Below are 115,343 nucleotides of genomic sequence, written 5' to 3'. Positions count from 1 at the left end.
CCGCCCCCGCCGCGCGGCCGTCTCCTCCTTCGGCATCAGCGGCACCAACGCCCACCTGATCGTGGAGGAAGCACCCGCTCCCGCCCCGCAGGAGCAGGACGAGGCGACGGCCACCAGGACTACGACGGCCGGGACTGCGGCGACCGGCTCCACGACGGCCGCGATCACGACGGCCGGGACCGCGGCAACCGGCCGCACGCGCTCCGCCGCCCCCGACGCGCCGCTCCCGTGGGTGATCTCGGGCCGCAGCCGCGCCGCCCTCACGGCCCAGGCCGCCCGGCTGCTCGCCCACCTCGACGCCCACCCGGGCCAGGACCCGGCCCGCGTCGGCCACGCCCTCGCCACCACCCGCACCCACTTCGAGCACCGCGCCGTCCTCACCGGCCGCACCCACGACGACCTGCACGCCGCCCTCACCGCGCTCGCCTCCGACACCCCCCACCCGCACACCGTCACCGGCACCGTCCGCCCCGGCGGCCGCCTCGCGGTCCTCTTCACCGGCCAGGGCTCGCAACGCCCCGGCATGGGTCGCGAGTTGTACGCCACATACCCGGTGTTCGCGGAGGCCTTCGACGCGGTCGACGCGGAACTGCCGTTCGATCTGAAGGCGGTGGTCTTCGGTGAGGACGCGGACGTTCTGAACCGCACCGAGTACGCCCAGCCCGCGCTGTTCGCCCTCGAAGTGGCGCTGTTCCGGCTGCTGGAGTCGTGGGGGGTGCGCCCGGACGTGCTGGCCGGGCATTCGATCGGTGAGATCGCGGCGGCACACGTCGCCGGAGTGTGGTCCCTTGCGGACGCGTGCCGTCTGGTGGTGGCGCGCGGCCGGCTGATGCAGGCGTTGCCGGCCGGTGGTGCGATGGTGGCGCTGCAGGCGTCGGAGGAGGAGGTGCTGCCGTTCGTCGACGACGTGCGTGTGGGCCTGGCCGCGGTCAACGGTCCTCAGGCCGTGGTGGTTTCGGGTGAGGCCGGTGCGGTCGAGGAGGTGGCGGCGCACTTCCGGGGGCAGGAGCGCAAGGTGACGGCGCTGCGGGTGAGCCACGCGTTCCACTCGCCGCTGATGGAGCCGATGCTCGCCGGCTTCCGGGCCGTGGCCGAGAGCCTCACCTACGCCAGGCCGCGCATACCGATCGTCTCCACCCTGACCGGCGAGTCCGCCACCCCGGAAGAGCTGACCTCCCCGGACTACTGGGTTCAGCACGTACGGCGCCCGGTCCGGTTCGCCGACGGCGTCCGCACCCTGGCCGAGCGCAAGGCCGGCCGGTTCCTCGAACTGGGCCCCGACGGCCGGCTGACCGCCCTCGCCCAGGACTGCCTGGACGACGGCACCGAGATCTTCGCGACCGCCCTGCGCAACGACCGCCCCGAACCGGAGAGCCTGCTCACCGCCCTCGCCCAGCTCTTCGTCACCGGCCTCCCCGTGGCGTGGGACACGGCGTTCCCCCAGGACAGCACCGCAACGGCCGGACAGGAGCCGCTGGAGCTGCCGACGTACGCGTTCCAGCGCCGCCGCTTCTGGTCCCGGGACACCGGCTCCACCCCCGGCGACCTGCGCGCCGTGGGTCTGGGTTCGGCGGAGCACCCGTTGCTGGGTGCGGCGGTGGAGCTGGCCGGTGGTGATGGTGAGGTGCTGCTGACCGGCCGTCTGGCGCCGGCGGCGCAGGAGTGGCTGCGGGACCATGTGGTGGCCGGTTCGGTGGTGTTCCCGGGGACGGGTTTCCTGGAGCTGGCGTTGCGGGCCGGTGAGTCGGCGGGCTGCGACCGGGTGGAGGACTTGACGATCGCGGCGCCGCTGGTGCTGCCAGAGCGTGGTGGTGTGCGGGTCCAGGTGCGGGTCGGTGCGGCGGACGACTCCGGCCGGCGCCCCCTGGAGATCCACTCCCGCAACGAGGACGCCCTCGACACCGACCCCTGGACCCTGCACGCCACGGGCACCCTCGACACCACTCCGGCCCAACGGCCCGGCAGCGACTTCGACTTCGCCGTGTGGCCGCCGCAGGGGGCGGTCGCGGAGCCTGTGGAGGAGGTGTACGAGCGTTTCGCGGCCCTGGGGCTGTCGTACGGGCCGGTGTTCCGTGGACTGCGGAGTGTCTGGCGGCGTGGTGAGGAGGTCTTCGCCGAGGTCGCCCTGCCCGAGGGTCAGGAGACGGCTGCCGAGCGGTTCGGTGCGCATCCGGCGCTGCTGGATGCCGCGTTGCACGCGGTGCTGTTCTCGCCGGTGCTGGGGGACGGTCGGGCCCGGTTGCCGTTCTCGTGGGCCGGGGCGTCGCTGTGGGCGTCAGGAGCGCGGGAACTGCGCGTGCGGATGACCCCGGCCGGCGCTGATGCGATCACTCTGGAACTCGCTGACACGGCTGGTGAGTTGGTTGCTGAGGTCGAGTCGCTGACGCTGCGCGAGGCGTCGGGCTCCCTGACCGCGACCGACGCCGGCCCACAGCGCAATCTCTTCCAGGTCGACTGGGCGAAGATCCCGGCCGACGCGGGCCCCGCACCGGCCCAGCCCCGCACCACACTTCCCGGGCCGGACGAGGCCGTCGAGGGCGACCTCCTCGTCCGCGTCGAAGGCCCGGCCGGCGACGACGCCGAGGCGGCATACGCGCTCACCGCGCACGTACTCGGCCTGGTGCGTGAGTGGCTGGCGGAGGAGCGGTTCGAGGGTGCCCGGTTGGTGGTCGTGACCGAGGGCGCCGTACCGGTCGGGGAGAAGGACCCTGACCCGGCTCAGGCTGCGGTGTGGGGCCTTGTGCGTGCGGCGCGGGCGGAGGCGCCGGGGCGGTTCGTGCTGCTGGACGTCGATGGTGCTGAGGAGTCCTGGGCGGTTGTCGCGGGGGCGTTGGCTTCGGGTGAGCAGGAGTTGGCGGTGCGCGGCGGGGCCGTGTACGTGCCGCGGCTGGGGCGTGCGTCGAGTAGCGGTGTGCTGACGGCTCCGGTGGGGGAGTCGTGGCGGCTGGACATTGCTGAGAAGGGCACGCTGGAGGGGCTGGCCCTCGTCCCCGTCGACGTTCGGTCGGAGCTGGGGGAGGGGCAGGTCCGGATCGCCGTCCGCGCGGCGGGTGTGAACTTCCGCGACGTTCTCAACGCGCTCGGCATGTATCCGGGTGACGCGAGGGACTTCGGTCTCGAAGGCGCCGGTGTGGTGACCGAGGTCGGCCCCGGTGTGACCGGACTGGCGGTCGGCGACCGGGTGTTCGGCATGTTCTCGGGTGCGTTCGGGCCGGTCGCGGTTGCGGATGTGCGGACGATCGCCCGGATTCCGTCGGGGTGGACGTTCGCGCAGGCGGCTTCCACTCCGATCGTGTTCCTGACGGCGTACTACGCGCTGAACGACCTCGGGGCGCTGCGCGAGGGCGAGCGGGTCCTGGTGCATGCGGCTGCCGGTGGTGTGGGTATGGCGGCGACGCAGCTGGCCCGGCATCTGGGTGCTGAGGTGTTCGGTACGGCGAGCGCCGGCAAGTGGGGCACCCTGCGTGAACTGGGCCTGGACGACGAGCACATCGCGTCTTCGCGGGACACGGACTTCGAGTCCGCTTTCCTGGCGGTGACGGATGGCCAGGGTGTGGATGTGGTGCTGGACTCGCTGGCCGGTGAGTTCGTGGACGCCTCGCTGCGGCTGCTGCCGCGGGGTGGGCGTTTCCTGGAGATGGGCAAGACCGACATCCGGGACGCGGAAGTGGTGGGGAACGACCATCCGGGCGTGACCTACCGGGCGTTCGACCTGTGGGACGCCGGTCCCGACCGGATCGGGCAGATGCTCGCCGATCTGGTGGAGCTGTTCGAGGCGGGCGCGCTCAAGCCGCTCCCGGTCACCTGCTGGGACGTGCGCCGCGCTCCGGACGCCTTCCGCTACCTCTCCCAGGCCCGGCACGTCGGCAAGGTGGTGCTCACGGTTCCCGCGCCGCTCGACCCGCGGGGCACGGTGCTGGTGACCGGCGGTACCGGTGGTCTGGGTGCGCTGGTGGCCCGGCACCTGGTGACCGAGCACGGGGTACGGCACCTGCTGCTGGCCAGCCGTCGCGGCGCCGAAGCGCCCGGCGCGAGCGAACTCGTCGCCGAGCTTGGCGAGTTGGGCGCACACGTCCGGGTGGCCGCCGTAGACGTGGCCGACCGCGACCAGTTGGCCGCCGCCCTGGGTGCGATCCCCGCCGAGCACCCGCTCACGGCGGTCGTCCACACGGCCGGTGTCCTGGACGACGGCGTGATCTCCGCGCTCAGCCCCGACCGGCTGGCCCGCGTCCTGCGGCCGAAGGCCAACGCGGTGACCCACCTGCACGAGCTGACCCGCGACGCGGACCTGGCGGCGTTCGTGATGTTCTCCTCCGTCGCCGGCACGTTCGGCGGTGCCGGTCAGGCCAACTACGCGGCGGCGAACGCCTTCCTCGACGCCTTCGCCGCCACCCGCCGCACGGCCGGTCTGCCCGCCACGTGCTTGGCCTGGGGCCCGTGGGCTCCGGGGGCGGGTATGACGGCGGAGCTGTCCGAGGCCGACCTGCGCCGCATGGCCCGCGAGGGCATGCAGCCGCTCGAACCCGGCGACGCCCTCACCCTGTTCGACACCGCCCTGGAGTCCGGCGCTGCGCTGGAACGGGCCGCCGTGCTGCCGGTCCACCTCGACGTCGCCGCTCTGCGCACGCGCCGGCAGGACGTCCCCGCTCTGCTGCGCGGGCTCGTCCGCACGCCCGCACGCCGGGCCGTGGAGACGAAGGCCCCTGTCGGGGGGACCGCCGATCTGCGGCAGCGTGTCGCGGGACTGCCCGCGGCGGAGCGCGAGAAGTTCCTGCGGGACCTGGTGTGCGGCCAGGTCGCCTCCGTCCTGGGCTACGCGTCCGCCGCCGACGTGGACGCCGACCAGCCCTTCAAGGCCCTCGGCTTCGACTCGCTGACCTCCGTCGAACTGCGCAACCGCGTGAACGGCGTCACGGGCATGCGACTGTCCGCCACCCTGGTCTTCGACTATCCGACCCCCGCCGTGCTCGCCCGTCACCTCCTGGCTCAGCTCTCCGACGGCCAGGACGACACGGCGTCCTCCGCCTCCGCGCTGCCCGCACCCGTGGGCGTGGGGGACGACCCGGTGGTCATCGTCGGTATGGCGTGCCGTTTCCCGGGTGGGGTCGGTTCGCCGGAGGACTTGTGGCGGTTGGTGCGCGAGGGCGGTGACGCCATCGGCGCGTTCCCGGCCGACCGCGGCTGGGACCTGGACGCCCTGTACGACCCTGAGCCGGGCCGGGCCGGACACACGTATGTCCGCGAGGGCGGATTCCTTTACGACGCGGCCGAGTTCGATGCCGGTCTGTTCGGGATCTCTCCGCGTGAGGCGCTGGCGATGGATCCGCAGCAGCGGTTGCTGCTGGAGACGTCGTGGGAGGTGTTCGAGCGGGCCGGGATCGACCCGGCGAGCCTGCGCGGCTCCCGCACCGGCGTCTTCGCCGGCGCGATCACGCAGGACTACGGCTCGTTCATGCGCGCGGGTGAGCACGACTCGGACGGTTACCTCCTGACCGGTTCGACCGGCAGCGTGGCGTCGGGCCGTATCGCGTACACCTTCGGGTTCGAGGGGCCGGCGGTGACGGTGGACACGGCGTGCTCGTCCTCGCTGGTCGCCCTGCATCTGGCTGTGCAGGCCCTGCGGTCCGGTGAGTGCGATCTGGCGCTGGCCGGTGGTGTGACGGTGATGGCGGGCCCGGAGATGTTCGTGGAGTTCTCGCGGCAGCGGGGGCTGGCGTCGGACGGGCGGTGCAAGGCGTTCTCGGACGGGGCGGACGGCACGGCGTGGTCGGAGGGCGTGGGCCTGCTGCTGGTGGAGCGGCTGTCGGACGCGCGCCGTATCGGGCATCGTGTGCTGGCCGTGGTCGCCGGGTCTGCGGTGAATCAGGATGGTGCCTCGAACGGACTGACCGCGCCGAACGGTCCCTCCCAGCAGCGGGTCATCCGGCAGGCGCTCGCCGGCGCCGGACTCAAGCCGGGTGATGTGGATGCGGTGGAGGCGCACGGTACCGGCACGCCGCTCGGTGACCCGATCGAGGCGCAGGCGCTCCTCGCGACTTACGGGCAGGACCGCGAAGAGCCGCTGTGGCTGGGGTCGTTGAAGTCGAACATCGGTCACACGCAGGCTGCTGCCGGTGTGGGTGGTGTGATCAAGATGGTGATGGCGATGCGGCACGGTCTGCTGCCTCGCACGCTGCATGTGGACGAGCCGTCGTCGCATGTGGACTGGACGGCCGGTGACATCGCGCTGCTCACGGAGGAGCGGGAGTGGCCGCGGGTGGAGGACCGTCCGCGTCGGGCGGGTGTGTCGTCGTTCGGTATCAGCGGCACCAACGCCCACGTCATCCTCGAAGAAGCCCCCGACACACCGGCGCAGACCACCGAACCCACGACCGCCGATCCCGAGGCCGCCCCCGCTCTCGTCCCGGTCATCCTGTCGGGCGCCGGTGGCTCGGCCGTGCGTGCTCAGGCGGAGCGACTGCGGGGCTGGCTGGAGAGCTCCGCCGGGGACGGCGTCCGCGTGGCCGACATCGGTCTGGCGTCCGTCACCACGCGCACGGTGCTGGAGCACCGCGCCGTCGTCCTCGCCGCCGACCGGGACGGACTGCTCGCCGGCCTGAACGCCCTGGCCGACGGCAGGACGGCACCGGGCCTCGTCCGGGGCACCGACCCCCGGACCGGCAAGACGGCCCTGCTGTTCGCCGGTCAGGGTTCGCAGCGCCTGGGGATGGGCCGGGAGTTGTACGACGCCTACCCGGTGTTCGCGGAGGCCTTCGACGCGGTCGACGCCGAGCTGCCGTTCGATCTGAGGGCGGTTGTCTTCGGTGCGGACGAAGAGGCGCTGAACCGCACCGAGTTCACCCAGCCCGCCCTGTTCGCTCTCGAAGTGGCTCTGTTCCGGTTGCTGGAGTCGTGGGGTGTCCGCCCGGACGTGCTGGCCGGTCACTCGATCGGTGAGATCGCCGCCGCGCACGTTGCGGGCATGTGGTCGCTGGCGGACGCGTGCCGTCTGGTGGCGGCGCGTGGCCGGTTGATGCAGGCGTTGCCGGCCGGTGGTGCGATGGTGGCGTTGCAGGCGTCGGAGGAGGAGGTCCTGCCGCTCCTGGACGACGTGCGGGTGGGCCTGGCCGCGGTCAACGGCCCCCAGGCGGTGGTGATCGCCGGTACCACCGAGGCCGTCGAAGAGGTGGCGGCGCACTTCCGGACGCAGGAGCGCAAGGTCACCGCTCTGCGGGTGAGCCACGCGTTCCATTCGCCGCTGATGGAGCCGATGCTCGCCGACTTCCGCAAGGTGGCGGAGAGCCTGACGTACGAGCGCCCGGAACTGCCCCTCGTCTCCACGGTCACCGGTGAGACGGTGAACGCCGAGGAGCTGATGTCCCCGGAGTACTGGGTGGGTCACGTCCGCCGGACCGTGCGGTACGCGGACGCCGTACGCACCCTCGCCGGGCAGAACGTGACGCGCTACCTCGAACTCGGTCCCGACGGCACCCTCACCGCTCTCGCGCAGGCGGCCCTGGACGACGCCGCGACCGCCGTGCTGGTGCCCGCGCTGCGCAAGGACCGGCAGGAGGCACCGGCGCTGCTGGCCGCCGTCGCCGCGCTGTTCACGCACGGCGGTGACGTGGACTGGCGGACGCTGTTCGCCGGTACCGGGGCACGCCCGGTGGAGCTGCCGACGTACGCCTTCCAGCGGCGGCGGTTCTGGCCCTCGGCCGCGCAGCGCCCCGGCGACCTGGCCGCCGCCGGGCTCGGGGCGGCCGGGCACCCGCTGCTCGGCGCGGCCGTCGCCCTTGCGGGCGGAGGGACGGTCCTCACCGGACGGCTCTCGCTGCGCTCCCACCCCTGGCTGCGCGACCACACCGTCCTGGGCGCGGTGGTCTTCCCCGGCACCGGCTGGGCGGAGCTGGCGCTGCGGGCCGGCGCCGAGGTCGGCTGCGACAGCGTCGAGGACCTGACGATCGCCGTGCCGCTCGTGATACCGGAGCAGGGCACCGTCCGCCTCCAGGTCACCGTCGGTGTCGCGGACGCGTCGGGCCGGCGCACCGTGGAGGTGCACTCGCGCCCGGACGAGGCCCCCGACGACACGCCCTGGACCCTGCACGCCGACGGCGTCCTCGCTCCGGCGCCGGTCCACGGGGAGCCGGGCTTCGACCTCGTCCAGTGGCCCCCGGCCGGTGCCGAGGCCCGGCCCGTGGAGGACGGGTACGAGCGGCTGGCGGCGGCGGGACTGACGTACGGGCCCGCCTTCCGGGGGCTGCGTGCGGTGTGGCGGCGCGGCGACGAGGTGTTCGCCGAGGTCGCCCTGCCGGAGGAGCACGAGACGCTCGCCGGCCGGTGCGCGGTCCACCCCGCTCTGCTGGACTCCGCCCTGCACGCCGTCCTGTTCGGTCCCCTCGGCGAGACGGGAGGCGCCGGACGGCTGCCGTTCGCCTGGAACGGGCTGTCGCTGTACGCGTCCGGTGCGCGCGCTCTGCGCGTACGGATCGCCCCGGCGGGCGACGACGCGGTCACCCTGCAGCTGGCCGACCCGGCCGGAGGCGCGGTCGCCGCCGTCGCATCCCTCGCCCTGCGCGAGGTGCCGTCCGACCTGACGGCCGCGCAGGCCACGACGGCCACCTCCGGCACGTACCGTATCGAGTGGACCCCGGTGCCGCTCGCGGCTCCGACCGCCGGCGAGGACGCAGCGCCGGCCGCGGGCGCCACCGTCGTCCTCACGGACCGCGCCGGCGAGGACGACGAGGTGACCGCCGCTCTGGCCGGCACGTTCGCGGCCCGCACCCGGTCCGGGCTGACGCGGGCCGTCCACGACGGCGACCCCGCGCCCCGCACGGTCCTGCTGCCCTGGGCGAGCCCCGCGACGGCCGATCCGGCCGGCCCCGCCGCCGACGCCGCCCACGCCGTCACCTCCGACGCGCTCGCCTTCGTACAGGATTGGCTCGCGGCAGACGAGTTCAGCGACACCCGGCTCGTCGTGGTGACCCGCGGCGCGGTGGCGGCCGGCGCGCAGGAGGAACCGGACCCGGCGCTGGCCGCCCTGTGGGGCCTCCTGCGCGCGGCCCGGACCGAGAACCCGGGCCGCCTCGCCCTGGCCGACCTGGACGGCACGCCCGAGTCCCGTGACGCGCTCGTCGCCCTCCTCACCGGGCCCGGCACCGCGGCCGAGGAGACCGAACTCGCCCTGCGCGGGGGCACGGTGCTCGTCCCCCGGCTCGCCGCGGAGTCCCTGACCGCACTCGCCCCCACCGGTACCGGCACCGACCCCGGCGCGGACGCGGCCCCGAGCGCCGCCTCCGGCCCGAACGCCGCCGACACAACGGATCCCGCTCCCGCGACGGATCCCTCCTCCACGACGGACTCCGCCCGCACCCCCGTCCGTCTCGCCGACGGCACCGTCCTCGTCACCGGCGGCACCGGCGGCCTGGGCGCGCTCGTCGCCCGGCGCCTGGTCACCGAGCACGGTGTGCGCCGCCTGCTCCTGGTCGGCCGGCGCGGCCCGGACGCGCCCGGCGCCGCGGAACTCGTCGCGGAGCTGACCGGACTGGGCGCCGAGGTGACCGTCGCCGCCTGTGACGTGGCCGACCGGGCGGCGCTGGAGGGGCTGCTCGCGGCGATTCCCGAGGACCGGCCGCTGACCGGTGTCGTCCACACGGCGGGTGTCCTCGACGACGGCGTGCTGGCCTCCCTCACCGAGGAGCGGCTGCGGACGGTGCTGCGGCCCAAGGTGGACGGCGCCGACCACCTCGACGCGCTCACCCGCGACCGGGACCTGGCGGCGTTCGTGCTGTTCTCCTCGGTCTCCGGCACGTTCGGCGGTGCCGGGCAGGCCAACTACGCGGCCGCCAACGCCTACCTGGACGCCGTCGCCGTACGCCGTCGCGCACGCGGGCTGCCCGCCGTGTCGCTCGCCTGGGGCCCGTGGGCGCCCGGCGCGGGCATGACCGGCGAGCTGAGCGAGGGCGATCTGCGCCGCATGGCACGCGGCGGGGTCCGGCCGCTCGCGGTCGAGCACGGCCTCGCCGTCCTGGACGCCGTGCTGCGGCACACGCCGGGCGCGCTGCTCCTGCCCGTCGACCTGGACTTCCGTACCCTGCGCGAACTGCCCGACGTGCCTGCGCTGCTGCGCGGCCTGGTGCGCCGTCCGGCCCGGCGCGCCGCGCACACCGGGCACGGCGCGGGCGGCGGCGAGCTGCGGGCCCGGCTGGCGGCCCTGCCCGCCGCGGACCGCGAGCCGTACCTGCTGGAGCTGGTCTGCGACCTGGTGGCGCAGGTGCTCGGCCACGCGTCGGCCGCCGACGTGGCGTCCGGCCAGGCGTTCAAGGCGCTCGGCTTCGACTCGCTGACCTCCGTCGAGCTGCGCAACCGCGTCAACGCGGCCACCGGGCTGCGGCTGCCCGCCACCCTGGTCTTCGACCACCCGTCGCCCGCCGCGCTCGCCCGGCACCTGCTGACCGCGCTCGCCGACGACGCGACCGGGCCGCGCGGCGCGGCCCTGCCGCCCGTGCGGGGCGTGCACGACGACCCGGTCGTCATCGTCGGCATGGCGTGCCGCTACCCCGGCGGAGTGGAGTCGCCCGAGGACCTGTGGCGGCTCGTCACCGAGGGCGGCGACGCAATCGGCGACTTCCCGACCGACCGCGGCTGGGACCTGGAGGCCCTCTACGACCCCGAGCCCGGCCGGCTCGGCAAGACCTACGTCCGCCGCGGCGGCTTCCTGTACGACGCCGCGTCCTTCGACGCCCAACTGTTCGGGATCTCCCCGCGCGAGGCGCTCGCGATGGACCCCCAGCAGCGGCTGCTGCTCGAGGTGTCCTGGGAGGTGTTCGAGCGGGCCGGGATCGACCCGACGGCGCTGCGCGGCAGCCGCACCGGTGTGTTCGCCGGCGTCATGGGCCAGGACTACCACTCCTGCCTGCGCGAGGGCGAGCACGACTCCGACGGCTACCTGCTGACCGGCAACACCAGCAGCGTCCACTCCGGCCGCATCGCCTACACCTTCGGCCTGGAGGGCCCGGCGATGACCGTCGACACCGCCTGCTCGTCCTCCCTGGTCACCCTGCACCTGGCCGCGCAGTCCCTGCGGGCGGGGGAGTGCGACCTCGCGCTCACCGGCGGGGTGATGGTGATGTCCACCCCGGACACGTTCGTCGACTTCAGCCAGCAGCGCGGTCTCGCCTCCGACGGCCGCTGCAAGTCCTTCGGCGCCGGAGCCGACGGCACCGCCTGGTCCGAGGGCATCGGCATGCTGGTGCTGGAGCGGCTGTCCGACGCGCGCCGCAACGGGCACCGCGTCCTGGCCGTCGTCGCCGGTTCCGCCGTCAACCAGGACGGCGCGTCGAACGGCCTCACGGCACCCAACGGCCCCTCGCAGGAACGGGTCATCCGCCAGGCGCTCGCCGGCGCCGGGCTCAAGCCCGCCGACGTGGACGCCGTCGAGGCGCACGGCACCGGCACCCCGCTCGGTGACCCCATCGAGGCGCAGGCGCTCCTCGCCACCTACGGCCAGGACCGCGAACGTCCGCTGTGGCTCGGCTCGTTGAAGTCGAACGTCGGCCACACCCAGGCCGCCGCCGGGGTGGGCGGTGTGATCAAGATGGTGATGGCGATGCGGCACGGCCTGCTGCCGCGCACCCTGCACGCCGACGAGCCGTCGCCCTTCATCGACTGGACCGCCGGCGACATCGCCCTGCTCACCGAGAACGTCGAGTGGCCGCGCCCCGGCAACCGCCCCCGGCGGGCCGGCGTGTCCTCCTTCGGCATCAGCGGCACCAACGCCCACGTCATCATCGAGCAGGCCCCCGACGAGACGGCCGGCGAACAGCTTGTGGAAGCCGGCGAGTTGCCCGTGACGCCCGTGCTGCTGTCCGCCGCCTCCGAGGAGGCCCTGCGCGGCCAGGCCGAACGGCTGTGGGCCCGCGTCGACGGCGACACCGGCCTGCGCCTCGCCGACCTGGGCCTGTCCGCCGCGCGCCGCCCCTGGCTGGAGCACCGCGCGGCGGTCCTCGCCGCCGACCGCGACGAACTGCTGCACGGCCTGCGCGCCCTCGCCGCCGGCGAGCACGAGCCCGGCGTCCTCCTCGGCGCCCCCGGCCGCTCCGGCCGCCGGGTCGCGTTCCTGTTCGCCGGCCAGGGCTCCCAACGGCTCGGCATGGGGCGGGCGTTGTACGAGACGTTGCCCGTCTTCGCCGAGGCCTTCGACGCGGTCGACGCGGAACTCCCCTTCGATCTCAAGGCCGTCGTCTTCGGGGACGACGAAGAGGTCCTGAACCGCACCGAGTACGCCCAGCCCGCCCTGTTCGCCCTGGAAGTCGCGCTGTTCCGGCTGCTGGAGTCCTGGGGGGTGCGCCCGGACGTGCTCGCCGGGCACTCCATCGGCGAGATCGCCGCCGCGCACGTCGCCGGGGTCTGGTCCCTCGCCGACGCCTGCCGGCTCGTCGCGGCGCGCGGCCGGCTGATGCAGGCCCTCCCGGCGGGCGGCGCCATGGCCGCCGTCGAGGCGTCCGAGGACGAGGTGCTGCCGCTGCTCGGCGACGGTGAGGACGTGGGCATCGCCGCGGTCAACGGCCCGCGGTCGCTGGTGGTGTCCGGCGCCGCCGGGGCCGTCGAGGAGATCGCCGCCCACCTCCGGGCCCAGGGACGCCGGGTGACCGCGCTGCGCGTCAGCCACGCCTTCCACTCCCCGCTGATGGAACCCGTCCTCGACGAGTTCCGCGCCGTGGCCGAGAGCCTCACCTGCGCCGAGCCGCGCATCCCGATCGTGTCCACGCTGACCGGCGAGATCGCGACCGCCGCGGAGCTGATGTCGGCCGAGCACTGGGTGGAGCACGTACGGCGCCCCGTCCGCTTCGCCGACGCCGTGCGCAGGCTGGACGAGCAGGGCGCGGGCCGGTTCCTGGAACTGGGCCCCGACGGCACGCTCACCGCGCTCGCCCAGGGCTGCCTGGACGGCGACGGCCACCTGCTGACGCCCCTGCTGCGCAGGGACCGCCCGGAACCGGCGAGCCTGCTCGCGGCCGTCGCCGAACTGCGCCTGCACGGCGGGCGGGTGGACTGGGAGGCCGTCTTCGCGCCCACCGGCGCGACCGTCGTCGACCTGCCCACCTACGCCTTCGCCCGCGAGCGGTTCTGGCCCGAGGGCGCCGGGCTCGGCGGCCGGACCGGCACGGGCTCCGGCGACCGCGCCGACTCGGCGTTCTGGACCGCCGTGGAACACGGCGACGCCCGCACGCTGGCCGGCTCGCTCGGTGTGGCCGAGGACGCGCTCGACGCACTGCTGCCCGCCCTGAAGACCTGGTGGCACGGCCGGCAGGAGCAGTCCCGCGTCGACGACTGGCTGTACGGCGCCGGCTGGAAGCCCCTCGGCACGGTCTCGGCCGGCGCCCTGCCCGGCCGCTGGCCGGCGGTCCTGCCCGCCGGGGCGCACGACGACCCCTTCGTCCGCTCGGTCCTGGACGGCCTCGCCGCGAACGGCGCCGAACCGGTCCCCGTCATCTGGCAGCCGGGTACCGGACGCGCCGAGCTGGCCGCACGGTTGACCGAAGCCGCCGGGGACGAACCGGTCGCCGGCGTCCTGTCCTTCCTCGCCCTCGCCGACCGGCAGCCCGAGGACACCGGAGCCGACGCGGACACCGGCGCCGACATGCCGAGCACCGCCGGCGATCCCCTCCCGGCCGCGCCCGCCGCCACCGCCGTCCTGCTCCAGGCCTGGGGCGACACCGGCATCGCCGCCCCGGTGTGGGCGCTGACCACCGGCGCCGTCTCGGTCAACCGGTCCGACCGGGCGCCCGACCCCGCGCAGGGCGCCCTCTGGGGACTCGGCCGGGTCGCGGCGCTGGAGCAACCGGACCGCTGGGGCGGCCTGATCGACCTGCCCCCGGTGGTCGACCGGCGCGCCGTCGGCCGACTGGCCGGCGTGCTCGCGGGCCGCGCCGGGGAGGACCAGGTGGCGATCCGGGCGACCGGCGTGTTCGGACGCCGTCTCACCCGTACGGCCCCCGGCAGCCTCGGCGCGGGCTGGCGGCCCTCGGGCACCGTCCTGATCACCGGCGGCACCGGCGCGCTCGGCGCCCGGGTCGCCCGCTGGGCCGCCGCCCGCGGCGCCGAGCACCTCGTCCTGGTCAGCCGGCGCGGACTCGACGCCCCGGGCGCGCCGGAACTGCGCGACGAACTGACCTCCCGCGGCACCCGTGTGACGGTCGCCGCCTGCGACGCCGCCGACCGCGACGCGCTCGCCGCGCTGCTCGCCCGGCACCCCGTGGACGCGGTCGTGCACACCGCGGGCCTGCTCGACGACGGACTGATCGAGACGCTCACCCCGGAGCGGTTCGCCGCGGTGCTGCGCGCCAAGGCGGTCGCCGCCCGTCACCTCGACGAGCTGACCCGGGACCGGGAGCTGTCGGCGTTCGTGCTGTTCTCGTCGTTCGCCGGCGCCATCGGCTCCCCGGGCCAGGCCAACTACGCCGCCGCCAACGCCTACCTGGACACCCTCGCCGAACGGCGCCGGGCGGCCGGACTGCCCGCCACCTCCGTGGCCTGGGGCCCGTGGGCGGAGGACGGCATGGCCGCCGGCGGCGGCATCGAGGAGTACCTGCGCCGCCGCGGTCTGACCGGCCTCGACCCCGACCTGGCGCTGGTGGCGATGGAGCGGCTCGCCGCCGGCGGGGACCCGGCCGCGGTCGTGGCCCGCGTCGACTGGACCCGGTTCGCGCCCGCGTTCGCGGCGGGCCGGACCACCGCCCTGCTGGCCGGTGTGCCCGAGGCGGAGGCCGCGCTGCGGGACGCCGCGTCGGGGGCGGACGCCGACGCGCTGCGCGGGCGGCTCGCAGGACTCGACGCCGCCGCACGCTCCGCCGCGCTCGTCGAGCTGGTGCGGGAGCAGGCTGCCGTGGTCCTCGGCCACGCCCGCACCGATGCCGTCGACCCGGCCCGCGCCTTCCGCGAGGCGGGCTTCGACTCCCTGACCGCCGTCGAGCTGCGCAACCGGCTCGCCGCGGCGACCGGGCTGCGCCTGCCCGCCACCCTGGTGTTCGACTACCCGGCGCCGGCCGACGTCGCCCGGTACCTGGACGCCGAACTCGCCGGACCGGCCGGCGCGGGCGCCGGGAGCGGGATCGTCGCCGAACTGGACCGGCTGGCCGAGACCCTGGCCGCCGAGGCCGACGCGGCGGGCCGGACCGGTGGCGAGGCCCACCAGGAGATCACGGCCAGGCTGCGGCACCTGCTGGCGGTGTGGACCGGCACCGATCCCGTCATCGGCGACGGGACGGACGGCACGGACGCCGCACTGGACACGGCGACGGACGACGAGATGTTCGACCTGATCGACAAGGAACTCGGGATCTCCTGACCGGCCCCAGCGACGGGACCGTTCACGGCTTTTGCGAGGAAGTGGAGCACGATGGCGAGCAATGAAGACAAGCTGCGGGACTACCTGAAAAGGGTGACGGCGGACCTCCGCCAGACTCGCAAGCGCCTTCATGACGCCGAGGCGAGCCGTCAGGAGCCCGTCGCGGTCGTCGGCCTCGGCTGCCGCTTCCCTGGCGGCGCGGACACCCCCGAGGAGTTCTGGCGCCTGCTCGCCGAGGGACGCGACACCGTCGCCGACTTCCCCGCCGACCGCGGCTGGGACCTCGACGGAGTCCTCGACCCGGCGGGCGGCACCGGCACCACGTACGCCCGCCAGGGCGCGTTCCTCTACGACGCGCCGCTGTTCGACTCGACGTTCTTCGACATCTCCCCGCGCGAGGCGATGACCATGGACCCCCAGCAGCGACTGCTGCTGGAGACCTCCTGGGAGGCGCTGGAGCGCTCCGGCATCGAGCCGGGCACCCTGCGCGGCAGCCACACCGGCGTCTTCATGGGCACCAACGGCCAGGACTACCTCGCCCTGATGCTGAACCGGCCCGAGGAGTCCGACGGCCACCTGACCACCGGCATCACCGCCTCGGTGCTGTCGGGCCGGGTGTCGTACGTGCTGGGCCTCGAAGGCCCCGCGGTGACGGTGGACACGGCCTGCTCGTCGTCGCTGGTCGCGCTGCACCTCGCCGTGCAGGCGCTGCGCAACGGCGAGTGCGACCTGGCGCTGGCCGGCGGTGTCACCGTCATGGCGACACCGGGCGCGTTCGTGGAGTTCTCCCGCCAGCGGGGGCTCGCCGCGGACGGGCGGTGCAAGGCGTTCGCCGAGGGCGCGGACGGCACCGGTTGGGGCGAGGGCGTCGGCGTCCTCGTCGTGGAGCGGCTCTCCGACGCGCGCCGCAACGGGCACCGGGTTCTGGCGGTGGTCCGGGGCAGCGCGGTCAACCAGGACGGCGCCTCCAACGGGCTCACCGCACCCAACGGCCCCTCGCAGCAGCGCGTCATCCGGGCGGCCCTGGCGAGCGCCGGGCTCAAGCCGTCGGACGTCGACGCGGTCGAGGCGCACGGCACCGGCACCTCCCTGGGCGACCCCATCGAGGCGCAGGCGCTCATCGCGACGTACGGCCAGGACCGCGAACGCCCGCTGTGGCTCGGCTCGGTGAAGTCGAACATCGGACACACCCAGGCCGCCGCCGGTGTCGCCGGCGTGATCAAGATGGTGCTGGCGATGCAGCACGGTCTCCTGCCGCGCACCCTGCACGCCGACGAGCCCACGGCCCGCGTCGACTGGGCGGCCGGCGCCGTACGGCTGCTGCACGAGAACACCGACTGGCCCGAGACCGGCGACCGGCCGCGCCGGGCCGGCGTCTCCGCGTTCGGCGTCTCCGGCACCAACGCCCACGTCGTCCTCGAACAGGCCCCCGACGAGCCGCCCGCCGACCCCGAAACCCCCGCACCCCAGCCGGCCGCGCTGCGCCTGCCGTCCGGGACCGTGCCCTGGCTGGTCACCGGCCGCACCCCCGCCGCACTGCGCGAACAGGCCCGCAGACTCGCCGAGTTCGTCCGCGCCCGGCCCGCCACCGATCCCGCCCGCACCGCCGCCGCACTCCTGACCACCCGGTCCGTGTTCGAGGAGCGGGCCGTGGTCCTCGGTACCGGCACCGACGAACTCCTGCACGGCCTGGACGCGGTGGCCGCCGGCCACGCCCGGCCCGGTCTCGTCTCCGGATCCGCCGCCACGCCCGGACGCACCGCCTTCCTCTTCGCCGGCCAGGGTTCCCAGCGCCTCGGCATGGGCCGTGCGCTCTACGACGCCTACGAGGTGTTCGCCGACGCCTTCGACGCGGTGTGCGCCGAGGCCGACACCGGACTCGAACGCCCGCTGCTGGACGTCGTGTTCGGCACGGACCCCGGCCTCCTCGACCGCACCGAGTACGCCCAGCCCGCCCTGTTCGCCCTCGAAGTCGCCCTGTACCGGCTCGCGGAGTCCTTCGGCCTGCGCCCCGACGTCCTCCTCGGCCACTCCGTCGGCGAACTCGCCGCCGCCCACGTGGCGGGCGTGTGGTCCCTGGCGGATGCCTGCCGCCTCGTGGTGGCCCGTGGCCGGCTGATGCAGGCGCTCCCCGAGGGCGGCGCGATGGTCTCCCTCCAGCTCCCCGAGGCCGAGGTGCTGCCGCTGCTGGAGGGCCGCGCCGACCGCGTGGGCGTCGCCGCCGTCAACGGGCCGCGCGCCACCGTCGTCTCCGGCGCCGCCGCCGACGTCGAGGAGATCGCCGAGCAGGTCAGGGCCCAGGGGCACCGCGCCACCGCCCTGCGCGTCAGCCACGCCTTCCACTCGCCGCTGATGGAGCCGATGCTGCGGGACTTCCGCCGCGTCGCCGAGTCGCTGGAGTTCCATCCGCCGCGGCTCACCGTCGTCTCCGACCTCACCGGTCGCCCGGCCGACCCCGACGAGCTCACCGATCCCGAGTACTGGGTGCGGCACGTCCGGCACGCCGTCCGGTTCGCCGACGGCGTGCGCGCGCTGAGCGGACTCGGCGTCACCCGCCTCCTCGAACTGGGCCCCGACGGCACCCTGACCGCCCTCGCCGCCCAGAGCCTGCCCGCCGAGGACGACACCCTCGCCGTCCCCGCGCAGGACAAGGACCGGCCCGGACCGCTCGCCTTCGAGACCGCCCTCGCCGCACTCTGGACGCGGGGCGCCGCCGTCGACTGGGCGGCCCGCGTCACCGGCGCCACCGGGCCCGGCGCACCAGCCGAACCGCTGCCCACCTACGCCTTCCAGCGCCGCCGCGCCTGGCTGCCCGCCGGACCCTCCGGCGCCGCCGGAATCCGGGCCGCGGGACTGGGCGCCGCCCGGCACCCGCTGCTCGGCGCCGCCGTCGAACTCGCCGACGCCGGCGGCGTCCTGCTCACCGGCCGCCTGTCCGCGCGGTCCCTGCCCTGGCTCGCCGACCGGGAGACGGCCGGCTCCGCGCTGCTGCCCGCGTCCGTCCTCGTGGAACTCGCCGTCCGGGCCGGCGACGAGGCCGGCTGCACCGCCCTGGACCATCTGACCCTGCGCGATCCGCTGCCGCTGCCCGAGCGGGGCGCCGTCCGCGTCCAGGTCCTCGTGAGTGCGCCCGACGAGACGGGCCGGCGCGGCGTGAGCATCCACTCCCGGCCCGACGACGACACCGCCGACCAGCCCTGGCGCTGCCACGCCGAGGGCACTCTCACCAGCGAGGTCCAGCCCGCGGCCGTCCGGGACGGCTCCGGGGTGTGGCCGCCCGAGCGGGCCGAACCCGTCGACGTGGACGGCCTGTACGACGAGCTGGCCCGGCGGGGCCACTCCTGCGGCCCGGCCTTCCGCGCCGTCCGCGCCCTGTGGCGCGGCGACGGTGAGCTGTACGCCGAGCTGGCCCTGCCCGACGGGCCGCGCGAGCAGGAGACCGGCGCCTTCGCACTGCACCCGGTGCTGCTCGACGCCGCCGTCCAGGCCGCCGCGGCAACCGGGCCCGAGCCGGCCGAGGGCCACGTGTCGCTGCCGCTCGGCTGGCAGGGCGTGACCCTGCACGCCACCGGCGCGGGCGCGGCCCGCCTGCGGATCTCCGGCGCGGGCACCGACCGGGTTTCCCTCTTGCTGACGGACACCGAGGGACGGCCCCTCGCCACCGTCGACTCCGTCACCCTGACGGGCGTGCCCGCGTCCGGCCTCACCACCGGCCCCCAGGCCGACGGCCTCCACACCCTCGACTGGCAGCCGGTCGCCGGCCTCCCGGGCGCCCGCCCGGACGCGGGGGAGTGGACGGTGCTCGGCCCGGACGGCGCCGGCCTCGCCGCCCACCTCACCGGCCAGGGCGTCCCCGCCCGCGCCCTGCCCGACCTGGACGCCCTGCGCGCCGCGCTCGACGGGGGCGCGACGGCCCCGGCGACGGTGGTCCTCACGCTCGGGTCCGCCGACGGGGACGCCTCCTCCGGCAGCGACGCCCTCGCCGCCGCGGCCCAGGACGCCACCGCCGCCGTACTGACCACCCTCCAGCAGTGGCTGGCCGACGAACGCCTCGACGCCGCCCGGCTGGTGGTACTGACTCGCAACGCCGTCGCGGCCGGTGACGACGACCCGGTGCCCGACCTCGTGCACGCCCCCGTCTGGGGCCTGATGCGCACCGCGCAGTCCGAGCACCCGGGCCGCTTCCTCCTCGTCGACCACGAGACACCGGACGCCCTGCCCGTCTCCGCCGTGCGCGACGACGAGCCCCAACTCGCCGTGCGCGGCGAGGCCTTGCTCGCCCCGCGTGTCGTGCGTGCGGCGCCCGCCGCCGAGGCGGCCGTACCGTTCGGCCTCGACGGGACGGTCCTGATCACCGGCGGCACCGGCGCGCTGGGCGCCCTCGCCGCCCGCCACCTGGTCGTCGAGCACGGTGTACGACGGCTGCTGCTGGTCAGCCGCTCCGGGCCCGCCGCCCCGGGCGCCACCGCCCTGCGCGACGAACTGACCGCGCTCGGCGCCGAGGTGCGCGTCGAGGCCTGCGACGTCGCCGACCGGTCGGAACTGGCCGCGCTGCTCGCCTCCGTCCCGGACGGGCACCCGGTCTCCGCGGTCGTGCACACCGCCGGCGCCCTCGACGACGGACTGCTCACCTCCCTCACCCCCGACCGCCTGGCCGCCGTGTTCCGCGCCAAGGCGGCCGCCGCCGCCCACCTGCACGAACTGACCCGGCACCTCGACCTGTCCGCGTTCGTGCTGTACTCCTCAGCGGCCGGTCTGCTCGGCAACCCCGGACAGGGCAACTACGCCGCCGCCAACACCTTCCTCGACGCCCTCGCCCAGCACCGCAGGGCCGCCGGGCTGCCGACGACGTCGCTGGCGTGGGGACCCTGGGAGCGGTTCGGCGGCATGACGGCCGGCCTCGACCCCGCGGTCACCGCCCGGACGTCCGCCCAGGGGGTCATTGCCCTCTCCGCCGAGCACGGCATGTCCCTCTTCGACGCCGGCACCGCCGCCGACCGCGCGCTGCTGCTGGCGATGCGGCTCGACCCGGGCGCGCTGCGGTCCCGCGCCGAGTCCGGCGAACTGCCGCCGCTGCTGCGCGGACTGCTGCGGGTCACCGTCCGCCGCGGCGCCCACGCCGCCGACGGGCCGGGCGGCGGCTTCGCGCGGCGCCTCGCGTCCCTGCCGCGCACTCGGCGCCGCCGCGCCGTCGCCGACCTGGTCACCGGGCAGGTCGCCGCGCTCCTCGGCTACGACGGCGCCGACGCGGTGAGCACCGGCAAACCGTTCAAGGAGCTGGGCTTCGACTCGCTGGCCGCGGTCAACCTGCGCAACCGGCTCACCCAGGAGACCGGGCTGCGCCTGCCCGCCACCCTCGTCTACGACCACCCGACGCCCGCCGCCCTGATCGCCCACCTCGCGGCCGAACTCGGCGTGGACGACGCCGCGGACCCCGCCGGCGTCGACGCGGGCGCCCGCCCGTCCGGCGGCGCGGCCGACGACGACCCGGTCGTGATCGTCGCCATGGGCTGCCGCTTCCCCGGCGGAGCGGACTCGCCCGAGGCGCTGTGGCGGCTGGTCTCCTCCGGCGCCGAGGGCCTCGGTCCCTTCCCCACCGACCGCGGCTGGGACCTCGACGCGCTGTACGACCCGGACTCCGACCGCCCCGGCACCACCTACGTCCGCGAGGCCGGATTCCTCTACGACGCCGGCGAGTTCGACGCCGAGCTGTTCGGCGTCTCACCCCGCGAGGCCCTGGCGATGGATCCGCAGCAGCGGCTGCTGCTGCAGACCTCGTGGGAGGTGTTCGAGCGGGCCGGGATCCCGGTCGCCTCCCTCAAGGGCAGCCGCACCGGCGTGTTCGCGGGCGTGACCTACCACGACTACGCGTCCGGCATGCAGATGGGCACCGCGGGCAACGTGGCCGCGGGCCGGGTGTCGTACGCCTTCGGCCTGGAGGGCCCCTGCGTCGCCGTGGACACCGCCTGCTCCTCCTCGCTGGTCGCCCTGCACCTGGCGGCCCAGGCCCTGCGCGCCGGCGAGTGCGACCTCGCCCTCGCCGGCGGGGTCGCGGTGATGTCCCGGCCCGACCCGTACGTCGCCTTCAGCCGGGAGCGCACCCTCGCCGCCGACGGCCGCTGCAAGCCGTTCTCCGAGGACGCCGACGGCACCAACTGGGCTGAAGGCGTGGGCCTGTTGCTGCTGGAGCGGCTCTCCGACGCCCGGCGGCACGGCCACCCCGTCCTCGCCCGCGTCGCCGGCAGCGGCGTCAACCAGGACGGCGCCTCCAACGGCCTCACCGCGCCCAGCGGCCCGGCCCAGCAGCGGCTGATCCGGCAGGTCCTCGCCTCGGCCGGCCTCGAGCCCGCCGACGTGGACGCCGTCGAGGCGCACGGCACCGGCACCCCGCTCGGCGACCCCATCGAGGCGCAGGCCGTCGTCGCCGCCTACGGGCAGGACCGCGAACGGCCGCTGTGGCTGGGCTCGATGAAGGGCAACATCGGGCACACCCAGGCGGCGTCCGGGGCCGGCGGCGTGATCAAGATGGTCATGGCGATGCGCCACGGCGTGCTGCCCCGCACCCTCCACACCGACCGCCCCTCCTCCCACGTCGACTGGTCCGCCGGAGCGGTGGAGCTGCTGCGCGAGGACGTGCCCTGGCCCGCCGGCGAACGTCCGCGCCGGGCCGGTGTCTCGTCGTTCGGCATCAGCGGCACCAACGCCCACGTGATCATCGAAGAGCCGCCCCGGGACGGGGAGAGCCCGCTCGACGGCCCCGACGCCCAGGTCGATGCCCAGGCCGCCGACGGCACCCCGCCCGGGGCCATCCCGCTGCCCGGCGGGATCCCCCTGCCGCTGTCCGCCCGCACCCCCGAGGCGCTGCGCGGACAGGCGGCGCGGCTGCACGCCCTCCTGACCGAAGCGCCCGCGCTCCGCCTGCCCGACGTGGCGCTGTCCCTGGCCACCACCCGGTCGGCGCTGGAACACCGGGCGGTCCTCACGGTCACCGACCGCGACGCGGCCCTGCGCACCCTGAAGACCCTCGCGGACGGCACGGCTCCCGCCGGGGACGACGCGCGCGTCACCCTCGCCGCAGGCACGGTCCCCACCGGCTCCGTGCCACCCTCCGCCGCCCTGTACTTCCCGCCCGCCGACCCCCGTTGGACCGCGGACGCGGCCGCCCTCGCCGGATCCTGCCCGGTGTTCACCGAGACCCTCGCCGCGTGCGGGGGCGCCGTGGCCGCCCTGGTCGACTGGACCCCCGCCGACGTGCTGGCCGGGCGCACCGCCCCCGGCTGGCAGGAACGGCCGGAGATCGCCGGGCCGCTCGGCTGGGCGGTGGCCGTCGCGCTCGCCGCGCAGCTGCGCGCTTACGGCGTCGAACCCGGCGCGGTCGGCGGGCAGTCGTACGGCGAGATCGCCGCCGCCTGCGCCGCCGGCCTGATCACCCTGGACACCGGTGCCCGCCTCGCCGTCCACCACAGCGGTACGACGCACCCTGCGCCGGCGCCCGCGGTCCGCTTCGCCGCCGCCGAGCTGCCGTTCGCCTCCGCCGCCACCGGCACCCTGCTGCACCCGGAGCAGGAGACCGGCGCCGACGCGTGGGCCGCCGCCCTCGCCGAGCCGCCCGCCGACCCCGCGTCGGCCCTGCGCGCCCTCGCCGACGCCGGCCACCGGACCATCGTCGTCCTCGGCGAACAGGCGCCCGGCACGGAGGCCGACGCGGAACTGCTGCCCCTCAGCGGTGCCGGCCTCACCGTGCTCCTCGCCGCGCTCCATGTGCGCGGCGCCCGGATCGACTGGGCGGCGCTCCTGGCCCCCGCCGGGGCGCGCCGCGTGCCGCTGCCGACCTACGCGTTCGCCACCCGCCGGTACTGGATGACGCCGGAGGCCCCGGCCGCCGCCGACGCCTCCGCGCAGCGGCACCCCCTGCTGGACGCGTGCGTCGAACTGCCCGACCCGGGCGGCCTGCTGCTCACCGGCACTCTCTCCCGGGCGAACCTGCCCGGCGGCACAGGACCGGCGCAGGCGGGGCCGGTCGCCGTACCGGGGCCGGTCCTGCTGGAACTCGCCGTGCAGGCAGGCGACCGGGCCGGCTGCGACCGCATCGCCGAACTCACCGCCCAGGCGCCCCTCGTACTGCCCGAGGGCGACGAAGTGCGGCTGCGGGTCACCGTCGGCGATCCCGGCCCGTCGGGGGAGCGGCCCCTGCGGATCCACTCCCGGCCCGCGGGCGCCCTGCCCGGCGCCGCGTGGACCCTCAACGCCCGCGCCGTGCTGTGCACCGGCGAGACCCGGGCCTCCTTCGACCTGGAGCTGTGGCCGCCCGCCGAGGCCGAACCCGTCGCCCTGGACGCGCCGTCCGTGCCCGAGGGGCTGCGCGGACTGTGGCGGCGCGGCGAGGACCTGTTCGCCGAGGTCGCGCTGACCGACCCCGGCGAGGGCGGCCGGCACGCGCTGCACCCGGCCCTGCTGGACACCGCGCTGCGCGCGCTGCCGCTCGCCGGGCAGGACGCGTTCGGCGCGACGCCGGTGCCCGACTCCTGGCACCAGGTCGCCCTGTACGCCGAGGGCGCCTGCGCGCTGCGGGTCCGGCTGACCCGCACCGGCACCGACACCGTCGCCGTCGAGGCGGCCGACGACCTCGGCCTGCCCGTCGCGTCGGTCGGGGCGGTCCGCCTCGCCCCCGGCGACCGCGCCGCGCTCACCGCCGCCCGCAGTGGCCCGCTGTTCCGCCTGGAGTGGCCGGAGACGGGCTGCGAGCCCCCCCGCGCCAAGCCCCGCTGGGTGCTTGTCGGCCCCGACGTGCTCGGCGCCCGGGCGGCCCTGATGAAGGCCGGCGTCTACACGGAGGCCCACGACAGCCTGGCCGCCCTCGCCAAGGCCCTGGACTCCGGGGTCCCCGTCCCCGAGGCCGTACTGACCGGAGTGCTGCCCGGGCCCGACGACGCGGCCCGGGCGGTGCGCGACGCGGCCGAACTGGCCGCCGAGTGGCTGGCCGACGAGCGGTTCGCCGGCATCCGGCTGGTGTTCCTCACCCGCGGCGCGCTGAGCGGCGCGGACGGTGCCGAGGGACCGCAGCCCGCCGCGGCCGCCGTGTGGGGACTGATCCGCACCCTCCACCTGGCCGACCCCGGCCGGCTGGTCCTCGCCGACCTCGACGGGGCCCGCGCCTCCTGGCGTGCCCTGCCCGCCGCGCTGTCCCTGCCCGAACCCCAACTGGCCGTCGTACGCGGTGCGGTGCGCGTCCCCCGGCTGGCCGCCGTGCCGGCGCGGGCGGGGGAGACCGGGCTGCTGACGGGGCCCGGCGACACCGTTCTCGTCACCGGCGCCGGCCGCCCGGCCGCGGCCGCCGTCGCCCGGCACCTCGCGGCCCGGCGGGGCGTCACCCGGCTGGTGCTCGCCGACACCGCCCCCGGTGACGGCCTCGTCGCGCTCGCCGCCGAACTCACCGCCGCGGGCGCCGAGGTGACCGTGACCGACTGCGACCTCACCGACCGCGACGCGGTGACCGAGCTGCTGCACCGCACGCCCGGCGGCCGGCCGCCGGCCGCAGTCGTGCACGCGGCCCGGCTTCCCGAGCCCCGCGACGGAGCCGAGGCCGAACAGCGGGTGCTGGAACGGGAGATGCGCGTCGCCCGGCACCTCGCCGAGCTGACCGGACTCCAGGACCCCGGCATGGCCGTGCCGCTGCTGCTCCTGTCGTCCGCCGCCGGCACGCTGGGCGCCCCCGGCCGCAGCGGCGAGGCGGCGCTCGGCGCCTTCCTCGACGCGCTCGCCCTGCGCCGCCGCGCCCAGGGCCTGCCGGGCACGTCGGTGGCGTGGGGCCGCTGGGACGCCGACGGCGCCACGGTGGGCGGCGCCCCCGCCGGCGTGGCCCCGCTGCCCCGCTCGGCGGGCCTGGACCTGTTCGACGCCGCGTGCGTCCTCGACGCCCCGGCCGCCGTCCTGCTGCGCCCCGACCCGGCGGCCCTCGCCGGCCGGCCCGACGGCGCGAGCCTGCCCGCACCCCTGCGCGCACTCGCCGGGCCGCCGCCCCGCCGCCGGGTGGGGCAGCGGGGCGGTGCGAGCGCCCTGAGCACGCTCCGGCGCCGCCTGGCCGGACTGACCGACGCCGAACGCGAGGCCGTCCTGACGGACCTGGTCCGCGCCGACGTCGCCGCCGTCCTCGACTACCCCTCGCCCGACGCCGTCGACGCCACCCGCGCCTTCCGGGACATCGGCCTGAACTCCCTGACCGCCTTCGCGCTGCGCAACCGGCTGCGCGAGACCACCGGACTGCGCCTGCCCGCCACCCTGCTGTTCGAGGCCGACACCCCCGGACGGCTCGCCGCCCACCTCAAGGAAGAACTCCAGCGGCTGTGACGCGCGCCCCGCGTCCGTGCCCCCGGGCACACCCCGGACCGCACACCCCGACGGCACACCCACGACACGCAAGGAGAACCATCACTCATGAAGACGGACGGCGTCTATGTCGACACGGTCGGGACGTACATCCCGGACCGATGGGTGAGCGTCGAGCAGGCGGTCGAGGAGGGGCTCTACGACGAGTACTCCGTCCAGTACGGCACCGGGCTCACCGCCGCCTACATCGCGGGCGACCTGCCCGCGCTCGACATGGCGGTCCTCGCCGCCCGGCAGGCGTTCCGCCGGTCCTCGTACGACATCGAGGACCTCGACTTCCACGTCCACTGCACCGCGGTGCAGCACGGCCCCGAGGGCTTCTACCCGCCCGGCTACGTCCTGCGCGAGCTCGGCGCGAGCGGTGTCGCCAGCACCGACGTGCGCCAGCACTCCAACGGCCTGCTGGCCGGCATCGAGGTCGCCGTCGGCCGGCTGACGGGCGCCGCCGGCGCGGAGACGGCGCTGGTCACCGCCGCGGAGAACTTCACCAGCCCGCTCATCGACCGCTGGACCGGGTTCGGCACCGGCTTCACCGCCAGCGACGGCGGCGCCGCCGTCCTGCTCAGCGGCGACAGCGGCTTCGCGGCGCTGCGCGCGGTGAACTCCGGGACCCTGCCGGAACTGGAGCAGTGGCACCGCGGTGAGGAGTCGCTGCTGCCGTTCCGCGGCGAGGAGCGCAAGGCGTCCGGCACGATGGAGCTGCTCTCCTACTTCAACCAGCACGTCATGCCGCTCGACAAGTGCATGGAGATGATCCGGGACTTCGAGCTGGACATCGTGCACCGCTCGCTGGTGGACGCCGGGCTGAACGCCGCCGACCTGCGCTGGGTGGTGGCCGCCAACAGCGACTCGCGGATGATCGACCAGATGAAGATGCAGCCGCTGGGCCTGCCGATGTCCCGCTCCACCTGGGACTTCGGCAAGGAGTACGGCCACATGGGCGCCTGCGACATGGCGGTCTCCCTCAACCACCTGCTCCTGAACGGGATGCTGTCGCCCGGCGACCACGTCCTGATGACCACCTCGGCGTCCGGCTGGGTCTCCACCTCCGCCGTCCTGACCGTCCTTCAGCTGCCGGAGTGGGCCAAGGAGGACAGCCTGTCCTGAGCGCCCCGCCGCGCACACCACAGCGCCCCGGCACCTTCCGGTGCCGGGGCGCTTCGCCTGCCGGTGCGGCGGCCGCCGTAGCGGTCAGTCCTCCCGGCGGGCGTACACCATCGAGTAGCGGAACACCTCCGGCAGGTTCGCCGCGCTCTCCACGGTCACGGCGAAGCCCTGGGCGTCGAGGATGCCCCGCACGGCCTCCAGCCGGCCGTCGAGGTCCTGGACCTCGATGACGGTCTGCCGCACGCGCTGCCAGTCGGCCGCGTCGAGGCCCTCCATGACCTCCAGCTCGGCGCCCTCGACGTCGATCTTCAGCAGGTCGATCGGGCCCTCGGGCGCCCAGTCGCGCAGTGCGTCGGAGAGCCGGCGCACCTCCGCCTCGACCTCGATGCCGGCCATGATGCGGTCCACGGCCTCCTGGCCGATCTGCGACACGGTCAGTTCCTGGCCGACCTTCTTCTGCTCCGGGTAGCGGGTGGAGTTGCCGGGGAGCGCCGGGTAGAAGGTGAACCGCACCTGCTCCTCGGCCTGCCGGCCCAGCGCCGCGCGCACCACCTCCACGTCCTTCGCGCCGTGCTCGTCCAGGTTCTCCAGCAGCGCCCGGTGGATCGCGGGGATCGGCTCGAAGGCGAGGATCCTCGCGCCCGGGAACTCCCGCTTGACGAAGAGGGAGAACAGCCCCACGTTCGCACCGGCGTCCACGACCCGGGAGGAGTCGGTGAGCTGGATGCCGTGCCTGAGGTAGGCGCGTTCGACGAATATCTCGTTGTAGATGAAGTCGACCTCGGAGAACAGCGCGCCCTCCGTCTGCGGCACGGCGACGGAGAACCCGTCCGCCACCCGAACCGACCTGATCTCGGTCATGAAATGCTCCCTGAGCCGTGGAATTGCTGCTCAGTGTGCCGCGCGGAACACCGGCAATTTCCTAGACTTCCGTGCGCGGCGGACGAGTCGTGAGCGGGATCAGGCGTCCCGGCCGCGCAGCACCAGATATCCGCCGAGCACCGCGGCGGCCACCCACACCAGCATGACGACCAGGCCGCCGCCCGGCCCGTAGGGCACGTCGGGGTTGCGCACCACCCGGGCCATCGCCTCGCCTGCCTGGTCCGGCAGATAGTGCGCGACCTTCTTGGCGCCGGGCACCGAGGCGAGGATCTGCGTCACCAGGAAGAAGAACGGCATCAGAATGCCCATCGACAGCATGGAACTGCGCAGCATCGTCGCCACGCCCATCGAGAACACGGCCATGAGCGTCATGTAGAGACCGGCGCCCAGCGTGGCCCGCAGCACGTTGTGCGCGCCGATGGTGGTGCTGTGCGAACCGAGAGCCGCCTGTCCGGCGAAGAAGGTGACGAAGCTGGTGACCATGCCGACGACGAGGGCCGCGCCGGTCGCGACCGCGAGTTTGCTGACGTAGAACACGCCGCGGCGCGGCACCGCCGCCAGCGAGTTGCGGATCATCCCGGTGCTGTACTCGCCGCCGATCACCATGACCCCGAACGCGATCATCGCGAGCTGGCCGAGGACGCCGCCGGTGAAGCTGGTGCCGGCCGGGTCGAAGGTGAGCTTGTCCTGCCGGGACAGATCGTCGTAGCGGGCGTTGGACAGGGCGCTGACGAGCGTGCCGAAGGCCACGGTGACGGCGAAGGCCGCGATCAGCGTCCACGCCGTGGAGCGGACCGTGGTGAGCTTGGCCCATTCCGAGCGGAGGGCCGCGACGGGTGCGGACATGGTTCAGGACTCCGTTCGCGTGGTCTCGGGCACCAGCGGGCCGCCGGGCGGGACGGTCCCCGGTGCGAGCGGTCCGGTGCGGTATTCGGCGGCCTCACCGGTCAGTGCGATGAACGCCTCCTCCAGCGAGGCGTGCTGGGGACTCAGCTCGTGCAGCAGGATCCGGTGCTCCAGCGCCAGCTCGCCCAGCCGCTCCGCGGGCACCTCCGTCACCTCGAACGTGCCGGTGCCGTTCTCGGCGGCGGTGATCCCCGCGGCGGCCAGCGCGTCGCGGAGCTTCTCCGGTTCGGGGGTGCGGATGCGTACCGACGCGCGCGTGTTGCGGTCGATGAACTCCTGCATGCCGGTGTCGGCGAGCAGCCGGCCCCGGCCGATGACGACCAGATGGTCGGCGGTCAGCGCCATCTCGCTCATCAGATGGCTGGAGACGAACACCGTACGGCCCTCGGACGCCAGCCGTTTCATCAGCGTGCGGATCCAGTGGATGCCCTCGGGATCCAGGCCGTTGACCGGCTCGTCCAGCATCACGATCTCCGGGTCGCCGAGCAGCGCCGCCGCGATGCCGAGCCGCTGCCCCATGCCGAGGGAGAACCCCTTGGGCCGCTTCTTCGCCACCGACGCGAGGCCGACCTCCTCGAGGACCTCGTCGACCCGGGTGAGCGGTATGCCGTTGCTGAGCGCCAGGCATCTGAGGTTCTGGTAGGCGCTGCGCCCGCCGTGCATGGCCTTGGCGTCCAGCAGGGCGCCCACGTGCCGCAGCGGCTCCTTCAGCCGCGCGTAGGGCTGTTCGTCGATGAGGATCCGGCCGGACGTGGGGCGGTCCAGGCCGAGCATCATCCGCATCGTGGTGGACTTGCCCGCTCCGTTGGGCCCGAGGAAGCCGGTCACACAGCCGGCCCGGACCGTGAAGGTGAGGTCGTCGACCACCACCTTGCGGCCGTACCGCTTGGTCACTCCCGCAAGCTCGATCATGCGGCCACGCTAGGCGGAACGAGTGACTCCAGTCCCCGGGCGGGGGAATTGTCTAGGGATTCCCGCAGTGCGCGGAACCAGTGGAGGCCCGCGGCGGTGCCGCCTGCTGTCTCAGGCCCGGGACAGCGCCGTGTAGTACGGCAGATAGGCGTCCAGGAGAGCGTCCAGGTACGTCTCGTCCGGCGTGGACCGGTAGTCCGGCACGAACCGGCGCAGCCGCTCCAGTGACACCCGGGTCACGGCGGGGGAGCCGGGCCGCTCCACCCGGCGGGCCGTGACGCCGAGGCGCCGCTCGATCGCCGTCACGATGGACTCCACCGGCTGCGGGACGCCCGAGGCCACGTTCAGCACCTCGCCGCTCACTCCGTCCGCCAGGAGCCGCCCGACCGCGTGCAGCAGGTCCCGCACGTCCAGCAGATCGCGGTGGGCGCCCTGATGTACCGTCACCTCCCCGGCGCCGACCTGCCGGACGAGCGTGGGCAGCAGCTGGTGCGGGCGCTGATGGCCGCCCACCGCGTGACTCAGGCGCAGCACCAGGTGCTCGACTCCGGAGGAGCGCACCACGCTCTCCAGCGCCAGCTTGTGCCGCCCGTACGCGTTCGGCGGGCGCACCGGGTCGCTCTCGGCCGCCGCCTCCCCGCCGTCCGTGAAGCCGTACATCGAGAAGGACGCCGTGGAGAAGAACAGCAGCTGCCGGCCCTCGCGGGCACAGGCGCCGAGCGCGTCGTAGAGGACCTGCGCCTCACGGTCGTACTCGGCGGGCGCCGCGGTGGACGTCCTCGACACGCCGCAGGCCAGCGCCGTCACGCCGGGGAAGCGGTCGCCGAACTCCGCGGCGAGATTGCGGGCGAGGAAGCCGTCACCGATGATCCGCACGCCCCGCCCCCTCGTCCGTGGCGCCCGCCGTGGCGCGGCTGTGGGCGACCGCCGTCGCGGCCGACGCCGCCGGCACGGTGAGCGCCTCGCGGGCGCCCGGCAGGTGCGCGGCGATACCCGGCACCGACCGCAGGGCGACGACCAGGGTCCGCGCCTGCACGTTCACGTAGTGACTGTACTTCAGCAGCTCCCCGAGCTGACGCAGCGTCATCCACTGGTAGTCGTCCGGTATGTCGTCCGGCCCGTCGCCGTCCGCCTCCACGATCAGGTAGCGGCTCTGCGCGTCGAGGAACCGGCCGCCCTCCTCCGACAGCACGGTGTCGAACAGGATCTGCTCCGGCCGCGCCCGCTCCACCAGGCCGAGGAAGCGGGGGCGGGCGGAGGCCGGCAGATGGGCGTAGTTCTCCGGGGTGCACTGCACGGTGGGACCCAGCTCGATGACGTCCAGATAGCCGGGCTCGACGCGGGCGTGCACCAGGCAGTGCGGCACGCCGTCGATCCGGCGCACCAGCATCGCCACCACACCGGTGCCGTGCGGCTCCAGCAGCGGCTGCGACCAGGACGCCACCTCGCGCCGGCCGGAGGAGACGTCCACGGGCACGATGCTGAAGTACAGGCCCCGCTCGTGCGCGATGCGGTCCTCGCCGACGTGCCAGCCCTCGGTCTCGATCTCCCGCAGCGGCACCAGCTCCGCGCTGACCTCGCGCTCGCTCTGCTGGGTGGTGATCCAGTTGCGGATCGCCACGTCGGAGTGGAGCGCCGGGGACGGTCCGGGGCCGTGCTGCCAGTCGGGCAGGCAGGACAGCACCGTACGGGAGTCCATGTTGACCAGGTTCTCGTACCGCAGCAGCGCGTGCAGCTGACGAAGCGTCAGCCAGCAGAAGTCCTCGCCGGCCTCCACCTCGGGCCCCACCTCGACGACCATGTTGCGGTTGCGCTTGCAGAAGAACCACGAGCCCTGCTCCGACTGCAGCACGTCCGCCAGCACCCGGTGCCCGCGCGCCCACGGCTCCCGGAAGCACTCCAGGTACGGCACGGCCGAACCGCCGTGCACCCGCGTGTAGTTGCTCTTCGTGGCCTGTACGGTCGGCGACAGCTGCACGCCGTTGACGTTGCCGGGCTCGGCCTTCGCCTGCATCAGGCAGTGCAGCACGCCGTTGATCTCACGCACCGCCAGACCGAGGATGCCGATCTCCGGCTGCCGGATGATCGGCTGGCTCCACTCGGGAACCGGTCCGAAGTCGCTGCGCACATGCAGGCCGCGCACCGAGAAGAAGCGCCCGCTGCGGTGCTCGAGATCACCGGTCTCCGGGGCGAAGCGCCAGCCGGACAGCTCCGCGAAGGTGGTACGGCGCACCTCCTGGCGGTGCTGGGGGCGCCGCGCGTCCAGCCACTCGAAGAACTCGACGTCGGACATGGCCTCGCCGCCCGTCGCCGTCGCGGACAGGGCGAGCCGCGCGGCGAGGACCGCCTCGCTGGGGGAGTCGGGACCGGTCGCGTTGAGCTGGGGCATCGCTGTCTCTCCATCACATCGATGACGGCCCGCGGCACCCGCCGCGGACGCGGGGGGAACTACGCGGGCGCGGGCGGACCGGAGGCGGTGCCCGCGGACCTGCGGGAGGTCCCCGCCGGGAGCGGGCCGTCGGCGGTCGCCGCCGGGCGGTGGGACGTACCGGCCGGGAGCGGTCCGGAGGTGCTGGCCGCTGGCCGGTGAGAGGTTCCCGTCGGGCGTGGGTTGGGGGTGGTGGCCGTCGGCCGGTGGGACGTGTCGGCTGGGAGTGGGCTGGACGGGGTGCCCGCGAGCCCGTGGGAGGTACCGGCCGGGAGCGGGCCGGGGGCGGTTGCCGTCGACCGGTGGGGCGCACCGGCCGGGAGCGGGCTGGAAGGGGTGCCGGCGGGTCCGTGGGACGTACCGGCCGGGAGGGGACCGGGGGCGGTTGCCGCCGACTGGTGGGGCGCACCGGCCGGGAGCGGGCGGGAGGTGCTGGCCGCTGGGCGGTGAGGGGTTCCGGTCGGGAGTGGGCCGGGGGCGGTTGCCGCCGACCGGCGGGAGGTACCGGCCGGGAGCGGGCTGGAAGGGGTGCCGGCGGGTCCGTGGGACGTACCCGCCGGGAGCGGGGCGGAAAGGGGGGCCGCGGACCGGTGGGAGGTGCGGGGCACCGCCGGGTGGGAAGGGGCGGGCCCGGCCCGGTCCGCGGACGTCTCGTCGCCGGGGCCGGTCGTCGTACGGCATGCGGGCGGCGCGATGGCGGTGAGCACCAGCCCCTCGTCGACCAGCCACCACCCGTCCAGGACGGGCCCGCCGATCGCATCGGCGAACGCGGCCGGCAGCGGCCTCAGCAGCCGCGCCGAGAACGTGCCCCGTACCCCGCTCCCGGCGTCCGGAACGACGGTGAAGCCCAGCCGCGCCATGTCGAAGCCGAGCATCGTGCGGGCCAGCGGGAACCACGCCTTGTAGACCGACTCCTTCGCGCTGAACAGCAACCGGTCCCACGGCACGTGCGGCACGGAGGCCCGCAGCCGGGACAGTTGGGCGCGCTCCTCGGGCAGCGACACGGCCTCCAGCACCCCGTCGGGCAGCGGGCCCGCCGTCTCGGCGTCGATGCCGAGCGCCGCCAGGTCCGTGGCGCGGGCGACGGCCGCCACCCGGTAGCCGGCGCAGTGCGAGAGCGCGCCGACCACCCCCTCGGGCCACAGCGGCTCCCCGCGCTCCCCGGACAGCAGCGGCCGCGCCGGCAGGCCCAGCGCGGCCAGCGACAGCCGCGCGCAGCGCCGGCCGGTGGCGAACTCACGCCGCCGCGCGACCACAGACCGCGCGACGACCGCCTCCTCCTCGGGGAACAGCGGCGGCGCCGACAACTCGCCGCGCACCTCGGTCACTTCCGCCACCGCCGGCAGCAGCCGGCGCATCAGCGGCTTCATCGGGCACCTCGCCGGGGCAGGATCTCGCGCAACAGGGGATCGGGCCTGCCGCGGGCCTGCCACTCGCGGGGGTAGCCCAGCGACACCTCGCGGTGCGGAACGCCGTCGTGCCAGGTGGTCCGCGGGATGTGCAGATGGCCGTAGACGACGGTCGCCGCCCGGTAGCGGCGGTGCCAGTCGTGGGTGGCGGTGGTCCCGCACCACAGGGCGAACTCCGGGTACCGCAGGATCCGGGTGGGCTCGCGCACCAGCGGGAAGTGGTTCACCAGCACGGTCGGCAGATCCGGGGGACAGGCGTCCAGCCGCTCACGGGTGTACGCGAGGCGCGCCCGGCACCAGGCCGCCCGGCCGGGATAGGGGTCGCTGTGCAGCAGGAACTCGTCGGTGGCGACCACCCCGGCCTTCTCCGCGCGGGCCAGCGCGTCGGCGGTGCCCGTCGCACCCGGCGGCAGGAACGAGTAGTCGTACAGCAGGAACAGCGGTGCGATCACCACCGGCCCGTCGGGTCCCTGCCATGTGACGTACGGGTCCTCGGGCGTCAGCACCCCGAGGGATCGGCACAGTTCGACCAGACTCCGGTAGCGGGCCTCGCCGCGCAGGGTCACCGGGTCGTCCGGGTGCGTCCACAGTTCGTGGTTGCCCGGTACCCACACCACTGTCGCGAACCGGTCGGCGAGCAGCCGCAGCACCCACTCCACGTCCGCGGTCAGCTCGCCGATGTCACCGGCGACGATCAGCCAGTCGGACGGGTCGGCCGGCCGCAACGCACGTACGACGGCACGGTTCTGCTCGTAGGCGACGTGCAGGTCGCTGACGGCGAAGAGCCTGCCGCCGGCACCACGGCTCACGGCGGGGCCGCCGCACCGCTCGTGGGCCGGGCGTCCGGGATGGTGGGCATGGGAACTCCTCGTGGCGCGTCCGGCGCGTCGATCCGCGGCCGGCGGTCAGCTTTATGCCACCGGCCCGCGCGCCCGCACAACGCGCAACCGGCCCTCGCGGCCAAGGACAGGGGAAACGCCCAGACTTCCCCCCGCCGGGCCCGTCCGAGCGGCCGGCTTGGCGGATAGTGGCGGCACATACCGCCAGCGAACGGGCCCGTGCGCAGTGCACGGCGGCCCGCGAACAGAGGACGGACGAGCAGCGTGAGCGTTTCCCCCGCCGACGACGGCCTGTGGTGCCGGCGCTTCCACCCGGCTCCCGAGGCCGCCCACCGCCTGGTCTGCTTCCCCCACGCGGGCGGCTCGGCCAGCTACTACCTCCCCGTCGCCACGGCCCTCAGCCCGCGCGTCGACGTCGTCGCCGTGCAGTACCCCGGCCGGCAGGACCGGCGCAACGAGCCGCTGATCGACGACATCGGCGCGCTCGCGGACCAGGTGTACGGCGCCCTGCGCGGCTGGGACGACCGACCGCTGACCTTCTTCGGGCACAGCATGGGCGCGGTCGTCGCCTTCGAGGTGGCCCGGCGGTTCGAGCGGGACGGCGGCGGCCCGGTGCGGCTCTTCGCGTCCGGCCGGCGCGCGCCCTCCCGGTACCGCGACGAGAACGTGCACCAGCGCGGCGACGACGGCATCATCGCCGAGGTCAAGGCGATGAGCGGCACCGACGACCGGCTGCTGGGCGACGACGAGCTGATCCGGATGATCCTGCCGGCGCTGCGCGGCGACTACAAGGCGGTGGAGACCTACCGGTGCGAGCCGGGTGCGACGGTGGCCTGCCCGGTGACCGCGCTGGTCGGCGACAGCGACCCCAAGACGTCCGTCGACGAGGCCGAGGACTGGCAGAAGCACACCACCGCCGGCTTCCGCCTGCACGTCCTGCCCGGCGGCCACTTCTACCTCAACAGCCGCGCCGCGGACGTGCTGAAGATCCTCGACGAGCACTTCACGGCTCAGGCCGCCGCGCAGGCCCGCTGACCCGGCTCGGGCGGCCCGGACAGAAGGAGGGACCCACGTGAACACACTCCACGACACGGCCCTTGTGCGGGTCGAGCGGGGCGTGGCCGACGAGGAGGAACTCGCGGCGCTGACCGCGCTCCTCCTGGCGCGCGCCGCCGCGGCCCACGACCGCACCCGCGCCACCGTCCGGCGCCCCCGCACCACCGCCCACTGGAACCGCCTGGAGCGGCACCGGCTCTACCAGTCACCTCTCAGCTGGCAGGCCCCGGCCTGACCCGCGCGCGCCCCTCGGGACGGCAGCGGCCGGGTCCACCCAGGGCGGGGAGCCGCCGAGCAGGGGCCGCTCCGCCGCCCAGGGCGGGGCGGGCCCGAGCGGGGGCTGCCCCGCCGCGTCCGGGCGGCCCCGGAAAGGCAGGGGAACGCTCCCCGCCACGGACCACCCCCGCCCGGGCCCCCTCCGTCGTCACGCCGCCCCCTGGGGCCGTACGGCCTCGGTCGGGTCGCCACGGTCGTCGGTGGCGTCGGGGAGGCCCGCCTCCGCCAGGGCGGCGGCAAGGCCCGACCGGCCGGAGGTGGACATCTTGCGGTAGCAGTTCGTCAGATGCTTCTCCACGGCCCGGCGGGAGACGCCGAGGGAGTCGGCGATCGCCTGGTTGGTCAGCCCCTGGACGGCCATCTGCGCCACCAGCCGTTCCGCGGACGTCAGCGGGGTGCGGGCGGTGACGCCGGCCGCCGCCGGTCCCAGCATCTCCTGCGCCCGGGCGGCGATCCGCCCCGCGCCGCACTCCACGGCCAGCTCCAGAGAGCGGCGCAGCGCATCCTCCGCCTCGGCGGCGTGCCGGGGCGCCACCGTCTCCGCGAGCCGCAGCAGCACCGCGGCCCGGGAGTGCAGGTCGGCCGAGTCCTCCAGCACCCCGGCGGCCTCGCGCAGCAGCTTGGGCGCGGCGGCCTCGTCGCCCACAGCGGCCCGCAGAGCCAGCGCACGGCCGAGCGCCGACGGGGCGCCCCAGCGGCGGGCCTGCTCGAGGTACTGCTCGGACAGCTGCTCCGCCCGGTCGGCCTCGCCGGTGCGGTGCAGGGTGCGGGCCGCCCAGTAGGCCGCGGGCACCACCAGCGGGTTGCGCCAGCCCGCCCGGTCCAGGGCGTACCCGGCGTCGAGGTAGTGCTCCACGGCCGTGGCCGCCTCGCCGCGGGTCTCGGCCTCCATGCCGCGGACCAGGCTGAGCAGCGCGGCGATTTCGCAGTTCTCGTGCAGTCCGCGGAAGCGTTCCGGCACCGCGGCGACCAACTCGGGCTCCCGCGCCCGCAGCGCCACCGCGACCAGGGCCAGCGCGGACAGCGTGGTGGCCTCCTCGGGGGCGACGGCGGCGCCGGCCCGCACCGCCCGTTCCCGCGCGGCCGCCAGCCGGCCCTGGGCGAGCAGCACCAGCGCCTGCTCGGCCAGCACCACCGACTCCTCGAGCCGTCCGCCCCGCCGTACGGCGTCCCCCAGGGCCTTGTCCAGCCAGGGCAGCAGCCCGGCCACCGAGTCCGCGGCGACCGATATCGGCACCAGCAGCGGCAGCATCGTGTGGACGTGCGTGGCGGAGGCCGGCTCGTGGTCCAGCACCCGGTGGGCGAGCGCCCCGATACGCGCGGCCGGCAGCCCCGCCGAGACGGTGGCCGCGTGCAGCAGGGCGACCAGCAGCTCCCGCTGCTCGCCGGTCGCCGTCTCGGGCTGCTCGTCCAGCCGGGACAGCCGGTCCGCGGCCGACGCGAGCACCGCCGGGTCGTTCTCGCACAGGTAGTACATCCGGGCCTGCAGGCGCTGCCGGAGCGAGTGGTGGGCGGCCGTCGGCCCGCCGGGGCCCGCGAGTTCGTCCGCAGCGGCGAGTTCGTCCGCCGTGCGCCGCAGCAGATCGGTGAGCGACAGCAGTGTGGCCGCCGGCGCCACGGGCGTCAGCGCCGCGAGCGCCTGCGCGCGGGCCGGCGGGCCGGGCAGCAGCGGGAACGCCTGCGCGACGTGCCGTACGGCCACCGACGGGGCGAAGCTGCGCTCCACCTGGGCCAGTTCCACCAGCAGCCCGGCCCGGGCCTCGCTGTGCGGAGGGATGTCGCGCAGCGCCCGGCGCAGATAGCGCGCGGCGGTCTCGGGCGCCCCGCGCCGTACCGCGGCGTCGGCGGCGCGCCGCAGCACGGCCACCGCGTCGTCGTCCAACTGCGCGGTCGCGGCGAGGAGATGACCGGCGACCCGCTCGGGCGCGCCGCCCCGGTAGCGCAGCAGCGCCGCGGCCCGCAGATGCAGACGGTTGCGCTCGTGCGGGGAGGTGCCCTCGTCGATGACCTCGTGCACCGCCCGGTGCGCCAGCCGCAGGGTGTCCTGCCGGGTCACCAGCGCCAGCCGCCGCAGCCGCCACAGGCTCTCGTCGAGGTCCACCGGGTCCAGCCCGGCGAGTTCGCCCACCACCTGCCGGTCGGCGTCGTCGCCGAGGACCATCAGCGCCCGGGCCGCGGCGAGCACGTACGGCGGCTGCTCCCGCAGGCACTGCAGCAGTCTGCGGCGCAGCGCCGGCGGCACCATCGCCGCCACCGCGGGCGCCTCGGCCGCCACCGGCGCCACGCCGCGGGTCTGGCACTCCTGCAGCAGCGACACCAGGTGCAGCGGGTTCCCCCGGGTGGCCTCGTGGCACGCCGTGGTGAACTCCGGGTCGGCCGGCACGCCCAGCCGCTCCAGCACGAGCCCGTCGACGGAGGCCGGACCGAGCGGCGCCGGCAGCAGCGTGTGCTCGGCGGCGGCGAGCGGCCGGACCTCCTGCCGCTCCGCCGCGGGCTCGCCCTCGCAGAGGGTGACCGCCACCAGGATCCGCCGGTGCGTCACCTGTTTCACCAACTGGTCCAGCCACTGCAGCGATTCCTCGTCGGCCCAGTGCACGTCGTCGACGAGGAGCACCGGCACCCGGTCGTGGGTCATGTTCTCCACCATCGACAGCAGCGCCCGCACGGCCGTCGCCGTGCGCTGCCTGCTCGACTCCGCGTCACCCTGGAGGAAGGCGAGGGCGGGCCGCGCCGGCCCGGAGCACCACCGGGCCACGAACGAGCCGGACGTCAGCACCGGCTCCAGCAGCTGCCGGGTCACCCCGAGGGGGAAGTCGCGCTCGGCCGGGGCGGCGTACGCCCGCATCACCAGGGCGCGGGGCGGAGCCGACGCGCCGGCCGACGGCCCGGCGGTGAGCCGTGCGGCCAGTTCTCCGATCTCCGTCAGCAGCGCGGACTTGCCGATGCCGGGCGGACCGCTGATCACGATGAGCGACCCGTTGCCGTGCTGGGTGAGCCGCAGGGCCTCGGCCGCCACCTTCAGTTCGTTCTGCCGCTCAAGCAACATGCCAGCGGCCTCCTTGCGCGGTGTGGTTGAGCATGGGGGGTGGATGGGGAGGAGGGTCGGTCGGTGGACGTCAGGTGGCACGTGCGTGGTCGCTCAGCCGCCGGACCGCGGACGCGGGGACGTCCGTCCGGGCCGGCGGGTGCAGCCCGGCCGTCTCCCGGGCGACGAGGGTCTGCGCGAACCGGCGGGCCGCGGGGGTACGGCCGAGCCGGCGCAGCGCGCGTTCGGTGAGCCGGGCCGCCTGCGGGGCGGGGGAGGCGAGGCCGCGGCGCAGCTCGGTCCAGGCGAGCGCGGACTCGGTGCCCCAGCGTTCGGCCAGCCGCAGTTCCTCCGCGAACAGCTCGGCCGCCCGGTCCTCGTCGCCGCAGCCGAGATGGGCCAGCGCCGCGAGTGAACGCCACGCCAGCAGCGCCGGGTTGCGCCAGTCGCGCGCCGACAGCCGCCGGCCGCACTCCTCCGCCTCGGCCAGCGCCTGCCGGGGCCGCCCCCGGCACAGCATGAGCTGCGCGCGGCTGTACAGCAGCTCGGTCCACGCGCTGCCCTCCTCGGCGCCGGGCGGCAGCTCCTCGGCGGCCAGCAGGTCCGCCTCGGCGAACCGCTCCCGGGCGATCAGCACCCGGATCTGCGCCGCCCGCAACTCGGTCAGCCGGGTGGGATGCCACACGTGCGGCGGCGCCAGGGAACGGCAGGCGGCCAGGTCGCGCTCGGCTGTCTCGGGGTCGCACGCCCGCAGGTTCAGCCGCGCCCGCAGCAGCAGGCCCGTCGCGACGACCGTCGGGCTGGCCCGTTTGCCCGCCTCGGCGAGCGCGGCGTCCAGCGCGTCGCGCGCCGCGGAGTGCGCGTCCGCGAGCGACAGCACACAGGCCGCGGTGAACCGGGGGAACAGCGGCCCGTCGAGCGGCGCCCGCAGCACCCGAAGGCCCATCTCCCGTACGGCGGCGGCGTCGTGCCCCCGCATCGCCTGCCGCCACGCGTCGGCCGCCAGCGCCGCCGGATCGAAACCGGGCTCCGCCGTGCCGTATGCGAGCGCAGCGAGGGTCCCGTGCGCCGCGCCCCCCGTGGCGGGTTCCCCGGCGGGGCGCACGCGGCGAGGACGACTTTGCCCGACCGGGCTGCCGTCCCGTACGGGCCGCTCGCCGGCCCGGCTCCCGCCGCCGGCCGGACGCCCCGGCCGTGCGATGTCGTCCCAGGAGGCGCCGTTCGCCCACCGCAGCAGGTCCGCCGTCCGGTCGCCTCCGTCGGCACACGGGGCAAGTGCGGGCCGTGCGTGGTCGGCGTCGTACGACAGGACCGGCGCCGCCGGTGTGTACACCGGTTCGCCGCGGGCGAGGACGAGGTCGGTGGCGGCGGCGCGCAGCCGCGGGCCGGGCGGCGCCCCGGACAGCAGCTCGCCGATCCGTACCTGCGCCGCCTCCGGTGCGGTCACCGCGTAGGCCTCGGCGGCCTCCAGCAGCACCTCGGCGCGCTCCGCCCCGGTGAGCGGCTCGCGCAGCGCACGCTCCAGCAGTTCGGCCGCCTCCGCGGGCCGGCCCCGCACGAGTCGCAGCCTGGCGGCGCGCCGCAGCACCGACGGCACCCAGGGGTCGCCCAGCGGCCCGGTGCTCAGCAGCAGCGTGGCCACGTCCTCCTCGGCGGCGTCGCACCGGTGGGCCCAGCGGGCCGCGTCCGCACGCAGGCGTGCCCGGGCCTCGGCGGGCATCCCGGCCAGCACGGAAGCGGTGCGCTCCGCGAGCACGGGCCGCGGCGGATCACCGCGGTCGATCAGCCCTTGTGCCCTCAACTCCCTGAGCGCGCCGGGAAGTTCGGAAGCGTCGAGGCCGACGAGCGCGGCCACCCGGTCCACGGGCACCAGTCCCCGGCACACCAACAGGCCGCGCAGCAGCGTCAGCGGCGCCCGGGCCAGACGCGCGACCGTCTGCCCCGCCAGCTCCGAACGGGCCGTCTCCATGCCTTCGGCGAACGCCGCCCTGAGCTGGGCCGCGGTCATCTTGCCCGGCTCGCGGCGCAGTTCGTCCAGGACCCGCCGCAGCAGCCAGGGACTGCCCCGGCTGATCCGGGCGGCGTGCTCCCACCACGGATCGCCCGGCCCGGCCGGCTCGGGCAGTCCGGCCGCGGTGAACAGCGAGCGGACCTCGGGCGCACCGAGCGGCCCCAGTTCCAGCAGCAGGCCCCCGCCTTCCTGGCAGAAGGCCGCCTGGTCGACCAGCGGGGCGCAGTGGTCGGGGAACTCGCCGCGGGTGCCGGTGACGGTCATCAGCACACCGAGCGGCGCCGAGCCGAGCCGTCGCAGCAACCCCCCGATGACGTCGAGGGATGCGGGATCCGCCCACTGCACGTCGTCCAGCGCGAGGAGTGTCGGCCGGTGGGCGGCGGCCAGCAGACAGCGGCACCAGCCCGCCACGGACTGCTCCTCGTGCGGCACCGCCGCGCGGGCCGCGCCGGCCGCTGAGGTACGGGGCGGCAGCTGCGCCACGTAGGCGTACGGGGTGTGGGCCGACGAAGCCGAGCCCAGCGCGGTGAGCACCTGGACCCCGACCGCGCGGGCGAAGGCGATGCCCCGTCGCAGGAGCCTGCTGCGTCCGCTGCCCGGCACTCCGTGGAGGACGGTGACTCCCGCGTGGCCGGCGGCGAGCCGGGTCACCAGGTGCACCAGCGCCGCCTGTTCGGCATCCCGCCCGTACAGCGGTGCGAGAGAGTCCTGGGCGGCCCGCTCACGCAGCAGCCGTCCGCCGGGCGCCGACGGCAGGTGGCCCGTGACGCTCACCGGGGCTCACCCCCGGCAGCGGGCAAGCGCTTGCGTCTCGGCCGGGTGGGAACGGGGGCGGACCGGGCGGACATCGCGACCCTGCCGGGCTGGGCGAGCGGGTCCGGTGAACGCGGGACGGGTGCTGGGCAGCCGCGGCTGAGGGGACGAGTGGCTGACGGGGCCGGAACGGTATTCACGGTGCCACCGGATGTTCTGTGAGTGTGGGGGGCGGTCACGGGAGGGCTGACGGTCGGAAGCGATGTGACAATGGCCGACGCGGGCCCGGCGTGCACAGTTGCGGGAAAAGCGCTCTCACCGCTTTGTGAGCGGTTGTCAGCACCCTGCACTTGGTTGGGCGTCGGTCACACGCACAACGCCGGAGATTATAGCTGTCAACTGTGTCTTATGTGTGAACCTGTGCCCCAGGAAGAAAGTGCCGAAGGGCTGCCGAAGTAGCCCGTGGCCCCCTCCGGGGAAAAGGGGAGTGCGTCCGTCTCGGCCCGCTTTGCTCATGGTTCAGGCAGTTCATACCGCACGCACGTAAACGTGAGCGCTGCTCGCTTTCGTACGGGGAGATGTTGAGGAAGCGTGAAGAGGATTCCGCCGGAACGCGGGAAATCGGGCCTGACCGGTGATCTGCTCGGCCTTCTCATGGAACGGATAATTCAACGTTCACCGACACCTCGTCACATCAGCGTCAGGCACTCAGTGCCCCATGATGTGGCAGTGCGGGTTCCGGTTGTCGGTGAATCCGGGGAATTACTCCATGAATTCTTGCTGTCGATTTCCTCTCAGAGCTTCCTGCAGCGGACCTGCCGCGACCTGTCGGCACTTGTCGGGGTCGGGCGCGGGGCTCTTGTGACCCGTCGTGTCGCGAACCGTCGGGAACCTGCGGTGGACCTGTGGTGGCACCGAGGGACAGCAGCCACCGGCAGCGGACGTCCGAGCCCGGAGCCTGGCCCGGTCGGGGTGTCGCGGCCGGCGTTCGCCCGGGAACCACGGGGTACCGCGTCCGCCGGGTGCCGTCAGGCGGGCAGCCGGATGCGGAACCAGGCGCCGCGCTCGCTCGGTTCGAGCGTCAGCGTGCCGCCGTGGGCGTGGATGATCGCCGCGGCGACGCTCAGCCCCAGCCCGTTGCCGCCGCCGGCCGCCTCCTTCGGCACGGGTGCGGTCGGCTTACCGCCGTGCACGAACCGGTCGAACGCCGTCTCCCGCAACTCGGGCGGTACGCCGGGCCCGTCGTCGATCACCTCGATGACCCGGTGGCCGTCCTCGTTGCCCAGCCCGAGGACGGTGCGTGTGCCCTCGGGCGTGTGGTGGCGGACGTTGGCCAGCAGATTGGCGACCACCTGGTAGAGGCGGTCCCGGTCGCCGACGACCGTGTACTGGCCCGGCAGGATCGTGAGCCGGATCGGATGGTGCGCCGAGGAGGCCTGTGCGTCGGCGACCGCGTCGCGGCACAACCGGGCCAGGTCCACCGGTTCGCGGTGCAGGGGCTGGCCCAGGTCGAGCCGCGCGAGCAGGACCAACTCGTCGATCAGCGCCGACATGCGCCGGGTCTCGTCCGTCATCCGGTCCATGGCCACCTCGAACTTCTCCGGGTCGGCCAGCCCGCCCATCCGGGCCAGTGACACATAGCCGGAGATCGCCGTGAGAGGGGTACGCAGCTCGTGCCCGGCGGTGGCCAGGAACTCCAGCATCCGCTGCTCCGACCGGCGCCGGCTGGCATGCTCGCGCCGCAGCCGGGCGGCCAGCCAGAGCGAGACCACCGACAGCGCGAGGATCAGGAGCAGGCTGAGGGACGCGGGTGAGGCGGTACGGCGGGATGCCGAGCGCGGGGCGGCGAACGTCACGCCGGCGCGGCTGCCGCCCGCGTCGCGGGCCAAGGCCGGGGCGGGGGAGCCCACATAGGGCGCCGTCCCGCTGGACGCGCTGGTCCCGAGTGCCGTACCCACGTGCGGCGCAGGCCGCTGCCGTGTCGGCACCGGTGTCACCCCGTGCGCGACGGACGCGGTCTCCCGCGCGCTCCCCGGGGCGAGATGGGCCACCTGCAGCCACTGCATGGGGCGCCCGGCGCCGACGAGTGACGCCGAGGGATCGTGCGCGTACGACCCCGAGACGGCGAGAACCACCGCCAGCAGCAACGCAGCCCCGAGGGCCGCCGGGCCGCGCCGTACCCGTAAGGCGTACAGGGGCGTGCCCCGCCGGAACGGCGGTCTGCCCAGGAGGCCGTCGATGGAACACCTCACCGTCCGTCCAGGTCGCGGCGTGAAAGCGACGAGAAAAAGCCTTGCTGCGGCACGATACCCAAGTTCGGGGAATCGCAGGGTTTCAGGGGCTGGCTGAGATCTTTCGAAGGGCCACAGAAGTTGACAACCAGACCTTCGCAGGTGGGCCCGCGTAGACACCTCGTGCGGGAGCGGTCGCACGCGCCGGGACGGCGCGGCGGGCACCTGCGGAACTTGGCCGCCGGGCGAGCGGCGAGTACCGGATCGTAGCGCCCCGCGACGCTCCCGTCGCCGCGTGCGACGACCGCACGAAACCCCAGTTCACTACGGCGAGTCGGGATGCGGCACAGGCCGTGCGCGATCCGGCCCCGCCGGTACTGGAAGCGTCGCCGGCGTTGCCCCGCCGGCCCCGGACCCGCACGACCCCCGTCCGGGAAAAGCTAGGGAAATCCCTGGTTTTCCCCGTGATCCGCGTGACACCCGCAGGGCGATGGTGGCCACCGCGCGCCCTTCCGGGGCGGCCCGACGGGAACCGATCAGGCGGGGAACGGCCCACCGGGCAGTGACCGCACGGCGTGCGCATGCGTGACCGCGCGACGCTCGTGTTCGGGACTGCGCGGCGCTCGTGTACGGGACTGCGCGGCGCTCGCGTACGGGCCGGCTGCGCATCGCTCGTCTGCGGGACCGTGCGGTGCCCGCACACGCGTCCGCAGAGCGCGGGTGTCTGTGACCGCATAGCGTTCGTGTTCGGGACCTCACGGCGCTCGCATGCGTGAGGGACTCGACGTACTGGATGCGGGACGCAACAGGCGTGTGGCACGGAACCGGCGGACCTGCGCGAGCAGAGCCCCGGACGGTAACCGCCGCTAGGAGAGGGCGGCCCGCGCCACCGAGGCGGTCTCGGGCCGGGCCCGCTCGTCCAGCGCGGGCAGGGCGACGTGGAACCACGCCCCCCGCTCGGTCGGCCGCAGGGCGATCGTGCCGCCATGGGCCTTCACCACGGCCGCGGCCACGCTCAGCCCCAGTCCGCGCCCCCGGCAGGGATCGCCGTCCGGCGCCGGCGGGGTGTTCTCCGCGCGGAAGAACGGCTCGAAGACGTGCTCCCGGGCCGCCTCGGGAACGCCCGGGCCCTCGTCCACCACGTCGATCACCTGACGGTCGCCGTCCAGCCGCAGCCGTACCTCGGCCGAGGTGTTCTCGGGCGTGTGGAGCAGCACGTTGGAGATGAGATGGCCGATCACCTGCTCCAGCCGGTGACGGTCCCCCTCCACCATGTGGGTCGGGGACTCCGTCACACAGCGCAGCGCGTGCCGGGCGCCGGGGGACTGCGCCCGGGCCACGGCCTCGGCGCACACCTCGGCCAGGTCCACCGGCCGCTGTTCGAGCAGCCCGCCCTGGCTCAGCCGGGCGAGCAGCAGCAGGTCCTCCACCAGCCGGTTCATGCGCTGGATCTCGCGCTGGACCTGTTCCATCGCCTGGTCGAGCCGGCGCGGGTCGTCCAGCGCCCCGATGCGGGCCAGTTGGGTGTAACCGGTGATGGTCGTCAGCGGGGTGCGCAGTTCATGACTGGCCGCGCCGACCAGTTCGTGCAGCCGAAGCTCCGCCTGCTTGCGTCGCACGGCCCCCTCCTCGATGCGCCGCAGCAGGTAGTTCAGGGTATCGGCCGTGCACTGAAGATCCCGCGGCGGTCGGGGAACCGAGGGGAGCCGCTCGGAGGGCTGGTCGCTCGCCTCCGCGATCCGGCGGGCGGTCCGGTTCATCTCCCGGATCGGCAGCAGGGTGCGCCGACTGCACCACAGGGCCCCGAGCACGAGCAGGCCCATCACCGGCACGCCGACGACGAGTTCGGCCCGTACGACGGGACACAGTGCCGCTTGTTCGCCGGACTCCGCACCCAAGGCGACCGTTCGGGCGTCGACCCGGGTCGTACGGGCGTCAACAAGTCGATCAAGACCGGCAATTGGGGCCGCGGACACCCGTACAACTCCCGGGGCGCCCGCGTCCACGAGGGTCCGACCGCCGACGAACTGCGCGATGGCGTACGTGGCGTCACCCGGAGTCCGCCCGGCGGTCACCGGCGCGTCATCGGTCCGGGGCCGCACCGCCCGCACCACACCCCCTCCGCGCCCAGTGTCGGTCGCCGCCGACACAGCCACGGACACGGGCTGCCGATCGGTGTGGTCCCGAGCCCGGTCGGACAGGGGAAGCGCGCAGTAGCCCTCCGTGCCGAGGACGCCGAGGGCGGTGAGGGCGAGGAGGGCCCTGGTGAGCCTGCGGGACTTCGGCCTGAGCGCGGGGCGGGTCCGCGCCGTCCCGCGGCGGTCCGGCACGGCGCCGGTGGCGGTGGGCACGGGTTCAGCCCTCCGTGACGTACGAGGGAGGGCTGGTGCGCACCAGATAGCCCGCTCCGCGAACGGTGTGGATGAGCGTCTGGTCGGTGTCCCCGAGTTTGCGCCGGAGGTAGTAGATGTACGTCTCCACGATGCCCGACTCGCCCTGGAAGTCATAACTCCACACGTTGTCGAGCATCTGCGCCTTGGAGATCACCTGGTCGGCGTTCTCCAGCAGGTACTGCAGCAGCGCGAACTCCGTCGAGGACAGCTGCACCGGCTTACCGTGCCGCCACACCTCCCGGGTGTCGCGGTCCAGTTCCACCCAGCCGGCGCGCAGCCTGCGGCTGTTGGACGGCGCTATCTCACGGCCCCGGCGCATCACCGCACGTATCCGCGCCACCACTTCGTTGAGGTCGAACGGCTTGGTCACGTAGTCGTCGGCGAGTTCGAGGCCGCGGATCTTGTCGGAGACGGCGTCCCGCGCGGTCACGAACAGTACGGGCGTGTGGACACCGGTGTCCCGCAGCCGCCGGCAGACCTCGAAGCCGTCCATGTCGGGCAGGACGACGTCCAGCAGGATCACGTCCGGGGCGTGCCGGGCGGCGCGGTCGAGGGCCTCGGACCCGCACGCCGCGGTGACCACCTCGAAGCCCATGAACTGGAGCGCCATCGTGAGCATGGAGGCGATGCTGGACTCGTCCTCCACGACGAGCACCGTGGACTTCGCGGACGTGTCGCTTCTGGTCATCGTGTGTGTCGCACCATCGGAGTGAGTTCGGACCTGCGCCGCCGATATCTGCTCCCGATATCCGCCGCCGAGTCGAAGGAGACAGAGACCACTTGCCGTTGTGGTCATGATGGCACAGGGGTGATCGGGCGGCTCAGGATTCCGATCGCTCTCTGAGCGAGCTTTGATGCACCTTTGATGTTCGTGGTCTTTGCTGACCGGACATGAGGACATACGCGGCGGCGACAACCGAGCCTGACCTGCTCTTCCCGGCCGAAGGGGCCCCTGGGAACGACGACGCCGACGACGCTCGGCGCCGAGTGCAGTGGGAGATCTTCTCCGCCCTGACCGAGGTCGTGTCCGGCCAGGGGGACTGGAGCACCGAGAGCGCGGCCCGGATCCGCGCGGAGGGCCGCGCATGGGCGCGGCGCGGCGGATCCGTCGACGACCTGCTCGCCATGCTGCGCACGATGACGCGCCGGCTCATCGACCGCTGCACCGTCGGCGGCCAGGAACAGGACTCCCTCGGGTACGAGGTCACCGTGCTGCGGCTCGGTGACGCGGGCCGCCGGGTCGGCCGGGAACTGAGCTGCGGCTTCTTCGAGATCGGCGCCGACCCCGCCCCCGAACTGCCGCGGCCGGCACCCTTCGCCGCCCCCGCCCCCGCCCCGGCGGCCGGCTCGGACTCCGCCCCCGGCGCCCGCGCGGTGCTCGGCGTCCGGGCGCCGTCCTGCACCCGTGCCGACATCGAGCGGGCCTTCCGGGGCCACGCCGTCACCACGGTGCTCGGCTCCCCCGAGGGCGCCCATGTGCTGCTCTGCGACACGGGCCAGAAGGAGGCCGTCGCACTGGCCCGCGCCGCTCATCAGGACCTTCCGGGCGAGGTGTGGATCGCCGTCCACCGGCAGGATCCCCGAACCGGTGGCACCGGCGCGCGGGAACTGCTCGATGAGAGTGGGCTGTCGATCGTCGACGGCATCTGCGCCACCCTCCTCGCGCTCGGCTCCCCGCCCGGCGTGTACGAACTCGACGACGTCCTGGTCGAGTACGGCGCCGCGGCCACCCCGGCCGTCTCCGAACGCCTCGTCCGCATGGTCGAGCCGCTGCACGAGCACCCCGTGCTCTGGGACACCCTCGCCGCCCTCATCGCCGCCGACGGAGTACGCCACCGGGCCTGTCTGCGCCTGGGCATCCACCGCAACACCCTCGATCGCCGGCTCCAGCGGATCGCCCTGCTCACCGGTCAGCGCCCCGAGGGTCTGCGCGGCCTCGCCACCCTGCGCGCGGCCCTCGCCGTGGTCGCGGTGACCCGCCTCCAGCGCAGCGCCCGCCGCGCCGGACACGACACGCGCGCCGCCCGCAAGCACCAGCAGCAGCCCGCGGCCTTCCCGCCGCCCCGGCGCATCGCCGCAGCGGCCTCCTGACACCTCCCTACGCGCGGTCCGCGCCTCGGACCACCGGCTCCCACCCCACGACGCCGGCCCGGACCGCAGACCCCGCCCCAACGCACCACCCCCGGCCCGGACACCTCACCCGGAACCCCGGAGAGCCGGCGAGGAGCCTGCCGCAGCCCCACCCCCTCGGCTGCCGGCCCGATGCGGCCCCCTCGCCGTCGAACGCGACCACCCTCGCCGCTTGAACGCGTCGGCCCGCACGCCGACCCCGGCCCGCGCAGCCGACCCGGCCATGAGCCCACCCCTCGCCCATGCAGCCGGCCTCGGGGCGCCCGCGCGCCCGCGACCCCCGGCGCGCGTTCCGAGCCCGGGTCTCCATGCCCGACCCCCGTCCGTGAGCCAACTCCCAGCCTGCGCACCGAATCCGGGCCGCGCAGCCGACTCAGGCCCACGAGCCCCATCCGGGCCCATGCGCCTGACAATCCGGGGGCCGCCTACTCGGACCCACCGGCCCATGCACGCGGCGCTCCGGCCCGCGCTCGACCCCGAGCAGCGCGTGCGTGCCCGAATGCCCCCTGTCCCTGCCCGAATCCCCCTCTGTCCGTGCCCGAATCTGCGTACCCGCCCACCATGCCGGACAGCTCTTCCACTCCCCGCGGCCCGACCGGCCCGAGTCAGGAAAAACACAGGTCACCACCCATGGCCCCGCCGCCTCCGCCCCTCGGCTCGACCAGCCGGCGCGGCGAACGTCCTGCCCGGCACCCGTGCCGCCGTGCCCGAATCACCTGGACGCGTGCCCGAATGCGAAAGCAACCGTGCCGCAGCCCGCACCGACCGTGTGGCAGAGCCGGTGGCGGTCCGCACCAGCCCTGGTACGGTGATCGCGCGACCCCGGCGACCAGCGGGACGACGCGGTTCTGACCAGGCCGCGTTCCTCCCCGCGCGCCCCACTCGCCTTGGTCCTCCGTCCACAGACGCGACGGCCGAGACCGGGGCCGGCTCGCCGGGGTGCGAGGAACCGACCGCACCCACGAGGCGCGTCCCGTGACCGCCTCCCGCAACAACCCCCATCGATGAAGCCCACGGACGGACCGGCGCCCCGCCGTGATCCGCCGGGCGGTGTTAGGAGTCGCGGTGGCCCTGCGCAGCGTCGGAAACGGAGAGACGACAGATGGCGAGGTCCCGCCGCGGCTCGTCGGCCGGGAAGCGGAACTCTCCCTCATTCGCGAGCAGGTCAAGGGCACCGGCCGGGCCGTGCTGCTGCGCGGCCCCGCCGGCATCGGCAAGACCCGGCTGATGAGCGCCGCGATCGACGCCGCGACCGAGCAACTGGCCCGCGACGACGCCTGCGTGCTCACCGCCAAGTGCCCGGAGAACGGCAGCGGCGCCTACGAGGTCGTCCGGTCCCTGTTCGCACCGCTGCACCTGACCGAGGGCAACACCGCGGGGCACCCGCTGCTGCGCGGCAGCGCCCGCCTCGCCCTGCCCGCCCTGACCCCGGGCCGCGCCGCCGACGCCGCCCCCGCCGACCTCTACGCCGTGATGCAGGGCCTGTACTGGCTCACCGCGGGACTCGCCGCCGAGCGCCCGGTCGTCCTCGCCGTCGACGACCTGCAGTGGTGCGACGAGGCGTCGTTGCGCTGGCTCGGCTTTCTGCTGCGCCGCGCCGAGGACCTGCCGGTCGTCCTGCTCCTCACCGTGCGCACCGAGGCCGAGGAGGCGCTGCCCGCCGCGCTGGAGGAGATGGCCGACGTCCCCTCCTGCCTCACCCTCGACGTGCACCCGCTCGGCGAGGAAGCCGTGGGCGACCTCCTCGCCCACGCCCTCGGCGGCCGGCCCGACGCCGCACTCGTCGACACCTGCATGCGCATCACCGGCGGCACCCCCTTCCTCGTGCACCTGGTGGCCGGGCGCTGGAAGGAACGCGACCCGCGCACCGGGCCCGGCGACGAGGCCGACGAGGCAGCCGGCCTCGCCCTGGTGGCCCGCTTCCAGATCGACCGGCTCACGGCCGAACGGCTCGCCGTGGCACGGGCCGTCGCCGTACTGGAGGAGGAGACCGTCGACACGGTCGCCGCCCTCGCCGGCACCCAGCCCGAGCCCGCCCAGCGCGTCGTCGAGGACCTGCGCGCCGCCGGGCTGCTGCGGCCGGACGCCCTCGCCTACCGGCACGACCTCATCCGGGAGGCCGTCCTGCAGACCCTGCGGCCCGCCGAGCGCGCCGCGCTGCACGAGCGCGCCGCCCGGCTCCTCGACGAGGCCGGACGCTCCGTCGAGGAGGTCGCCGTCCAGCTCATGCTGCTCCCGGCCAGCCCCGAGGCCTGGATGGTCACCGCCCTGCGCTCCGCCGCCCTCGGCGCCGAACTGCGGGGCGCGCCCGCCACGGCCGGCCAGTACCTGACGCGCGCCCTGCGCCACGTGCCCGACGACCTGGACCTGCTGTCCCACTCGGCCAGGGTCTTCGCGCACATCGCGCCCGGCACCGCCCTGGGCCACCTCGAACACGCGCTGTCCCTGCCGGCCGACCCCCGCACCCGCTGCCGGCTGGTCCTGCAGTACGGCGTCACCTCGCTCGGCGCCCACAACTCACTGCGCGCCTTCGACCTCGTCAACGAGACCCTCGACGTGACCGCCGGGGAACTCGGCACGTCCCCCGCCGACCAGGCCCTGCGCGCCCGCGTGGAGGCCATGGTGCTGATCTCCGGCCTCGACGAGACGTCCACCGTCGGCCGGGTCAGCCGCCGCTTCAGCGACTACACCCCGCCGCCCGGGGAGACGCCGGAAGAACGCCTGCTGCTGGGCATGCTGTGCGCGCTGCGCACCCTGGAGGGCCGGCCCGCCGCCGAGCTGGTGCCCGCCGCCGAGCGCGTCCTGCGCCTCGGCGACGGCCCCCGGGGCGGCTGGGGAGCCCTCGGCGCCTCCCTCACCCTGTTCCTGGCGGACGAGATCGAGCCCGTCCTCGCCGCGCTGAGCACACTCCTCGCCCAGGCCCGGGACCGCGGCGAGGCCTGGCAGTGCGCCCTCGTCTCCACCACCCGCGCCCAGCTGCACCTGTGGGCCGGGAACGTCACCCAGGCCCTGTCCGACGCGCAGTTCTCCCACGACCTCTTCGACCGGGAGCTGCGGATGCCGACCTCGGTCTCCCCGCAGTGCGCCCTCGCCGCCGTCCACGTGCGGCGCGGCGAACCGGAGAAGGCACGGCAGCTCCTCGACCGGATCCAGCGGCCCCGGCTGGAGCAGTTCACCCTCGAATACCACACCTACCTGATGACCCGCGCCCGCACCCGGGAAGCCCTGGGCGACCTCGAAGGCGCGCTGGACGACCTGCTGCGCTGCGGCGACAGCCTCGCCGCGGCCGGCATCGGCAACCCCGTGCTGGCGCCCTGGTGGTTCGACGCCGCCCAGCTGCTGGCCCGGCTCGGCCGCGAGCACGAGGGGCACGCCGTCGTGGAGCGCGTCGCGGCGCCGGTCGACGAGTGGGGGACCGTCCGGGCGCGCGGCATGCTGGCCCTGGCGCGCGGTGTCCTCACCCCGGGCGACACCGGCCTCGGCCACCTGACCGAGGCCGCCGACCTGCTGGGCAGGAGCCCCGGCCGGCTGGAGCACGCCCGCGCCGAATACCTCCTCGGGCGGCGCCTGTTCGACCGCGGTGACGCCCAGGGCGCCCGGACCCGGCTGCACCGCTCCATCGACGCGGCGGTCCTGTGCGGGGACAGGATGCTCCTCGACGAGGTGCGGCCGGTCCTCGCCGCCGCGCGCGGCCGGCTGCGGCGCGGCACCACCTCGCCCGCCGAGTCCCTCAGCGGCGGCGAGCGCCAGGTCGCCGAGCGCGCCGCCGCGGGAGCCACCAACCGGGAGATCGCGGAAGCCCTGTTCCTCACCCAGCGCACCGTCGAGTTCCACCTGACCAGCGTCTACCGCAAACTCGGCATCCGGGGCCGCCACGAGATCGCGGCAGCCCTCACCGACCCCCGCGCCGACGACTGAGCGCCGGCGGGCCGGCGGGCGGACGGCGCGCGGACGGTGGCAGGGCTCCCGGGCGCCCGCGCGCCGGAGCCACGGTCGAAGGTGAACGCGAGCACCCGCACCTGCGGGAAGCGACGCGCGCCCTTGACCAGGTCCCGCGCCCGGGCGGTCACAGGCTGGTGAGCAGGCCGGCGAGCGGGGCGGGGACATGCTCGGGGTCGAGGGCCTCGACCAGGACCCGGCCGTAGTGGATCTTGCGCCCCTTCTTCGTTCCGAGGAAGCGGCGCAACTGCTGCTCCGCGGTACGGTCCCGCTGGGCGGGCTGACGCAGAAATGTGCGGAGGGCGCGCAGATCGCCCTCCGCCCGGACGAGTGCCTCCACGCGCCTGACGCCCAGCGCGCGGATGAGCTCGTCCTCCAGATCCGCCGCGCAGACGAAGAACCCGTGCCGCGCCGCGCCGTCCCGCTCCAGGGCACGGGCGTAGTAGCCACGCTCGCGCTCGTCGCACAGTCCCGTCAGGTGCAGGCCCAGGCCGTGCGGACCGAGCAGCCGGGCGAAGCGCCCGACGCTCATGGCGCCGCCCATCGGCAGCACGCACACCCCCTCGGCCGCCAGGTTCCGGCCGTGGCGCGCGGCCAGCGCCTCGATGGCCGCGACGTCGCTCAGCCCTTCCAGCAGAACGGCCGCCCGGACGGGCAGCCGCACGGCCAGCTCCCGCGCGGGCCCGCCCTGGCCGCCGGCCGCCCACGCGATCACCGCCTCCCGGAACGCCTCCATGTCACTCATGGGACGAGTCTCCGCCCTTCCCGCCCACCACGGCAGGGAATTTCCCGGCGCGGACGTACCGGGGCACGGCGGCGAGAGCTTCACGGCGACAACGGCGGGGCCGGTGCGCGGTGTTCGTCTGCGGGGGAACTCCTCGCCGTGCGCGATGTGTGACCGGCGCGAACGCGTTTTACAGTGTCTGGCATCAGTTCAGGCGACAGACCTGTGAGGTATTCGCGAACATGCCGGCTGAAACGCTGGAGTTTCAGGTAGAGGCCCGTCAGCTGCTGCAGCTGATGATCCACTCGGTCTACTCGAACAAGGACGTCTTCCTGCGGGAGCTCGTCTCCAACGCCTCCGACGCGCTGGACAAGCTGCGTCTGGAGAAGCTGCGCGACGACACGCTGGACGCCGATGTGTCCGATCTGCACATCGAGATCGACATCGACAAGGACGCCCGCACCCTCACCGTGCGGGACAACGGCATCGGGATGTCGTACGACGAGGTCGGGCAGCTCATCGGCACGATCGCCAACTCCGGCACCGCGCAGTTCCTGAAGGAGCTGCGCGAGGCCAAGGACGCCGCCGGGGAGGAGGGGCTCATCGGCCAGTTCGGCGTCGGGTTCTACTCCGCCTTCATGGTGGCGGACGAGGTCACCCTGGTGACCCGGCGGGCCGGCGAGACCAAGGGCACCCGCTGGACCTCCCGCGGCGAGGACACGTACACGCTGGAGCCGGTCGACGACGCCCCGCAGGGCACCTCGGTCACCCTCCACCTCAAGCCCGCCGACCCGGAGAACCAGCTCCACGACTACACCGCCCCCTGGAAGATCAGGGAGATCGTCAAGCGGTACTCGGACTTCATCACCTGGCCCATCCGGATGGTGCCCGAGGGCTCCGGCGACGGGGACAAGACGCCCGAGCCCGAGACCCTCAACTCGATGAAGGCGCTGTGGGCGCGGTCGCGCGACGAGGTGTCCGACGACGAGTACCACGAGCTGTACAAGCACATCGCCCACGACTGGCGTGACCCGCTGGAGACGATCCGGCTCCAGGCGGAGGGCACCTTCGAGTTCCAGGCCCTGCTGTTCCTCCCCGAACACGCCCCCTACGACCTGTTCACGCGCGACTTCAAGCGCGGTGTGCAGCTGTACGTCAAGCGCGTGTTCATCATGGACGACTGCGAGGCGCTGCTGCCGCCGTACCTCCGCTTCGTCAAGGGCGTCGTCGACGCGGCCGACCTCTCGCTCAACGTGTCCCGCGAGATCCTCCAGCAGGACCGTCACATCGAGATGATGCGGCGGCGCCTGACGAAGAAGGTCCTGTCCACGGTCAAGGAGATGATGACCAAGGACCCCGACCGGTACGCCACGTTCTGGCGGGAGTTCGGCACCGTCCTGAAGGAGGGCCTGGTCACCGACCCGGAGAACCGGGACGCCGTCCTCGCCGTCGCCTCCTTCGCGAGCACGCACCACGACACCGAGCCGACCACGCTCAAGAGCTACGTGGAGCGCATGAAGGACGGCCAGGAGGACATCTACTACCTCACCGGCGAGTCCCGGCAGAGCATCGAGAACTCCCCGCACATGGAGGCCTTCCGGGACCGGGGCATCGAGGTGCTGCTGCTCACCGACCCCGTCGACGAGGTGTGGACCGACGCCGTCGGCGAGTACGAGGGCAAGAAGCTGCGGTCCGTCGCCAAGGGGCAGATCGACCTCGACGCCAAGGGCGACGACACCACGGCCGAGGAGGCGCGGGAGAAGCAGACCGAGGAGTACGCCGGTCTGCTCGGCTGGATGAAGGAGCAACTGGAGGAGGACATCAAGGAGGTACGGCTGTCCTCCCGCCTCACCGTCTCCCCGGCCTGTGTCGTGTCCGACGCGAACGACCTGACGCCGGCGCTGGAGGACATGTACCGGGCGATGGGCCAGGAGGTGCCCCGCGCCAAGCGGATCCTGGAGCTCAACCCGGACCACCAGCTGGTCAAGGGCCTCAACCAGGCGTACAAGGAGCGCGAGGACCGCACGGAGCTCAGCGGGACCGCCGAACTCCTGCACGGCCTGGCCGTACTCGCCGAGGGCGGCCGGCCGAAGGACCCCGCCCGCTTCGTGAAGCTGATGGCGGACCGCCTGGAACGCGCGCTGTAGCGCGGCACCACCGGACGACCGGCGGCCTGTCCCGGAGACCCGGGCAGGCCGCCGGCCCGGCCACGGCCGCTGCGAGTGCCACACCGGCACAGCGGTTCCCGCGGCCTCCACAGGCGCGTTGGACGATCGCGGCGACTCCCTTAGACTGCACATCCAGAGGTGGACGATCAGTCCAATCCGCTGCTCGGGGAGGCTGCTGTGGACGACGAGCACCTCATCCGTGAGGCCGAGAAGATCGCCGTGGCGTTGGGACGTATGTTCCCGGGCCTGTGCGAGGTGGTGCTGCACGACCTGCGGAACCCGGATCACGCCATCCGGGTCATCGAGAACAACCTCTCCGGCCGCCGGGTCGGTGACTCCGCCACGGAGCTGGGCCTGGCCCGCATCGAGGATCCCGAGTACCCGAGCGTCATCCAGAACTACCCCAACCGGTTCCCGGACGGCCGCCCGGCGAAGAGCACGTCCATCGGCATCAAGAACGCCGCGGGGGAGTACGTCGCGGCCCTCTGCCTGAACCTCGACGTCTCCGTGCTGTCACCGGTCACCCGCACCCTGGCCAACCTGGTGGCCACCGACACCGAGCACCCCGAGCAGCCCGTCGAGACCCTGCGGGACCGCGCCGCGCGCGAGCTGCGCCAGGCGGTGGAGGCACATGCCGCGCAGCGCGCCGCGACCCCCCGGTCGCTGAGCCGCGAGGAGAAGAAGGCGCTCGTCCGGCAGCTGCAGCGGGACGGCTACTTCGACTCGCGCGACGCCGCCCAGACCATCGCGGGCCTCCTGGGAATGTCCCGGGCGACGGTCTACAACTACGCGAGGCATCCGTGAGCCCGCGCGACGGCGACCCCGGCCGGGCCCCCGGAACTCCGCTGTCGCCGGCCGCCGCGGCTCCGCCGGCGTCGGCCCCCGTGACACCAGACGATCTTGTGGCCGTCATCTCGGACGGCATCCATACGGCCATCCGTTCCGGACGCCTCTCGGCAGAGGTGCCCGACGAGATCCGCGTGGAGCGCCCCCGGCACCGCGGCCACGGCGACTACTCGACCAACGTCGCCCTGCGCCTGGCCAGGTCCGCGGGCCTGCCCGCCCGGACCGTCGCCGCACCGCTGGTGAGCGGGGCCGCGGGGGTGGCCAGGGCCGAGGCCGCGGGCCCGGGCTTCGTGAACATGGCGACGACCCGGACCGGCACCTGGAGATCCTGATCGGCCAGCTGGTCAACCTGGTCGCGGACGGCAGGCCGGTCCGGATGAGCAAGCGGACGGGTACGGTCCTCACGCTCGACGACCTGACCGCGGCCGTCGGCGTCGACGCCGCGCGGTACGCGCTGGCGCGGGCCAGTGTCGACGCGTGGCCGCGGGCCGGTGAGGCCCCGGACGACCGCACCGGGGCCCGGCTGTGGCTCACGGAGGCCGCCAGAACGGTGCTCCGGGGCGGACTGCGACTCCTCGGCGTCTCGGCGCCGGAACGGATGCGAGACGCGGCCGTTCGCGGCCACAAGGGCGGGTCCGACGACGCTACGGGACCGGCCGGCAGGCGCCGTCGGCGGCGGGGCCGGGCGGTGCCGTGGGGCGGGTCTCGGCGAACCACTCCCGGCCGAGCAGCCATCCGAAGACGGGTGCCGGAAGGCGGACCAGCACCCGGAGCACGGGCGCGAGCCGGCCCGGGCCCGAGACCTGCGAACGATGGGCGGCCAGCGCGGCCTGCTTCCGGGCGGCGTACCGCCGGACGTCCACGGTGTGGGTGATGGCCGCGCGCGGGGTGAAGGCGGCGCGGACCGCCTCCCCGTCGTACCGCCAGGGGATCATCAGCACCCGCACCAGCTTCACCAGGCGCGCCACCGCCTCACGCGGCACGGTCGCCTCCAGCACGCGCGGCACCCCGGCGAGTTCGGCGGCACGCCTGCCGACCTCGTGCACCTTGACGTGGTCGCGGTGGCCGTAGCCGCCCTGGGCGTCGTAGCCGAGGAGCAGGGTCACGCCCTCCTCGCGCAGCACGGCGGCCAGCCGCTCGGCGGCCTCCTCCGTGTCCACCCGCGCGAAACGCGCCCGGTCCGGCGGATCCGGATACAGCACGGGGCCGTGACCGCTGTCCGCGTACCCGAGGTGCACCACGCGCTGCACTCCCAGCACGGCCGCACTGGCCCGCAGTTCGGCGAGCCGTGGCGTGTCCCCGTCCGGTGCGGTGTCCATGAGGCCGTCCGTGGCGACCACGATCACCACGCGGTGCCCCTCGGCGGCGGCCCGCGCGAGCGTGCCACCGGTCAGCAGGACTTCGTCGTCCGGGTGGGCGTGAAACGCCAGGACAGTCGCCATGAGGCCCATCCTGGCTCCAGCAGAGGGCTCATACGAGGAGAACCGTGAACTCGAGCCGTGTGCCGCGCCGTTGAGCGGGGAGGCCCGCGAGGCAACCGACAACCGCTGTGCGCCCGCGCCCGCGTGCCGGAGACTGCGGGCATGGAGTTCTTCTGCTATCACCGCGACCGCCCGGGCTCCCTTGCGCTGCGCAGGGAGTTGCTGGAAGCGCACTGGTCGTACATGGACCGGTTCCAGAAGGAGATGATCGCCCGCGGCCCGACGCTCACCGGCGACGGCGATGTGCCCACGGGCAGTGTGCACATCGTCGATCTGCCCGATCCTGCCGCGGCCCGGGCGTTCGCCTTCGACGAGCCGGGCTATCAGGCCGGTGTGTACCGGGACGTCCTGCTGCGCCGGTGGCGCAACCTGCTCGGGCGCACGATGTGGGACTTCCCCGGCGGGCGGACCGGCGGACGGCGCCATCTGGTGCTCGGCCTCGGCGAGGGGCAGGCCGCCGACCTCACCGTGCCCTCCGATCGGAGCGATCTGATCGCCTACGGGCCACTGCTGTCCGACGACGGCACCGCCTGGCTCGGTACGGCCGCACTGGTGCGCGCTCCCGACGCGGACACCGCGCGCAGCGTCCTGACCGTCGACCGCTACGCCGACATCCAGGTCCACGACTGGGAGTTCGGCGGCCGGCGGTGACGCCGGAGGACCGCCACACGCGCGTGTGGGACGTCAACGCCGACAGTGCGAACCTGCGCAACGACCGTGGCCGCCTCGTCGACTACGTCTCCTGGGGCAGGAGCCACCGCCGGAGCGGCCGGCACCACTGAGCTGCCGGGCGGTGATCCACCGCCCTGACCGCACGGAAGCCCCGGCCGGCGTCCTCGCCGGCCGGGGCTGTCCCCCGTCCGGAGCCGACACACGTCCCGGCGAGCCGCGCCCGGGCCCACGTCCGGCACCGGATGCGCCGACACGGCCGTACGCCCGCCCGTCCTCCTCCATCCCCCGGTTTCACCCCGCCGTGCCGCACCCCGATGCCCGGCTCCGGGGCGCCGGGGACTAGCGTCGTCCCGGCACGGATCCGAGCGGCGTTCTTCCGTGCCGAGCCGAAGGAGGACGAACTGCATGGATGGTCACGCGATGACCGGACTGCCGGCCGGCGCTCTCCCGGAGCTGACCACGGGACGCCTGCTGTCGACATGGCAGCTGGACGTCCCCGCGCTGCTGCTGGTCCTCGCCCTCGGCGCGCTCTACGGCTGGGGCGTCACGCGGCTGCACAGGCGGGGCACGCCCTGGCCGCCGGTCCGGGTGACCGCGTTCGCGCTGCTCGGTCTGGGCGCGCTGGTGGTGGCCACGATGTCGGCCCTGGCCGTCTACGACCATGTGCTGTTCTGGCCGGCCGCCGTGCAGAACATCCTCCTCGACCTCGTCGCCCCCCTGGGCCTGGCCCTGGGCGACCCGCTGCGCCTCGCCGTGGAGGCGCTCGGGGAGGGCGCCGGCGGGCGTGTGCGCCGGGCCATGACCGGACGCCTGATCCGCGTGCTGACGTTCCCTCTGGTCAGCACCGCCCTGGTGCTCGGCACCGAGCTGACGGTGTACTTCACGCCGTACTTCGCGACCGCCCTGCGGGTGGGCTGGCTGCACGAGCTGATGTATCTGCATCTGCTCGTGGCCGGCTGCCTCTTCGTCGTGCCGGTGCTGACCCGCGAGGAGACGCTGCCCGCCTGGTGCACCCACCCGGTGCGGGCGGCGCTGGTGTTCGTGGACGGCATCGTCGACGCGGTGCCGGGCGTGGTCGTGATGACGCACAGCACGCTGATCGCGGGCGCCTGGTATCTGCACCACGCGCCGGCCTGGTCCCCGGACGTCCAGCACGACCAGCAGATCGGCGGCGGCGCCATGCTGACCATCGCCGAGTTGGTCGCGCTGCCCTTCCTGCTCGCGCTGCTGTACCAGTGGGCGCGCGCGGAGCGCGTCCACACCGCGGCCCTGGACCGCCGGCTCGACGCGGAACTCGCCCCCGTCACGCCGCCCGCCTCGGACCCTGGCCAGGCGCCCGCGCCCGAGCGGGTACGGCCCTGGTGGGAGACCGAGCAGAACGAGGTGGCCGCACGGATCCGGAGCCAGCACCGGGAGATCTGAGGCGGGACCCGGCGGAAGGCACCCGTGGGGCCGGCGGGCCAGGACGATGCCTGGCCCGCCGGCCCCACGGCGTTCACGGCTGGTGCTCGTGCTCGTTACCCGCCGCCGACGATCGCCGGTGATGGTTCGGCTCCGGCCGAACGATCGGCGCCCTACGGTCACCGCATGGACACCGCACCGAACCCCGCGAAGCCCACCGGCGGGCACCTGACCATCTCCCCGAGCATCCTGTACTTCGGCACGCCCGTCGTGCTGCTGACCACCGAGAACGCCGACGGGACCGTCAACCTGGCGCCGATCTCGTCCGCCTGGGCCCTCGGGCAGGCGGTGGTGCTGGGGCTCGGTGCACACGGCCAGACGGGAGCGAACCTGGCCGTCCGGCCGGAGATGGTGATCAGCCTGCCGGAACCCGGGCAATGGCCGGCCGTGGAGCACCTGGGCGGGCTCACCGGCCGGCTCGAAGCCGCCGGGCACGGCCCCCGCCGCGCCCGCTACGAGCCGGACAAGTTCCGGGCCACCGGCTTCACGCCGCAGGCGTCCCGCACCGTGCGCCCGCCACGGGTGGCCGAGTGCCCGATCCAGCTGGAGGCACGGGCCGCCCGCGTGGTCACCGCTGCCGCCGGCGACTTCCTCATCGTCGAGGCGCAGGTGCTGAAGGTGCACGCCGATCCGCGTCTGGTGGTCCCCGGAACCCAGCACATCGATCCCGCCGCCTGGAGCCCGCTGATCTACAACTTCCGGCACTACTTCGGACTGGGCCCGGAACGGGGCAGCAGCGGTGCCTCCGAGACGCCTCGCACAAACCGGCCCGTGAGCGCCGTGCTCGGCAGGTGACGACGGCCGTTGAGCCGCTCGGCTGGATCCTTCCCCGGACGGGCGCGCGAAGCGTTTACGCACGGGTCGCGGAGGCAACCCCCAGGCGCGACCCTTCGCTCCCCGGCTCAGGAGACCCCCCATGACCCAAGTCGCCGACTACGTCCTGCAACGCCTCACCGAATGGGGCGTGAAACGGGTGTACGGCTATCCCGGAGACGGCATCAACGGACTCCTCGGCGCCTTCGACCGTGCGCAGGGCGACCCGGAGTTCATCCAGACGCGGCACGAGGAGATGGCCGCGTTCATGGCGTGCGCGCACGCGAAGTTCACCGGGGAGGTGGGCTGCTGCACCGCGACCTCCGGCCCCGGCGCGGTCCATCTGCTGAACGGGCTGTACGACGCGAAGCTGGACCACCAGCCGGTGGTCGCCGTGGTCGGCCAGCAGAAGCGGCTCTCCCTCGGCGCCCACTACCAGCAGGAGGTGGATCTCGAGCTGCTCTTCGCGGACGTGTCCGAGTTCTGCCAGATGGTGGTGCACCCCGGGCAGGCCCGCCACGTCATCGACCGGGCTTTCAAGACGGCCCTGACCACGCGCGGCGTCGCCACGATCATCATCCCGAACGACGTGCAGGAGGAGGACGCCCAGCCGTCCCCGCCCAAGATGCACGGCTCGGTGTTCTCCAGTGTCGGCTGGAGCCGCCCGCGCGTGCTGCCCGACCCCGACGAGCTGCGCAAGGCCGCAGACGTCCTGAACGAGGGCACCAAGGTCGCGATGCTCGTCGGCCAGGGAGCGGCCGAGGCCGAGGAGGAGGTCGTCGAGGTCGCCGAACTGCTGGGGGCCGGGGTCGCGAAGGCGTTGCTGGGCCGGGAGGTGCTGCCGGACGATCTGCCGTTCGTGACCGGGCCGATCGGTCTGCTGGGCAGCAAGGCCAGCGACAACATGATCCGGAACTGCGACACGCTGCTGATGGTGGGCACGAGCTTTCCGTACGCGGAGTGGCTGCCGGACGAGGGGCAGGCGAAGGGCGTCGAGATCGACATCGACGGGCGGATGATCGGCGTCCGCTATCCCATGGACGCCCATCTCGTCGGCGACGCCAAGGAGACGCTCCGCGCGCTCATCCCCCTCCTGCACCGCAAGGAGGACCGAAAATGGCGCGAGGAGATCGAGAAGGACGTACGCGAGTGGTACGACCTGTGCGAGCGCTGGGCCGGCCAGCACTTCGAGAACACGATCAACCCGCAGGCCGTCGCCGCCGAGCTGTCACCGCGCCTGCCCGACGGCTGCATCCTCACCGCGGACTCCGGCTCGGGCACCAACTGGTGGGCCCGGAACCTCAAACTGCGCCAGGGCATGCGGGCGTCCCTGTCGGGGACGCTGGCCACGATGGGGCCGGGAACGCCGTACGCGATCGCCGCGCGCTTCGCCTACCCGGACCGGGCGGTGATCGCGTTCGTCGGTGACGGCGCGTTCCAGATGAACGGCATGAACGAGATGATCACCGTCAAGCGGTACCTGGACCGGCTGTCCGGCCCGGCGCCGTTCGTCATCTGCGTCCTCAACAACCAGGACCTCAATCAGGTCACCTGGGAGCAGCGCGCCATGGCCGGCGACCCGAAGTACCCGGCCTCCCAGGAGATCCCGGACGTGCCGTACGCGGCCTACGCCCAGCTGCTCGGCCTGAAGGGCATCGTCTGCGACGACCCCGGCAAGGTCGGCGCGGCCTGGGACGAGGCCCTGGCGTGCGACCGGCCGGTGGTGCTGGAGTTCAAGGTCGACAACGAGATCGCACCCATTCCGCCGCGCATCATGAAGGCCCAGGGCAAGAAGGCCGCCATGGCGGCGCTCCGCGACCCGGAGAAGGCCGGCATCATCGCGAAGGGCGTACGGCAGAAGCTCACCGAGTACGCCGAGCACCTCCCCGGCCGGGGCGGGAAGTGAGCGCGGGACAGAATGCCGGCGCCCAGGTCGCGGTGGTCACCGGCGCCGGCGTGGGCCGGGCCACGGCCCGTGCGTTCGGCGCGCGCGGCGCTGCCGGCAGGCGGCCAGAAGAGCCCCCGGGCAGGCCGCGCACGACGTCCGCACGGCCGGCGGACGGGCGCTGCCCCCGCCGTCGACGTCGCGGACCCGGAGGCCGTGGAAGCGGCCGCGCAGGTGGAGGACCAGCTCGGGCCGATCGACGTGCGCCGCGCCACCGAGGTGACCTGCCCGGGGTGAACACGCCGCAGTTCAACCAGGTGCAGACACGGCTGCCCCGGCATCCGCGGCCGGTGGCCCCGGTCTACCAGCCGGAGGTCGCCGCCCAGGGCATCCTGCACGCCGTCGACCACCCCGAGCGCAGCGAGCACTGGATCGGCGGCTCCAGGGTCGCCACCCTGCTGGGGCAGCGGTTCGCGTCCGGCCTGCCGGACAGGTACCTGGCCCGGACCGGCTACGACTCCCAGCAGACGGCGCAGCCTCCAGCTGTGGCTTCCCGCCACCGGGTCCCCTCGCGCTCGCAGGGGCCGCCGCGGGCGCCCTGGGCGCAGCCGGCACGGCTGTCGCGGCGGGCCTGCGCCCGCGGCCCCGGCCGTCTCAGCGCGGAAGCGTCGAGGCGTCGTTGAGGCGGACGGCGCACTCCAGCAGGAGAGCGTGGACGAACGCCTGGGGCAGATTGCCGCGCAGCTGGCGCTGACGTACGTCGTACTCCTCCGCGAACAACCCGGACGGTCCGCAGGCCGCCCGGGTCCGTTCGAACCAGCGGAGGGCGCCGGTGCGGTCGCCGAGGTGATCGCTGGCCAGCGCCATGGTGAACCCGCAGAACAGGAAGGCGCCTTCGGCCTCGCCCAGCGGCAGGCCCGGATGGGCGAAGCGGTAGAGGTATCCGTCCTCGGCCAGTTGCTCCTCGATGTAGCGGCGGGTCACCGGGTTGCTCGGATCGTCGGCGGAAGGGCAGCCCCGGGCCAGCGGCATCAGCAGGGCGGCCTCCGGACCGTCGTCGTCGGCGGCCCGGCGCCACCGGCCGTCGGGGCGCAGACACCGGCGCCGGGTCTCGGCGAAGACGGCCTCGGCGAGAGCGGCGCACCGCTTCGCCGCGCGCCCCGGCAGCACCTCGGCGATCCGGCGCAGCCCGCAGACGGCGCTCAGCCGGGACTGGGTCCACCACCGTTCCTCCAGTTCCCACAGGCCGGAGTCGGGCCGCTGCCAGTTCCGTTCCACCGCGTCGACCGCCACCGCGACCGCCTGCTCCGCGTCGGAGGAGAGCCGGTCGTGGTGAGCGGCGGCGGCGAACAACTGGAGCGCCTCACCGAACGCGTCGAGCTGGAACTGCCGCGCCGCGCGGTTCCCGATGCGGTCGTTGCCCCCCGGGTAGCCGCGCAACGGAAGCCCCCGCTCGTCAGGCACGGGGCCGCCGTCGACGGCGTACGCGGGGTGCAGTCCGTCACCGTCGGCGAGTACGCGTTCGGCGGTGAAGCGCACGGCGTCGTCGAGCAGCTCGTGCGGGCCGTGCGCGGCCACCGCGAGACCCGCGTAGCTCTGGTCCCGCAGCCAGGCGAAGCGGTAGTCGTAGCTGCGGCCGGTGTTCGCACGCTCCGGCAGCGAGGTCGTGGCGGCCGCGACCATGCCGCCGGAGGAACTCGTCAGCCCGCGCAGGACGGCGTAGGCGTGCCGGGCGTCGCGTGGTGCGGCCAGGCCGGAGCAGTCGGGCACGGCACGCCGCCAGGCCTCCTCGGTCCGCGTCCACAGCTCCTCCGGGTCCAGTTCCTCGACGCCGCCCTTCTCCGACAGCTCCAGGACCACGTCGTGCTGCTCGCCCTTGCGGAGGCGCACCTCGCCGCGCAGACCGCGCCCGGGGTTCCACGCCGCCCGGTGCGCCCCGAGGAGCCGCAGCCTGAGACCGCCGGCGTCAGCGGTCCACACCCCGCCCTCCAGCCGGGGGCCGCGCACCCGGCCGGCGCCGAAGCCGGGTCTCGGGTCGAGACCGACCCGCAGCCGCGCCTCCCCGCGTTCGACGCGCATGCGGCGCAGCAGCACCAGCCGGTCCACCGAGGCCGGCATCGCCAGCGCGTCACGGCACTCGATCACGGAGTCGGCGGTCAGCCAGCGGCTGACCCGGATCAGCGTGCCGTCCTCGTAGTAGCCGCCCCACACGTGCCAGCGGTCCTCCGGTTCCACACCGAAGTACCCGCAGCCGCCGATCAGCGAGGAGAACACCGCGTCACTGTGCCAGCGCGGGGCGCACAGCCAGACGATCCGTCCCTCCGGGTCCACGACGGCGCCGCGTTCGCCGTCGGCCAGGACCGCGTACTCCCGCAGCACCCATGGCGGACACACGTCACTCGGCACGCGCACCGGCCTGTCCGCTCCGTCATCCATGGCACTGTGGTTTTCCCCGCATCCCCCCGGGGAAACGGGCCGTACGCCGACGGGGGCGGGGCAGTGGTCGGGTGCACCCGCGACCCGCTCCACCGCGAGGGCCGCGCGCGCCTCGGGCCCGTGCCACTGCGAGCGTCACGGCGACGCCCAGATCCGCACAGGCCGCCACCCGCCATCGGTCACTGCACAGGGCGAGCCCGGCCATGGTCACGGCGTGCAGGGCGTCGGGCACGGCGGCCTGGCGGGCGGGCGCCACCCCTGCGCAGGGCAGCGAACACCGTCGTACGGGTCCTGGGGGCCCGTCAGATCCTGCAGGGTCCCGCCACGCGCGCGGACGGCGAGCATTGCATAGTGCAACGGAATCCGGATACCCAGCCGGTGTGCACACGAGCCCGGCCACAGCAGAGGCGCGCATGACCCCCCTCGGCACCCTTCGGTCACCACGCAAACGCACCCCCGACGGCGACCTCGTCCAGGTGGCCTGTCCGGGCCTGGTCAGGGCGATCGACGGCTACGACCCCGATCAGGGGCACGCGTTTTGCTCCCAGGCCGCGCTGCGCCCCCGCTCCCTCGACGCACCGCCGGAGGCGGCCGGCCACACCGCCCGTCCCGCGCTCGCCGAGACGCTGGGCGAGCCGGACGCCCGGCTGGCAGCCGCCGCCGAACGAGTGGCGGTCATCAGGGCGTTGCGGCAGTTCCCCGACCGGGAGGGCCGCATCCTCGTCCTGCGCCTCTTCCACGACCGTACCCAGCAGCAGATCGCGGCGGCCGTGGGGATCTCGCAGATGCACGGTACCCCGCCGGCCGTCCCGGCCCCGCCCGGTGCCACCGGCGCGCACATGTTCGGCCAGACGGAGGGACCGGGCCCGGTGCCCGTTTGCGGGACGCGCCCATGGGTCACCCACTCCCGACGGCAGAGGTGCGCGTCCGAGGGAGAGCATGTCATGACGCTGGTGGCCGACTACGTCCTGCAACGCCTGCGGGAATGGGGGATCGAGCGGGTCTACGGCTATCCCGGCGACGGGATCAACGGGCTGCTGGGCGCCTTCGAACGGGCCCACGGGGACCCGGAGTTCATCCAGACGCGGCACGAGGAGATGGCCGCGTTCATGGCGTGCGCGCACGCGAAGTTCACGGGGGAGGTGGGCTGCTGCACCGCGACCTCCGGCCCCGGCGCGGTCCATCTGCTGAACGGGCTGTACGACGCGAAGCTGGACCACCAGCCGGTGGTCGCCGTGGTCGGCCAGCAGAAGCGGCTCTCCCTCGGCGCCCACTACCAGCAGGAGATCCCGCTGGCCCGGCTGTTCGCCGATGTCTCCGAGTTCTGCCAGATGGTGGTGCACCCCGGGCAGGCCCGCCATGTGATCGACCGTGCGTTCAAGACGGCCCTGACCAGGCGCGGCGTCGCCACGATCATCATCCCGGAGGACATCCAGGAGGAGAAGGCCCAGCCGTCCCCTCCGAAGACGCACGGCTCGGTGTTCTCCAGTGTCGGCTGGAGCCGCGCCCGCGTGCTGCCCGACCCCGACGAGCTGCGCAAGGCCGCCGACGTCCTGAACGAGGGCACCAAGGTCGCGATGCTCGTCGGCCAGGGAGCGGCCGAGGCCGAGGAGGAGGTCGTCGAGGTCGCCGAACTGCTGGGGGCCGGGGTCGCGAAGGCGTTGCTGGGCCGGGAGGTGCTGCCGGACGATCTGCCGTTCGTGACCGGGCCGATCGGTCTGCTGGGCAGCAAGGCCAGCGACAACATGATCCGGGACTGCGACACGCTGCTGATGGTGGGTACGAGCTTTCCGTACGCGGAGTGGCTGCCGGACGAGGGGCAGGCGAAGGGCGTCGAGATCGACATCGACGGGCGGATGATCGGCGTCCGCTATCCCATGGACGCCCATCTCGTCGGCGACTCCAAGGAGACCCTCAAGGCCCTGCTGCCGCTGCTGGAGCGCAAAGCGGACCGCAGCTGGCGGGAGCAGATCGAGAAGGACGTCCGAGAATGGGACGCGCTCTGCCGTAAACGGGCCGGCCAGCACTTCGGCGGCACCATCAACCCGCAGGCGGTGGCGTCCGAGCTGTCGCCCCGTCTGCCGGACGGCTGCATCCTCACCGCGGACTCCGGCTCGGGCACCAACTGGTGGGCTCGGAACCTCAAACTGCGCGAGGGCATGCGAGCGTCCCTGTCGGGGACGCTGGCCACGATGGGGCCGGGAACGCCATACGCGATCGCGGCCCGGTTCGCCTACCCGGAGCGGCCAGTGATCGCGTTCGTCGGTGACGGCGCGTTCCAGATGAACGGCATGGCCGAGATGATCACCGTCAAGCGGTACCTGGACCGGCTGTCCGGCCCGGCGCCGTTCGTCTTCTGCGTCCTCAACAACCAGGACCTCAACCAGGTCAGCTGGGAGCAGCGCGCCATGGCCGGCGACCCGAAGTTCCCCGGCTCGCAGTACGTCCCCGACGTGCCCTACGCCCGGTACGCCGAGATGCTGGGCCTGAAGGGCATCTACTGTGAGAAGCCGAAGAAGGTCGGCAAGGCGTGGGACGAGGCGCTCGCCTCCGACCGGCCGGTCGTCCTGGAGTTCAAGGTGGACCGGGAGATCGCTCCGATCCCGCCGCACATCATGCTGGCGCAGGGCAAGAAGGCCGCCAAGGCCGCCGTACGGGACCCGGAGCGGGCCGGCATCGCGGCCAAGGGCATGCGGCAGAAGCTGACCGAGGTCGCCGAGCATCTGCCGGGACGGCACTCGTGAGCGCCGCGGTGGCGGACCTGGACGCCGTCCGGATCGACTCCGTCGACGTGCACGCCTTCGAGGTGCCGACCGACGGCCCGGACGGCACGGAGCAGGACGGCACCCTGGACTGGGACTCCACGACCCTGGTTCTGGTCCGGGTGCACGCCGGCGGCCGTACCGGGATCGGCTACACGTACGGCGACGTGTCGGTGGCCTCCTTCGCCGAGTCCAAGCTCACCGGGCTGCTGCGGGGAGGGTACGTCACCTCGCCCCCGGCCCTCTGGCACCTCATGCAGCGCCAGATCCGCAACGCCGGCCGGCCCGGCGTCGGCGCCATGGCGGTCTCCGCGGTGGACGTGGCGCTGTGGGACCTCAAGGCGCGGCTGCTCGAACTGCCGCTGATCCATCTGCTCCCGGCCTACCACGACCGGGTCCCGGTCTACGGCAGCGGCGGGTTCACCAACTACCCGCTCGACCGTCTCACCGACCAGCTCGGCGGATGGGTGGAGCAGGGCATCCCGCGCGTCAAGCTGAAGACCTCCCGGGATCCCGAACGGGACCCGCAGCGCCTTTCGGCCGTGCGCAAGGCCATCGGCGACGGGCCCGAGGTCTTCACCGACGCCAACGGCGCCCTGGGCCGCAAGCAGGCCCTGTACTGGGCCCGCCGGTTCCACGACGAGTGGGACGTGCGGTGGTTCGAGGAGCCCGTCAGCTCCGCCGACCTCGAGGGCCTGCGCATGCTGTGCGAGCGGGGCCCGGAGCGGCTGGAGATCGCGGCGGGCGAGTACGCGTACACGACACGGGACTTCGTCAACCTCGTCGACGGCCCCGCGGTGGACTGCCTCCAGGCCGACGTCACCCGCTGCGGAGGCATCACCGGCGTCCTGGAGACGGCGGGCCTGGCGGCGGCCCACCATCTGGACCTGTCCGCCCACTGCGCGCCGGCCGTCTCGGCGCACGCGTTCTGCGCCGTGCGCCGGCTGCGGCACCTGGAGTACTTCCACGACCACGTGCGGCTCGAACGCCTCCTGTTCGACGGCACGTTGACACCCGACGGCGGCGCGCTGCGCCCGGACACCGGCCGGCCCGGTCTCGGCCTGGAGGTCAAGTGGCCCGACGCCGAGCGCTACCGCGTGTACGGAACACGGCCCACCTGACCCGGTTCCCGAAGGAGAGCCGACAGCGATGGCCGTCCCCGAACTCGCCAACCTCGCCACCCGCGCCCCGGACTGGCGCGGCTGGCCGAGCTGGCAGCGGGCAACGACCGGCGCCGCCCACGACTACGGCTTCCTCGACGCCGCCGAGCGCTACCTGCATCCCGTCCTGGACACCCTCCGCCCGCACCTGCGCGCCGACACGCGTGTGCCGTCGACCCCCGGTCTGTTCGCGCGGGGCCGGAAGCGGTGCCGCCATGGCAGCCGGGCCCGCCGGGGGATAGGATATTCATCGGCTGATGAATTGATGTTCTCCCGAAGGGCGGGACGCGATGGAACGGACCACATGCTGTGTGGTCGGCGGCGGCCCCGCGGGCATGGTGCTCGCGCTGCTGCTGGCCCGGGCCGGTGTCCCGGTGACCGTGCTGGAGAAGCACGGCGACTTCCTGCGCGACTTCCGCGGCGACACGGTGCACCCGTCCACCCTGACGCTGCTGGACGAACTCGGCCTGGGCGAGCGCTTCGCCCGGCTGCCCCAACGCCGGCTGCGCACCGTCCAGCTGCCGGTCGGAGCCGACGGCTCGACCGTGACGGTCGGCGACCTCACCGTCCTGCGCGGCCCGTACGACTACGTGGCGATGGTGCCCCAGTGGGACCTGCTGGACCTGCTCGCCGACGAGGCCCGCCGCGAGCCGTCCTTCGACCTGCGGATGAACACGGAGGCGACCGACCTCCTCATCGAGTCCGGGCGCGTCACGGGCGTGCGCTACCGCACCGCCGACGGCCGCACCGGCGAGCTGCGCGCCCTGCTGACCGTCGCCTGCGACGGCCGCGGATCACTCGCCCGCGCCCGCCCGGAACTGGGTCTGCGCCGCTTCACCTGCCCGATGGACGCCTGGTGGTTCCGGCTGCCCCGCCGCGAGAGCGACCCGCAGGGGCTCTACGGCGGCGTCGGCGACGGCTTCCTGACCGCCATGATCGACCGCGGCGACTACTGGCAGTGCGCCGGGCTCATCCCCAAGGGCACCGACAGCCGCCGGCGTGCCGCCGGCCTCGACCGCTTCCTGGCCGACTTCGCGGCGGCGGTGCCCTGGATCGCCGACCGCACGCACGCCGTGCGCTCGTGGGACGAGGTCAAGCTCCTCGACGTACGCCTGGAGCGGCTGCGCCGCTGGTACCGCCCCGGACTGCTGTGCATCGGCGACGCCGCGCACGCCATGTCCCCGGTCTTCGGGATCGGCATCAACCTCGCGGTCCAGGACGCCGTGGCCGCCGCCCGCTACCTCATCGGGCCACTGCGCCAGGGGCGGGTGCGTCCGCGCGACCTGCGCCGTCTGCAGCGCCGCCGCCGTCCCACCACGGTCGCCGCACAGACCCTCCAGCGGATGGCCCACGCCCGCTTCATCGCACCCGTCCTGCAGGGCCGCCCGGCGCTCGGCAGTCCGGACCGGGCCCGGCGTCTGGCGCGCCTGGTCGCCGGATCACCGTTGCGCCGGCTGCCCGCGTACTTCATCGCCTACGGCGCACTGCGCGAACGCGCGCCCGAGGCGGCGGTCCGCCGGGTGCCGTGACACATCGAGGCCGCGGTGCTGTCCTGTCGGCGCCGGCTTGTTCGTCGGGAAGGTGTGACCGGAACGACGACCGAGGAGGACACGATGAAGTACGTGCTGCTGCTGACCCGGGGCGCCTGGCAGGAGGAGGGCTCCGACCAGGAGCGCGGCGAGGTCTACGGCCGCATCATGGAGTGGTTCACCAAGCACCGCGCCGACGGGACGATCGTCGAGGCCCAGCAGCTCCGCGAACCCGAGACCGCGACCACCGTCGTCGTCGAGGAGGGCCGCTCCACCATGATCGACCGTCCGCTGCTGGAGGCCAAGGAGGCGATCGGAGGCTACGCGGTGGTGGAGGTGCCGGACCTGGACGCCGCGCTGGAGCTGGCGGCGAGCTTCCCGGTGCCCGACGGCAAGGTGGAGGTGCGTCCGCTTGTCGAACGCTGACCCGGCCGGCGACCGGGACACCCGGTCGCTGATCGAGCGGGTCTTCCGCGAGGAGGCGGGCCGGCTGACCGCCAGCCTGGTCCGCCTCCTGGGCGACTTCGACCTGGCCGAGGAGATGGTCGGCGAGGCCGTCGTGGAGGCGCTGCGCCACTGGCCGAGCACGGGGCCGCCCCGGCGGCCCGGAGCCTGGCTGCTGACGTGCGCCCGCAACAAGGCACTGGACCGCATCCGGCGCGAAGCCCGCTTCCACGACCGGCTCCCGCAGCTCGCGGCCCGCATCGAGGCGCTGCCCGACTCGGCCGAGCGCGAACCCGACGACCGGCTGCGGCTCATCTTCACCTGCTGCCATCCGTCCCTCGACCCGGACGCCCAGGTCGCCCTGACCCTGCGCGCCGTGGCCGGCCTGACCACCGCCGAGATCGCGCGGGCGTTCCTGGTGCCCGAGGCCACCCTGGCCAAGCGGATCACCCGCGCCAAGCACAAGATCGCGACCGCCGGGATCCCCTACCGGGCGCCCGAGCCGGAGGAGCGCGCCGCACGGCTGCCCCAGGTCATGCGGGTGGTGTACCTCGTCTTCAACGAGGGCTGCTTCACCACCGGGGGAGAAGTGGGCGTACGGCGCGAACTCGTCGACGACGCCGAATGGCTCGCCGCCCTCCTGGCCGGCGCACTGCCCCAGGAGCCGGAACCGCTCGGCCTGCTCGCCCTGATCCGGCTGCACGCGGCCCGCTGGCCCGCCCGCCTGGACGCGGACGGGCGGCTCATACCGCTCGCCGGCCAGGACCGTACCCGCTGGGACGGCCGGCGCATCCGCAGCGCGACCGCCCTGATCGAGCGGGCGGCCGGCTTCGGCAGACCGGGGCCGTACCAGATCGAGGCCGCCATCGCCGCCGTGCACTGCGAGGCGCCCACGTGGAAGGACACCGACTGGCCGCAACTGCTGCGCCTGTACGACATGTTGCTCGCCGTCGACCCCTCGCCCGTGGTGCGCCTGAACCGGGCCGTCGTGATCAGCCACACCGACGGCCCGGCCACCGCCCTCGCCCACGTCGACGCCCTCGCCGACCGGTTGGGCCGCTACCACCTGTTCCACGCCACCCGCGCCGCACTGCTGCGCGACCTCGGCCGCGACGAGGATGCCGCCGACGCCGACCGGCAGGCCCTGCACCTCACCGCGAACCCCGCCGAACGCTCCCTGCTCACCGCGCGACTGGGGCCGACGGCGTAGCGCCGCCGATACCGTTGCCGCGCGGCACCCAAGCGTTCGCCGTACGCGGCTGAGCGGGATCCTCTGATCCGGCGGGCCGGGATGCCGTGGGCGGTGCGGGGAGCGGGGCCCGGCGGTGTGCTCAGCGCCGCAGTTCGCGCACCGGACCGGGCGGGGATTCCGCCCTCTCCGGTCCGAGCGGATTTCTCGTGGGCGGCGGCGGACCGGTGACCTCGACATGGGCCGGACGGAGCAGCTGGAGCCCGAGGCGGTAGCCGGGGCGCAGGATCTTGGTGCAGATCAGCTCGTCGGCGCCGGGGACGACGTGGTGGGTGACCGCGTCGTGGCACGCCGGGTCGAACGGATCGCCCGCCTCCCCGAACGCCTCGACTCCCAGGGACCCCAACTGCGTGGCCAGGGTGTCGGTGATGTCCTTCAGGCCCGGTGTCATGGGCTCGTGGGCGCACGTGCGGTCCACGGCGTCCAGGACGGGCAGCAGGGCGCGCAGGACGTTGGCCACGGCGATCTCGCGCACGGCCATCCGGTCCCGGCGCACCCGCTTGCGGTAGTTGTCGTACTCGGCCTTCACCCGCTGCAGGTCGGCCGTGCGTTCCTGGAGCAGACGCTGCAGCTGGGCGGGGTCCGGATTCTGCAGCCGGCCCTTGTCCATCGTCAGCCCGCCTCCGGCCTGTCCTTCTTGTCCTCGTCGACGATCTCGGCGTCCACCACGTCCTCGTCCGGGGACGTGGCCGATTCGGCGGACGCGCCCGTGCCTTCCTGGCCCTCCGCGCCGGACCGCTGGTACATCGCCGTGCCGATCTTCTGCGCCGCCTCGGCCGCACGCTCCATGGACTGCCGGATCGCGGTCGTGTCCTCCCCCTTCAGCTTCTCCTTCAGGTCGGCCAGTGCGGTCTCGGTCTCGTTCTTCGCGTCCGCCGGGATCTTGTCGGGGTTGTCCCTGATGAGCTTCTCGGTGGAGTAGACGAGCTGTTCGGCCTGGTTGCGGGTCTCGGCGGCCTCCCGGCGCCGGCGGTCCTCCTCGGCGTGCTGCTCGGCCTCGCGGACCATGCGGTCGATGTCGTCCCGGGGCAGCGCGGAGCCGCCGGTGACGGTCATCTTCTGCTCCTTGCCGGTGCCCAGGTCCTTGGCGGAGACGTGCATGATGCCGTTGGCGTCGATGTCGAAGGCGACCTCGATCTGCGGCACTCCGCGCGGGGCGGGCGCGATGCCGGTCAGCTCGAACATGCCGAGCTTCTTGTTGTACGCGGCGATCTCCCGTTCGCCCTGGTAGACCTGGATGGTCACCGAGGGCTGGTTGTCCTCGGCGGTGGTGAAGATCTCCGAACGGCGGGTCGGGATCGTGGTGTTGCGCTCGATCAGCTTGGTCATGATGCCGCCCTTGGTCTCGATGCCGAGGGACAGCGGGGTGACGTCGAGCAGCAGGACGTCCTTGACCTCGCCCTTGAGGACACCGGCCTGCAGGCTGGCGCCCATGGCCACGACCTCGTCGGGGTTGACGCCCTTGTGCGGGTCCTTGCCGGTCAGTTCCCGCACCAGCTCGGTGACGGCGGGCATACGCGTGGAGCCGCCCACCAGGATGACGTGGTTGATGTCGGAGACCTTGATCCCGGCGTCCTTGATCGCGTTGTGGAACGGCGCCTTGCAGCGGTCCAGCAGATCCGCCGTGAGCTGCTGGAACTGGGCGCGCGTCAGCTTCTCGTCCAGGTGCAGCGGGCCCTCGGCGGACGCCGTGATGTACGGCAGGTTGATGTTCGTCTCCGTCGAGCTCGACAGCTCGACCTTGGCCCGTTCCGCCGCCTCGCGCAGCCGCTGCACGGCCATCTTGTCCTGGGAGAGATCGATGCCGTAGTTGTTCTTGAAGGTCTTGACCAGGTGGTCGACGATGCGCTGGTCCCAGTCGTCGCCGCCGAGGTGGGTGTCGCCGTTGGTGGCCTTGACCTCGATGACGCCCTCGCCGATCTCCAGCAGCGACACGTCGAAGGTGCCGCCGCCCAGGTCGAAGACGAGGACGGTCTGGTCGTTCTCCTTGTCGAGGCCGTACGCCAGCGCCGCCGCGGTCGGCTCGTTGATGATCCGCAGCACGTTCAGGCCGGCGATCTCACCGGCCTCCTTGGTCGCCTGCCGCTGGGCGTCGTCGAAGTAGGCGGGCACGGTGATCACCGCGTCGGTGACGTCCTCGCCCAGGTGCGCCTCGGCGTCCCGCTTGAGCTTCTGCAGCACGCGCGCGGAGATCTCCTGCGCGGTGTACCGCTTGCCGTCGACGTCGCCGTGCTCCGGGAACCGCCAGTTGTGGTCGCCCATGTGCCGCTTGACCGAGCGCGCGGTGCGCTCCACGTTTGTCACGGCCTGCCGCTTGGCGACCTCGCCGACCAGCACCTCGCCGTTCTTGGCGAACGCCACCACCGAAGGCGTCGTCCGGGCGCCTTCCGCGTTGGTGACCACGGTGGGCTCGCCGCCCTCGAGGACCGAGACCACGGAGTTCGTCGTTCCCAGGTCTATACCGACTGGACGCGCCATCGGGACTCACCCTCCTCGTCTGTGCCCTGTCCGCCGGGGCCCGCCGAGAACGGCACGCCCGGGCGGCGGCCGGGTACCCCCTTGGCGGCGGGCACCTCCATTTTCGGCCACTCGGCCGACCACCGCGAGCTGCCCTTTTCGGTCCGGATTGCCTCACTAAACGAGATAAAACTTGAGTCCAACCTCGTCAAGCCTCGGGGCGGACGAGGTCGGCCGAGGAGGGCGGGCCCCCATCGTGTGGAGGCCGACCGATGAGGGCGGCCTCCCCATCGTGTCCGTTTCATGTCAAGCTGGACGGGTCGCTGTGCCACGGATACCGGGGGGAGCGGATGTGAGCGCGGGACGCCGGCGTCTGGTCCTGCTGCTGGTGACGTTGGGGACCTTCGCCGCCGCGCTGACCGGGCTCTACGCGCTGACGGGTATCTGGCTGACACGTGACGCGGCCGATCGGTGGGCCATCGCCATCGCCTTCGCCGTGGCCGCTTCCGGCGCCGCGGACAAGGCACTCAGCCCGTGGGCCGCCCAGGCCCCGCACGACGCCTCCGCGGATCGGGGCAACGGCCGGCCGGCCGCGTCCACGGCGCCTTCGAGCACCGATCCGCCGGGCCGCCGCGACACGGACACGGACGGCGCCCGGCCGGATCCCTCCATGACCTCGCGCGATCCTGCGAGCCCTCCGCCGGAGCCGCCCGGCGGGCGGCGGTGGCCGACCCGGGAGCGTGTGACGACGGCCCTGGTGTCGGCGGCCGTCACGGCCGCGGTGTGCGCAGTGGTCTACGGGGCACTGGCACCCGGGACCGGCCACGCCCGCGCGGCATCCACCACGACCGCCTCCAGGGCACGCCCGTCCGGCACCGGGACGACGACTCCCGCTCCGCACGGCTACACCCTGGTCTACCGTCACCGGACGCTGGCCCTGAAGAACTACACCTTCTATTTCGACCTGCGCGCGGGCGCGGTCAGCGGATCGGAGACCGCCTGGAGCGTCAGCACGGACGCCGGGGGCGACGGCAACGGCGCCTTCGAACTCCAGCCGCTCACCGACGCGTACGTCGCACCGGGCAGGTCCGTCCCGACCGCCGCCCAGTGCGCCGGCGAGGCCACCGACCGCCCCGCCCACGGTTGGCTGCACTTCCGCCAGGTTCCCCCCGGCACCACCTTCTGCCTGCGCGACACGACGACCGGCGACATCGCGGTGCTCACCGTCATCGACGTCGACCACGGCGACTACGCCACCACGGACGACATCACCTACTACCGCCGTCACAGGTGACACCGCGGCCCGGCCCCTCGTGCGCGAAGAAGCGGTGTGCGCCGGCCGTGGCCGCGGTCACGCACCTCCGCGGCGGAACCACCCGCGGCGCGGCGCCTGCGGAGCGACCGGGCCCGGGTACGGCGGGGGAGTCGGGGCGGGCGCCGCGGGCGGGACCGGACCGCCGTACGGTGCCGGCGGCGGGCCGGGAACGGCGTGGGGCGGTGTCGGGCCCGGGAACGCCGGGAGCGACTTGAACTGGTCGTGGAGGGTGATCGTGGGGGTGATGCGGTGCAACGCGGCGCGCACCAGGGTGAGGGGGTGGTCCGGGAACCGGGGATCCCACTGCTCCAGGTCGGCCACGTGGTACGGCAGTCCGCCGAGCTGCCCTCCGCCGGCGTACGGGTGTGGCTGGAAGTAGTCGGAAGGTCCGACCTGGCCCATCACCACGGCCTCCCGCAGACCGGTCGTCGCGCCCTCCGCGGCCTGCACCTTCACGACGGTGCTGCACCGGTCCCTGGGCAGGGTCCAGCTCCCGATGAAGGCCTGTCCGTGCCTGCTCCCCAACGGCATCTTGATCAGCTGACGCAGCGCCGGGACCCCGTCCACGGTCCCGGCCACCGCCTCGATGAGCCCGCCGCCGGACGCCGCCACGTCGTGTGCACGCGCGAACCGGAGCCGCTCCGGCTCGTGCAGTGGAGCGGGCAGATCCGGGACGAGCGGAAAGAAGTGGACCGACAGGACGAGCCCCGCCGCGTCGGTCCACACACCGGGTTCACGCTCGGTGAATCCGGTGAGGTCCAGGCCGGTGATCGGGGTCTGGGCAATGGAAGTCATGCTGATCATCATGCGGCAACGATCCGGCGCGGAGAGGACGGCCGGCGATCACGGGAGATCGCCGAGGCGGGCTCAGAGGCTGAAGATCCGGCGGGCGTTGCCGGAGAGGAACAGGCCGGTGGTCTCCTCGTCCAGGCCGAGACCGGAGAGGTGCTCCAGGGCCCGCGCCGGGGTGATCATGGGGTAGTTGGTGCCGAACAGCACCTTCCTGCGGCCCCGGCCGCGCAGATAGTCCACCAGTTCCGGCGGGTAGCGGCGGGCGGTGTAGGCACTGGTGTCGATGTAGACGTTGGCGTGTTTGTCGGCCACGGCGATCATCTCGGTCGTCCACGGATAGCCGATGTGCCCGCAGACGATGGTCAGTTCCGGGAAGTCGAGCGCGACCTGGTCGATGTACGGGATCGGCCGGCCGGTCTCCGAGGGGCGCAGCGGGCCGGTGTGACCGACCTGGGTGCAGAACGGGATGCCGAGGTCGACGCAGGCGGCGTACAGCGGGTAGTACAGCCGGTCGGTGGGCGGCAGTTGCCACAGCCAGGGGATGATCCGCAGGGCCACGAAGCCGAGGTCCTCGACGGCGCGGCGCAGTTCGCGCACGGCTCGAACCGGGCGGGTGAGGTCCGCGCCGGCGACCCCGCGCAGCCGGCCCTCGGACCGGGCGACGAACCGGGCCACCTCGTCGTTGCTGATCAGCGGGCCGTCAGGGCCGTACCAGGCCGCCGAGAGCCCGATCTCCACGTCCGCCGCCGCCATGGCCGCCACGGTGGCTTCGACCGGCAGGGGCTCCTCCAGCAGCCCCTGCCCCGTCCACCGGCGCAGCGACTCGAACATCTCGTGGTTGGAGTGACGGAGTGTGGGGTGCTGCATCCACACGTCGATGACCGACACGGGCTCCCCGCCTCTCTTCCGGCACCACCGCGCGCGCCCTGGCGCGTAAGTGATCGCCTGACGCACCCTAGTGGCTGTGCGCGGTCGTCGGCCACCGTTCCGGAGAGCCGGCGGCCGTCGCTCCGTGGCCGCTCGCTGCCCGCCTGTATGCAAGTTGGCCCCCGCTGGTCCACGGACCCGGGACTGGCGGACCGGCGCCGGAGAGGCGCTCTCGCGGGGTAAACGGAACCTACGCCTCCACCGGTCGCGGCGGAAGCCCCCCGGATTGTGGCCCAGGTCATAGCCCACCGACCGTCGTGAACCCGGCGCTCTGCGTGGCGTACCTCCTGCAGCGGCGCCGGGGAAGCGGCCCCCGCGATCAGCAGACGCGGGGTTCCCGCGCCGTCCGCCGGCACGCTCCACAGGTCGCTGCCGCCGACCTTGCCGTTGCTGGGCAGGGCGTAGGCGACGGTGGACCAGCGTGGTGACCGTGCGCCGGGAAAGGGAACCGCGGACCAGGTAGGTGCGGTCGGCGGTGCACACGAAGGCCCGGCCCTGGACGTCCACCGGGGTGGACAGGGAGACCACCCCGTCGCGCGGCGCTGTCCGCAGGCCCTTGCCGGTCCGCTCCAGAGCGAGGACCGTGCCGAGGCTGCCGGCGAACAGCAACAGCGGTTTGCACAGCGCGGACAGGCCGTAGCCCAGCCCGGCCAGCAGCATGTGGCCCCGCACCCGGTCGGCGAGATGGCCGCCGGTGAGCTGGACCAGTGCGCTGACGCCGTTGTAGACGCCGTCGAGGGTGCCGAAGCCGAGCGGGCTGAAGCCGAGGGTCGTGACGAGATAGAGCGGCAGGACGGCGGTGACCATCTCCGAGGAGACGTCGGTGGTCAGGCTCACCGCGCCCAGCACGAACACGACCGGGGCGACCTTCGGCCCGGGACGGTGCCCGCCTTCGGCGGCGCGGAACGGTCGGTGAGGTACAAGACGGCGCTCCCGGTGCGATCAGTTCTGCCGGCTGCTCTCGTCCCGCAGCCAGGTGCCGAAGTCCTTGGCGCGGATGGACCTTCGGGCCCGACGCCGGCCGGCGACCGCGGCGGCGAGGAAGACCGCGACAGCGGGCAGCAGCTTCGGCTCGTCGCGGAGCATCGCGGTGAGATCCGCCGTGCTGGTGCGGCCCGAAGCGCCTCCCGGCTCCTGATGCTGCTCGACCTGGGCGGTGGACACCGCGCCCCGGATCCGCCGTCTGATCAAGTCGGGCCAGGTGCGCGGGGGTTGGATCACCACCCGGTCCGCGCCGACCACCAGCCGCTCCGGCGGGGCGAACGCCAGGGACGCGGCCAGGTCGTCCGCCATCAGCGGCGGCAGCGCGGCGATCCGCATGCGCGCTCGACGAGTTCGCCGTCCTTCTCGTCGTACAGCGCGCCCGTCTCCGGGCACTGCCAGCGGCCCGGCTCGCCCTCCCGCCCGACCAGGCGTACGCCGGCCCGCCCCACCCAGCCGATCCGGCGCGCCGGGACGCCCGCCACGAGCGCAAAGTCCGGCACGTCCCGGGTCACCACCGCACCCGCCGCGACCAGCGCTCAGCGCCCCACGCGCACGGGGGCCACGCACACCGAGCGCGCGCCCAGTGACGCGCCCTCGCCCACGACCACCGCGACGGCCTCCCAGTCGCCCCCGCGCTTCAGCCTGCCCTCCGGGTCCACCGAGCAGGAGTTGAACCCTTCTCGACGGTTCCCTGTTCACCGTCGGGAAAAGGGGCGCGACGACCTTGTGCGACAGCTCGGGGAGCCGACGAAGGCGCCGCTGCCGGTGACCGGAGCGCGACAGCGCGGCCCCGTCATGACGCGATCTGCACCTTGCTGTGGTCGCCGAGGACGAGACGGTGGGCGGCGGGTTTGCGGGGCGCGGGGGTGACCTCGACGTTACGGCCGATGAGGGAGGCCTCCACCCGCCGGACACCGTTCACCGAGGAGTCGCGCAGCACGATGGAGTACTCGATCTCGCTGTCCTCGATCCGGCAGTCCCCGGCGATCGAGGTGAAGGGGCCGACGTACGAGTCGATGATCACGGTGTTCGCGCCGACGACCACCGGGCCCACGATCCGGCTGCCGGTGACCTTCGCCCCGGCTTCGATCCGCACCCGGCCGATGATCTCGCTGTCGCCGTCGACCGTCCCGTCGATCCGGCGCTCCAGGGTCTCCAGCACCGAGCGGTTGACCTCGAGCATGTCGGTGACGTTCCCGGTGTCCTTCCAGTACCCGGAGATCGTCGTGGACCGCACGTCGCGTCCGGCGTCGATCAGCCACTGGATCGCGTCGGTGATCTCCAGCTCGCCGCGCGCGGAGGGCTTGATGGCGCGTACGGCCTCGTGTACCGCGGGGGAGAAGAGGTACACGCCGACCAGCGCGAGTTCGCTCTTGGGGTGCCGGGGCTTCTCCTCCAGGCCGATCACCTGACCGGCCGCGTCCAGTTCGGCCACTCCGAACTCGGTGGGGTTCGGCACCTTCGTCAGCAGGATCTGCGCGTCGGGCCGCTCGGCGCGGAAGCCCTCCACCAGGTCCGTGATGCCGCCGACGACGAAGTTGTCGCCGAGATACATCACGAAGTCGTCCTCGCCCAGGTACTCGCGGGCGATCAGCACCGCGTGGGCCAGCCCCAGCGGCGCCTCCTGCGGGATGTAGGTGACGTCGAGGCCGAACGCGGAGCCGTCGCCGACCGCCTCGCGGATCTCCTCGGCGGTGTCCCCGACGATGATCCCGACCTCGGTGACGCCCGCCTCGGCGATCGCCTCGAGACCGTAGAAGAGCACCGGTTTGTTCGCGACCGGTACCAGCTGCTTGGCCGAGGTATGGGTGATGGGGCGCAAACGGGTACCTGATCCACCAGACAACAAAAGTGCCTTCATATGCTCACCCTACTTACGTCGGTCTCGCCGGCGGAGGGATTCCGCTCACCTGTGCGGATCCACGAGGGTTTGAGAAGCGGTGTCAGGAGGCGCGCACCCCCGCATCGGAGTCCCGCGCCGGTCCTCCGGCCGCCCCGTCGGGTGCGGGACCGCCGGAGGCCGCAAGCAGGCGGCGAGGAAAGCGAAGAGGCTGGATTCAAGGAGTGGTGAGAAGGAAGCCTCCTCATGGCCTCGCCGCGACCGACGTTAGCAGTCAGGCGGGGATCAGGTCGCGCAGGTTTTCGGGCGTGACGACCCGGGACTCCGGGTGCAGTCCCTCGGGGCGGTCCAGACCGACGTACGCGACCGGGTCCGCCGGAAGCGTCTTCCCGTCCCACACGGTGACGGTCGTGCCGCCGTCGGCCATGAGGCCGACGAGGTAGCGGACGGTGAGCTGTTCGCGCTCGACGATGCCGCGCAGCAGCGTCGCGACCGTCACATGGTTGCCTTCGACCCGGTTCGACGCCGGCGACCCCTTCAGATACAGGTGCAGCCACTTGGCGCTCCACCGGCCGTCCGGCCGCCGCAGGAAGGCCAGCGGCAGCGCGACCCGTCCGGGGCCGCGCAGCTCCGACTTCATGCGCACGGTGCGCGGCTCGAACGGCCTGCCCCGCTGCTCCGACTCGCGCAGCATGAACCCGAAGAACGACTCTTCGACCTCCTCGAAGCCCTCCCCCGAGTAGATGTTGACCTGCGGGACGATGCAGTCGCCCCGCACGGCGTCCAGCCGCAGGTCGATGAACTCCGAAGCCCCGTCGGGCGCGTCGGTGATGTCACCGGAGTGCTTTCCCTCGATGTCCCTGAGATTGGTGTACGACAGCCAGGAGACCGTCGCGTACTCGGCGTCGAGCAGCAGCGCCGACAGGTCGAAGTCGGTGGTGTGCGCGGTCTGCTTCCAGTACACGAAGAAGCGCAGCAGCTCCCCGTCGACGGGGGACATCGAGCCGCGCGGCAGTACACCGAGCCCGGAGGCGGTCGCCTTGCCGCTCAGCGGCAGCGCCACGTCCAGGACGTCCGGGTCGAGCAGCACATGCTCCACCGTGGGGAGCCTGCGCCGCAGTTCCGCGTCGAGCACGGCGATCAGCCGCTTGCGCTCGGGCACGGGCACCGGAGGGCGGGTGTCCTCGGTGACCCACGCCCGGCCGGAGCGGTTGACGAACACCCGCCGCGCGCCGGTCTCCCCGTCGCGGTTGTGCAGGTGCTCGCGCACCGACAGCAGGACCCGGCCGGCCGTCTCGGGCGCGGCATGCTCGGCGGCGGCCACCACGGCGTCCCGCTCGTCCTGCGTGCGGGCGGTGCGCAGCAGCCGGTCCAGGCAACGGAACAGCCTGCCCGGGGCGGCCGCCGCGAGCAGGCCGGCCGCGCCGGCGGTGTCTTTGGCGGCGAGCAGTTCCTCCACCCGGCTGTCCAGCGTGCGCGCGGTCCTCTCGCCGCGGGCGACGGCGAACACGTCGGCCGCGTGCGGCCACTGCGGGTACTCGTGGGGGTGCAGCCGCTCGCCGAGCCGCTTCCACATCTCGCGGTGCGCGTGCACGTCGGCGAGCTTGGCCGGCGCCGCGGCAACGACCGCGTCGAGTCCCGCCAGCAGTGTCCGGCGCACCGGACGGGGCAGGGCCCGCAGCCGCGTCGGTTCCTGCAGGGCGACGTCGCCGCCGGAGAGCGCGCAGGCCAGTCGGAGCACGTCGGTGACGGTGTCCAGCAGCAGGTCTGAACCGGCCGTCAGCCGGGCCTGGTTGACCACGGCCCGCGTCTCCCGGACCGGGATCACGTCGGGCTGGGGTCCGTTCACGCAGTGACCGGCGAGCTCCCGCAGATCGCGCAGGCCGTCCTCGCCCAGCGGCGTGCTGCTGCCCGCCAACGTCAGGTACAGCGTGGTGAGTTCCTCGTCCGCGGGGCCGCCGAGGTGCAGGACCGTCAGGCGGTCGCCCGCTGCGGCGATCAGCTCGTCGTGCCGGGCGAGCATCTCGGCGTAGGTGTGCCGGTAGGCGCCGTACGCGGGAAGCGTGAGCAGGTCGACCAGCCCGGTGCCGAGCTGCTCCAGCGTGCTTGCGCGCGTCCGGTCGTCGGCGAGGGCTCCGGCTATGCACCACATCCAGAAGTCGAAGGTGCCGGGCACGTTGGCCGGGAAGTCGATGAAGTACACGTTGTGCCGCACGTGGTCGCCGACCATCTCCCGCACGGTGTCCAGCGTCGCCACGGCGGTGTCGACCACCGTCGGCTCGGACAGCCGCGACAGATGCTCCAGCAGCTCGGCCGACAGCTTGAAGCCCACGGACATCAACGCGGCGTCGAACTGCCGCGCCGCGACGGCGCCTTCGCCGACGGGTCCCGCGGGCGCGGGGAGGCGGTGGGTGTGCCGGATGACCAGGGATTCGAGACGGTGGACCATTCCGGCATGCTGCCAAGGCGCAGCGACCGGACGCACCCGGTTTTCCCCGACCGCCCCGCCGGCGCGTGATGCCCTGCCGGCGGCTCCGCCTCCGGCTCAGTGGAGGACGTCGAAGACCTGCTTCTGCAGTCCGTTGGCGTACACCTCGTGCTCGGTCAGCCGCAGCTTCTGGGCGTCCTTGTCGGTGGTGCTGAACAGGCGCTTCCCGGCACCGAGGAGGAGCGGGAAGACGAGGAGGTGGTAGCGGTCGATGAGGCCGGCGTCGGAGAGGCCGTGGTTCAGGGCGGCGCTGCCGTGGACGATGATCGGGCCGCCCTCGGTCCGCTTGAGCGCGGCGACGTCGTCGAGGGAGCGCAGGATGGTGGTCTCGCCCCAGTTCGACACCAGGTCGTCGTCGGTGAGCGTGGTGGAGACGACGTACTTGGGCATCGAGCGGTAGTCGGCGAACTCCTCCATGTCCGGCCAGACGGGACTGAACGCCTGGTAGCTGACGCGTCCCAGCAGCATCGCGGTGGCTTCCTTCTGCTCCCGGCCCTTGATCTCGTAGGCCTCGGGGAGGAACTCGATGTCCTTGAAGGTCCATCCGGCGTTGCGGTAGCCGGGCTCGCCGCCCGGGGCCTCGACGACACCGTCGAGCGAGACGAAGGCGGTGCTGATCAGCGTACGCATGAGGGCTCCTCGGGCTTCGGGTCCGGGTTTCGCTGCCCTCAGCCTGCTACCGACAAATAAAATTGTCAAGGAAACTTTGGCTGTCGGTTGGAGCGGCTGTCGGGCTGTCCCTGGCAGCGCGTGCGGCGCCGCCGGATAGCGTGGCCGCGTGAGGATCGGTACGCGTACGAGAAGTTGGACCCGCCCTGTCGTCGCCCTCGTGATGGCGCTGCTCGGGGCGGGCGTCCTGGCCGCGAACATCGTCGAGGTGGTGCAGGGCGATCACCGGATTTCCGCGCTGCGCGCACATGGGCGCCAGGTCCCCGGCGACGCCTTGGTGCTGCACACGTGCTCGTCGGGTCGAGGCGCCGGGTGTTCCGCGAGCGCGGTGTGGCTCGGCTTCCGCGACGCCAAGGGGCCGACCCGGTTCGCCGCCGAATCCCGCCTGGCCCGCACCCTGTACGTGCCGAACGGCCCGAGGGACGCCGAGGGCCGCATCCGCACCACGGTGGTCTACGACCCCGCGCACCCGGACGACGCACAGGCGGCCGGCATCCTCCGCTGGAACGCGTGGGACCTGATCGAGCAGCGATGGCTCGCGCTCACCATCGGCGCGGCGCTGGCCGTCGCCGGCTCGGCGGCCCTCGTCACCGAACGGCTCCGCGGCTGACCGGACCGACGCAGAACCGGCGGAGCCCCATTGCTGCCGAGTCGTCAACCGCAATCGGGGAAATCCGCCCGCGCCGCTCCGGTAACATGATCGAAATTATGACCAGTGCCCGCATTGCTCGCCCGTCACATGGAAAACCATGCCCATGGGTGTGAAGGGCGATCTATGTGAATAAAACCTACCAAATCGGCCGGACAATTGATATCTAGAGCATCGCGCGCGTTGTCGCGAATCAACGGCAGAATCAACGTCGCCGCCTGGCGTCAGCCACGGGCGATGCTGTGGGCCGCGGCAGTCGTGGTGGTCCTAGGATTCCTCGTCACGCTGGAGATCACCGCGCGTCGCTACGGCCTGCCGGGGCCGATCACCAATCAGGTGAAAGAGGTGATACTGCCCCCGAAGTCGGGATTTCTGCTGTACGCCAGTATGGCGTTGACGATGGTGGTGCTCACCTGGCGGCAACGAATGATCGCGGCCGGTGCCGCAATCGGTATCGACGTCGTCTTCTTTCTGGTGCGGCGGGTGGTGGGTTTCTCCGTTACCGAAGGCCATCCGTTCGGCAACGGGGCACTGTGGGTGATGCTCGGTTGCGCGGCCATCGCCGTCACGCGCCGCACAGGTCCGGAACGAACCCTGCTGCTGAAGGGCGTCGGTCTGGGCCTGCTGCTGGTGACCGGCCGCAAGGCCGGAGACACCTGGCTGCTCATCACGTCGAAGACCCGCCCGACGGTGCTGGACCAGTACGTCGCGACCGTCGATCACGCGCTCGGCAACCCGTCCTGGCTGGCCGGCCGGGCCGTCGCTGCCACCGGGCCGATCGGCGCCCACCTTCTCGACTACGTCTACGCGCAGCTCGCCGTGGCCGCAGCCGTCGTAGCGATGTACCAGCTGCGCCACGTGGCGGTCGAGCGCCGGTTCCCGCGCCACCATCTGGTCCGCACTTTTCTGGTCATCGGCCTTCTGGGGCCGGCCGTCTACATGGTTTTCCCGGTGGTCGGACCGGTCTTCGCCTACGGCGCCGACGGCGGGCACTGGGCGGTGTCCGACCTGTGGCCCCACACACCGCCGCCGGTCCGTCTGCCGCACCCGATGCCGTTCGACGAGATCACCCCGCGCAACTGCATGCCCAGCCTGCACACGGCGTGGGCCACGGCGATTTTCGTCCATTCCCGCAAAGGCCCGCGATGGCTGCGTTTCGCAGGTACCTTCTGGCTGATCGCCACACTCGGCGCGACGCTGGGATTCGGTTATCACTACGGCGCGGATCTCCTCGCAGGGGTCGTGTTCTCGCTCACGATCGAGGCCGCCCTGCGCTCGCTCGAACGCGGCTGGGACCGGTCGGGAACCCTGCTCGTCGCGCACGGCGCGACGGCATTCGCCGCGCTGCTGGTCTCCTACCGCTACCTCCCGACGGAGATGGCCGCACACCCGTGGGCGTACGGACCGCTTCTCCTGCTGACGACGGCCTCGGTCGTCCACGGCTACATCCGCACGACCCGGGTGTGGGAACCCGGCACCGCGCCCGCACTGCGCCCGGAACCGCAACCCGAACCCGTCTGAGGCGGGTCGCAGCAGAGGGCGGCGCGGGAGCGCCAACTCGCCGATGCCGCCGGGGGCCGCGAAAGGGCGCCCGGCGGCGAGCCGCCCGGCAAGCCCCCGGCCGGCCGCATGTCTACACGGGCTCTCCGCTCCCGTAGAGCGCCGCGATGTCCTGCGAGGAACTCCACCGGCTGTAGGCCGGATCCTGCGGCCAGCCGGCGGGCGAGTCCTGCCATTCCTCCTGCCGGCCGTACGGCAGCACGTCGATCAGCGCGAAGGTGTGGCTGAGCTGCTCGACGCCACGACCGGTGGTGTGCCAGGTGCGGTAGACGGTGTCCCCGTCACGGAGGAAGACGTTGACGGCGAATCCGCCGCCGGGCGGCGCGCCGACATCGCTGCCGAAGGGACTGTTCGCCGTGGAATACCACTCCATCCGATTGCCGACCCGCCGCTTGTAGGCGAGCGCCTCGTCGATCGGCCCCTGGGTGACGACGACGAACCGGGCGTCGTAGGCGTCCAGGAACTCCAGTCGCGTGAACTGCGACGTGAAGCCGGTGCAGCCCGGGCACTGCCACTGCTTGCCGGGGAACCACATGTGGTTGTAGACGATCAGCTGCGTCCTGCCCTCGAAGACGTCCACCAGCCGAACCGGGCCGCTCTCACCCTCCAGGGTGTACTCGGGCATCCTCGCCATGGGCAGGCGGCGACGCTGGGCGGCGATCGCGTCGAGTTCCCGGGTCGCGGCCTTCTCCCGGGCACGCAGGGCCTCCAGCTCCCGCTGCCAGGTCTCGGCGTCGACGACGGGCGGTAGCGCTTTGATGCTCATGGTCCCTCACTGTCGTGTGCGCGGTGTGCGGTCCTCAGGGGGAGACCGCGCCCGGGCGCCGAACTCATCGGTCCGCATCCCGCAGGACCGACGCCGGCACCCCGCCAGGAACAGCCCGCCGGCCGGGAACAGTGCCCCGCTGCCGGCCCTAGGCTGTGCAGGCATGTTGATCGAACACCGTGGACAGCGACCGGTCGTACCCGCCTCCGCCTACGTGGCTCCGTCAGCCGTGCTGTGCGGCGCGGTGGTTCTGGGTGAGCGGGCGCGCGTCCTGCATGGTGCCGTCCTGACCGCGGAGGACGGCGAGGTACGCACCGGCCAGGATGTCGTGATCATGGAGAACGCCCTGGTCCGGGGCAGGGCGAACCACCCGGCGTTGCTGGGCGACGCCGTGCTGATCGGGCCGCACGCCCACGTCAACGGCGCGCGCGCCGAGGACGAGGTCTTCGTGGCGACCGGGGTGTCGATGTTCCCGGGATCCGTGGCCGGGAGACGCTCGGAGCTGCGGATCAACAGCGTCCTCCACGTCAACTCCAGGCTGTCGCCGGACAGCGTGGTGCCCATCGGCTGGATCGCCGCCGGTGACCCGGCCCGGCTGTTCGCCCCGGACCAGCACGCCGAACTCTGGGAGGAGCAGCAGCGCCTGGACTTCCCCGGCACCGTCTACGGCGTGCCGCGGGGCACGTCCATGCGCACCGTCATGGCCCGCCAGGCCGACTTCTACGGGGCGCACCGGGACGACCGGCCGCTGTCCGGCTGACATGTCGTCGGCCGTCGCACGGCTCAGGACGACCCCCCCGCATGACGGGCGGAGCCACCCGCCGGACTCGACCGGGCGGGTGCCTTCCAGCGTGCCGCGCCGCAGCCTGGCACGGGTGCTCGCGCGCCCCTTCTAGCCTGGCGGCATGCTGGGGTTTTCGGCGCGCGTCCGCGCCTGCCTGTCCGCCCTCGACGGCGTACTCACCCGGACCGCGAAAGGTCATGCCGCCGCCAGGACCAGGAACGCGACGTCCGACGCCGGTCTCCGGAGGCGTGGCCCGGCCGAGCCTCTGGAGGACCGGTGATCACCCACCCCTGCTTCGCGGTCGAGCCGTGGAGCCTGCGCGAGACCCAGCTGAGTCTGGACGTGCTCGCCCAGAGCGAGTCGGTGTTCGCCCTCTCCAACGGCCACATCGGGTGGCGGGGCAATCTCGACGAGGGAGAACCGCACGGACTGCCCGGCTCCTACCTCAACGGCGTCCACGAACGGCATCCACTGCCCTACGCGGAAGCCGGCTACGGATACCCCGAGTCCGGCCAGACGATGATCAACGTCACCGACGGCAAGATCATCCGCCTGCTGGTCGACGACCACCCGTTCGATCTGCGCTACGGCCGGCTGGTCGCACACGAGCGGGTCCTGGACTTCCGCTCGGGCATCCTCAGCCGCTCCGCACGGTGGACGTCACCCGGCGGCCGGACGGTACGGATCACCTCGCAGCGGCTGGTGTCCTTCACCCAGCGCGCGGTCGCCGCGGTGGTGTACGAGATCGAGCCGGTCGACGGACCCGCCACGGTGGCGCTGCAGTCCGAGCTCGTCGCCAACGAGCAGCTTCCCCGTTTCCAGGGGGATCCACGGGTCGCCGCGGCGACCGAGTCACCGCTGCTGCCCGAGGAGCACTTCGCGCAGGACACCCGGCTACGGCTGGTGCACTGCACCGAGCGGAGCAGGCTGCGGGTGGGCGCGGCGGCCGACCACCTCATCGACGGGCCCGAGAGCGTCCGGTGGACGGCGCAGAGCGAACCCGACGTCAGCCGTCTGACGGTGACCGCGGATCTGGTGCCCGGACAGCCGCTGCGGCTGGTGAAGTTCGTGGCGTACGGGTGGTCGGGGGAGCGCTCGCTGCCCGCCGTGCACGACCAGGTGGACGGAGCGGTGGCGGGCGCGATGGGCACCGGCTGGGACGGACTGGTGGCGGCCCAGCGGTCGTACCTGGACCGTTTCTGGGCCGGCGCGGACGTCGAGGTCGAGGGTGACGCACAGATCCAGCAGGCGGTGCGTTTCGCCCTCTTCCACGTGCTCCAGGCCGCCGCCCGCGGCGAGAACCGGGCGATCCCCGCCAAAGGCCTGACCGGAACCGGGTACGACGGCCACTCCTTCTGGGACACCGAGTCCTATGTGCTGCCCGTCCTGACGTTCACCGCGCCCGAGACCGTCGCCTCGGCCCTGAGGTGGCGGCACAGGACACTGCCCCAGGCGCGCGAACGCGCACGCCAACTCGGTTTGTCGGGGGCGGTGTTCCCCTGGCGGACCATCGACGGTCCCGAATGCTCGGCCTACTGGCCGGCCGGGACCGCCGCCTTCCACATCAACGCCGACATCGCCATGGCCGTCGTACGGTACGTCGCGGTGACCGGCGACGAGGAGTTCGAGCGGGGCGAGGGCCTCGACCTGCTCGTGGACACCGCCAGGCTGTGGCGCACCCTCGGCCACCACGACGCGCAAGGCGTCTTCCACATCGACGGGGTCACCGGCCCGGACGAGTACAGCGCCATCACCCGCGACAACCTGTACACCAACCTGATGGCCCAGCGGAACTTCCTCGCCGCCGCGGACGCGGCGACGCGTCATCCCGAACGGGCCGCGGAACTGGGGGTCGGCGACGAGGAGACGGCGGCCTGGCGGGACGCCGCGGCGCGCATGGCGGTGCCGTACAACGACTCCCTCGGCGTCCACGAACAGTCGGCCGGTTTCACCACCCTGCAGCGATGGGACTTCGAGGCGACACCGCCGGAGAACTACCCGCTGCTGCTGCACTACCCCTACTTCGACCTCTACCGCAAGCAGGTCGTGAAGCAGGCCGACCTGCTGCTGGCGATGGTGGAGTGCCCGGACGCCTTCACCGACGAGCAGAAGGCGCGCAACTTCGCGTACTACGAAGCGCTGACCGTCCGGGACTCGTCCCTGTCGGCGTGCTGCCAGGCGGTCCTCGCGGCCCAGACCGGCCACCTGCGGCTGGCCTACGCCTACCTCGCCGAGGCCGCGCTGATGGACCTGGACGACCTTGAGCACAACACCCGTGACGGACTGCACATCGCCTCCCTGGCCGGTACCTGGATCGCTCTGGTCGGGGGTTTCGGAGGTTTGGGGCGACGCGCCGGCGCCGACGGGGAACCCGAGCTGCTCGCGTTCGCCCCGCGCCTGCCGGAGGCGCTGTCCAGGGTGGCGTTCACCGTGCTGGTGCGCGGCCGCAGACTGCGGGTGGACATCGGTCCGTCCCATGCGCGGTACCGGCTTCTCGAGGGCGAGCCGCTGGTCGTACTGGACCACGGGGAACCGGTGACCGTGACGGCCGACGCGACGGTCGAACGCCGGATCCCGCCCTCGCCCACGCTCCCCGAACCGCAACAGCCGCCGGGCCGCCGCCCGTTGGGCGTGCCGACCGGAGACGCGGAGAGGGACGGGCCGGCGACCCCCTAGGTGCGCCCGTGCGCGGCGTCACAGTGGGCGCGCCCTGTGACGGGTTTTCAGGAGCGAAGTCGCGGGGGGCGTGGACGTGCAGCCGGTGCGCCCCGGGCAAGCCGATGCCGGGGCGGCCGGTCGCCCTTGGCGGGGTCCGCCACGGGGAGCGCGCCAGGCCGGTGACGGCGGGGGAGTGCGGCAACTCGTCGTGGTCGGTGGGCTTCTGGGGGTCGCTCGCCGGCTCGTCGCCGGGGCGGGCCTTGGCAGGCGCCGGGTCCGGTCGCGTGACCGGGGCGCACGCGAACCCGTGACTCCGGCCGGCCGTGGTGGCGTACGTCCCCTCGCCTCATTGCGAACTTCGCGCGCACAAACCGCTGTTGGCCTCGTTGACAGGCCGTGAGCCCACGCGTTTCACTCGACACTCGTGGATGGCAACGTTGTCAGACGCCTTCCGGGGCGCCCGGTTCCGTTGTCCGCCACTGGCGTGCCCGCTTCCCCGGCACGTCAGCACCGGTGCGAAGCACAAACCGCTGCGGAGGCAACCGATGGTCCGACCTCGACGTCCAGCTGCGCCACGTAACCGAAGAAGACTCCGCCAACGCCTGGCCGTGATCTGCGTCCTGGGCATCGCGGTACTGCCGCTGCCCGGGACCGCGGGCGCCTACGCCGCCGGCGCCGCGGCACCGGCCCTGGTGAAGGACCCCGCGTCCCTCGTCAACCCTCTCATCGGCACCTCCGGAGAGGTGGACACCTTCCCCGGCCCCGACATGCCGGCCGGCATGATGCAGTGGGGCCCCGACACGACGCCCGATCGTCCCTCCGGCGGCGGCTACGAGTACAACGACGACAAAATAACGGGCTTCAGCCTCACCCACGTCTCCGGACCCGGCTGCGGCGTCGCGGGCGACCTGCCCGTCCTGCCCGTGACCGGCACGCTGTCGGGCAACCTCGGCAGCACGTCCGTCGGCTTCAGCCACGACGACGAGCGGACCGGCATCGGGTACTACAAGGTCACCGACGCGAACGGGGTCACCACCCAGCTGACCGACACCACCCGCGCCGGCCTGGGCACCTTCACGTTCCCCGCGGGCAAGCAGGCGAACCTGCTGTTCAAGCTGAGCGGCGGCGCCACACAGGTGGACGGCACCCGCGTCCAGGTGGTGAACGACAGGGAGATCAGCGGCTCGGTCGACAGCGGCCACTTCTGCGGCGCGGACAACCGCTACACCCTGCATTTCGACATCAGGTTCGACCAGCCGTTCACCGCGGGCGGCACCTGGGTCGGCAGCACCATCAACCCCGGCGCGACCTCGCTGAAGGCCGGCAAGGTCCGCCAGAACCTGCCGACACGTCCGTCGGAACCGCTGAAGGAAAAGCACTTCACCGTGCCGGCGGCCCCGTCCCCGACCGTCCACGGGAGCGCCGCCAAGTCCTCCGGAACTCCGTCACCGGCCCCGAGCGCCGGCGCGGCTCCCCGGTCGTCGGCGGCCGAGCCCCCGACGACCGGCGCGAACGGCATGTACCTGACCTTCGACACCTCCTCGGACACGACGGTCAAGGCGAAGGTCGGCATCTCCTACACCAGTGACGCCAATGCGGCGGGCAACCTGGCCGCCGAGATCAGGAACTGGGACTTCGACGCCCTGCGGCAGGCGAACCACGACGCCTGGAACGCGGTGCTGGGCAAGGTCCGGATCGGCGGCGGCACCACCGACCAGCAGGTGCAGTTCTACACCGCCCTCTACCACGCGCTGCTGCACCCCAACGTCTTCTCGGACGACAACGGCCAGTACATGGGCATGGACAACCAGATCCACAAGCTGGCCAGGGGCCAGCAGGCCCAGTACGCCAACTACTCCGGCTGGGACACCTACCGCTCCCAGACCCAGCTGATGGCCATGGTCGAGCCCAAGGTCACCAGCGACGTCGTCACCTCGATGCTCAACGGCTACGACCAGACGGGCCTGTTGCCCAAGTGGGCCTCGAACAACGGCGAGAGTTACGTCATGGTCGGTGACCCGGCCGCCGGCATCATCGCCGACGCGTACGCCTTCGGCGCCCGCGGCTTCGACACGGACAAGGCGCTCGCCGCCCTGCAGCACGAGGCCACCGTCCCGAACAACGACCGCCCCGGCGAGTCGGTCCGCGACGCCAAGGGCTACCTCCCGATCGACGAGAACGACTACGGCTGCTGCAACTTCTACGGCCCGGTCTCCACGCAACTGGAGTACGACTCCGCCGACTACGCCCTCGCCGCCTTCGCCAAGTCGCTGGGCAAGACGGACGTCTACACGAAGTTCGCCACCCGCGCCCAGGACTGGATGAACGTCTTCAACCCGCAGACCGGCTACATGCAGGCGAAGAACAAGGACGGCCAGTTCGCGGGCGGCTTCACCCCCGGCACCTCCAACGGCTTCGTGGAGGGCACCTCCGCCCAGTACACCCCGATGGTCCCGTTCAACCTGCGGCAGCTCATCCAGGCGCGCGGCGGCGCCAAGGCGTACTCGTCCTACCTGGACAGCCTGCTGGACGACATCACCGACCCCGGCAACACCGACGCCAACCTGAGCAACGAGCCCAGCGTGGAGATCCCCTGGGAGTACGACTACACGGGCCAGCCGTGGAAGACCCAGGCGGCCGTCCGCGAGGCCCAGCAGAAGCTGTACTTCAACGCTCCCGTCGGCTCGTTCGGCAACGACGACCTCGGCGCGATGAGTTCCTGGTACGTCTGGTCCGAGCTGGGCATGTACCCCGAGACCCCGGGCACGGACACCCTCGCGCTCGGCAGCCCGGTCTTCCCGGTCGCCGAGGTGATCCTCGCGGGCGGCAGGACGGTGCAGATCAAGGCGCCGCAGGCGGCACCCGACGCACCGTACGTGCAGTCCCTCGACGTCCAGGGCAAGGAGTGGAAGACCTCCTGGCTGACCTACCAGCAGTTCAAGAACGCGGGCACGCTCGACTTCACCCTCGGCACCCAGCCCGACACGTCCTGGGCGTCCGGCCCGTCGGCGGCGCCGCCGTCGGACACCACGGGCGGCGACCGGGTGCTGGCCGCGACCGGCCCGTCCGACGGGCTGGTGCTCCAGCCGGGCGCGTCCGGTGACGCCACGCTCGACCTCACCAACCTCGGCGGCAAGGACGTCACCGTCGACTGGAAGGCGACCGCGCCCTCCGGCGTCACGTTGGCGGCCTCCTCGGGCTCGGTGGACGTGCCCGCCTCAGGCAGTGCCGAGGCGAAGATCCACGTGACGGCGGGCGGGGACGAAGGAACGTTCCCGGTCACCTTCGCGCTGACCGACCACGGCGCCGGGACGGCACTGAACGGGGCGGCGCTCCGCGTGGCCGTGGCGAAGGCCGGCGAGCTGTGGCCGTACGACACCAACGAGGGCATCTACCCCGACGGCGCGAAATTCTCGGGCGGCTTCGACGGCGGCGGCTGGGCGTTCTCGCAGAACGCGCTGTCGGCGGCCGGCGTCACCAGCGGCTCCGCCGTCACGGTCGACGGCATCGCGTACACCTGGCCGGCGGTGGCCTCCGGCCGGCTGGACAACCTGGAGATGGCCGGCCAGACCATCCCGATGCCGGCCGGCACGTCGGGCGCGTCGCTGGGCCTGCTGGGCACGGCGACCAACGCACCGACCGACGGCAGCGGGGTCTCGGGGACGCTGACCGTCACCTACACCGACGGCAGCACCTCGAAGGCGACGGTCGGCTTCTCCGACTGGACGCTCAACGCCGGTTCGACCAAGCCGCTCCCCGGTGACACCACGGCCGTCACGACGGCCTACCGCAACACCGGCAGCGGAGGCCGGGACGGCGTGAAGACCTACGTCTTCGCCACGAAGGTCCCGCTCGACGCGTCCAAGCAGGTCGCGTCGATCACCCTCCCCGTGACGGGCTCGACAGGCACCGACCACCTGTTCGCCTACGGCTTCGGCCAGTAGGACCCGTCGGACACCGAGACGGCGGGCCGGTTCCCGGGGTGCACTCCCCGGATCCGGCCCGCCGTGCTTGTGCCAGGCCGGTGACCGGCGTCATGGACATGCACACCGCCTCCTACACTCGCCGGATGACCAACTACACGTGCACCCATTGCGGCACCGTCGGACTGATGGAAGGTTTCATCGAGGACGCCGGCGAGCACTCGCGCGGCTACGCGCGCTGGATCGAAGGCGCGCTGGAGCGGGGCGTCTTCGGGGGTGCCAAGCGGATGGGCCGGCCCCGCCGGCAGATAGAGGCGTTCCGCTGCCCCAAGTGCGGGCACCTGGAGCTGTTCGCCACCGGCGAGGTGTAGAGCCCGGCTCGGCCCGCCGTCACTCGTGCGGCGGGCGTGGAGTGCATCTCGTTCCGGCAAGCGGAACCCTAGGATCCATTACCGGATAAATGTGATCTTCATGCCCATGTGCGGCATGGGCGGGGCGACCGCGCAACATAAGGAGACGGGATGTCGCACTGCGCCGGGAGAACCCGCTGGAGGCGTTTCGCGGTGGTCCTGCTGCCGAGCGTCGCAGCCTGCGCGGCGGTCTGTGTCGCCATGGCGCAGGGAGTGCTCGCCGCCTCCTTCCTCGTCTCCGGCCGGCCGTTCCAGGTCACCGCCGACTCGCTGACCGCCCGCGGGTTCAGCCTCTACGGCATGGTCGACGTGACCAGGAAACACGGCCTCGTCCCGGTCATGGTCAGCGGCTTCCGGCGTGCCACGATCCGCGGGCTGTGCCAGTCCTACGTCGTCGACATCCCGGTGCTGGGCACGCAGACCCTGCGCCTCACCGGCGGTGGCCGGCCGGCTGAGGCGTCCGACCTGTTCATCGACGCGACCTCCGAGACGGCCCAGGGCGCGACCTTCACCGGCCTGGACATCGGCGTCGCTCAAGGCGCGATCACGAAGGGTCCTGTCAGGCCCGGAGACCGGGACTCGCGGTTCTTCGATCCCGACGGCGTCAGCCAGCAGGCCGTGTCGGCCACCCTGACGGACGTGCGGTCGAACGCCGTGGCCCTCTCCGCCGGCACCATCAGCATCCCCGGTCTGCGCGTACAACTCGAGCACGGCAACCACGCCTGCCCCTGACCGCTGATGCCACCCGCCCCCGACGCGTCTTAAGTCGCCTGTGTGGCATATGCCGTTATGATCCCTTTTATGCCCTGGATCGGGTGGATGCGGCCTCGACGTCCGCTTCGTAAGCGGTGGAGTCCGGCCCTGCTCTCACCGCTGATCCTGACTGTGGTCATCACGTGCCTGGCGTTCTCCACTCCGAGAAAGGTCGCCTTCAGCCGGCTGCTGACCGCCGTGCCGGCCCTCGCCGCGTCCGTCTGGCCCGTGCTGCCCACCGTTCTGCTCGGAGCGGTCTGCGTCGCGATCATGATCGGGCTGAGCCTTGTCTACCCCGACCTGGGCACCTGGTTCACCGTGGGCGCCATCGCCGCCGTCACGGTGGCCGCCGCCTACGCCTGCCATGTCCGCATCCTGCGAGAACAGGCTTTTCTCCAGCTCCGGCTGGTCGCCGACGCGGCGCAGAAGGTGCTCCTGCGTCCGCTGCCCCGCCGGGTCGGCCGCCTCGAGATCGAGTCGATGTACGTGGCGGCCGCCGCGCAGGCCTGCATCGGCGGGGACTTCTACGAAGTCGTCGCCACCCCGTACGGTGTGCGACTGATCATCGGCGACGTGCGCGGCAAGGGTCTGCCCGCCGTGGGAGCGGCCGCGGCGGTGGTCAACTGCTTCCGGGAGGCCGCCTACGACGAGCCGACCCTGGAGGATATCGTCCGCCGCCTCGACACCAGCAGCACCCGGCACAGCTGCACGCAGCCCGGGGAGGACCTGCTGGAGCAGTTCACCACCGTGGTGCTCGCCGAGTTCCCGCACCAGGGCGACTGCCTCAGGCTGCTGAACTGCGGGCATCCGCCGCCCATGCTCCTGCGCGGCGGCGAGCTGCGCGTCCTGGCGCCGAGCACGGCCTCGCCGATGCTCAACCTCGCGGCGCTCATCGGTACCGACTACACCACCGACACGATCGTCTGCGCCCCCGGTGACCAGCTGCTCTTCTACACCGACGGCGTCATCGAGTGCCGCAACTGCGAAGGGGAGTTCTTCGCCCTGCAGGACTGGATGCGCCGCCAGGACCCGGACAGCCCCAGGGCGCTGCTCGACCGGCTTCACCGGGATCTCCTCCGGCACGGCGGCGGACTCAGTGACGATGTCGCGGCCCTCGCGGTGCGCGTCCGCGGCACCGCGCGGGGGGAGACCGCCTGAGCCGCCCGTCGCCGCGGCCGGTGCGGGTGCCGGTCCATCATCGGAGGGCGCCGCTCCCTCCTGCACGACGGAAGGGCCGAAGACGTTCGAGGAACGTGCTTCGGCCCTCCGCGGGGTGTGTCCGGCCGTGCCGTCACGACGTGAGCGGCTCAGGCTGTCGTCGGCCTCCGCGCCGCGGCACGGCCCGAGGCGGTCCGGTCAGCGGCGGCCGGGGTAGCGGTCGTGACCCCGGTGCTCGCCGTACCAGCCGTGGTGCCAGTGCCAGCCGGAGTGCCAGCCCCGGTCGTGGTGCCAGCCCCAGCCGTGGTGCCGGTCCCAGTCGTGGTGCCGGCCCCAGTGCCAGTCCCAGTCCCGGTCCCGGTCCCGGTCGCCGAAGCGGCCGTCGTGGTCGTGGCCGCTCCAGCGGCTGTGCGAGTAGCTCCTCCCGTTGTCGCGGTCGTGGTCGCCTCCGGCGGCCAGGGCCGGCATGGCGGCCGCGGCGACGAGGGCGCCCGAGGCCACACAGGTGGCGATCAGACGGACCGCCGTACGAGACACAGACATGAATCTGTCACCTCACGTTCGTGCACAGCGACCCTGGTGAGGGCCGGTGCGCAATCGGACATTCCCGGCTCGGTGCCGAGGGCCCACACTCTGGCCGGGCGCGGTGGCGCCGGAGCGGTGACAGGATTCGCGTTACAAAGCACGCATATATCCGTAACTCTCCCTTGTATGGGCCATTCATCTGGAGCGGGGCCCGGCCACCGGTCCGTCCCGGCTCCGGAGTGCTCTGCGAGCAGCGAAAAGACGACGGACGCCCGCTGACACCCCTCGCCGTCTCGCGGCCCCGCCTCTCCCGAATGGCCCAACCGCTTCCGTAACGACGGGTGGGGCTCCGCCCGGGGGACGCTCGACCTCCTCCCGGCCGGAGCTCCGACCAGGCTCTTCAGCGGCGGGAATGAATCCGGCGGCGGGCATGTTGGACAGAGCGGTCGTAGTTTTTGTGTCTGTGTTTCACCGCACGCTCGCGAAGAACGACGTCGCGGGCGCCGCCTTCCTTCAGGGAACTGGAGAAGTCGCGTCCAGGCCGGCCCGGGACACCGCACGGTGCGGATCCCGTACCCCGCCCCTGCAAGGAGCAAGAAATGACTCAGGGAACCGTCAAGTGGTTCAACGCCGAGAAGGGCTTCGGCTTCATCGCCCAGGCCGACGGTCCGGACCTCTTCGTGCACTACTCCGAGATCGAGGGCCGCGGCTTCCGTAGCCTCGAGGAGAACCAGCCCGTGGAGTTCGACGTCGTCCAGGGCCCCAAGGGCCCGCAGGCCGCACACGTTCGCGCGCTCTGAGGTACGGCGGGTCGGACATGCCGATCCGATGACCAGGGCCGGTGCCGCAAGGCGCCGGCCCTCGGCATGTCCCCGGCCGCTCGGCCGGCGTGCGGCCACCGCCCGTGTCCGAGGAGCCGGCCGGCCCTTCACACGTCCGTCAGCCGGGCCTCCTCCAGGTCCAGCGCGCGCTGCAGCCGGCGCCGGGTGGTGTCGCTGATGGCGTGGGCGTCGTAGAGGCGCTGCAGTTCGCCGGCCTCCACGGTGATCAGGTCGCGGCGCAGCTGGCGGTAGACGAGGTCGGCGGACTCCGCGGCCGCGCCCCCGGCGCCGTCGTTCTCGGCGAGGCGGTCACGGGCGTCGTCGAGGCGGGCGGTCAGGCCGCGCCGCAACCGGTCGAGAACCACCTCGGGCACCACCTCCAGCTCCGCGAGTTCCTCCAGGCGGGCCAGGCCCGCGTGTGCGAGGTGGGCGCGGGCCTCGGCCTCCTCCCGCGCGGTGTGCGCGGGCTCCAGGGCGATGCCGGAGGCGCGCACGACCGGTGCGAGGGTGAAGCCCTGTCCGACCAGGGTGACGACCACGACCGACGTGGTCAGGACCAGCACCAGCGGCCGGTCGGCCAGCGGTGTGCCGTGCCTCGTCACCTCCGGGATGGACAGCGCCGCCGCCAGCGGCATCACCCCGCGCGTCCCCGCCCAGGTCAGCACCATCGGTATCCGCCAGTTCAGCTTGCCGATCCCGCCCTTGCGCTGCACGACCGCCGACAGCGGCGCCAGCCACAGCAGGCGTACGGCGACCAGCGTCGCGGCGACGGCGAGGGCGTACAGCGGCCAGGCCCGGTCGCTGTGGGGCAGGGCCCGCACCTCGCCGGGGAGGGCCAGCCCGATCAGGCTGAAGACCACGCTCTCCAGCAGGAACACCACCGTGCCGTACACGGCGTGCAGCTGGAGCCGGATGCGGGCGTTGGTGAGCCGGTCGCCCCGGCCGCCGAGGACGACTCCGGCCACCACGCACGAGGTGACGCCGGACGTGTGCGCCGCTTCGGCCAGCAGGTAGGCGGCGTACGGGGTGACCAGCGCGATCACCGTCTCCAGCACCGGGTCCTCGGTACGGCGCCGGATCAGGGTGATCACTCCGGCCACCGCCGTCCCGATCACCGTGCCGCCGCCCGCGAGCAGCAGGAACTGGGCCCCGGCCGCATCCCAGTGCACGGCGGCCGAGGCGATGGCGATGCCGGCCGCCACCCGCACGAGCACCAGCGAGGTGGCGTCGTTGAACAGGCTCTCGGCCTGGACCAGGACCTGCACCCTGGGCGGCAGGGCGAGCCGGCGGCCGAGCGCGGTCACCGCCACCGGATCGGTGCTGGCCAGCACCGCGCCCAGGACGAACGCCATCTGCCAGGACAGCGGGGTCACCAGGGACGCCACCACGCCGACGGCCGCCGCGGATGCCAGCACCAGGCCGATGGCGAGGATCCCGACCGGTTTCCACACCGCGCGCAGCTCCCGCCACGGCATGTCCTCGGCGCTCGCGTAGAGCAGCGGCGGCAGCACCACGAGCCCGATGACGTCCGGGCTGATCTCGATCTGCGGGGTGCCCGGCAGCAGCGCCACGGCGAGACCGGCGACCACGAGCAGTGAGGGGGCGGGAATCCGCCAGCGGCGGGCGAAGGTGGCGACCACCGTGGCGAGGACCACGAGGGAGAGAACCGTACCGACGCTGCGCATGCCGTCCCCCGGGGGATGCGGAAGGGGATTGCGGAAGCCGCCCCGGCTCCCGGCCGACCAGACTTCCCGGCACACCTGCGTTCACCCTATCGGGTCGGGCCACGCCAAAAAAGCGTCAAGGTCACCGGCGCCGCCGCCGCGCAACAGCCGGCCCGTACGAACCGGGAGCCGTACGGGTGCCGTCGAAGGCGCCGGGGCCGCCGTAAGGGGGTCGTCAACGGTGGCCGGATCCGGACGGAGAAACGGTTTCCTCAGAGGCGCCCGTTTCCGCCGAACCTCACTCCAGGAGTTCGCGATGGCCGATCCGGCCTTCGTCGTCACTCCCTGGAGCTGAACATCGCGCTGAAGGACCTCACAGCGAAGCACTGACGGCCTGGTTCGCGGCGACTACACCCATGCGGCTTCGTGTCGCAGTGGTCCGGCGCACACCCCCTTGTGTGTGATGACTCACGCCCGACCACGTCCATGTCATGCCCGCGACCGATCCCCGGGCCCAAGTCGTGATCGGCGCCTGTCGCCGGTCGAGCGGCGCGGTGAACACCGAGGTCGGCGGTGTGACTGACGACCCGTTTGGTGATGGTTTGTCACCTCTTCGGTATGGGGCTCATATAGGGCACAACGGTCGTGACGTCGTTCACTCGTCACACAGTCCAATGAGGGTCTAATGCGAAGTAGAGTGCGATGACCGCGTCTTGACCCTACTCCGCCGAAGAAGGTGGAAATTCGGGCGCTTTCTGCCAACCATGCAATTTCGGGAGAAAGGTGCGTATCGTGGGCGCCTACTTGTGTCCTCCGGCCGTGATACACGGCGAACATGCAGTGGAAACCGGCCAGATACTGGCAGAGGTGCGGAGCCGGCATCCGCAGGCGCCGTGGCTGCCGCGCATCGACAGCATCGCCGCGAGCACGGGCATCGTCTCCCGCGGGTGGATGCTGCCGCTGGAGGCGGCCACCGCGCCCGGCGGCGGGAGCGGACTGCGAACTCCTGGCGTCGGCCCGGCCCGTGAGGCACTGGCCCGCGACGGCTTCACCGACGAGGAAGTGAACCGCGTGATCGCGGCGCTGGAAGCGATACCGGCGCCGCAGACCATCGAGGAGCGCACCGCGCCGGCCTGGGCGGCCGTCCAGTCGTACGGTGAGCGCGCCGCCCGCCAGGCCCTGGAGACCGCCGGACTGGACGCCGCAGACGTCGACTGCCTGATCACCAGCCACTCCACCACCCCGGCCCTGCCCGGGCTGGACCTGTCCCTGCTCAACCAACTCCCGCTGCGCGACGACGTGCTGCTGCTGCCGGCCACCCAGTGGGCCTGCATCGCCGGCACCCGGTCGCTGGCGCTGGCGGCCGAGCTGGTCGCCGCGGACCCCGACCGGGTGGTGCTGGTCGTGATCTCGGAGGCGCTGAGCACGACCTACCAGCCCGCCGACGACACGCTGGAGTCCCTGATCGTCCGGCTGCTGTTCGCGGACACCGCGGTGGCCGCGGTGGTCACCGGCCGCCCCAGGACGGAGTCGGTCCTGCGGCTGGACGCGGCCTGGCACCACACCCTGCCCGGCACCTCGGACCTGCACCGGCTCGACACCCGGTCCGACGGCACGCATTTCGTGATGGACCGGCGCGGGCCGCGTGCCGTGCAGGAGACGGTCGCCGCGATGTGGAAGTGGCTGCACGGACGCCACCAGCACGACGCCGAGGCATGGCATCCCGATCTGCTGCTCGCGCACCCCGGCGGCACCCGGGTGCTGGAGTACATGGAGCAGACGATGCCCGACGCGTGGCCGGAGGATCTGCTCGCCTACAGCCGGGACAGCTACACCACCGGCAACCGCGGCGGCGCCGCCGTGCTCGACATCCTGCGGCGCGCGTGCGACGCCGGTCAGAAGACGGGCAGCCGTACGGTCCTGTACGCGGCCGCGCCCGGACTGACCGCCACGGCCCTGGAAGGCGAGTGGCTCTAGCCGGGGCCCGCCGCTCTCATACCGGCCGGGCCGTCACGCGCCCAGTTCCGCCCAGACGGCCTTGCCGGTCTCGGTCCACCGCACGCCCCAGCGTGTGGTGAGCTTGTGGACGACGTGCAGGCCGCGCCCGCTGTCGTCGAGCAGTTCACCACGGCGCAGGCGCGGCAGGCCGTTGCCGTTGTCGCCCACCTCGCACGACAGGCGCCCTCCGGCCCGCACCAGCCGCAGCGAGACGGGACCGGTGCCGAACCGGACGGCGTTGGTGACCAGTTCGCTGATCACCAGCAGCGCACTGTCCCGCACCGGGTCACTGATGTGCCATTGCCGCAGCAGCGGGGAGGCCAGCTCGCGGCTGCGGGCGGCGGTGTCGCCGCGGGCCGGCAGGCGCCAGGTCGCGGCGTCCCGGCTGCGGCGGCCGGACATACGGGCGAGCAGCAGCGTCACGTCGTCCCGAAGGCGCCCCCGCGGTGCCAGCGCGGCGACCACGCGACGCGCGGCCGACTGCAGGTCGTCCCAGGGATGCACCTCGCGCACCACGTCCGTCAGCCGGCCGATGCCCTCGTCGATCGAGGCCGTCGGATCCTCCACCAGGCCGTCGGTGTAGAGGGCGAGAAGCGAGCCGGGCGGAGCGGCGAACTCCTGCACGTCGAACGGCTCCCGCACGGCGAACTCGGCCCCCAGCCCCGGGTGGGGCTGCGCCGCGACCGTCTTGGCGGAGCCGTCGGGATGGACGAGGACCGGGGGCAGGTGGCCGGCGTTGGACATCACGATCCGGTGGTCGACCGGATCGTAGACCGCGATGCAGCACGTCGAGCCGAGCGCGCTGTAGCCGGCCGCCAGGCCCGCCTCCGTGTCGTCGAGGAGGGTGACCGTCTCGTCCAGGCGCTCCAGCACCTCCCCGGGGCCCAGCCCGGCCGACAGCAGCGCGCGGGCCTCCATGCTCAGCTGGCCCATGGCAGCCGCCGCCCCGAGACCGTGCCCCACGACGTCGCCGACCACCAGCGCGGTACGGTCGCCCGGCAGCGGAAAGCTGTTCACCCAGTCACCGCCCACGCCGGCACTGTCGGGGGTGGTGGGCTCGTAGACGCTGGCGACCTCGATGGTGTCGCTGCCGACCCGCGGCAGCAGCCGGCGCTGCAGCGCCAGGACCTGGGCGTGCTCACGCTGATGCTGGCGGGCCAGATCCACATGGCGGGCGGTCTTCGCCACGAGTTCCTGCAGATCGAGCAGCTCACTGCCGCGGAAGAGGCGCTCCGGACGCCGCCACACCTCGGTCACGCCCAGCACGATGGGTCCGGACGAGCCTTCCGGTCCTTCCACGACCAGCGGTATGCACGCGACGCTCATCGGCCGGTCGCCGGGCACCAGGGCGCGCACCAGCTTGGGATCTTTCAGCACCCCCTCGATCGCCTCACGGTCGGGGATGACGATGGGCTGCGGTTCGTCGTCGCGCATGACCGCACCGGCCAGCAGCCGGCTCGCCTCGCGGGGGAGGTTGTCCCCGGGTGTCAGATACCCCTCGGGCCAGGCGCGGTCCGGCACCAGGGCCGCGCGCCGCAACCGGATGCGGTCCTGCGCCTGCTCGGTGACGGCCTCTCCCGTCCACACGGCGTAGTCGAGGTCGACGGCGGCCACGTCCCCCCACGCCAGCAGGGACTGGGCCAGGGACTGCGCGGTCTCGCCGATGTCCAGGGACGTGCCGATCGCGGTCGCCGAGGCGTACAGGTGCAGCCGCTTGGCCATGGCGATCAGCGAGACCGTCAGCCCTTCCTGCGGTGGCGCGGCCGGCAGGATGCTCATCGAGACCACGAGCTCCGTCCCGTCGTCCCGCCGCAGTCGCTGGACCCGGGCGACGTGCGCCTCCCCCGTCTCGAGGACCCGCTGCAACCGCTGTGTCACCGTCGGCACGTCACCGGGCGGCAGCAGATCGGTGAAAGCCGTTCCCGGCGCGGCCTTCACGCCCTCGAAAGGGGCGGCGTCCAGATTGCAGGCGGTGATCCGCAGATCCCGGTCGAGGGTGACCGCCCCGAGAATCTGCTCCTGACCCCCGTTGTCCGGCTCGGCGCACGCGGGCCGGCGGTCACGATGCTCGTCCGGGGGAGCGGCAGCGCCGGTGCCCGCCCTCTTTCCGCCCCTGGGGATGTAGTTCGCCAGGGCGCCGCTGACCATGTCGAACGGCGAACCAGAGGAAGCGGAGGGTGTGGGGTCCATGCAGCTCCACCCAGCTCACTGACTCCCGGCGCGTGCCGGAAAGCGTTCCCGAGTCCGTGCGATCAAGCCCCGAGATCCCTTACCGCACACCTCCTGGATAGCACACATACCCTGCCCGCCGAAGAGACGAAGGCGAGGGCTGAACCCCGGGAGGGCCGTGCGCCACCGGTCACGCCGCAGCGGCATCCCGCGGAGTCCGCCGCCATGGGGGGCGGGGCGGCACCGGACGCCATGAGCCGGCCGACGGCACGTCCGCGGACGGTGACCACGCCTTCGGCCCCGTGCCGGGTGATGCTCGGTCCTCCTCCCCATCGTCGCCCGCGACCAGCCCGGGCGCGACCGGGTCGCGCAGCCCCGGCGGGGTGTCCGCGGCTGCTGCCCGCCTGTGCGTGAGAGGGATCGTGTCCATGACGCGTTATAGCGTTACTCTTTCCCTCGCGTCGCCGCGTGCGCCGCTCGGAGACTTCGGACGAGACCAGGACGGAAGCATGTCGGGAGAGATGTCGCCCACCGGGAAGCGCTCCGGTCCCGGCTCGCCGCCCGAGCTGCGCGCCTCGCACGCGGACCGGGACCGCGTGGTCGATGTGCTGCGCATCGCGGCGGGCGACGGCCTGCTGACCGCCGAGGAGCTGGACGAGCGCCTGGAAGCCGCTCTGTCGGCGCGGACTTTCGGCGAGCTGGCCGAACTCACCGCCGACCTGCCGCCCGTGTCGGCCACGGCCGGGGTGACGGGAGCAGAGGTCAAGGACGTCGTCCGGATCGAACAGGTCTTCAGCGGAGCCGTCGAGCGCTCAGGGCGCTGGGTGGTGCCGCGGAGGCTGGAACTCGCGGTGACGTACTGCGACGTCACGCTCGACTTCACCGAGGCCGTGATCACGCACGACACCCTGCGGATCGACGTGAACATGGCCGGGAAGACCCTGACGCTGGTCACGCGGCCGGGCGTCGTGGTCGACGTCGACGGCCTGCGGCTGGTGCACAGCAGGGTCACGTACCGCCACACCCCGACGGATCCCGGCACTCCGGTCACCCTGCGCGTGGAGCTCGTCGGGGAGAAGGCCCACGGCCGCGTCGTGGTACGGCCCCCGCGCCGGACGCTCGGACAGTGGCTGCTGCGCAGGCCCGCATTTCCTTCGTCAGGCGATTGACCCCGTCGCCGGGAACCGCCCGCCGCGCTCGGCCCGGCGGCCGGGACGACGGTGCATGGTGCGCTGTCCGGGGCGAGCGGGTCAGTCGCCGGCTTCCTCCTCCGGCCCGGGCGCGTCACCGATGGCGACACGCAGGTCGTGCACGCCTTGCAGGATGTCGATGAGTGCTTCTTCGGCTCCGCTCAGCGCGTGCCGGGTTCCTTCCGTGTCGCCGCGGTCGGCGTGCACCTGGGCGCCGAGCACGTACACCGCGGTCATGACGGCGGCGAAGGCGGCCTCCCGGCCCGGCGGCAGCTCTTCGTCCTCGGGTTCGGAGACCTGTACCGCGGTGCGCTGCAGCCGGTTCGTCAGGACGTTGACCGCCACGCCGGGATCACCGCTCAGCTGTTCCCCCCAGCCGAGCAACGTCTCGAGGACGTCCTCGATCTCCCCTTCCTCGGTGAGCCGGGTCGCGGCCGTGATCTCGAGCTCCGTCTTCGCCAGCAGGCGGCCCAGGAGCTGCAGACGGTCGTCCTCCTGCGCCGCCTCGGGCCGCCGCTCCGGCTCTGCCGCGGGCTCGGCCGCCAGTGCGGCGAGCGCTGCGCGGATCTGCTCGGCACTTACCGGGTGCTCGCTAGGGATGCTCACGCTTTCAGCTTCACCCAGCGAAGCGGGGCTCGCCCGCCCGGCACGTTCGAGTCCGAGCCGAGTTCCACCACCCAGACCAGCGCGCCACCGCCCGGGCCGCCGAAGGCACAGGCCGCTCTCACGCGCCGGTGACTCCGTCGATCCGCTCCCGAACGAGGTCCGCATGACCGTTGTGACGGGCGTATTCCTCGATCATGTGCACCATGATCCAGCGCAGGGAGACTCCCGGGCCGCCGACGTGCCCGGCTTGCTGTTCGGACAGGCCTCCGGAGTCCTCCAGCGATGCGTCCCCGATCAGCTCGCGCCCCCGGGCTATCTCCGCGCGCCAGACGGCCGTCACCGCGTCGATCCCTCGTTCGGGATGCAGGGCGAAGCCGTCGGGTTGCCCTCCCCGAAGACCGGCGGCAGGTCCTGACCTGCGAAGACACGCTGGAACCAGGTGCGTTCCACCTCCGCCATGTGCTGCATGAGACCGAGCAGCGTCATCGATGACGGGGATGCCGCGGCGCGCCGCAATTGGTCGTCATCGAGCCCGGAGCACTTCAGGGCGAGTGTCGCGCGGTGAAAGTCCAGCCATGCTTCCAGCATGGTGCGCTCGTCGGCGTAGGGGGGCGGGACAGGCCGTCCATCCGGTGTCGTGGTCATGAACACACCCTGGCAGCAGACGACCGTTGACCACGACCGTCTTCGCCGGCGACGAACGGCCCTGCCATCAGGCTCGCAGGCAGCCGGTGACGTCCCGCCCGGAGCGGCGTGTTGACGGTGCCGCGCCATCGCGGACGACTCGCTACGTCCAGCGCATGCCGATGGCGGAGAGCTTTTTGATCCGTTCGGGGGAGAGGGTCGCTGCTCTGCTGCGCTGGTTGCTGATCCACGCGCCCAGTTTGAGTTCCCGGATCTCCCGGCCCTCGCCGCCGGCGCTGTCCCGGCGGGCCTCGATGACGACCCGTTCGACGTGTTTGCGCGGTACCCGCAGGTGGCCCTCGCGCCGGTAGAACTGCTGGGCCGCGGCGTAGTTGAGGGCCCACTTGTCGGCGTGGCTGCGGCGCGGCTCGGGTTTCTCGTCCTGGGCCGCGGGCTCGATGCCGAGGACGTGCTCGCACAGCCACTGCTGCGCGGTGGTGAGCCGGTCCCAGCCGAGCCGCTGGGCGCGCACCCAGCGCCCGAGGTCCTCGCCCTGGCGTACGGCCTCGCCCGGCGCCGTGGGCAGTGTGCCGCCGGCCTCGAGGTGCAGCCGGACCAGATGGAAGCAGCGCTGCCATGCCACCGGCCAGGCCGGGCACCACGACGGGTCGATGTCCTCCAGCCGCTCGCGCCGTTCCTGGGACAGCACCCCTCCCGGCGCCTCCACCGGCAGGCCCTCGGCATCCTGCTGCTCGATCTCCGCGGCCCGGCGCGCGGCGGCCCGCTGGTTCTTCAGCCAGATGCCGACCTTGTAGCCCTGGTACGTGGCGTCCAGCGGGGCCAGGAGGTGCCCGTTCTCCTCGGCCCACCCCCGCGCGGCGGCCAGGCCCTCCTCCCAGGCCACATCGAAGTGGCTCCAGATCATGCCGAGCCGTTCCAGTTGCTCGACACGGCCGGCGTCCAGCGTCCCGCGGGCGTGGAACCTGCGGGCGTCGGCGATCCACTGCCCCAGCGGGAACCCGGCGAGCGAGGCCGGCCACCCCTCGGCCTCCGCCTCCGGCTCGTCGCGGCCCGGCACGCGGTAGGTGAACGGGACCCTCAGATCACCGTGCGCGCGGGCGTAGAGGGACGCGGCTTCGACGCCGCGGCGCCAGTGGGCGTGCTCGGGATCGAGGACCCGCAGGTTGATGAAGGCGGCCAGCCGGGCGGGGTCACGCGGGGTGGAGAACTTCAGCAGTTCCCGGGCCGGCGCCGACAACCGGTCGCCTCCGCCGCTGCCGGCGCCCTCGTCCTCCTCGCCCCCGCTGCGGCTCTGCACGCCCCTGACCCGGCTCTGGGCCTGCGGCTGGGCGAGCTGTTCCACGACACGGGCATCGTGCGCCCGGAGCGCCTCCAGGAGTTTGGCGAGGCCGCCGTACGCCCGGCTGGTCAGCATGGTGTCCGGCGTCTCTCCCGGCCCGAGCAGGACGGGCACGACGAGGGAGGCGGTCTTGCCTTCGCCGGGCCGCATCCGCAGGGCCCGGCCGACGGCCTGTACGAGGTCGGGCATGGAGCCGCGTACGTCGGCGAAGTAGACCGAGTCGCAGTCGCGGGTGTCGACGCCCTCGCCCAGCACCTTCACGGATCCCAGGAAGCTCTTGTCCACCGCGGTGCCGTCGGTCGCGACGCCTCGGGCGAACTCGGTGAGGACGCGCTTGCGGTGGACCGGCGGGTGATCGCCGCACAGCCAGTCGGCCCAGACCGTCTCGGGGTACAGCGCCGGGTCCTGAGCACGCAGCCGTGCGGCGACGCCGGGAAGGCCGGCCGCGAACGCCTCGGCCTCCTTCACCAGGTGGTGGAAGACGAGCGTGCGCCGGAAGTCCTCCTCGGCCGACGCCTTCACCAGCGCGGCCTGCAGAGCGGCGAGCCGCGCCCCGCGCACCCGGTCCGAGCGGCCTTCGATGCCCAGGAGCTGGGCGGCCTGCAGCTGGGTGTCGGTGATGTCCAGGCACACGACCTGGTACGGCGCGCAGATGCCCCGGTCGATCGCCTCCGAGAGCGTCAGGGTGTGGCAGCGCGCCCCGAACGGCCCGGCAGGGTCGTCCTCCATCGAGGCCACCAGCTCGCCCGGCACGCCCGGCCCGCTGTCCTCGTCGAGCTGCCACAGCCGGGGCGTGGCCGTCATGTACAGGCGCCGCAGGGCGGGGATACGGGTGTTGTCGTGGACGACCGCCCAGGGCTTGCCGATCCGCCCGGAGGTCCGGTGCGCCTCGTCGACCACGATCAGATCCCAGCCCGGAAGCCCGGCGGCGTGTGCGCGCTCCAGCGTGCCCAGCCCGAGCGAGGCGTACGTGGCGAACACGGTCACCTTGTCGAACGGCCGCACCCAGTCGACCAGCTCGCCCGCGTCCGTGGTGTTGGGGAACGCCGCCTCCTCCCCGCGCAGGGAGGACACCCCGATCATCGGCCCCGTACGGCCGCCGTCGCGCCACGCGGCCTCGGTCTGCGCGAGCAGGTCCAGCGAGGGCACGAGCACCAGCACACGGCCGGCCCGCAGCTCCTCGGCGCTGCGCACGGCGACGAGAGTCTTCCCCGAGCCGGTCGCCATGACCACCTGAGTCCGCAGCCCGCGCTCGGGAACGGTGCGGTCCGCAGGCAACTCGAGCGCGCGGAGGACCGCGTCCACCGCCTCGCGCTGGTGAGCGCGCAGAGTCTTCGTCACGTTCCCGTCCTCGACGTCCTGGGCTTGCACCCTTGCCTTCCAGCATGCAGGGGGCCAGGTCGGAGGCTAGCGGGTGGTCACGCATACGCACGGGCCGACCGTGACGGCCGGGCGGCCGTGATCCGTGAGGACGGGCCGGCTCCGCCGGACGGCGCGACCGCGGCACGGATGTGATCGTCTCCGGCGGGAAGCAACGTCGCGGCGGCCGAGGCCGAGCAGCCCCGGCCGATCCGCTTCAGGACGCCCGCAGCACAGGAGGCCGGGGAGTCCCCGAGGACCCGCCGGCGCGTTCATCGTGTTCTGCTGCGTCCGCGTCCGACGCCGACGGCCCGTGGGCAGCCTCGCGCAGGCCGCCGTGCGCCTCGGGCAGCGGGTGTCCCGGTCTGTCGCCTCAGAACCTCTCTTCCGGGTGGCCGCCGGGCGTGATGGGCATGGGGTCGGTGAGGTTCTCCGGCGCCGTGGTCCACTCGATGCCGCCTCGCCGCGGGGCCAGCCAGGCGACCGGCGTCGGCGCCGTGCCCTCGGGGGCGATGGCGCGCAGGATTCCGCGCCGCCCTGTCGCGGAGTCCGTCACCAGGTGACCGAGCCACGGGTGGGAGCGGTGCATCAGGCCCGTGGAGGTCACGGCTGCTCCCCGCGGGGACCCGGTGCCGGTGCTCGTCGGCGGTGTGGTGAGGAGCGCTCTGTGGGGGGACATGGTGGTTGCCTTCCATCCGGGGCCGGGACGCGAGGATGTGGAGTGGCGGCGATGCCTTGCCGACAGCCGTGTTCGATTCGATGTGCGGGCCGTCGAACGTCTGGGCGTCTCAACTTCCCTCGAGGCGCGGGTTGTTGGCGATGGGGGCCCGGGCGTCCGGCTGGTCCGCTCACGATGTAACTATGCTCGCAGTCGACTTCACGCTGCAACTGCTTCCCTGATAATTTCAGCCAGGCGGTATCCAGTTGGTAACACCGCCAAAGCGTTATGCTGCGCGCCATGGTGACTGACCGTCAGGGAATGGGGTCTGCGTGATGGAGGGCCGTTCGGGGGCGGGGACCAGCGCGCCGACAGTGCTTCGGATGATCCTCGGCCGGCGGCTGCGGGAGAGGCGGCAGAGCGCCGACGTGTCGCTGGAGGACGCCGCCAGGGCCCTGCGGGTGAAGCCGCTGACGATCCGGCGCCTGGAAAAGGCGGAGGTCGCTCTCAAGCCCCTGTACGTGGAGAAGCTGCTGGAGGCGTACGGCGCCGACCGCCAGGAGATCGACGAGTTCGTCGCCCTCGCCGAGCGGGCCAACGAACCGGGCTGGTGGCACGCCTACCGCGACGTGCTGCCCAGCTGGTTCTCCGCCTACGTCAGCCTGGAGAGCAGCGCCAGGACTCTGCGCACCTATGAGCCGCACTACGTCACCGGGCTCCTGCAGACGTACGACTACGCGCGCGCCGTCCTGCGCGGCGGGTTCCCGAACGACAGCGAGGAAGACCTCGAGCGGCGCGTCCAGTTGCGGCTGCGCCGGCAGAACCTGCTGGAGGGCAAGGACGCTCCCACGCTGTGGGTGGTGATGGAGGAGGCCGTCCTGCACCGCGTCGTCGGCGGTGCCGAGGTGATGCGCGCGCAGATCGACCGGCTCCTCGAGGCCTCGGAGCTGGAACACATCAGCATCGACGTCGTTCCCTTCTCCGCGGGCGCCCACGTCGGCGCGTGCGCCCCCTTCACCTACTTCCGGTTCGAGGAGCCGGAGCTGCCCGACGTCGTCTACAGCGAGATCCTCACCGCCTCGATGTACCTGGACCAGCGTTCCGACGTCGCCGCCCATCTGGAAGCGCACAACCGGATGTCGCTGCTGACCTCGTCCGCAGACAGCAGGGCGCTCTTGCAACACATGCGCAAGGAGTACTCATGACCACAAGCCATGGCAGGGTCTACAACGGGATGCCCGCTTCCGACCTCGGTGAGCACGGCTGGGAGTGCCCGTGGAGCGGGCCCAACGGGGGCCAGTGCGTGGAGACCAAGCAACTCGCCGACGGCCGTGTCGCGCTGCGGCAGTCGACGGATCCTTCGGGGCCCGCGCTGATCTACACCACCGCGGAGATCAGCGCGTTCCTCGAAGGAGTCAAGAAGGGCCTAGCCGATCATCTGGTGGCCGGCTGAACCCCCGGCGCGATCGGGAGAAGCCGCCGCCACGAGGCCGACCCCTCGCCCTCAACGCCACGCAACCATCGGAAGGGAAGAGCATGAGCAGCACGTCGGCCTCGCGGGACATCGACACCAGCAGGCCCCACTCCGCACGCATGTACGACTACTACCTCGGCGGCAAGGACCACTTCGAGGTGGACAAGCAGGCAGCCGAGGCTGTCGCGTCGGTGTATCCGGGGATCTTCGTGTGCGCCCGTGAGAACCGGTCCTTCATGCACCGGGCGACTCGCGTGCTCGCGCGGGAGTACGGCATCCGCCAGTGGCTGGACATCGGCACCGGCATCCCGACCGAGCCGAACCTGCACCAGGTGGCCCAGTCCGTCGTCCCCGAGGCCCGGGTCGTCTACGCCGACAACGACCCTCTCGTGCTGAAGTACGCCGAGCGCCTGATGCGCAGCACGGTCCAGGGCCGCACCGCGTACATCGAGGCCGACGTCAACGACCCCGCCGCCCTGCTGGACGCGCCCGTCCTCACCGAGGTGCTGGACCTGAACAAGCCGGTGGCGCTGTCCCTCAACGCCCTGATGCACTTCGTCCCGGACCGGCAGGACCCGTACGGGATCGTCAGCCGTCTGCTCGACGCCCTGCCCTCCGGCAGCGCCCTGGCGCTGAGCCACTGCACGCCCGACTTCGATCCGGACACCTGGCAGAAGGTCACCGACATCTACGTCGACGCGGGAACCCCGGTGCAGTTCCGCACCCGCGCCGACGTCGCCCGCTTCTTCGACGGCCTGGAACTCCTCGACCCCGGCATCACGCTGGGCCACCGCTGGCGTCCCGACCCGCCGAGCGAGGGCGCCGCCGGGGCCCAGCCGCCCACGGACGCCGAAGTCAGCCTGTGGACGGGTGTCGGCATCAAGCCGTAGCCGTCACAGCGGCCTCTCCTTTCCCGAGCTGGTCCTCCGGCACCGGCGCCGCCGGGCGGCCGCCCGCGGCGCCACCGTGAGCGGCACCGGCCGGGGCCCGGCGATCCCGGCCGTCCGGACGTGCCGGGCCAACCTTGACTGGCCATTGTCAAGATGGCGCCGCTGCCGCCGGCAGAGGGGGAGCGGATCAGTGAGAGGATTGGGAGAGTGACAGCAAGAACCAGTGACATCGAGAAGGCGACCGAGGTCCTGCGCGCCGGGGGCCTCGTGGCTCTCCCGACCGAAACCGTCTACGGCCTCGGCGCCAACGCCGAGGACCCCGCCGCCGTCGCGCGCATCTTCCAGGTCAAGGGACGCCCGCCGTCCCACCCGCTGATCGTCCACATCGGCGGCGCCGAGCACCTGGACGACTGGGTCGCGGACGTGCCCGCGACCGCGCGCCTACTGGCCGAGCATTTTTGGCCGGGGCCCCTCACGCTGGTCCTGCGGCGCGGTCGACGGGTGCCCCTCGAGGCCACGGGCGGGCTGGAGACGGTGGCCGTGCGCGTCCCCGGCCACCCGGTCGCGCTCGAGTTGCTGTCGGCGTTCGGCGGCGGTGTCACGGCTCCGTCCGCCAACCGCTTCGGCTCGGTCAGCCCCACCACGGCGGACCACGTCCGGGCGGAGCTCGGCGACGCCGTCGACTTCGTACTGGACGGCGGCCCCTGCGAGGTCGGTGTCGAGTCGACCATCGTCGACGCCACGGGCGACACCCCGAGCATCCTCCGGCCGGGCGGCGTGACGCGCGAGGACCTCGAAGCGGTGCTGGGCCGCCCGGTCGCGGTGCCCTCGACGAGCCGGGTCCGGGTGCCGGGCCAGCACCCCTCGCACTACGCGCCGCGGGCGCGGGTCGTCCTCGTCGAGCCGGAGAAGGTCGTCATCGAAGCGGAGCTCGCACAGGAGCTGGGGCACAAGGTCGGCGTCTTCCTTCCCCCCTCCCTCGCCGACGCTCCGGTGCGGGCACACGCCGTCGTGGCGGTCCCCGGTTCGACCGCCGCCTACGCGCGGAGGCTGTACGGGTTCCTGCGCGAGCTGGACGAGCGCGGGTGCGACCTCATCATCGCGTCCCTGCCGGTGGAGGAGGGACTGGGCCTGGCGATCGCCAACCGGCTCCGCCGCGCCGCGGGACCCCGGCCCTCCTGAGCGGCCGTACCCTCACCGTCCCGATGTGCCGGGTTTGAGTCGGTTCGTTACGGTCGGCCAGTCCCTCGCGGGTCTTGATCCGGCGCACCGGGACGGTTGTGGCGCTTCGACCAGATTTTGGTCAAGGTGTGTTCATTCCGCGGATGTGCGCCGCGAGTCCGGGCAGACTGAGGCGCGGAGGGGGGAAGTCCTGCGCCGGCGACGGCTCGGCAGGGCGTCCCGAGATGGCGCGCCGCCCTGGGGAGGGGCGGCGGTCGATCGGTGGGGGATGCATGACGCAGTCGCTTTCCGGGCAACGCCCTGCCCGCAGGCGGGTGGCCGACGGCCACCGCGGGCTTCCGTGGGTCGTGGTGGGCGCCGGCCCGTACGGGCTGTCGGTGGCGGCACATCTACGGGCCGCGGGGGTCCCCGTGCGGGTCTTCGGCGAGGTGATGGGCAGCTGGCGCCATGCGATGGCCACCGGGATGTTCCTGAAGTCCACGCCGGACGCCGTGGATCTGTCGGTCCCGGAGCCCGGCGGCCGGCTGGCGGACTTCCGGCGCCTGCACGGCGAACCGAGGCTGACCGAACTGACGCCGATCCCGTGCGAGGTGTTCGTACGCTACGGCCAGTGGTTTCAGAAACAGTACGTCGGTGACGTCGATCCGGTCCGCGTCGTGGGTGTCGACCACACGGAGGACCGCGGTGCCCTGAACGTCCGGCTGGACGACGGCCGGCACATCGCGGCGGCCGCCGTGGTGGTGGCCACCGGCCTGAACGGGCTCGCCCACGTGCCGGCCGCACTACTGCCCCTGGCCCCCGAAGGGACCGGCCCTGCGGCCCTGGTGTCGCACACCAGCCACCACAGCGATCTCTCCTGCTTCGCCGGACAACGGGTCGCGGTCATCGGCGGCGGCCAGTCCGCCCTCGAGAGCGCCGCGCTCATGCATGAAGCCGGGGCTGAGGTGCTGGTGCTGGTGCGGGAGCGGAAGGTCCGGTGGGGATCGGTCCCGCAGCCGGACAGGCCCCTGCCACGACGGCTCGCCCGGCCGGCTTCTCCGCTGGGGCCCGGCTGGACGCTGGCGGCGGTGTGCCGGGCGCCCGGGGCCGTGCGGCGCCTGCCGCCCGCGGCGCGCATGCTGCTGTTCCGGCGGGCGCTCGGACCGTCGGGCGGCTGGTGGCTGCGCGACCGGGTCGAGGGCGTGGTGCCGGTGCGCACCGCATGCCGCGTGGTCCGCGCCGAGGCAGCCGGGACGGAGGCCCGCCTGGAGCTGGCCGGGCCGGCCGGTCCGCCGGAGACGCTGACCGTCGATCATGTGCTGGCCGCCACCGGCTACCGCCTCGACCTGGGCACGCTCCCCTTCCTGCTCCCGGAGGTGCTCCGCGACGTCGAGTGCGTGCCCGGTTCGAAGGCGCCTCGGCTGAGCAGCCGGTTCGAGTCCTCGGTACCCGGCCTCTACTTCACCGGCTCCCTCGCCGCCCCCACCTTCGGCCCCATGCTGCGCTTCGTGGCAGGAACCCGCTTCGCCGCCACACGCATCGCGTACGACGCCCTCCAGCGAGCGATCCGGCACTGACCGGCAGCGATCAGCGGAGGTCCCGCGTCGGCCCTGCCGTCGCGGGACCGGGCGGAGTTGCCTGCTTGTGCCCGAGCCGCACACCGGCACCACCGCCCCGGTGCCGCCGCCCCAGGGCGACACCAGCAACTCGAAGCCGAGCACCGGCATCGCGCCGCCGTATTTCTTTGCCCTACCGCTCGGACATGGTCGTCGCCCAGCCCTGGTCGACCGTCTTCCTCGCCTTCTCCAGTTGCGCGTCCGTCGGGAACTGCGGTGTTCCCTCGACGATCGGCAGTCGTGCGGCGGCGGCCGTGTCGAGGGTGCCGTTCTGCCTCATGGCGTCCATGAGCACAGGACGGGCGTAGCCGTGCAGCCGGAGGTTCTGGCCCTCCGGGCTGAAGAGGTACTCCAGCCAGAGACGGGCAGCCGCCGGATGCGGGGCTTTCTTGTTGACGGCCAGGGCGTAGTACTGGGCGAAGCTTCCGTCGAAGGGGATCGCGACCTGCCAGTCGACGCCCCTGCGGCCGAGCTGGTCGGCGTAGTGGAGGTTGATGTAGTCCCAGTTGATGCTGATGGGGGTACGGCCGTCCTCGACGGTCGTCGTGTTGGAGTTGAGGGGGTTGAAGTTGCCCGTCTTCTTCAGCTCGGCGAAGAAGTCGAGGCCGGGCTGGATGTTGTCGAACGACCCGTGGTTGGCCAGTGCGGCGGCGTAGACGCTGGCGAAGGCGGTGGCCGACCTGGGCGGGTCGCCTTCGAGCGCGACCTTGCCCTTGTAGGCGGGCTTCAGCAGGTCGGCGAACGTCTGCGGGCAGGTCTTCACCCGGTTGGCGTCGCACCCGATGGAGATGTAGCCGCCGTAGTTGTTGGACCAGCGGGCCTCTGCGTCCTTCTGGTTCTCGGGGATCGAGTCGTACTCGGCGACTTTGTACGGCGCGAGCAGGTTCTGCTGCGCCGCGCTCCGCGCGAACGTGTCGCCCACGTCGACGACGTCGGGGGCTGTCGGCTTTTTCCCGCTCTTCCTCAGGGCGTCGATCTCGTCCTCGCTGTGGCCCTGCGGATCCTCGACGGTGACCTTGATCCCGTACTTCTTCTCGAAGCCCTGGATCAGGCCGCCGTAGTTCGCCCAGTCGCGCGGCAGCGCGATCGCGGTGAGCCTGCCCTCGTGTCTCGCCGCGGCGGTCAGAGCGCGCATGCCGCCCGCGTTCGCGGCGGAGGTGGCCGCCGACGGCTTCTGGGGCTCGGCGGGCGGTGCGTGCTCGCAGGCGCTCAGGCCCAGTGCCGCGAGAGCGAAGCAGGCGAGCGCGACCCCTGCTCGGGCACGGGATGTGGTCACGACTGCTCCCGGGGAGGGGGACGCCACCGGCCCGAAGCGGCGGGCCTTGCGCCGTGCCTCCTGGCGTCCGTGGGTCTCCTGCGTCGACCAAGTGGTCATCGACGCCAGACTACCCGGCGGCCTCACCGGCGGATGCGAGCCCGGGGGCCTGCGATCAGCGTGTTCGCCCGGCGGAACACAC

General features: G+C 73.3%; 69 protein-coding genes and 5 pseudogenes (1 of these 74 cut by a window edge). 40 read left to right on the top strand and 34 right to left on the bottom strand.

Annotated elements, in window-relative coordinates; translation table 11 throughout:
* From OG956_RS01715 to OG956_RS01705, 3 genes are all read left to right on the top strand, one after another.
* Window positions 1-15,325: the 3' portion of a type I polyketide synthase gene (locus OG956_RS01715; RefSeq protein ID WP_330336114.1), read on the top strand. Its footprint begins 1,307 nt before the window's first position; the window shows 15,325 of its 16,632 coding nt (coding positions 1,308-16,632); the start codon falls outside the window, past its left edge; the stop codon is at window positions 15,323-15,325.
* Window positions 15,326-15,376: 51 nt separating this feature from the next.
* The gene (locus OG956_RS01710; protein ID WP_330336113.1) at window positions 15,377-25,672 is read left to right on the top strand and encodes a type I polyketide synthase; all 10,296 of its coding nucleotides are present in this window, start codon (window positions 15,377-15,379) and stop codon (window positions 25,670-25,672) included.
* Window positions 25,673-25,759: 87 nt separating this feature from the next.
* Complete coding sequence (locus OG956_RS01705) at window positions 25,760-26,818, top strand: ketoacyl-ACP synthase III family protein (RefSeq protein ID WP_330336112.1); 1,059 nt, start codon at window positions 25,760-25,762, stop codon at window positions 26,816-26,818.
* Between the two features lie 84 nt (window positions 26,819-26,902).
* Here OG956_RS01705 and OG956_RS01700 read toward each other — a convergent pair whose 3' ends face one another.
* The 7 genes from OG956_RS01700 to OG956_RS01670 form a co-directional block, all read right to left on the bottom strand.
* Entirely contained in the window at window positions 26,903-27,679 is a 777-nt protein-coding gene (locus OG956_RS01700) for an FkbM family methyltransferase (protein WP_330336111.1), read from the bottom strand.
* Between the two features lie 99 nt (window positions 27,680-27,778).
* The gene (locus tag OG956_RS01695) at window positions 27,779-28,546 is read right to left on the bottom strand and encodes an ABC transporter permease (RefSeq protein WP_330336110.1); all 768 of its coding nucleotides are present in this window, start codon (window positions 28,544-28,546) and stop codon (window positions 27,779-27,781) included.
* Window positions 28,547-28,549: 3 nt separating this feature from the next.
* Window positions 28,550-29,518: an ABC transporter ATP-binding protein gene (locus OG956_RS01690; RefSeq protein WP_330336109.1), complete on the bottom strand. Its 969-nt coding sequence runs from the start codon at window positions 29,516-29,518 to the stop codon at window positions 28,550-28,552.
* Window positions 29,519-29,629: 111 nt separating this feature from the next.
* Complete coding sequence (locus OG956_RS01685; protein ID WP_330336108.1) at window positions 29,630-30,394, bottom strand: NAD-dependent epimerase/dehydratase family protein; 765 nt, start codon at window positions 30,392-30,394, stop codon at window positions 29,630-29,632.
* A complete protein-coding gene (locus OG956_RS01680) occupies window positions 30,378-31,907 on the bottom strand; it encodes an NDP-hexose 2,3-dehydratase family protein (RefSeq protein WP_330336107.1) in 1,530 nt (509 codons plus the stop codon). Before OG956_RS01680 ends, OG956_RS01685 begins: the two co-directional genes overlap by 17 nt.
* 59 nt (window positions 31,908-31,966) lie before the next feature.
* Window positions 31,967-33,316, bottom strand: coding sequence for a 4'-phosphopantetheinyl transferase family protein (locus OG956_RS01675; RefSeq protein ID WP_330336106.1), 1,350 nt, complete (start codon window positions 33,314-33,316; stop codon window positions 31,967-31,969).
* Window positions 33,313-34,164 (bottom strand): metallophosphoesterase family protein, encoded by an 852-nt coding sequence (locus tag OG956_RS01670; protein ID WP_330336105.1) that lies wholly within the window; start codon window positions 34,162-34,164, stop codon window positions 33,313-33,315. Before OG956_RS01670 ends, OG956_RS01675 begins: the two co-directional genes overlap by 4 nt.
* A 294-nt stretch (window positions 34,165-34,458) precedes the next feature.
* Here OG956_RS01670 and OG956_RS01665 point away from each other — a divergent pair, with 294 nt between their 5' ends.
* The gene (locus tag OG956_RS01665) at window positions 34,459-35,229 is read left to right on the top strand and encodes a thioesterase II family protein (protein WP_330336104.1); all 771 of its coding nucleotides are present in this window, start codon (window positions 34,459-34,461) and stop codon (window positions 35,227-35,229) included.
* Between the two features lie 37 nt (window positions 35,230-35,266).
* Entirely contained in the window at window positions 35,267-35,485 is a 219-nt protein-coding gene (locus tag OG956_RS01660) for an acyl-CoA carboxylase epsilon subunit (protein ID WP_330336103.1), read from the top strand.
* A 189-nt stretch (window positions 35,486-35,674) separates the two neighbouring features.
* Here the strand turns inward: OG956_RS01660 and OG956_RS01655 are convergent, their stop codons facing one another.
* The 5 genes from OG956_RS01655 to OG956_RS01635 all read right to left on the bottom strand — a co-directional run bounded on the left by OG956_RS01655 (window position 35,675) and on the right by OG956_RS01635 (window position 46,627).
* On the bottom strand, window positions 35,675-38,572 hold the full coding sequence (locus tag OG956_RS01655; protein WP_330336102.1) for an ATP-binding protein: 2,898 nt from the start codon (window positions 38,570-38,572) through the stop codon (window positions 35,675-35,677).
* Between the two features lie 70 nt (window positions 38,573-38,642).
* Window positions 38,643-41,336, bottom strand: a complete 2,694-nt coding sequence (locus OG956_RS01650; protein ID WP_330336101.1) for an ATP-binding protein — start codon at window positions 41,334-41,336, stop codon at window positions 38,643-38,645.
* A gap of 1,007 nt (window positions 41,337-42,343) precedes the next feature.
* Window positions 42,344-43,567, bottom strand: a complete 1,224-nt coding sequence (locus OG956_RS01645; protein WP_330336100.1) for a sensor histidine kinase — start codon at window positions 43,565-43,567, stop codon at window positions 42,344-42,346.
* An 845-nt stretch (window positions 43,568-44,412) separates the two neighbouring features.
* Entirely contained in the window at window positions 44,413-45,444 is a 1,032-nt protein-coding gene (locus OG956_RS01640) for a sensor histidine kinase (protein WP_330336099.1), read from the bottom strand.
* Between the two features lie 457 nt (window positions 45,445-45,901).
* Window positions 45,902-46,627: a response regulator transcription factor gene (locus OG956_RS01635; protein ID WP_330336098.1), complete on the bottom strand. Its 726-nt coding sequence runs from the start codon at window positions 46,625-46,627 to the stop codon at window positions 45,902-45,904.
* Between the two features lie 203 nt (window positions 46,628-46,830).
* On the opposite strand from OG956_RS01635, the gene OG956_RS01630 reads away from it, so the two are divergent.
* Both OG956_RS01630 and OG956_RS01625 read left to right on the top strand, forming a co-directional pair.
* Window positions 46,831-48,030 carry a helix-turn-helix domain-containing protein gene (locus tag OG956_RS01630; RefSeq protein WP_330336097.1) on the top strand — a complete coding sequence of 400 codons (1,200 nt, stop codon included), beginning with the start codon at window positions 46,831-46,833 and terminating at the stop codon, window positions 48,028-48,030.
* Window positions 48,031-49,134: 1,104 nt separating this feature from the next.
* Entirely contained in the window at window positions 49,135-51,987 is a 2,853-nt protein-coding gene (locus tag OG956_RS01625) for an ATP-binding protein (protein WP_330336096.1), read from the top strand.
* A gap of 148 nt (window positions 51,988-52,135) precedes the next feature.
* Here the strand turns inward: OG956_RS01625 and OG956_RS01620 are convergent, their stop codons facing one another.
* Complete coding sequence (locus OG956_RS01620; protein WP_330336095.1) at window positions 52,136-52,753, bottom strand: TOPRIM nucleotidyl transferase/hydrolase domain-containing protein; 618 nt, start codon at window positions 52,751-52,753, stop codon at window positions 52,136-52,138.
* 221 nt (window positions 52,754-52,974) lie between these two features.
* On the opposite strand from OG956_RS01620, the gene htpG reads away from it, so the two are divergent.
* From htpG to OG956_RS40170, 4 genes and pseudogenes are all read left to right on the top strand, one after another.
* Window positions 52,975-54,879, top strand: coding sequence for a molecular chaperone HtpG (htpG, locus tag OG956_RS01615; protein WP_330336094.1), 1,905 nt, complete (start codon window positions 52,975-52,977; stop codon window positions 54,877-54,879).
* Between the two features lie 159 nt (window positions 54,880-55,038).
* A complete protein-coding gene (locus tag OG956_RS01610; protein ID WP_330336093.1) occupies window positions 55,039-55,704 on the top strand; it encodes a helix-turn-helix transcriptional regulator in 666 nt (221 codons plus the stop codon).
* Window positions 55,705-55,784: 80 nt separating this feature from the next.
* Window positions 55,785-56,078, top strand: coding sequence for a hypothetical protein (locus OG956_RS01605; protein WP_330336092.1), 294 nt, complete (start codon window positions 55,785-55,787; stop codon window positions 56,076-56,078).
* Window positions 56,079-56,122: 44 nt separating this feature from the next.
* Window positions 56,123-56,335: pseudogene (locus OG956_RS40170) on the top strand (hypothetical protein); the annotation flags it as partial.
* A gap of 55 nt (window positions 56,336-56,390) precedes the next feature.
* Here OG956_RS40170 and OG956_RS01600 read toward each other — a convergent pair.
* Complete coding sequence (locus OG956_RS01600; protein ID WP_330336091.1) at window positions 56,391-57,188, bottom strand: PIG-L deacetylase family protein; 798 nt, start codon at window positions 57,186-57,188, stop codon at window positions 56,391-56,393.
* A gap of 141 nt (window positions 57,189-57,329) precedes the next feature.
* On the opposite strand from OG956_RS01600, the gene OG956_RS01595 reads away from it, so the two are divergent.
* From OG956_RS01595 to OG956_RS40165, 6 genes are all read left to right on the top strand, one after another.
* Window positions 57,330-57,878 carry a YciI family protein gene (locus tag OG956_RS01595; protein ID WP_330336090.1) on the top strand — a complete coding sequence of 183 codons (549 nt, stop codon included), beginning with the start codon at window positions 57,330-57,332 and terminating at the stop codon, window positions 57,876-57,878.
* Window positions 57,875-58,009: a hypothetical protein gene (locus OG956_RS01590; RefSeq protein WP_330336089.1), complete on the top strand. Its 135-nt coding sequence runs from the start codon at window positions 57,875-57,877 to the stop codon at window positions 58,007-58,009. The genes OG956_RS01595 and OG956_RS01590 overlap by 4 nt, the downstream gene beginning before the upstream one ends.
* Before the next feature lie 295 nt (window positions 58,010-58,304).
* Window positions 58,305-59,321, top strand: a complete 1,017-nt coding sequence (locus OG956_RS01585; protein WP_330336088.1) for a cytochrome c oxidase assembly protein — start codon at window positions 58,305-58,307, stop codon at window positions 59,319-59,321.
* A gap of 165 nt (window positions 59,322-59,486) precedes the next feature.
* Entirely contained in the window at window positions 59,487-60,155 is a 669-nt protein-coding gene (locus OG956_RS01580) for a flavin reductase family protein (protein WP_330336087.1), read from the top strand.
* A gap of 121 nt (window positions 60,156-60,276) precedes the next feature.
* Window positions 60,277-62,079 carry a thiamine pyrophosphate-requiring protein gene (locus OG956_RS01575; RefSeq protein ID WP_330336086.1) on the top strand — a complete coding sequence of 601 codons (1,803 nt, stop codon included), beginning with the start codon at window positions 60,277-60,279 and terminating at the stop codon, window positions 62,077-62,079.
* A gap of 272 nt (window positions 62,080-62,351) precedes the next feature.
* On the top strand, window positions 62,352-62,741 hold the full coding sequence (locus OG956_RS40165; protein ID WP_443065516.1) for a hypothetical protein: 390 nt from the start codon (window positions 62,352-62,354) through the stop codon (window positions 62,739-62,741).
* On the opposite strand, the gene OG956_RS01565 is transcribed toward OG956_RS40165, so the two are convergent.
* The gene (locus OG956_RS01565) at window positions 62,713-64,494 is read right to left on the bottom strand and encodes a glycoside hydrolase family 15 protein (protein WP_330336085.1); all 1,782 of its coding nucleotides are present in this window, start codon (window positions 64,492-64,494) and stop codon (window positions 62,713-62,715) included. The two genes, OG956_RS40165 and OG956_RS01565, sit on opposite strands and share 29 nt — an antisense overlap.
* Here OG956_RS01565 and OG956_RS01560 point away from each other — a divergent pair.
* From OG956_RS01560 to OG956_RS01535, 6 genes and pseudogenes are all read left to right on the top strand, one after another.
* Window positions 64,440-65,273 (top strand): annotated as a pseudogene (locus tag OG956_RS01560) (sigma-70 family RNA polymerase sigma factor); the annotation flags it as partial. The gene OG956_RS01565 and the pseudogene OG956_RS01560 overlap by 55 nt on opposite strands.
* A 165-nt stretch (window positions 65,274-65,438) precedes the next feature.
* The gene (locus OG956_RS01555; protein ID WP_330342703.1) at window positions 65,439-67,238 is read left to right on the top strand and encodes a thiamine pyrophosphate-requiring protein; all 1,800 of its coding nucleotides are present in this window, start codon (window positions 65,439-65,441) and stop codon (window positions 67,236-67,238) included.
* Window positions 67,235-68,377: an enolase C-terminal domain-like protein gene (locus tag OG956_RS01550; protein ID WP_330336084.1), complete on the top strand. Its 1,143-nt coding sequence runs from the start codon at window positions 67,235-67,237 to the stop codon at window positions 68,375-68,377. Before OG956_RS01555 ends, OG956_RS01550 begins: the two co-directional genes overlap by 4 nt.
* Window positions 68,378-68,706: 329 nt before the next feature.
* A complete protein-coding gene (locus tag OG956_RS01545; RefSeq protein WP_330336083.1) occupies window positions 68,707-69,945 on the top strand; it encodes an FAD-dependent oxidoreductase in 1,239 nt (412 codons plus the stop codon).
* Between the two features lie 54 nt (window positions 69,946-69,999).
* A complete protein-coding gene (locus OG956_RS01540; protein WP_330336082.1) occupies window positions 70,000-70,371 on the top strand; it encodes a YciI family protein in 372 nt (123 codons plus the stop codon).
* A complete protein-coding gene (locus OG956_RS01535) occupies window positions 70,358-71,599 on the top strand; it encodes an RNA polymerase sigma factor (RefSeq protein ID WP_330336081.1) in 1,242 nt (413 codons plus the stop codon). Before OG956_RS01540 ends, OG956_RS01535 begins: the two co-directional genes overlap by 14 nt.
* A 121-nt stretch (window positions 71,600-71,720) precedes the next feature.
* Here OG956_RS01535 and grpE read toward each other — a convergent pair whose 3' ends face one another.
* Window positions 71,721-72,248, bottom strand: a complete 528-nt coding sequence (grpE, locus tag OG956_RS01530) for a nucleotide exchange factor GrpE (RefSeq protein WP_330336080.1) — start codon at window positions 72,246-72,248, stop codon at window positions 71,721-71,723.
* 2 nt (window positions 72,249-72,250) lie between these two features.
* Window positions 72,251-74,116: a molecular chaperone DnaK gene (gene dnaK / locus OG956_RS01525; protein WP_330336079.1), complete on the bottom strand. Its 1,866-nt coding sequence runs from the start codon at window positions 74,114-74,116 to the stop codon at window positions 72,251-72,253.
* Between the two features lie 331 nt (window positions 74,117-74,447).
* Between dnaK and OG956_RS01520 the strand changes: the two genes are divergently transcribed.
* Entirely contained in the window at window positions 74,448-75,389 is a 942-nt protein-coding gene (locus tag OG956_RS01520) for a hypothetical protein (RefSeq protein WP_330336078.1), read from the top strand.
* A 57-nt stretch (window positions 75,390-75,446) separates the two neighbouring features.
* Here OG956_RS01520 and OG956_RS01515 read toward each other — a convergent pair whose 3' ends face one another.
* The 8 genes and pseudogenes from OG956_RS01515 to OG956_RS01480 all read right to left on the bottom strand — a co-directional run bounded on the left by OG956_RS01515 (window position 75,447) and on the right by OG956_RS01480 (window position 83,071).
* Entirely contained in the window at window positions 75,447-76,205 is a 759-nt protein-coding gene (locus OG956_RS01515) for a hypothetical protein (RefSeq protein ID WP_330336077.1), read from the bottom strand.
* A 72-nt stretch (window positions 76,206-76,277) separates the two neighbouring features.
* Window positions 76,278-76,955 carry an amidohydrolase family protein gene (locus OG956_RS01510; RefSeq protein WP_330342702.1) on the bottom strand — a complete coding sequence of 226 codons (678 nt, stop codon included), beginning with the start codon at window positions 76,953-76,955 and terminating at the stop codon, window positions 76,278-76,280.
* Between the two features lie 657 nt (window positions 76,956-77,612).
* Window positions 77,613-78,052 (bottom strand): annotated as a pseudogene (locus tag OG956_RS01505) (MFS transporter); the annotation flags it as partial.
* A 19-nt stretch (window positions 78,053-78,071) separates the two neighbouring features.
* Entirely contained in the window at window positions 78,072-78,449 is a 378-nt protein-coding gene (locus tag OG956_RS01500) for a hypothetical protein (protein WP_330336076.1), read from the bottom strand.
* Window positions 78,422-78,784 (bottom strand): annotated as a pseudogene (locus tag OG956_RS01495) (DapH/DapD/GlmU-related protein); the annotation flags it as partial. The gene OG956_RS01500 and the pseudogene OG956_RS01495, both read right to left, overlap by 28 nt.
* A 122-nt stretch (window positions 78,785-78,906) precedes the next feature.
* Complete coding sequence (locus OG956_RS01490; protein WP_330336075.1) at window positions 78,907-79,974, bottom strand: glucose-1-phosphate thymidylyltransferase; 1,068 nt, start codon at window positions 79,972-79,974, stop codon at window positions 78,907-78,909.
* A gap of 253 nt (window positions 79,975-80,227) precedes the next feature.
* A complete protein-coding gene (locus OG956_RS01485) occupies window positions 80,228-82,402 on the bottom strand; it encodes a TerD family protein (protein ID WP_330336074.1) in 2,175 nt (724 codons plus the stop codon).
* Between the two features lie 96 nt (window positions 82,403-82,498).
* A complete protein-coding gene (locus OG956_RS01480) occupies window positions 82,499-83,071 on the bottom strand; it encodes a dihydrofolate reductase family protein (protein ID WP_330336073.1) in 573 nt (190 codons plus the stop codon).
* Between the two features lie 148 nt (window positions 83,072-83,219).
* Here OG956_RS01480 and OG956_RS01475 point away from each other — a divergent pair, with 148 nt between their 5' ends.
* On the top strand, window positions 83,220-83,720 hold the full coding sequence (locus OG956_RS01475; RefSeq protein ID WP_330336072.1) for a hypothetical protein: 501 nt from the start codon (window positions 83,220-83,222) through the stop codon (window positions 83,718-83,720).
* 276 nt (window positions 83,721-83,996) lie between these two features.
* Window positions 83,997-85,280: a phosphatase PAP2 family protein gene (locus OG956_RS01470; protein WP_330342701.1), complete on the top strand. Its 1,284-nt coding sequence runs from the start codon at window positions 83,997-83,999 to the stop codon at window positions 85,278-85,280.
* A 112-nt stretch (window positions 85,281-85,392) separates the two neighbouring features.
* Here OG956_RS01470 and OG956_RS01465 read toward each other — a convergent pair whose 3' ends face one another.
* Window positions 85,393-86,085: a DUF899 domain-containing protein gene (locus OG956_RS01465; RefSeq protein WP_330336071.1), complete on the bottom strand. Its 693-nt coding sequence runs from the start codon at window positions 86,083-86,085 to the stop codon at window positions 85,393-85,395.
* A 163-nt stretch (window positions 86,086-86,248) separates the two neighbouring features.
* Between OG956_RS01465 and OG956_RS01460 the strand changes: the two genes are divergently transcribed.
* The 6 genes from OG956_RS01460 (at window position 86,249) to OG956_RS01435 (ending at window position 95,771) form a co-directional block, all read left to right on the top strand.
* Complete coding sequence (locus tag OG956_RS01460) at window positions 86,249-86,845, top strand: gamma carbonic anhydrase family protein (RefSeq protein WP_330336070.1); 597 nt, start codon at window positions 86,249-86,251, stop codon at window positions 86,843-86,845.
* 300 nt (window positions 86,846-87,145) lie between these two features.
* On the top strand, window positions 87,146-89,545 hold the full coding sequence (locus OG956_RS01455) for a glycoside hydrolase family 65 protein (RefSeq protein WP_330336069.1): 2,400 nt from the start codon (window positions 87,146-87,148) through the stop codon (window positions 89,543-89,545).
* A gap of 590 nt (window positions 89,546-90,135) precedes the next feature.
* Window positions 90,136-93,471: a GH92 family glycosyl hydrolase gene (locus tag OG956_RS01450; RefSeq protein WP_330336068.1), complete on the top strand. Its 3,336-nt coding sequence runs from the start codon at window positions 90,136-90,138 to the stop codon at window positions 93,469-93,471.
* A 125-nt stretch (window positions 93,472-93,596) separates the two neighbouring features.
* The gene (locus OG956_RS01445; RefSeq protein ID WP_330336067.1) at window positions 93,597-93,821 is read left to right on the top strand and encodes a hypothetical protein; all 225 of its coding nucleotides are present in this window, start codon (window positions 93,597-93,599) and stop codon (window positions 93,819-93,821) included.
* A gap of 150 nt (window positions 93,822-93,971) precedes the next feature.
* Window positions 93,972-94,592, top strand: a complete 621-nt coding sequence (locus OG956_RS01440; RefSeq protein WP_330336066.1) for a DUF6230 family protein — start codon at window positions 93,972-93,974, stop codon at window positions 94,590-94,592.
* An 87-nt stretch (window positions 94,593-94,679) separates the two neighbouring features.
* Entirely contained in the window at window positions 94,680-95,771 is a 1,092-nt protein-coding gene (locus tag OG956_RS01435) for a PP2C family protein-serine/threonine phosphatase (RefSeq protein ID WP_330342700.1), read from the top strand.
* Window positions 95,772-95,969: 198 nt separating this feature from the next.
* On the opposite strand, the gene OG956_RS01430 is transcribed toward OG956_RS01435, so the two are convergent.
* A complete protein-coding gene (locus tag OG956_RS01430; protein ID WP_330336065.1) occupies window positions 95,970-96,314 on the bottom strand; it encodes a hypothetical protein in 345 nt (114 codons plus the stop codon).
* A gap of 581 nt (window positions 96,315-96,895) precedes the next feature.
* Here OG956_RS01430 and OG956_RS01425 point away from each other — a divergent pair.
* The gene (locus OG956_RS01425) at window positions 96,896-97,096 is read left to right on the top strand and encodes a cold-shock protein (RefSeq protein WP_330336064.1); all 201 of its coding nucleotides are present in this window, start codon (window positions 96,896-96,898) and stop codon (window positions 97,094-97,096) included.
* Window positions 97,097-97,224: 128 nt separating this feature from the next.
* Here OG956_RS01425 and OG956_RS01420 read toward each other — a convergent pair whose 3' ends face one another.
* A complete protein-coding gene (locus tag OG956_RS01420) occupies window positions 97,225-98,802 on the bottom strand; it encodes a Na+/H+ antiporter (RefSeq protein ID WP_330336063.1) in 1,578 nt (525 codons plus the stop codon).
* A 771-nt stretch (window positions 98,803-99,573) separates the two neighbouring features.
* Between OG956_RS01420 and OG956_RS01415 the strand changes: the two genes are divergently transcribed.
* Window positions 99,574-100,758: a type III polyketide synthase gene (locus OG956_RS01415; protein WP_330336062.1), complete on the top strand. Its 1,185-nt coding sequence runs from the start codon at window positions 99,574-99,576 to the stop codon at window positions 100,756-100,758.
* Between the two features lie 33 nt (window positions 100,759-100,791).
* On the opposite strand, the gene OG956_RS01410 is transcribed toward OG956_RS01415, so the two are convergent.
* Window positions 100,792-102,969 (bottom strand): ATP-binding SpoIIE family protein phosphatase, encoded by a 2,178-nt coding sequence (locus OG956_RS01410; protein WP_330336061.1) that lies wholly within the window; start codon window positions 102,967-102,969, stop codon window positions 100,792-100,794.
* A gap of 488 nt (window positions 102,970-103,457) precedes the next feature.
* Between OG956_RS01410 and OG956_RS01405 the strand changes: the two genes are divergently transcribed.
* Window positions 103,458-104,117 carry a DUF1707 SHOCT-like domain-containing protein gene (locus tag OG956_RS01405; protein WP_330336060.1) on the top strand — a complete coding sequence of 220 codons (660 nt, stop codon included), beginning with the start codon at window positions 103,458-103,460 and terminating at the stop codon, window positions 104,115-104,117.
* Between the two features lie 81 nt (window positions 104,118-104,198).
* Here OG956_RS01405 and OG956_RS01400 read toward each other — a convergent pair whose 3' ends face one another.
* The 4 genes and pseudogenes from OG956_RS01400 to OG956_RS01385 form a co-directional block, all read right to left on the bottom strand.
* Window positions 104,199-104,744 (bottom strand): hypothetical protein, encoded by a 546-nt coding sequence (locus tag OG956_RS01400; RefSeq protein ID WP_330336059.1) that lies wholly within the window; start codon window positions 104,742-104,744, stop codon window positions 104,199-104,201.
* A 118-nt stretch (window positions 104,745-104,862) separates the two neighbouring features.
* Window positions 104,863-105,389 (bottom strand): annotated as a pseudogene (locus tag OG956_RS01395) (DinB family protein).
* Window positions 105,390-105,531: 142 nt separating this feature from the next.
* Entirely contained in the window at window positions 105,532-108,069 is a 2,538-nt protein-coding gene (locus OG956_RS01390) for a DEAD/DEAH box helicase (protein WP_330336058.1), read from the bottom strand.
* 391 nt (window positions 108,070-108,460) lie between these two features.
* Entirely contained in the window at window positions 108,461-108,694 is a 234-nt protein-coding gene (locus tag OG956_RS01385; RefSeq protein WP_330336057.1) for a hypothetical protein, read from the bottom strand.
* A gap of 383 nt (window positions 108,695-109,077) precedes the next feature.
* Here OG956_RS01385 and OG956_RS01380 point away from each other — a divergent pair, with 383 nt between their 5' ends.
* The 5 genes from OG956_RS01380 (at window position 109,078) to OG956_RS01360 (ending at window position 113,847) form a co-directional block, all read left to right on the top strand.
* Window positions 109,078-109,950, top strand: a complete 873-nt coding sequence (locus OG956_RS01380) for a helix-turn-helix domain-containing protein (RefSeq protein WP_330336056.1) — start codon at window positions 109,078-109,080, stop codon at window positions 109,948-109,950.
* Entirely contained in the window at window positions 109,947-110,198 is a 252-nt protein-coding gene (locus OG956_RS01375; protein WP_330336055.1) for a DUF397 domain-containing protein, read from the top strand. Before OG956_RS01380 ends, OG956_RS01375 begins: the two co-directional genes overlap by 4 nt.
* 83 nt (window positions 110,199-110,281) lie before the next feature.
* On the top strand, window positions 110,282-111,109 hold the full coding sequence (locus OG956_RS01370; protein WP_330336054.1) for an SAM-dependent methyltransferase: 828 nt from the start codon (window positions 110,282-110,284) through the stop codon (window positions 111,107-111,109).
* Between the two features lie 207 nt (window positions 111,110-111,316).
* Window positions 111,317-112,291 (top strand): L-threonylcarbamoyladenylate synthase, encoded by a 975-nt coding sequence (locus tag OG956_RS01365; RefSeq protein WP_330336053.1) that lies wholly within the window; start codon window positions 111,317-111,319, stop codon window positions 112,289-112,291.
* A gap of 272 nt (window positions 112,292-112,563) precedes the next feature.
* Window positions 112,564-113,847: an FAD-dependent oxidoreductase gene (locus OG956_RS01360; protein ID WP_330336052.1), complete on the top strand. Its 1,284-nt coding sequence runs from the start codon at window positions 112,564-112,566 to the stop codon at window positions 113,845-113,847.
* Between the two features lie 172 nt (window positions 113,848-114,019).
* Here OG956_RS01360 and OG956_RS01355 read toward each other — a convergent pair whose 3' ends face one another.
* The gene (locus OG956_RS01355; protein WP_330336051.1) at window positions 114,020-115,162 is read right to left on the bottom strand and encodes an ABC transporter substrate-binding protein; all 1,143 of its coding nucleotides are present in this window, start codon (window positions 115,160-115,162) and stop codon (window positions 114,020-114,022) included.
* Window positions 115,163-115,343: the final 181 nt, after the last annotated feature.

The sequence above is a fragment of the Streptomyces sp. NBC_00557 genome (genome assembly GCF_036345995.1).
Classification (GTDB): domain Bacteria; phylum Actinomycetota; class Actinomycetes; order Streptomycetales; family Streptomycetaceae; genus Streptomyces.
This window is presented reverse-complemented; position numbering and strand designations above follow the sequence as displayed.

Excerpts from the sequence above, each read along its gene's own strand:
- OG956_RS01710 (WP_330336113.1), top strand. The coding sequence starts at position 15,377 with ATGGCGAGCAATGAAGACAAGCTGCGGGACTACCTGAAAAGGGTGACG.
- OG956_RS01705 (WP_330336112.1), top strand. The coding sequence starts at position 25,760 with ATGAAGACGGACGGCGTCTATGTCGACACGGTCGGGACGTACATCCCG.
- OG956_RS01700 (WP_330336111.1), bottom strand. The coding sequence starts at position 27,679 with ATGACCGAGATCAGGTCGGTTCGGGTGGCGGACGGGTTCTCCGTCGCC.
- OG956_RS01695 (WP_330336110.1), bottom strand. The coding sequence starts at position 28,546 with ATGTCCGCACCCGTCGCGGCCCTCCGCTCGGAATGGGCCAAGCTCACC.
- OG956_RS01690 (WP_330336109.1), bottom strand. The coding sequence starts at position 29,518 with ATGATCGAGCTTGCGGGAGTGACCAAGCGGTACGGCCGCAAGGTGGTG.
- OG956_RS01680 (WP_330336107.1), bottom strand. The coding sequence starts at position 31,907 with ATGCCCCAGCTCAACGCGACCGGTCCCGACTCCCCCAGCGAGGCGGTC.
- OG956_RS01675 (WP_330336106.1), bottom strand. The coding sequence starts at position 33,316 with ATGAAGCCGCTGATGCGCCGGCTGCTGCCGGCGGTGGCGGAAGTGACC.
- OG956_RS01655 (WP_330336102.1), bottom strand. The coding sequence starts at position 38,572 with ATGTTGCTTGAGCGGCAGAACGAACTGAAGGTGGCGGCCGAGGCCCTG.
- OG956_RS01635 (WP_330336098.1), bottom strand. The coding sequence starts at position 46,627 with ATGACCAGAAGCGACACGTCCGCGAAGTCCACGGTGCTCGTCGTGGAG.
- OG956_RS01630 (WP_330336097.1), top strand. The coding sequence starts at position 46,831 with ATGAGGACATACGCGGCGGCGACAACCGAGCCTGACCTGCTCTTCCCG.
- OG956_RS01620 (WP_330336095.1), bottom strand. The coding sequence starts at position 52,753 with ATGAGTGACATGGAGGCGTTCCGGGAGGCGGTGATCGCGTGGGCGGCC.
- htpG (WP_330336094.1), top strand. The coding sequence starts at position 52,975 with ATGCCGGCTGAAACGCTGGAGTTTCAGGTAGAGGCCCGTCAGCTGCTG.
- OG956_RS01600 (WP_330336091.1), bottom strand. The coding sequence starts at position 57,188 with ATGGCGACTGTCCTGGCGTTTCACGCCCACCCGGACGACGAAGTCCTG.
- OG956_RS01595 (WP_330336090.1), top strand. The coding sequence starts at position 57,330 with ATGGAGTTCTTCTGCTATCACCGCGACCGCCCGGGCTCCCTTGCGCTG.
- OG956_RS01585 (WP_330336088.1), top strand. The coding sequence starts at position 58,305 with ATGGATGGTCACGCGATGACCGGACTGCCGGCCGGCGCTCTCCCGGAG.
- OG956_RS01580 (WP_330336087.1), top strand. The coding sequence starts at position 59,487 with ATGGACACCGCACCGAACCCCGCGAAGCCCACCGGCGGGCACCTGACC.
- OG956_RS01575 (WP_330336086.1), top strand. The coding sequence starts at position 60,277 with ATGACCCAAGTCGCCGACTACGTCCTGCAACGCCTCACCGAATGGGGC.
- OG956_RS01565 (WP_330336085.1), bottom strand. The coding sequence starts at position 64,494 with ATGGATGACGGAGCGGACAGGCCGGTGCGCGTGCCGAGTGACGTGTGT.
- OG956_RS01555 (WP_330342703.1), top strand. The coding sequence starts at position 65,439 with ATGACGCTGGTGGCCGACTACGTCCTGCAACGCCTGCGGGAATGGGGG.
- OG956_RS01545 (WP_330336083.1), top strand. The coding sequence starts at position 68,707 with ATGGAACGGACCACATGCTGTGTGGTCGGCGGCGGCCCCGCGGGCATG.
- grpE (WP_330336080.1), bottom strand. The coding sequence starts at position 72,248 with ATGGACAAGGGCCGGCTGCAGAATCCGGACCCCGCCCAGCTGCAGCGT.
- dnaK (WP_330336079.1), bottom strand. The coding sequence starts at position 74,116 with ATGGCGCGTCCAGTCGGTATAGACCTGGGAACGACGAACTCCGTGGTC.
- OG956_RS01515 (WP_330336077.1), bottom strand. The coding sequence starts at position 76,205 with ATGACTTCCATTGCCCAGACCCCGATCACCGGCCTGGACCTCACCGGA.
- OG956_RS01510 (WP_330342702.1), bottom strand. The coding sequence starts at position 76,955 with ATGGCGGCGGCGGACGTGGAGATCGGGCTCTCGGCGGCCTGGTACGGC.
- OG956_RS01500 (WP_330336076.1), bottom strand. The coding sequence starts at position 78,449 with ATGCGGATCGCCGCGCTGCCGCCGCTGATGGCGGACGACCTGGCCGCG.
- OG956_RS01490 (WP_330336075.1), bottom strand. The coding sequence starts at position 79,974 with ATGAAGGCACTTTTGTTGTCTGGTGGATCAGGTACCCGTTTGCGCCCC.
- OG956_RS01485 (WP_330336074.1), bottom strand. The coding sequence starts at position 82,402 with ATGGTCCACCGTCTCGAATCCCTGGTCATCCGGCACACCCACCGCCTC.
- OG956_RS01480 (WP_330336073.1), bottom strand. The coding sequence starts at position 83,071 with ATGCGTACGCTGATCAGCACCGCCTTCGTCTCGCTCGACGGTGTCGTC.
- OG956_RS01470 (WP_330342701.1), top strand. The coding sequence starts at position 83,997 with ATGCTGTGGGCCGCGGCAGTCGTGGTGGTCCTAGGATTCCTCGTCACG.
- OG956_RS01465 (WP_330336071.1), bottom strand. The coding sequence starts at position 86,085 with ATGAGCATCAAAGCGCTACCGCCCGTCGTCGACGCCGAGACCTGGCAG.
- OG956_RS01460 (WP_330336070.1), top strand. The coding sequence starts at position 86,249 with ATGTTGATCGAACACCGTGGACAGCGACCGGTCGTACCCGCCTCCGCC.
- OG956_RS01445 (WP_330336067.1), top strand. The coding sequence starts at position 93,597 with ATGACCAACTACACGTGCACCCATTGCGGCACCGTCGGACTGATGGAA.
- OG956_RS01440 (WP_330336066.1), top strand. The coding sequence starts at position 93,972 with ATGTCGCACTGCGCCGGGAGAACCCGCTGGAGGCGTTTCGCGGTGGTC.
- OG956_RS01435 (WP_330342700.1), top strand. The coding sequence starts at position 94,680 with ATGCGGCCTCGACGTCCGCTTCGTAAGCGGTGGAGTCCGGCCCTGCTC.
- OG956_RS01430 (WP_330336065.1), bottom strand. The coding sequence starts at position 96,314 with ATGTCTGTGTCTCGTACGGCGGTCCGTCTGATCGCCACCTGTGTGGCC.
- OG956_RS01425 (WP_330336064.1), top strand. The coding sequence starts at position 96,896 with ATGACTCAGGGAACCGTCAAGTGGTTCAACGCCGAGAAGGGCTTCGGC.
- OG956_RS01420 (WP_330336063.1), bottom strand. The coding sequence starts at position 98,802 with ATGCGCAGCGTCGGTACGGTTCTCTCCCTCGTGGTCCTCGCCACGGTG.
- OG956_RS01410 (WP_330336061.1), bottom strand. The coding sequence starts at position 102,969 with ATGGACCCCACACCCTCCGCTTCCTCTGGTTCGCCGTTCGACATGGTC.
- OG956_RS01405 (WP_330336060.1), top strand. The coding sequence starts at position 103,458 with ATGTCGGGAGAGATGTCGCCCACCGGGAAGCGCTCCGGTCCCGGCTCG.
- OG956_RS01375 (WP_330336055.1), top strand. The coding sequence starts at position 109,947 with ATGACCACAAGCCATGGCAGGGTCTACAACGGGATGCCCGCTTCCGAC.
- OG956_RS01370 (WP_330336054.1), top strand. The coding sequence starts at position 110,282 with ATGAGCAGCACGTCGGCCTCGCGGGACATCGACACCAGCAGGCCCCAC.
- OG956_RS01360 (WP_330336052.1), top strand. The coding sequence starts at position 112,564 with ATGACGCAGTCGCTTTCCGGGCAACGCCCTGCCCGCAGGCGGGTGGCC.